General features: G+C 68.0%; 85 protein-coding genes and 1 tRNA gene. 55 read left to right on the forward strand and 31 right to left on the reverse strand.

The window, feature by feature from the left end:
- Positions 1-193 precede the first annotated feature (193 nt).
- The 4 genes from hemB to QNJ30_05155 all read right to left on the reverse strand — a co-directional run bounded on the left by hemB (position 194) and on the right by QNJ30_05155 (position 4337).
- On the reverse strand, positions 194-1261 hold the full coding sequence (gene hemB / locus QNJ30_05140; protein MDJ0942823.1) for a porphobilinogen synthase: 1068 nt from the start codon (positions 1259-1261) through the stop codon (positions 194-196).
- A gap of 103 nt (positions 1262-1364) precedes the next feature.
- Complete coding sequence (gene metA / locus QNJ30_05145; GenBank protein ID MDJ0942824.1) at positions 1365-2321, reverse strand: homoserine O-succinyltransferase; 957 nt, start codon at positions 2319-2321, stop codon at positions 1365-1367.
- 156 nt (positions 2322-2477) lie between these two features.
- Positions 2478-3008, reverse strand: a complete 531-nt coding sequence (locus QNJ30_05150; GenBank protein ID MDJ0942825.1) for an OsmC family protein — start codon at positions 3006-3008, stop codon at positions 2478-2480.
- 12 nt (positions 3009-3020) lie between these two features.
- The gene (locus tag QNJ30_05155; GenBank protein ID MDJ0942826.1) at positions 3021-4337 is read right to left on the reverse strand and encodes a PLP-dependent transferase; all 1317 of its coding nucleotides are present in this window, start codon (positions 4335-4337) and stop codon (positions 3021-3023) included.
- Between the two features lie 444 nt (positions 4338-4781).
- Between QNJ30_05155 and QNJ30_05160 the strand changes: the two genes are divergently transcribed.
- The 19 genes from QNJ30_05160 to QNJ30_05250 all read left to right on the forward strand — a co-directional run bounded on the left by QNJ30_05160 (position 4782) and on the right by QNJ30_05250 (position 29265).
- Positions 4782-6014, forward strand: coding sequence for an amidohydrolase family protein (locus QNJ30_05160; GenBank protein MDJ0942827.1), 1233 nt, complete (start codon positions 4782-4784; stop codon positions 6012-6014).
- A gap of 146 nt (positions 6015-6160) precedes the next feature.
- Positions 6161-7759 carry an ABC transporter substrate-binding protein gene (locus QNJ30_05165; GenBank protein ID MDJ0942828.1) on the forward strand — a complete coding sequence of 533 codons (1599 nt, stop codon included), beginning with the start codon at positions 6161-6163 and terminating at the stop codon, positions 7757-7759.
- A gap of 85 nt (positions 7760-7844) precedes the next feature.
- Positions 7845-8831 (forward strand): ABC transporter permease, encoded by a 987-nt coding sequence (locus QNJ30_05170; GenBank protein ID MDJ0942829.1) that lies wholly within the window; start codon positions 7845-7847, stop codon positions 8829-8831.
- Between the two features lie 10 nt (positions 8832-8841).
- Positions 8842-9807 (forward strand): ABC transporter permease, encoded by a 966-nt coding sequence (locus QNJ30_05175; protein ID MDJ0942830.1) that lies wholly within the window; start codon positions 8842-8844, stop codon positions 9805-9807.
- A 5-nt stretch (positions 9808-9812) separates the two neighbouring features.
- Positions 9813-10811 (forward strand): ABC transporter ATP-binding protein, encoded by a 999-nt coding sequence (locus tag QNJ30_05180; GenBank protein ID MDJ0942831.1) that lies wholly within the window; start codon positions 9813-9815, stop codon positions 10809-10811.
- Positions 10804-11859, forward strand: a complete 1056-nt coding sequence (locus QNJ30_05185) for an ATP-binding cassette domain-containing protein (protein ID MDJ0942832.1) — start codon at positions 10804-10806, stop codon at positions 11857-11859. Before QNJ30_05180 ends, QNJ30_05185 begins: the two co-directional genes overlap by 8 nt.
- A 196-nt stretch (positions 11860-12055) precedes the next feature.
- A complete protein-coding gene (locus QNJ30_05190; protein ID MDJ0942833.1) occupies positions 12056-12784 on the forward strand; it encodes an SDR family NAD(P)-dependent oxidoreductase in 729 nt (242 codons plus the stop codon).
- A 141-nt stretch (positions 12785-12925) separates the two neighbouring features.
- Entirely contained in the window at positions 12926-13711 is a 786-nt protein-coding gene (locus tag QNJ30_05195) for an inositol monophosphatase (protein ID MDJ0942834.1), read from the forward strand.
- 188 nt (positions 13712-13899) lie between these two features.
- Positions 13900-14934 (forward strand): ABC transporter substrate-binding protein, encoded by a 1035-nt coding sequence (locus tag QNJ30_05200; protein ID MDJ0942835.1) that lies wholly within the window; start codon positions 13900-13902, stop codon positions 14932-14934.
- Positions 14935-14971: 37 nt separating this feature from the next.
- The gene (locus QNJ30_05205) at positions 14972-17185 is read left to right on the forward strand and encodes an iron ABC transporter permease (GenBank protein ID MDJ0942836.1); all 2214 of its coding nucleotides are present in this window, start codon (positions 14972-14974) and stop codon (positions 17183-17185) included.
- Entirely contained in the window at positions 17182-18249 is a 1068-nt protein-coding gene (locus QNJ30_05210) for an ABC transporter ATP-binding protein (GenBank protein MDJ0942837.1), read from the forward strand. The genes QNJ30_05205 and QNJ30_05210 overlap by 4 nt, the downstream gene beginning before the upstream one ends.
- A gap of 253 nt (positions 18250-18502) precedes the next feature.
- Complete coding sequence (locus tag QNJ30_05215) at positions 18503-20035, forward strand: DHA2 family efflux MFS transporter permease subunit (protein ID MDJ0942838.1); 1533 nt, start codon at positions 18503-18505, stop codon at positions 20033-20035.
- Positions 20036-20096: 61 nt separating this feature from the next.
- Positions 20097-21236 (forward strand): isobutyryl-CoA dehydrogenase, encoded by a 1140-nt coding sequence (locus tag QNJ30_05220; protein MDJ0942839.1) that lies wholly within the window; start codon positions 20097-20099, stop codon positions 21234-21236.
- 151 nt (positions 21237-21387) lie between these two features.
- Positions 21388-22449 (forward strand): enoyl-CoA hydratase/isomerase family protein, encoded by a 1062-nt coding sequence (locus tag QNJ30_05225; protein ID MDJ0942840.1) that lies wholly within the window; start codon positions 21388-21390, stop codon positions 22447-22449.
- A gap of 211 nt (positions 22450-22660) precedes the next feature.
- Positions 22661-24289 carry a VWA domain-containing protein gene (locus QNJ30_05230; protein MDJ0942841.1) on the forward strand — a complete coding sequence of 543 codons (1629 nt, stop codon included), beginning with the start codon at positions 22661-22663 and terminating at the stop codon, positions 24287-24289.
- A 136-nt stretch (positions 24290-24425) separates the two neighbouring features.
- Positions 24426-25313, forward strand: coding sequence for a 3-hydroxyisobutyrate dehydrogenase (gene mmsB / locus QNJ30_05235; protein ID MDJ0942842.1), 888 nt, complete (start codon positions 24426-24428; stop codon positions 25311-25313).
- A 115-nt stretch (positions 25314-25428) separates the two neighbouring features.
- Complete coding sequence (locus QNJ30_05240; GenBank protein MDJ0942843.1) at positions 25429-25899, forward strand: helix-turn-helix domain-containing protein; 471 nt, start codon at positions 25429-25431, stop codon at positions 25897-25899.
- Between the two features lie 658 nt (positions 25900-26557).
- Positions 26558-27562, forward strand: coding sequence for a hypothetical protein (locus tag QNJ30_05245; protein ID MDJ0942844.1), 1005 nt, complete (start codon positions 26558-26560; stop codon positions 27560-27562).
- Positions 27563-27570: 8 nt separating this feature from the next.
- Positions 27571-29265: a M14 family metallopeptidase gene (locus tag QNJ30_05250; GenBank protein MDJ0942845.1), complete on the forward strand. Its 1695-nt coding sequence runs from the start codon at positions 27571-27573 to the stop codon at positions 29263-29265.
- A gap of 3 nt (positions 29266-29268) precedes the next feature.
- On the opposite strand, the gene QNJ30_05255 is transcribed toward QNJ30_05250, so the two are convergent.
- The 3 genes from QNJ30_05255 to QNJ30_05265 form a co-directional block, all read right to left on the reverse strand.
- Positions 29269-30363, reverse strand: coding sequence for an NADH:flavin oxidoreductase/NADH oxidase (locus tag QNJ30_05255; GenBank protein MDJ0942846.1), 1095 nt, complete (start codon positions 30361-30363; stop codon positions 29269-29271).
- A 176-nt stretch (positions 30364-30539) separates the two neighbouring features.
- On the reverse strand, positions 30540-32951 hold the full coding sequence (locus QNJ30_05260) for a response regulator (GenBank protein MDJ0942847.1): 2412 nt from the start codon (positions 32949-32951) through the stop codon (positions 30540-30542).
- Positions 32952-33138: 187 nt separating this feature from the next.
- Complete coding sequence (locus tag QNJ30_05265) at positions 33139-34371, reverse strand: acyl-CoA dehydrogenase (GenBank protein MDJ0942848.1); 1233 nt, start codon at positions 34369-34371, stop codon at positions 33139-33141.
- 114 nt (positions 34372-34485) lie between these two features.
- Between QNJ30_05265 and QNJ30_05270 the strand changes: the two genes are divergently transcribed.
- From QNJ30_05270 to QNJ30_05300, 7 genes are all read left to right on the forward strand, one after another.
- Positions 34486-34686: a hypothetical protein gene (locus tag QNJ30_05270; protein MDJ0942849.1), complete on the forward strand. Its 201-nt coding sequence runs from the start codon at positions 34486-34488 to the stop codon at positions 34684-34686.
- Between the two features lie 286 nt (positions 34687-34972).
- Positions 34973-35908: a branched-chain amino acid ABC transporter permease LivH gene (locus QNJ30_05275; GenBank protein MDJ0942850.1), complete on the forward strand. Its 936-nt coding sequence runs from the start codon at positions 34973-34975 to the stop codon at positions 35906-35908.
- Positions 35909-35912: 4 nt separating this feature from the next.
- Complete coding sequence (gene livM, locus QNJ30_05280) at positions 35913-37454, forward strand: high-affinity branched-chain amino acid ABC transporter permease LivM (GenBank protein ID MDJ0942851.1); 1542 nt, start codon at positions 35913-35915, stop codon at positions 37452-37454.
- Between the two features lie 5 nt (positions 37455-37459).
- A complete protein-coding gene (locus QNJ30_05285) occupies positions 37460-38338 on the forward strand; it encodes an ATP-binding cassette domain-containing protein (GenBank protein ID MDJ0942852.1) in 879 nt (292 codons plus the stop codon).
- 5 nt (positions 38339-38343) lie between these two features.
- On the forward strand, positions 38344-39063 hold the full coding sequence (locus QNJ30_05290; GenBank protein MDJ0942853.1) for an ABC transporter ATP-binding protein: 720 nt from the start codon (positions 38344-38346) through the stop codon (positions 39061-39063).
- A 13-nt stretch (positions 39064-39076) separates the two neighbouring features.
- Positions 39077-39424, forward strand: coding sequence for a hypothetical protein (locus tag QNJ30_05295; GenBank protein MDJ0942854.1), 348 nt, complete (start codon positions 39077-39079; stop codon positions 39422-39424).
- A gap of 157 nt (positions 39425-39581) precedes the next feature.
- Positions 39582-40685, forward strand: a complete 1104-nt coding sequence (locus QNJ30_05300; GenBank protein ID MDJ0942855.1) for a branched-chain amino acid ABC transporter substrate-binding protein — start codon at positions 39582-39584, stop codon at positions 40683-40685.
- Positions 40686-40798: 113 nt separating this feature from the next.
- Here QNJ30_05300 and QNJ30_05305 read toward each other — a convergent pair whose 3' ends face one another.
- Positions 40799-41275 carry a MucR family transcriptional regulator gene (locus QNJ30_05305; protein MDJ0942856.1) on the reverse strand — a complete coding sequence of 159 codons (477 nt, stop codon included), beginning with the start codon at positions 41273-41275 and terminating at the stop codon, positions 40799-40801.
- Positions 41276-41556: 281 nt separating this feature from the next.
- Here QNJ30_05305 and rpiB point away from each other — a divergent pair, with 281 nt between their 5' ends.
- The 11 genes from rpiB to QNJ30_05360 all read left to right on the forward strand — a co-directional run bounded on the left by rpiB (position 41557) and on the right by QNJ30_05360 (position 51534).
- The gene (rpiB, locus tag QNJ30_05310; GenBank protein MDJ0942857.1) at positions 41557-41991 is read left to right on the forward strand and encodes a ribose 5-phosphate isomerase B; all 435 of its coding nucleotides are present in this window, start codon (positions 41557-41559) and stop codon (positions 41989-41991) included.
- Positions 41992-42018: 27 nt separating this feature from the next.
- Positions 42019-43329 carry a serine hydroxymethyltransferase gene (gene glyA / locus QNJ30_05315; GenBank protein ID MDJ0942858.1) on the forward strand — a complete coding sequence of 437 codons (1311 nt, stop codon included), beginning with the start codon at positions 42019-42021 and terminating at the stop codon, positions 43327-43329.
- A 53-nt stretch (positions 43330-43382) separates the two neighbouring features.
- Positions 43383-43841, forward strand: coding sequence for a transcriptional regulator NrdR (gene nrdR / locus QNJ30_05320; GenBank protein MDJ0942859.1), 459 nt, complete (start codon positions 43383-43385; stop codon positions 43839-43841).
- Between the two features lie 19 nt (positions 43842-43860).
- On the forward strand, positions 43861-44940 hold the full coding sequence (gene ribD, locus QNJ30_05325) for a bifunctional diaminohydroxyphosphoribosylaminopyrimidine deaminase/5-amino-6-(5-phosphoribosylamino)uracil reductase RibD (protein ID MDJ0942860.1): 1080 nt from the start codon (positions 43861-43863) through the stop codon (positions 44938-44940).
- 9 nt (positions 44941-44949) lie between these two features.
- Positions 44950-45555 (forward strand): riboflavin synthase, encoded by a 606-nt coding sequence (locus QNJ30_05330; protein MDJ0942861.1) that lies wholly within the window; start codon positions 44950-44952, stop codon positions 45553-45555.
- Positions 45556-45560: 5 nt separating this feature from the next.
- Entirely contained in the window at positions 45561-46715 is a 1155-nt protein-coding gene (gene ribB, locus QNJ30_05335) for a 3,4-dihydroxy-2-butanone-4-phosphate synthase (protein MDJ0942862.1), read from the forward strand.
- On the forward strand, positions 46712-47176 hold the full coding sequence (locus QNJ30_05340) for a 6,7-dimethyl-8-ribityllumazine synthase (protein MDJ0942863.1): 465 nt from the start codon (positions 46712-46714) through the stop codon (positions 47174-47176). Before ribB ends, QNJ30_05340 begins: the two co-directional genes overlap by 4 nt.
- A gap of 6 nt (positions 47177-47182) precedes the next feature.
- Complete coding sequence (gene nusB / locus QNJ30_05345; GenBank protein MDJ0942864.1) at positions 47183-47695, forward strand: transcription antitermination factor NusB; 513 nt, start codon at positions 47183-47185, stop codon at positions 47693-47695.
- 13 nt (positions 47696-47708) lie between these two features.
- The gene (gene thiL / locus QNJ30_05350) at positions 47709-48713 is read left to right on the forward strand and encodes a thiamine-phosphate kinase (GenBank protein ID MDJ0942865.1); all 1005 of its coding nucleotides are present in this window, start codon (positions 47709-47711) and stop codon (positions 48711-48713) included.
- A 134-nt stretch (positions 48714-48847) separates the two neighbouring features.
- Positions 48848-49297: a hypothetical protein gene (locus QNJ30_05355; protein ID MDJ0942866.1), complete on the forward strand. Its 450-nt coding sequence runs from the start codon at positions 48848-48850 to the stop codon at positions 49295-49297.
- Between the two features lie 128 nt (positions 49298-49425).
- Positions 49426-51534 carry a sodium-translocating pyrophosphatase gene (locus QNJ30_05360; protein MDJ0942867.1) on the forward strand — a complete coding sequence of 703 codons (2109 nt, stop codon included), beginning with the start codon at positions 49426-49428 and terminating at the stop codon, positions 51532-51534.
- A gap of 138 nt (positions 51535-51672) precedes the next feature.
- Here the strand turns inward: QNJ30_05360 and bamE are convergent, their stop codons facing one another.
- Complete coding sequence (bamE, locus tag QNJ30_05365; protein ID MDJ0942868.1) at positions 51673-52092, reverse strand: outer membrane protein assembly factor BamE; 420 nt, start codon at positions 52090-52092, stop codon at positions 51673-51675.
- 155 nt (positions 52093-52247) lie between these two features.
- Here bamE and QNJ30_05370 point away from each other — a divergent pair, with 155 nt between their 5' ends.
- The 8 genes from QNJ30_05370 to QNJ30_05405 all read left to right on the forward strand — a co-directional run bounded on the left by QNJ30_05370 (position 52248) and on the right by QNJ30_05405 (position 56979).
- Positions 52248-52781 carry a ubiquinol-cytochrome C chaperone family protein gene (locus tag QNJ30_05370; protein MDJ0942869.1) on the forward strand — a complete coding sequence of 178 codons (534 nt, stop codon included), beginning with the start codon at positions 52248-52250 and terminating at the stop codon, positions 52779-52781.
- Positions 52782-52873: 92 nt separating this feature from the next.
- The gene (locus tag QNJ30_05375; protein ID MDJ0942870.1) at positions 52874-53416 is read left to right on the forward strand and encodes a DUF177 domain-containing protein; all 543 of its coding nucleotides are present in this window, start codon (positions 52874-52876) and stop codon (positions 53414-53416) included.
- Positions 53417-53535: 119 nt separating this feature from the next.
- A complete protein-coding gene (gene rpmF, locus QNJ30_05380; GenBank protein ID MDJ0942871.1) occupies positions 53536-53718 on the forward strand; it encodes a 50S ribosomal protein L32 in 183 nt (60 codons plus the stop codon).
- 65 nt (positions 53719-53783) lie between these two features.
- The gene (gene plsX / locus QNJ30_05385) at positions 53784-54845 is read left to right on the forward strand and encodes a phosphate acyltransferase PlsX (protein MDJ0942872.1); all 1062 of its coding nucleotides are present in this window, start codon (positions 53784-53786) and stop codon (positions 54843-54845) included.
- Positions 54842-55819, forward strand: a complete 978-nt coding sequence (locus QNJ30_05390; GenBank protein ID MDJ0942873.1) for a beta-ketoacyl-ACP synthase III — start codon at positions 54842-54844, stop codon at positions 55817-55819. The genes plsX and QNJ30_05390 overlap by 4 nt, the downstream gene beginning before the upstream one ends.
- Positions 55820-55989: 170 nt before the next feature.
- A complete protein-coding gene (locus QNJ30_05395) occupies positions 55990-56298 on the forward strand; it encodes an integration host factor subunit alpha (protein MDJ0942874.1) in 309 nt (102 codons plus the stop codon).
- A 47-nt stretch (positions 56299-56345) separates the two neighbouring features.
- Complete coding sequence (locus QNJ30_05400) at positions 56346-56807, forward strand: MerR family transcriptional regulator (protein MDJ0942875.1); 462 nt, start codon at positions 56346-56348, stop codon at positions 56805-56807.
- Positions 56808-56902: 95 nt separating this feature from the next.
- Positions 56903-56979, forward strand: a tRNA-Pro gene (locus QNJ30_05405).
- A 55-nt stretch (positions 56980-57034) separates the two neighbouring features.
- On the opposite strand, the gene QNJ30_05410 is transcribed toward QNJ30_05405, so the two are convergent.
- From QNJ30_05410 to QNJ30_05435, 6 genes are all read right to left on the reverse strand, one after another.
- Complete coding sequence (locus tag QNJ30_05410; protein ID MDJ0942876.1) at positions 57035-58078, reverse strand: LysR family transcriptional regulator; 1044 nt, start codon at positions 58076-58078, stop codon at positions 57035-57037.
- A 303-nt stretch (positions 58079-58381) separates the two neighbouring features.
- Positions 58382-60376 (reverse strand): hypothetical protein, encoded by a 1995-nt coding sequence (locus tag QNJ30_05415; GenBank protein ID MDJ0942877.1) that lies wholly within the window; start codon positions 60374-60376, stop codon positions 58382-58384.
- 448 nt (positions 60377-60824) lie between these two features.
- Positions 60825-61430: a CDP-alcohol phosphatidyltransferase family protein gene (locus tag QNJ30_05420; GenBank protein MDJ0942878.1), complete on the reverse strand. Its 606-nt coding sequence runs from the start codon at positions 61428-61430 to the stop codon at positions 60825-60827.
- A 67-nt stretch (positions 61431-61497) separates the two neighbouring features.
- Positions 61498-61947 (reverse strand): DUF3574 domain-containing protein, encoded by a 450-nt coding sequence (locus tag QNJ30_05425; GenBank protein MDJ0942879.1) that lies wholly within the window; start codon positions 61945-61947, stop codon positions 61498-61500.
- 434 nt (positions 61948-62381) lie between these two features.
- Complete coding sequence (locus QNJ30_05430; protein MDJ0942880.1) at positions 62382-64115, reverse strand: FAD-dependent oxidoreductase; 1734 nt, start codon at positions 64113-64115, stop codon at positions 62382-62384.
- Positions 64112-64780 (reverse strand): peroxiredoxin-like family protein, encoded by a 669-nt coding sequence (locus tag QNJ30_05435; GenBank protein ID MDJ0942881.1) that lies wholly within the window; start codon positions 64778-64780, stop codon positions 64112-64114. The genes QNJ30_05430 and QNJ30_05435 overlap by 4 nt, the downstream gene beginning before the upstream one ends.
- A gap of 334 nt (positions 64781-65114) precedes the next feature.
- Between QNJ30_05435 and QNJ30_05440 the strand changes: the two genes are divergently transcribed.
- Positions 65115-65999: a hypothetical protein gene (locus QNJ30_05440; GenBank protein ID MDJ0942882.1), complete on the forward strand. Its 885-nt coding sequence runs from the start codon at positions 65115-65117 to the stop codon at positions 65997-65999.
- A gap of 54 nt (positions 66000-66053) precedes the next feature.
- On the opposite strand, the gene QNJ30_05445 is transcribed toward QNJ30_05440, so the two are convergent.
- The 3 genes from QNJ30_05445 to QNJ30_05455 form a co-directional block, all read right to left on the reverse strand.
- Entirely contained in the window at positions 66054-67241 is a 1188-nt protein-coding gene (locus tag QNJ30_05445; protein ID MDJ0942883.1) for a mechanosensitive ion channel family protein, read from the reverse strand.
- Between the two features lie 220 nt (positions 67242-67461).
- Entirely contained in the window at positions 67462-68016 is a 555-nt protein-coding gene (locus tag QNJ30_05450; GenBank protein MDJ0942884.1) for a c-type cytochrome, read from the reverse strand.
- A 79-nt stretch (positions 68017-68095) separates the two neighbouring features.
- Positions 68096-68356 carry a hypothetical protein gene (locus QNJ30_05455; protein ID MDJ0942885.1) on the reverse strand — a complete coding sequence of 87 codons (261 nt, stop codon included), beginning with the start codon at positions 68354-68356 and terminating at the stop codon, positions 68096-68098.
- 164 nt (positions 68357-68520) lie between these two features.
- On the opposite strand from QNJ30_05455, the gene QNJ30_05460 reads away from it, so the two are divergent.
- Together QNJ30_05460 and QNJ30_05465 are read left to right on the forward strand one after the other, a co-directional pair.
- Positions 68521-69702: an enolase C-terminal domain-like protein gene (locus QNJ30_05460; GenBank protein MDJ0942886.1), complete on the forward strand. Its 1182-nt coding sequence runs from the start codon at positions 68521-68523 to the stop codon at positions 69700-69702.
- Between the two features lie 147 nt (positions 69703-69849).
- A complete protein-coding gene (locus QNJ30_05465) occupies positions 69850-70149 on the forward strand; it encodes a hypothetical protein (GenBank protein MDJ0942887.1) in 300 nt (99 codons plus the stop codon).
- A gap of 54 nt (positions 70150-70203) precedes the next feature.
- Here QNJ30_05465 and QNJ30_05470 read toward each other — a convergent pair whose 3' ends face one another.
- Positions 70204-70956, reverse strand: a complete 753-nt coding sequence (locus QNJ30_05470; GenBank protein ID MDJ0942888.1) for a methyltransferase domain-containing protein — start codon at positions 70954-70956, stop codon at positions 70204-70206.
- 112 nt (positions 70957-71068) lie between these two features.
- Here QNJ30_05470 and QNJ30_05475 point away from each other — a divergent pair, with 112 nt between their 5' ends.
- Positions 71069-71866 carry a DUF4197 domain-containing protein gene (locus tag QNJ30_05475; GenBank protein ID MDJ0942889.1) on the forward strand — a complete coding sequence of 266 codons (798 nt, stop codon included), beginning with the start codon at positions 71069-71071 and terminating at the stop codon, positions 71864-71866.
- Between the two features lie 6 nt (positions 71867-71872).
- On the opposite strand, the gene QNJ30_05480 is transcribed toward QNJ30_05475, so the two are convergent.
- A complete protein-coding gene (locus tag QNJ30_05480; protein MDJ0942890.1) occupies positions 71873-72847 on the reverse strand; it encodes a DUF2807 domain-containing protein in 975 nt (324 codons plus the stop codon).
- A 283-nt stretch (positions 72848-73130) separates the two neighbouring features.
- Complete coding sequence (locus tag QNJ30_05485; protein ID MDJ0942891.1) at positions 73131-73430, reverse strand: hypothetical protein; 300 nt, start codon at positions 73428-73430, stop codon at positions 73131-73133.
- 145 nt (positions 73431-73575) lie between these two features.
- Between QNJ30_05485 and cutA the strand changes: the two genes are divergently transcribed.
- The gene (gene cutA / locus QNJ30_05490) at positions 73576-73899 is read left to right on the forward strand and encodes a divalent-cation tolerance protein CutA (GenBank protein ID MDJ0942892.1); all 324 of its coding nucleotides are present in this window, start codon (positions 73576-73578) and stop codon (positions 73897-73899) included.
- A gap of 33 nt (positions 73900-73932) precedes the next feature.
- Here cutA and QNJ30_05495 read toward each other — a convergent pair whose 3' ends face one another.
- On the reverse strand, positions 73933-74433 hold the full coding sequence (locus tag QNJ30_05495) for a hypothetical protein (protein MDJ0942893.1): 501 nt from the start codon (positions 74431-74433) through the stop codon (positions 73933-73935).
- Between the two features lie 160 nt (positions 74434-74593).
- The gene (locus tag QNJ30_05500; protein MDJ0942894.1) at positions 74594-74746 is read right to left on the reverse strand and encodes a hypothetical protein; all 153 of its coding nucleotides are present in this window, start codon (positions 74744-74746) and stop codon (positions 74594-74596) included.
- A 247-nt stretch (positions 74747-74993) separates the two neighbouring features.
- Here QNJ30_05500 and QNJ30_05505 point away from each other — a divergent pair, with 247 nt between their 5' ends.
- The 3 genes from QNJ30_05505 to QNJ30_05515 all read left to right on the forward strand — a co-directional run bounded on the left by QNJ30_05505 (position 74994) and on the right by QNJ30_05515 (position 76946).
- Positions 74994-76190, forward strand: coding sequence for an MFS transporter (locus QNJ30_05505; protein MDJ0942895.1), 1197 nt, complete (start codon positions 74994-74996; stop codon positions 76188-76190).
- A gap of 12 nt (positions 76191-76202) precedes the next feature.
- The gene (locus QNJ30_05510; protein ID MDJ0942896.1) at positions 76203-76598 is read left to right on the forward strand and encodes a VOC family protein; all 396 of its coding nucleotides are present in this window, start codon (positions 76203-76205) and stop codon (positions 76596-76598) included.
- 216 nt (positions 76599-76814) lie between these two features.
- Positions 76815-76946: a hypothetical protein gene (locus QNJ30_05515; protein MDJ0942897.1), complete on the forward strand. Its 132-nt coding sequence runs from the start codon at positions 76815-76817 to the stop codon at positions 76944-76946.
- Positions 76947-77012: 66 nt separating this feature from the next.
- Here the strand turns inward: QNJ30_05515 and QNJ30_05520 are convergent, their stop codons facing one another.
- Together QNJ30_05520 and QNJ30_05525 are read right to left on the reverse strand one after the other, a co-directional pair.
- The gene (locus QNJ30_05520; GenBank protein MDJ0942898.1) at positions 77013-77213 is read right to left on the reverse strand and encodes a hypothetical protein; all 201 of its coding nucleotides are present in this window, start codon (positions 77211-77213) and stop codon (positions 77013-77015) included.
- A gap of 29 nt (positions 77214-77242) precedes the next feature.
- Positions 77243-77455: a hypothetical protein gene (locus QNJ30_05525; GenBank protein ID MDJ0942899.1), complete on the reverse strand. Its 213-nt coding sequence runs from the start codon at positions 77453-77455 to the stop codon at positions 77243-77245.
- A gap of 151 nt (positions 77456-77606) precedes the next feature.
- Between QNJ30_05525 and QNJ30_05530 the strand changes: the two genes are divergently transcribed.
- Positions 77607-78284 (forward strand): YafY family protein, encoded by a 678-nt coding sequence (locus QNJ30_05530; protein ID MDJ0942900.1) that lies wholly within the window; start codon positions 77607-77609, stop codon positions 78282-78284.
- 14 nt (positions 78285-78298) lie between these two features.
- Here QNJ30_05530 and QNJ30_05535 read toward each other — a convergent pair whose 3' ends face one another.
- The 3 genes from QNJ30_05535 to QNJ30_05545 all read right to left on the reverse strand — a co-directional run bounded on the left by QNJ30_05535 (position 78299) and on the right by QNJ30_05545 (position 81605).
- The gene (locus tag QNJ30_05535) at positions 78299-79678 is read right to left on the reverse strand and encodes a globin-coupled sensor protein (GenBank protein ID MDJ0942901.1); all 1380 of its coding nucleotides are present in this window, start codon (positions 79676-79678) and stop codon (positions 78299-78301) included.
- Positions 79679-79836: 158 nt separating this feature from the next.
- Positions 79837-81072 (reverse strand): MFS transporter, encoded by a 1236-nt coding sequence (locus QNJ30_05540; GenBank protein ID MDJ0942902.1) that lies wholly within the window; start codon positions 81070-81072, stop codon positions 79837-79839.
- Between the two features lie 41 nt (positions 81073-81113).
- A complete protein-coding gene (locus QNJ30_05545; GenBank protein MDJ0942903.1) occupies positions 81114-81605 on the reverse strand; it encodes a PaaI family thioesterase in 492 nt (163 codons plus the stop codon).
- A gap of 72 nt (positions 81606-81677) precedes the next feature.
- Here QNJ30_05545 and QNJ30_05550 point away from each other — a divergent pair, with 72 nt between their 5' ends.
- Entirely contained in the window at positions 81678-82136 is a 459-nt protein-coding gene (locus tag QNJ30_05550; protein MDJ0942904.1) for a MarR family winged helix-turn-helix transcriptional regulator, read from the forward strand.
- A 260-nt stretch (positions 82137-82396) separates the two neighbouring features.
- Here QNJ30_05550 and QNJ30_05555 read toward each other — a convergent pair whose 3' ends face one another.
- The 3 genes from QNJ30_05555 to QNJ30_05565 form a co-directional block, all read right to left on the reverse strand.
- Positions 82397-83710, reverse strand: a complete 1314-nt coding sequence (locus QNJ30_05555; GenBank protein ID MDJ0942905.1) for an O-acetylhomoserine aminocarboxypropyltransferase — start codon at positions 83708-83710, stop codon at positions 82397-82399.
- A 276-nt stretch (positions 83711-83986) separates the two neighbouring features.
- Entirely contained in the window at positions 83987-84490 is a 504-nt protein-coding gene (locus QNJ30_05560; protein MDJ0942906.1) for a CoA-binding protein, read from the reverse strand.
- An 11-nt stretch (positions 84491-84501) separates the two neighbouring features.
- Positions 84502-85305 carry an enoyl-CoA hydratase gene (locus tag QNJ30_05565; GenBank protein MDJ0942907.1) on the reverse strand — a complete coding sequence of 268 codons (804 nt, stop codon included), beginning with the start codon at positions 85303-85305 and terminating at the stop codon, positions 84502-84504.
- Positions 85306-85593 lie beyond the last annotated feature (288 nt).

Here is an 85593-nt window from a genome sequence, read left to right on the forward strand (position 1 = left end):
CCCAAGATCCACACCGATGATGCTAACCTTCTTCATGGATGGCCTCCCTTCGTTGGTCTTTGCGATAACCAACCTTGGCACATCGATGCCGTAAGGGGGCCATCCACCCCATCAAGTCCGGGCATGACAGTTTGTGAATGCGGCGCGACGTGGCGGGGAAGGTCCGCGGTTCCGCCCGGCCCAGGCCCGGCCCTCAGCCTTTCTTCAGGCGTTCGGCGGTCTCCAGGGCGGCGTAGGTCAGGACGCCGTCGCAGCCGGCACGCTTGAAGGCGATCAGGCTCTCCATCAGGACCTTGTCGTAATCCAGCCAGCCCTGGTCGGCGGCGGCGCGCAGCATGGCGTACTCGCCGCTGACCTGATAGGCGAAGGTCGGAACCCGGAAGGCGTCCTTGACCCGACGGATGATGTCCAGATAGGGCAGGCCGGGCTTGACCATGACCATGTCGGCGCCCTCCTGCAGGTCGAGGGCGACCTCGCGCAGGGCCTCGTCGCCGTTGGCCGGGTCCATCTGGTAGGTCTTCTTGTCGCCGACCAGGGCGCCGCCCGAGCCGATGGCGGCGCGGAAGGGGCCGTAGAATCCGCTGGCGTACTTGGCGGCATAGGCCAGGATCTGGACCGCCTCCAGGCCGTGCTCGTCCAGGGTGCGGCGGATCACCCCGATCCGCCCGTCCATCATGTCCGAGGGCGCGATGACGTCGCAGCCGGCCTCGGCCTGGGCCAGAGCCTGGCGGCTCAGGACCTCCAGGGTCTCGTCGTTGAGGATCTTGCCGTCCCGGACGATGCCGTCGTGGCCCAGGCTGTTGTAGGGGTCGAGGGCCACGTCGCAGATCACGCCGAGCGCGGGCACCTCGGCCTTGAGGGCGCGGATCGTCCGGCAGACCAGGTTCTCGGGATCCCAGGCATTGCGGCACTCCGGGGTCTTCTCGGCGTCCTCGACGTAGGGGAAGAGCGCGATCGCGGGAACGCCGAGCTCGGCGGCCCGGCCGGCGGCCTCGATCAGCTCGGGGATGGTGTAGCGACGGATCCCCGGCATGCCCTCGATCTCCGCGCCGAGCGCCTCGCTCTCGCGCAGGAAGACCGGCCAGATCAGGTCCTCGATCCCGAGGCGGGCCTCGGCGACCAGGCGCCGGCTCCAGGCCTGGCCGCGGTTGCGCCGCATCCGGACTCGCGGAAAGGCGCCCAGGGCCTCCTCGGCCCGCGGCGGGGCCTTGCGCTCGGGGGGCTCGACGACGACGGGGCGGCTGGGCTTGGCGTCTGGCATGGCTCTGCGACCGACTCCTGCTGCTTCGGTCCCCTGTAACCGGCGGGGGCCGACCTCCGGCCGCAGTCTAGGCGCCGCCCCCTGCGGCAACAAGGGGGCCGGATCAGCCGGCCTTCTTGATCAGGCGGTCGTCCGGCCGGCGGTCCTCACCGATCCGGGCGATGTCGAAGGGCGTCTCCTGGTAGATCTCGTTGATCCAGTTCCAGAACAGGAGATGCGCGTAGGACCGCCAGCGGTTGATTGGCGGCTTGCTGGGGTCGTCGTCGGGGTAGTAGTTGGCCGGGACCTGGATCTCCATCCCGGCCGCCACGTCGCGGTCGTACTCGTCCTTGAGGGTCGAGGCGTCGTATTCGACGTGATTGAACATGTAGGCGGCCCGGCGCGGCAGGTCTTCGACCAGGCAGAGGCCGGAGTCCCGGGAGACGGCCAGGACGTTGAGGCCGGGCAGCGCGGGGATGTCCTCGCTGCGCACCTCGGTGTGGCGCGAGACCGGGATCGAGAACTCGTCGTTGATGCCGACCAGGAGGCGCGAATTGCGGTTGAGCACCTGCTGCCGGTAGACCCCGAACATCTTCTCGTCCAGCTCGTACTTGGGCACGCCGTACCAGTGGTAGAGCGCGGCCTGGGCGCCCCAGCAGACGTAGAGGGTGTGCTGGACGTTGCTCTGTGTCCAGTCGATGATTTGGGTCAGCTCCGGCCAGTAGTCGACTGATTCGAATGGCATTGTCTCGACCGGCGCGCCGGTTACGATCAGGCCGTCGAACTTCTCGTTCCGGACCTGCTCCCAGGTCCTGTAGAAGTCCAGCAGATGCCGCTCCGGGGTGTTCTTCGGGCGGTAGCTGCCGGTGTGCAGCAGGGTCAGCTCGACCTGCAAGGGGGTGGAGCCGGTCAGCCGCGCGAACTGGGTCTCGGTGCGGATCTTGTTCGGCATGAGGTTGAGCAGGGCGATCCTCATGGGCCGGATGTCCTGGCGGATGGCATCCGTCTCCTTGATGACGCTGACCCCCTCCTGCTCCAGGATGTGGCGGGCCGGCAGGTCGTTCGGGATCTTGATCGGCATCCGGGTCCCTCGCCTCCGAAATCGGATCGGCTTGGTTAGAATATAGAGCCGCCGGCCCCGTGACCCAAATCACACGACTGTGGGGGCGGGCCGAAGGAGGAGTGCCGGGGCGGTCCCGCCGGCCCTCCCAACCTCGGCTTGACCCTCATCCGGGGTCTAGCCCGCGGCGATCACCGGCCCGGCCAGCGCCCGCTCCGCCGCGATCGCCACCGGGGTGGTGTTCTGCAGCAGGTCGAGCACCGGGCAGTGCCGCTCGACCACCTCGCGCAGCCGCTCCAGCTCCGCGTCGCTTGCCGAGGAGGTCAGGCTGACCTCGACCGACAGCCCCTGGAAGCCCGGCCGGACCCCGTCCGCCGCCGCGAAGAGGCCGCGCAGGTCGAGCTCGCCGCAGACCTTGACCGAGACCCCCTCCAGCGGGATGCCCAGGGCATCGGCGTGGAGACGGTAGGTGATCTCCTGGCAGCTCGCGAGGGCGGCCAGGATCAGCTCGACCGGGTTGGGCCCGGCGTCGCCGCCGCCCAGGGCCGGCGGCTCGTCCACGGTCAGCAGGAACTGCCGGGTCTGGACCTCGCTCCTCAGGCCGCCGGTCTGCCGGCTGACCGCCTCGAAGCGGGCCCGGGCCTTGTCCGGTTCCGCGCGCAAGCGGTCGCGGGTCCCTTCGACCACCGTCTTGAAGGTTTTCGCCATGGCGCGCGCTCCCTACTCGGCTGCCCGGGCGACCCCGCCGGCCGCGGCCAAGCCGCGGTCGAGGTCGGCCAGGATGTCGTCGATGTGCTCGATGCCGATCGACAGGCGGACATAGCCGTCTGTGACCCCGGTCGCCAACTGCTCGTCCGGGGTCAGCTGGGAATGGGTGGTGGTTGCCGGGTGGATCGCCAGCGAGCGGGCGTCGCCGATGTTGGCGACATGGTAGAAGAGCTCCAGCCCGTCGATGAAGCGCCGCCCGGCCTCCTTGCCCTGCTTGAGCTCGAAGCCCACCAGGCCGCCCAGTCCGCCTTTGAGATAGGTCTCGGCCCGGCGCTTCTGCTCGCCCTCGAAGACGCTGGGGTAGATCACCCGCTCCACCGCCTCGTGCCGCTCCAGGTAGTCGGCGACCGCCTGGGCGTTGCGGCAGTGCTCGCGGATCCGCAGCGGCAGGGTCTCCAGGCCCTGGACGAAGAGGAAGGCGTTGAAGGGCGACAGGGCGTAGCCCAGGTCGCGCTGCAGGGTGACCCGCGCCTTGAGGATGTAGGCGATCGGACCCAGGGCCTTGGTGTCCTTGGTCCAGACCGCGCCGTGATAGCTGGGGTCCGGCCGGTTCAGCAGCGGGAAGCGCTCGGCGTGCTTCTCCCAGTCGAAGGTGCCGCCGTCGACGATCAGGCCGCCGATCGAGGTGCCGTGGCCGCCGATGTACTTGGTCGTCGAATAGACGATGATGTGGGCGCCGTGGTCGAAGGGCCGGCAGAGCACCGGGGCCGCCGTGTTGTCGACGATAAGCGGCACGCCCAGCTCCTCGCCGATGTCGGCGACTTCGCGGATCGGGAAGACGTGGAGCTTGGGGTTGGGCAGGGTCTCGGCGTAGTAGGCGCGGGTCCGCTCGTCGGTCGCCCGGCGGAAGGACTCGGGATCGCTCGGGTCGACGAAGCGCACCTCGATGCCGAAGGTCCGGAGCGTGTTGGCGAAGAGGTTCCAGGTGCCGCCGTAGAGGTCGGTCGAGCTGACGATGTTGTCGCCGGCCTGGGCGATGTTCTGGATCGCCATGGCCGAGGCCGCCTGGCCCGAGCTGACCGCCAGGGCCGCGGCGCCGCCTTCCAGCGCCGCGATCCGCTCCTCCAGGACCGCGCAGGTCGGATTCATGATCCGGGTGTAGATGTTGCCGAGCTCCTTCAGGGCGAAAAGGTTGGCCGCGTGCTCGGTGTGGTCGAACTGGTAGGAGGTTGTCTGGTAGATCGGCACGGCCACGGCGTTGGTGGCCGGGTCCTTCCGAAAGCCGGCGTGAAGGGCCAGGGTCTCGGGGTGCTTCGGGCTGTCGGTCATGCAGGTTCTCCCTTCGGACAGCAGGTGGTGTCGAATGCCTTCTCTGGGGCCCGCACGCACTGCGGCGCTTTAGCATTTGATGACCCGGAGCAAGCTGCCCCAATCAAATCCCCGGGGGTCCCTTCGGGGCGGGACCGGACCACAAAAAAACCGCCGCGGCTGGCGCCGGGGCGGTCCCCGCTCGCTTTAGCCGCATTTCTTAAGCGCCCGCAAGCTAAGCATCAAATCGGCGCTGCCTTCTTTAAAGCCGAAAGCTCTTCGTCTTGTCAAGCGGCGCAATGGGGCCCCAGGAAGCTCCGGCCGCGCGGCGGGAGAAGATGCCGAGGATCGCGCCTGCCGCCTGTGGCAAAACCCACTTTGTCCTAGGCTCTCGCTCCGGTTGTTCCGGGGACGGCTTGGGCCTAACCTGCCATCTGGTCATGACGCAGGGATCTTGAGGCGAAGGTGGCGGAGCAGCTTCTCTTTACCAACGCGTTGCTCTTCGACGGCGTCTCGGCGGAGCCGATCGAGGGCGCCTCTCTGCTGGTCGAGGACGGCCGGATCAAGGAGGTCTCCGACCGCGGGATCGCTGCCGGCGGGGCCGAGGAAATCGATCTGGGCGGACGGACCCTGATGCCCGGCCTGATCGACGCCCATTTCCATGCCATCGCGGTCGACCTCGATATCGCCAAGATCGGCGCCATGCCGCGGTCCCTGGTCTATCAGCACGCCCGCGTGATCCTGGAGGGCGCCCTGCAGCGGGGCTTCACGACGGTCCGCGATGCCGGCGGCGGCGACTACGGCCTGGCCCGCGCCACCGAGACCGACCTGATCCGCGGGCCCCGGATCTTCTATTCGGGCCGGGCCCTGACCCAGACCGGCGGCCACGCCGACTTCCGCGACCTTGAGGCCGACGCCTTCTGCCTCTGCTGCCTGCGGGGCACCGGCTTCGAGCGCATCGCCGACGGCGTTCCCGAGGTCCGAAGGGCGGCGCGGGACGAGCTGCGCAAGGGCGCCACCCAGATCAAGATCATGGCCTCGGGCGGGGTCGCCTCGCCCAACGATCCGATCTGGAACCTGCAGTATTCCGAGGAGGAGATCCGCGCCATCGTCTGGGAAGCGGCCTCCTGGCGGACCTACGTCATGGCCCATGCCTACACGGCCGAGGCGATCCAGCGCTGCGTCGAGTACGGCGTCCGCTCGATCGAGCATGCCAACCTGATCGACGCCGAGACCGCCGAGTTCTGCGCCGGCCAGGGCGCCTTCGTGGTGCCGACCCTGGTGACCTACGAGATGTCGCACCTCTACGGGCGGGAGCTGGGCCTCCCGGAGGTCAGCCTGCGCAAGCTTGAGGAGGTGCGGGGCGCCGGCCTGCGGGCGGTGGAGCTGCTCAAGGCGGCCGGGGTGCAGATCGGCCTTGGCACCGACCTGCTGGGCGCCCTCCACAAGTACCAGAACCGCGAGTTCTCGATCCGGGCCGAGGTCCTGACCCCCCACGAAATCCTGGTCCAGGCGACCTCCAACAACGCCCGCTTGCTGAACCGCGAAGGCGAGCTCGGAGTCCTCAAGCCCGGCGCTCTGGCGGACCTGATCGTCGTCGATGGCGACCCGCTGCGGGAGATTTCGGTCCTGGATACAGAAGGTGACGCTATTGCCTTGATTATGAAGGCAGGCCGGCTCTACAAGAACGTTCTATAGGCGCTTGGCCGACTTGCTCATTCACGAGCCGGCACTTAGGCTAGGCGCCAAGACGGGGGCCAGGGCCTCCGGCCAAGTCCAAGAAAAGGGGAGGCGCCGGGCCCACGGCCCGGCAGAGCCCCCAAGGTCGAGAACAGGGAGAAAAAATGATGCGACTCAGGGAAAGCCTCGTTGCCGCCTTGGTGCTCGCGGCGGCCACCGTCGTCGGGACCCAGGCCGTCGACGCCAAGACCTTCCGCTACGCCACGACGGGCGACATTCTGGGCCTCGACCCTCACGCCAACAACGAGGGTCCGACCAACGCGATGAAGAGCAACATCTACGGCCGGCTGGTGCACCGCAAGCCGGACCTCTCGCTGGAGCCGGACCTGGCGGTCAGCTGGGAGAAGGTCGACGACACCACCTGGCGCTTCAAGCTTCGCGAAGGCGTGACCTTCCACAACGGCAATCCCTTCAACGCCGACGATGTCCTGTACTCCCACAAGCGGCAGACGCAGGAGACCTCGGACATGAGCTTCGTGCTCAACACCGTGAAGGAGATGAAGAAGGTCGACGACTACACGATCGAGATGATCACCAACGGGCCGGATCCGATCCTGCTCCTCAACATGCCGAACTTCTACATCGTCGATCAGGAGTGGATGGAAGAGAACAACGCCTTCGAGGTGGTCCGCGCCCACGGTTCGACCAACTTTGCCAACGTCAACGCAAACGGCACCGGTCCGTTCAAGCTGGTCGAGTGGGTCCAGGACACCCGCATCGTGCTCGAGCCCTTCGACGGCTATTGGAACAAGGACGCGATGGAGAGCAACGTCTCCAAGGCGGTCTTCACGCCGATCGCCAACGACGCGACCCGCGTCGCGGCCCTGCTCTCCGGCGAGATCGACCTGATGTACCCGGTGCCGCTGCAGGACGTGAAGCGCCTGGAGCAGGACTCCAACACCGAGGCCATGGAAGGCCCCGAGCTGCGGACCATTTTCCTCGGCTTCGATCAGTGGCGCGACGAGTCCCTGGACAACAAGGGCGACAAGAATCCCTTCCTCGACGTTCGGGTGCGCAAGGCCTTCTACCAGGCGATCGACATCGAGAGCATCAAGCGCGTGGTGATGCGTGGCGCGGCGACGCCGACCGGCCTGATGATCGCGCCGGGCATCAACGGCTTCCAGGAGGACATGAACGACCGCTTTCCCTACGACCCGGATGCGGCCAAGGCGCTCCTAGCCGAGGCCGGCTATGCCGACGGCTTCAAGGTCACCTTCGACTGCCCGAACGACCGCTACGTCAACGACGAGGAGATCTGCACCGCCATCATCCCGATGCTCGAGCGGGTCGGCATCAAGGTGACGCCGAACTTCCAGACCAAGTCGCTGCACTTCAACAAGATCGGCCTGGCCGAGGGCAACGACACCAGCTTCTACATGCTGGGCTGGACCCCGGGTTCCTACGACGCCCTGAACCCGCTGATGCAGCTAATGAGCACCGGCGAGGCGGGCCACGGCGACTGGAACTCCGGTCGCTACGCCAATCCGAAGGTCATGGAGCTGACCCAGAAGATCAAGACGGAGATGGACGAGGAGAAGCGGAACGCGCTGATCCGCGAGGCCTTCCAGATCCACAAGGACGAGGTCGGCCATATTCCGCTGCACCAGCAGGCCCTGGCCTGGGGGGTGCGTAGCGATACGGTCAAGAGCGTCTGGCAACGGCCCTTCAACGACGTCGACCTGCGCTACGTCGTGATGAAGTAGACGGCGCGAATGTGCCTGGCGGCCCGGACCGCAAGGGCCGGGCCGCCCGCGCATTCCAGCTCCTAGACAGATCGGCCCGCCCGAGATGTTCGCCTTCATCGTCCAGCGCCTGTTCCAGGCCATCATCGTCATGCTGGTGGTCGGCTTCGTATCGTTCTCGCTGTTCCAGTTCGTCGGCGATCCGATCAACAACATGGTCGGCCAGGACGCCACCGAGGAGCAGCGGCAGTTGCTGCGCGAGCGGCTCGGCGTCGATAAGCCCTTTCCGGTCCAGTTCGCAAACTGGATCGGGAATTCCCTGCAGGGCGAGTTCGGCCTGTCCTACCGGATGGGCGTGCCGGTCGACGGTGTGATCGCCGATCGCCTGCCCGCGACTCTCGAGCTGGTCTTCGTCTCCGCCATCCTGGCCCTGGTGATCGGCGTGCCGATGGGGGTCTACACCGGGCTCAACCGCAACGCCTGGCTGTCCCGGGTCTTTTTGACGGTCTCGCTGATCGGCATATCCCTGCCGACCTTCGTCATCGGCATCCTGCTGATCCTGATCTTCGGGGTCTGGCTCGGCTGGCTGCCGACCTTCGGACGAGGCGGGGTGGTTGATCTGGGCTGGTGGACAACGAGCTTCCTGACCTTCGACGGCTGGCGCTCGATCATCATGCCGGCGACCACCCTGGCGCTGTTCCAGTTGACCCTGATCATGCGCCTGGTGCGCGCCGAGATGCTCGAGGTCATGCGCACGGACTACATCAAGTTCGCCCGGGCCCGGGGGCTAAGCAACCGCGCGGTGAACTTCGGCCACGCCCTGAAGAACACCCTGGTGCCGGTGATCACGATCATGGGCCTGCAGATCGGCTCGCTGCTCGCCTTCTCGATCATCACCGAGACGGTCTTCCAGTGGCCGGGCATGGGCCTCCTGATCCTGCAGGCGATCCAGTTCGTCGACATCCCGGTGATGTCCAGCTACCTGGTGCTGATCGCCCTGTTCTTCGTCCTGATCAACCTCATCGTCGATCTGCTCTACTTCGCGGTGGATCCGCGTCTGCGCGCCGAGCACGTCGGCGGCGCGGCGCACTGAGGAGAGGGGCATGGCGCAGAACATCGATACCGCCGAGATCGCGCCCTCCTTCGGGGCCCGGGTCGCCGACAGCCTGAAGCGCTTCTTCGACGGCGACGTCTTCTACAGCTTCAAGCGCTCGCCGGTCACCATCGTGGCCTTCGCGATCACCATGGTCTTGTTCCTCGCGGCCCTGCTGGCACCCTGGCTGGCGCCCTACGACACCCTGGACGTCAAGACGCTCAACCTGATGGATGCCTACCGGCCACCGGTCTGGGAGGCCGGCGGCGATCCGCGCTTCCTGCTCGGCACCGACGACCAGGGCCGAGACATCCTCTCGGCAATCATGTTCGGGCTGCAGATTTCGCTCGGGGTCGGCTTCGCCTCGATCGTCCTGGCCGCCTTCGTCGGCACCTTCCTCGGTTTGCTCAGCGGCTACGTGGGCGGACGGCTGGAAAGCATCATCATGCGGACTGCCGACATCCAGCTGACCTTCCCGGCAATTCTCATCGCCCTGCTGATCGACGGCATCGTCGGCTCGGTCCTGCCGCGGGGCGCGGCCGAGGACCTGAAGCTCTACGTCCTGGTCCTGGCGATCGCGGCCTCGCAGTGGGTCAACTTCGCCCGCACGGTGCGCGGCTCGACCCTGGTCGAGAAGAACAAGGAGTACGTTCAGGCCGCACGGGTGATCGGCATCCATCCGGCGCTGATCATGATCCGCCATGTCCTGCCCAACGTCATGGGGCCGGTGCTGGTCATCGCGACCCTGAGCCTGGCGATCGCCATCATCACCGAGGCGACGCTCTCCTTCCTGGGCGTCGGCGTGCCGATCACCCGGCCGTCCCTGGGCACCCTGATCCGCATCGGCCAGCAGTACCTCTTCTCCGGCGAGTGGTGGATGACCATCTTCCCGAGCCTGGCCCTGGTCGTGCTGGTGCTGGCGGTCAACCTCCTGGGCGACTGGCTGCGCGACGCCCTCAATCCGAAGCTGCGGTGAGGCCGATGCGCAAGAACCAGCCGCTGCTGAAGGTCGAGAACCTACGGATCGAGTTCCCGACCCGCCGCGGCACCCTGGTGGCGGTCGACGACATCTCCTTCCATATCGACGAAGGCGAAGTCCTGGGCGTGGTCGGCGAGTCCGGCGCGGGCAAGTCGCTGACCGGCTCTGCGATCATCGGCCTGCTCGAGCCGCCGGGGCGGATCGCCGGCGGCAAGGTCCTGCTGGAGGGCCAGGACATCGCGAATCTGCCCTACGAGCTGATACGGCGGATTCGCGGCCGCCATATCGGCATGGTCTTCCAGGACCCGCTGACCAGCCTCAACCCGCTCTACACGGTCGGCCGGCAGCTCACCGAGACCATCCTGACCCACAGCCAGATGAGCCCGCAGGAGGCCCGCGAACGCGCCATCGAGCTGCTGTCGGAGGTCGGTATCCCATCGCCGCAGCTTCGGGTCGACCAGTACCCTCACCAGTTCTCCGGCGGCATGCGCCAGCGGGTGGTGATCGCTTTGGCGCTCTGCGTCAATCCGCGCCTGATCATCGCCGACGAGCCGACCACGGCCCTGGACGTCTCGATCCAGGCCCAGATCATCTCGCTGCTGAAGAAGCTCTGCCGGGAGCACGGCGCCGCGGTCATGCTGATCACCCACGACATGGGGGTGATCGCCGAGACCGCCGACAGGGTCGCGGTCATGTACGCCGGCCGTCTGGCCGAGGTCGGGCCGGTCGAGGACGTGATCATGCGGGCCAAGCATCCCTACACCCACGGCCTGATGGGCTCGATCCCGAAAATGGGCCACGAAACGGAGCGCCTGGAGCAGATCGAAGGCTCCATGCCGCGGCTGACCGAGATCCCCAGCGGCTGCGCCTTCAATCCGCGCTGCCCCAGGGCCTTCGACCGCTGCGTCGCGCAGCGCCCCGACCTGATGCAGGTGGACAGCTCGCAGGTCGCCTGCTGGCTCTTCGACCAGCCGCTGGAAAGGACCGGAAGCGATGGCTGACGCCCTACAGCCCCTGCCGGCAGAGCCGGACCGGCCGCTGCTGCAGGTCCACGACCTGGCGAAGTACTTCGACGTCTCGCCGCCCTTCATCACCCGCGCCCTGAACCGGGAAGGGCGCACCCTGCTGAAGGCGGTCGACGGCGTCAGCTTCGAGATTCCCAAGGGCAAGACCTTCAGCCTGGTCGGCGAATCCGGCTGCGGCAAGTCGACGGTCGCCCGTCTGGTCGTGCAGCTCTACCACCCGACCAAGGGCAAGGTCGAGTTCGACGGCACCGACCTTGCCGCGCTGTCGTCGCGCCGCGCCATGGAGCCGGTGCGCAAGCGCATGCAGATGATCTTCCAGGATCCCTACGCCAGCCTCAATCCGCGCTGGCGGGTCGCCGACATCATCGCCGAGCCGATCCGGGCGCATCAGCTGATCGAGGGCGAGCGGGACACGATCAAGCGGGTCGGCGAGCTGCTGGAGCAGGTGCGCCTCAGCCCGCGCGACGGCGAGAAGTTCCCGCACGAGTTCTCCGGCGGCCAGCGCCAGCGCATCTCGATCGCCCGGGCGCTGGCCAGCAATCCGGAGTTCCTGGTCTGCGACGAGCCGACCTCGGCCCTCGACGTCTCGGTGCAGGCGCAGATCCTCAACCTGATGAAGGACCTGCAGCGCGAGCTCGGGCTGACCTATCTCTTCATCAGCCACGACCTGGCGGTGGTCTATCACATCTCCGACTACGTCGGTGTCATGTACCTGGGCCGCCTGGTCGAGTGGTCGGACGCGCGCAGCGTCTTCCACGCGCCCAAGCATCCCTACACCCGGATGCTGCTGGACGCGATCCCGGACCTGGAGATGACCGGCCGCAGCCGGATTCCTGTGGCGGGCGAGGTGCCGAGCCCGATCCATCCGCCCTCCGGCTGCCACTTCCATCCGCGCTGTCCTTTCGCCAACGAGCGCTGCCAGACCGAGTCGCCGGTCCTCGGCCATCACGACGACCGCGAGGTCGCCTGCCACGCGGTGGAAGAGAACCGTCTGCCGGAGACCGGCGCCGCGGCCCCTGTTTGAGGTTGTCCTACCCCTTACCCTCCACCGCCTCCGGCGGCGGGCCCCTCCCTATCCCTTGGGGGAGAGAAATCAGGCGCGTGCGGAGAATCCCTCTCCCTTTGTGGGAGAGGGTTGCGTAGGCTTGGCGCGGCGCAGGCCGCGTCTTAGCCGGAGCTGGGTGAGGGGGCGGGCCGCCGCAAGAACAGGGAGGAAAGCCATGGCCGAGGGACGGCTGGCGGCCGAGGGCCGGGTGATCATGATCTCCGGCGCCAACCGGGGGATCGGGCGCGCGGTCGCCGAGAAGCTCTACACCGAGGGCTTCGCGCTCTCCCTGGGCGCGCGCCAGGTCGACAGCCTGGGCCCGCTGGTCGTGGACTGGGACCCGGCGCGGGTGCTCTGCCACGACTTCGAGGCCCGCGACCGGGGCAGCGCGGCGGCCTGGGTCGGCGCGACCGCCGATCGCTTCGGCCGGATCGACGGCCTCGTCGCCAACGCCGGGGTGATGCACCCCTTCGACGTCGATGAGGAGAACGAGTCCCTGCTGGACGAGATGTGGGAGGTCAACGTCAAAGGGCCCCTGCGTCTGATCCGCGCCGCCTTTCCGCACCTCCGGAAGGCCGGCAGCGGTCGCGTGGTCAACATCGTCTCGCTCTCGGGCAAGCGGGTGAAGGGCCGCATCGCCGGCGGCTACGCCATGACCAAGCATGCCGCCGCGGCGCTGACCAACGCGGTGCGCTACAGCGGCTGGGAGGACGGGATCCGCGGCACCTCGATCTGCCCGGGCTACGTCGCCACCGACATGACCGCCGAGGTCACCTCCTTCGACCGGGACAAGATGATCCCCGCGGCCAGCGTCGCCGAGCTGGTCTCCCTGGCGCTCACCCTGCCCAACGAGGCCTCTGTCGCCGAGATCCCGGTCAACTGCGTCCTGGAGCCCTTGATCTAGCCCCCTAGGATCTGCCCGCGTCCGGAAATTTGAGGTCGCGCCTAGGGCAGCGTGCTATCAAACACCGCCGGTAGCGGACACCCCGGCGCCGCAAGCTGGCGGCCGGGCTTCGAGGGGATCTCGGGAGAGGGCACCAGCTGCATGGAGAAACGTTTCGCCTTCGCGCAGGACCTGGCTCGCGAGGCGGGCGCCCTTGCGCGTCGGCGCTTCGCCGGTCGGGAGGCCCTGAAGATCGAGAGCAAGGGACTCCAGGATTGGGTCAGCGAAGCCGACCGTGAGGTCGAAGCCATGATCCGCGCCCGCATCGCCGCGGCCTTTCCGCAAGACGGCTTCCTGGGCGAGGAGAGCGGCGCGGCCGTCGCGGCCGAGGGCGAGGCCGGGCCGACATGGGTGGTCGATCCGATCGACGGCACCGCCTGCTTCCTGGCCGGCATCCCGACCTGGTGCGTCTCGATCGCCCTGGTATCGCAGGGCGAGATCGAGCTCGGCGTCGTCTACGACCCCAATGCCGAGGAGCTCTTCGCGGCGCGCCGCGGGCAGGGTGTCCGGCTGAACGGCGCGCCCCTGCCGCCGCCAACCGCCAGCCGCTTCGCGGACGGACTCTTCGGGCTGGGCCATTCCACGCGGGTGCCGCCGGAGGACTTGCTGGGCTTCATGGCGGATCTCCTGCAGGCCGGCGGCATGTTCGTCCGCAACGGCTCCGGAGCCCTGATGCTCGCCTACGTCGCCGCCGGCCGGCTGGTCGGTTATTTCGAGCCCCACATGAACGCCTGGGACACCCTGGCAGGCTTCGCGCTGGTTCGCGAGGCGGGGGGCTGGACCAACGACTACCTGACCGGCGACGCGCTGCAATCCGGCAATCCGGTCGCCGCCTGCGCACCGGCACTCGCCGGGGAACTGGGCGGCCTTCTGAAGGGGCGGATCTAGGCCGGAATTCCCGCCGCGCTGGGGCCATTTGTCGGGCGGCCGGTCCTTGTATCAAGATGACGGTTTTGTTGCACCTTTGTGATGCTTGGTGCCAAGCTGACAAAGGGTTGGGCAGGGCCGGGACAGGCGCGCCCGGATCGCCAAGGCGGCGCAAAGCCGCCGGAGAACTACAAAGGGGAGGATATGCCATGAGACCCAAAACACGGCTTGCGGCCTATCTGGGAATCATAGCGGCGAGCAGCTTTGTCGCTTTTTCAGCAACTTCGGCCGATCGCCTGACGCTTTACTGCAGCCCACAGATCGAGTGGTGTCAGCTGATGGTCGAGGCCTTTTCCAAGGAGACCGGCATCGACGTGGCCATGACCCGCAAGAGCTCGGGCGAGACCTTCGCCCAGATCAAGGCGGAGGCGCGCAATCCCAAGGGCGACGTCTGGTGGGGCGGCACGGGCGATCCGCACCTGCAGGCGGCCGAGGAAGGCCTGACCGAGCCCTATACCTCGCCGGTACAGGTCCAGCTCCACGACTGGGCCAAGAACCAGGCCAAGGCGTCGAACGGCCGCACGGTCGGTATCTACGCCGGTGCGCTGGGCATCGGCTACAACGAGGACCTGCTGAAGTCCAAGGGCCTGCCGGCGCCAGAATGCTGGGAGGACCTCACCAAGGCCGATTACAAGGGCGAGATCCAGATCGCCAACCCGAATTCGTCCGGCACCGCCTATACGACCTTGGCGACCATCGTCCAGATCTTCGGCGAGGAAGCGGGCTTCGAGTACCTCAAGGGCCTGCACAAGAACGTCAACACCTACACCAAGTCGGGCTCGGCGCCGATCAAGGCCGCGGCGCGCGGCGAGACCACCATCGGCATCACCTTCATGCACGACATGGTGACTCAGGCAGTGCAGGGCTTTCCGATCAAGATCGTCGCGCCCTGCGAGGGCACGGGCTACGAGATCGGCTCCATGAGCATCATCAAGGGCGGGCGCAATCCGGAGAGCGCGAAGAAGTTCTACGACTTTGCGCTGCGCGCCGACATCCAGGTACGGGCGGCCGAGGCCAAGGCCTATCAGGTCCCGTCGAACACCGGCGCGGCCCCGCCGCAGCAGGCGCCCAAGCTGGATGAGCTCAAGCTGATCGACTACGACTTCAAGAAGTACGGCTCCTCGGCCGAGCGCAAGCGCCTGCTGAAGAAATGGGACGACGAGGTCAACTCCTTGCCGAGGTGACCGGGACGAGGCCTCTGCCCCTTCGCGGGAGCGGCGCTTGAACAGGACGGTCCTGCTCTGGCTGGCGGCGGGCTGGGTCGGTTTCGCGATCCTGCCCTGGTACGCGATCGAGGAGGGCTTCTGGGGCTTTGAATGGGTCCTGGACGGCTATCCCCTGGATCCCGACGCGGCCCCCGCCCTGGTGCAGGTCTTTCTGGGGAAGCCCTGGCTGGCACCCTTGGCGCTTTGTCTTCTGGCGCCGCTGGGGGTCGCCGGGCGGGCGAAGGCCGACCCGCGTTTCGCCTCGGTCCTCCTGGCCGCGGGCGGTGGCGGTCTGGCCTACTTTTTCCTGCAGGCCTTCGCCATCGGCCTCGGCGGTTGGGAGTTCGTCCTGCTTGAGGCCGCCTTCGGGCCGCTCGGCACCCGCCAGTTTGGGATGGGCTACGGTGCGCTGCTTGTCTGCGGCGCCCTGCTTTTCCTCTTCACCCAAGGCCTGGCGGCGCGCGGTCTGGTCAAGGGCGATGTCTTCGTGGTTGGTGCCATCGGCCTGATCATCGCCCTGGTCGCGGCCTTCATTTTCTTCCCGGTCCTCAATATCATGACCAGCGCGCTCCAGGACGAGGAGGGGGCCTATTCCGCCTCGGTCTTCCTCGGCAAGCTCTTCGACGGCAAGATCTGGAGCCTGCGCTGCCTGGGCGAGGCCGTGCAGTGCGGCGTCGCCTGGAACTCGCTGTTGCTGGCGGTGCTGACCGGCCTGAGCACGACCCTGCTGGGCCTGGCCTTCGCCCTGATCGCCGCGCGCACCGGCTTTCGCCTGAAGCGGGCCCTGCGGGTCCTGACGGTGCTGCCGATCATCACGCCGCCCTTCGTCATCGGCCTCGCCCTGATCCTGCTGTTCGGCCGCTCCGGCGCGATCACCCAGTTCATGGACTGGGCCTTCGAGATTCCGGCCTCGCGCTGGATCTACGGACTGCCCGGCATCTGGTTCGCCCAGACCCTGGCCTTCACGCCGATCGCCTTCCTGGTCCTGATCGGGGTGGTCGAGGGCGTCAGTCCATCGATGGAGGAGGCTGCCTTGACCCTGCGCGCCGACACATGGCGTACCTTCTCGACGGTCTCCTTGCCCCTGATGCGCCCGGGTCTGGCCAATGCCTTCCTGTTGGGTTTCATCGAGAGCCTGGCCGACTTCGGCAATCCCCTGGTGCTGGGCGGCAGCTACGGCGTGCTCTCGACGGAGATCTTCTTCGCCATCGTCGGGGCGCAATACGACCAGGGCCGCGCCGCGGTCCTGGCCATCGTCCTGCTCGCCTTCACCTTGAGTGCCTTCTACGCCCAGCGCCGCTGGCTGGGCCGCAAGTCCTACACGACCATCACAGGCAAGGGCGATGCCGGCCGGCACGCGCCGCTGCCCAGGAGCATCGAGTGGACCGCCTTCGCCACGGCCCTGCCCTGGGCCCTGCTGACCCTGGTCATCTACTGCATGATCCTCTTCGGCGGCTTCGTCGAGACCTGGGGCTACGACCACAGCTTCACCCTGCGCCACTACGTCGAGGCCTTCTCGATCACTACGGGCGAGCACGGCGTGGTTTGGAGCGGTGCGGCCTGGAACTCCTTCTTCACCACCATCGTGATCGCCAGCGTGGCGGCGCCGCTGACCGCCGCCATCGGCCTGCTGACGGCCTATCTCCTGGTCCGTCAGCGCTTCGCCGGCCGCGAGGCTTTCGAGTTCGGCACCATGCTAAGCTTCGCCATCCCGGGCACGGTGATCGGCATCAGCTACATCCTGGCCTTCAACGTGCCGCCCTTCGAGCTGACCGGCACCGGCGCGATCCTGGTGCTCTGCTTTATCTTCCGCAATATGCCGGTGGGAGTGCGTGCCGGCATCGCCGCGATGAGCCAGCTCGACCAGAACCTGGACGAGGCCTCGCTGACCCTGGGCGCCAACACCTTCACCACCGTGCGCCGGGTCATCCTGCCGCTGTTGCGCCCGGCGATCGTGGCTTCCCTGGTCTTCAGTTTCGTGCGCGCCATGACCGCGATCAGCGCGGTCATCTTTCTGGTCAGCGCCGAGTTCGACATGGCCACCTCCTACATTATCGGCCGGGTCGAAAACGGCGACTACGGCCTTGCGATCTCCTATGCCTCGGTCCTGATCCTGGTCATGCTGACGGCGGTTTCCCTGGTCCAGCTCGTTGTCGGCCAGCGGCGCCTGCGGCGCGGCGATGAGAGCAGGGCGGCGGGCGCCCCGGCAGCCGGGGAGGCGGTCGCGTGAGCATCGGCAGCAAGGCGGCAAAGGTTGTCTTCGAAGGGGTCACCAAGACCTTCGGCCAGGTGACTGCAGTCGAGGAGATCTCCTTCACAATCGAAGCCGGGTCCCTGGTCACCCTGCTGGGCCCCAGCGGCTGCGGCAAGACCACGACCCTGCGCATGATCGCCGGCCTGGAAATGCCCTCGGGCGGGCGCATCCTGATCGGCGAGGAGGACGTCACCCTGCTGCCGGCGACCGACCGCGACGTCTCCATGGTCTTCCAGTCCTACGCGCTCTTCCCGCACATGACGGTGGCGGAGAACATCGCTTATGGCCTGAGCATGACTCGGCTGCCCAAGGCCGAGCTGCAGGAGCGCGCCGAGGAGGGGCTGCGGCTGGTCGGCCTGGAAGGCTACGGCGCGCGACTGCCCAGCGAGCTCTCGGGCGGCCAACAGCAGCGGGTCGCGGTGGCCCGGGCCCTGGTCCTGGAGCCAGCCGTGCTGCTGTTCGACGAGCCGCTCTCGAACCTCGACGCCAAACTGCGCCGAAGGGTCCGCCAGGACATCCGCGAACTGCAGCAGAAGCTGCAGCTCACCGTAGCCTACGTGACCCACGACCAGGAAGAGGCCCTGGCCGTCTCGGACCGGATCATCGTCATGAAGAACGCCCGGATCGCGCAGGAAGGCACGCCCCGCGACCTCTATGAGCAGCCGGCCGACGACTTTGTGGCCGACTTCATCGGCGACGCCAACCTGGTCGAGGGCAAGATAGAGGCCGTAGAGAACGGCCTGGCGCTGGTCCGCATCGGCGGCCTTAGCCATCGCCTGCCGGCGCGCGGCCTGTCACCCGGTCCGGTCCGGGTCGCGATCCGCCCGGAGTCGATCCGGCTGTCCAACGATGGCGGCGGCGAGGCCCTGGCGGGCACCGTCCGCAAGGCCACTTACCTGGGCAGCCACATGGAGTACGTGGTGGAGACCCCGCTGGGCGAGGTCTTCGCCGTCGACCATCGGGTCGACGCCCCGATCGGCCCCGGCGCCGAGGTCGCCGTGCGGCTGAGCGATCACGGCGTGACCCTGGTCAAGGGCTGAGGCGCCACGTCCTATGCGAAGCTGTCGTTCCGGCCCCTGTACCGCTTGAACGACTACAACACTTGATCTTTTTTCGACATCGAGCGGCTCGGCTCGCGACGATTACCCTTGCCCCGGTTGCGCCGCGCTGGCACCGCTTGATGGGTGCCGCTCCGCGCTTTGGCGCCGAAGCTGCGAGAGGAGCCGGGACGGAGAGGCGATGTCGAGCGTCGGCGCAACGGAGCGGCCGGGAGTGAAGGGGCAGGAAACGCAAGTGGCGGGCTGGCGGGTCTGGCTCGGCTTCTCGGCCATGTGCGTCGGCATGTTCATGGCGATCCTGGACATCCAGATCGTCGCCACCTCCCTGCCGGCGATCCGCGCGGCGCTGGGCATCTCGGCCGACCGGATGAGCTGGATCCAGACCAGCTACCTGATCGCCGAGGTCATCGCGATCCCCATGACCGGCCTGCTGACCCGGGCGCTCTCGCTGCGCGGCCTCTTCCTGGCCGCGCTCAGCCTCTTCACCCTGGCCTCGATCGGCTGCGCGATGGCAGAGAGCCTGCCGGCCCTGATCGCCGCCCGGGTCGTGCAGGGCCTGGCCGGCGGTTGCCTGATCCCCCTGGTCTTCTCGGCGGTCTTCCTGCTCTTTCCGGAGCGCCACCAGCCGACCGCGACCACCATCGCCGGGGTCCTGGCGGTCCTGGCGCCGACCCTCGGCCCGACCGTCGGCGGCTACATCACCGAGACCTACTCCTGGCCCTGGCTGTTTCTGGTCAACGTCGCCCCGGGCATCCTGGCCTGCGGAATCGGCTATGCCCTGCTGCCGCGCGCCGCCGGCCAGCGCGGGCTGCTCAAGTCCCTGGACTGGACCGCGCTGGCGGCCCTGGCGGTGGCCCTGGCCTCCTTGGAGATCCTGCTGAAGGAGGCGCCGGAGCGCGGCTGGCTCTCCGGCCTGGCGCTGGCCCTGCTGGCGCTCTTCGTCTTCCCGGGCCTGCTCTTCATCGGCCGCTCGCTCCAACGCACCCGGCCGCTCGCGAACCTCCGGCTGTTCCGCCAGCGCGACTTCGCCGTCGGCTCGGCGGCCAGCTTCGTGCTCGGGATCGGGCTCTTCGGTTCGGTCTACCTGATGCCGGTCTTCCTCGGCCTGGTGCGCGACCACGGCGCGCTGACCATCGGCCTGATCATGCTGGTCACCGGCTGCGCCCAGCTGCTCACCGCGCCGATCACCGTGCGCCTCGAGCTGCGCTGCGACGCCCGGCTTCTGGCCGCGCTCGGCTTTGCCTGCTTCGCCATCGGCCTCGGCCTCAGCGCCTTCCAGACCCGCGAGACCGACTTCGAGGAGATGTTCTGGCCCCAGGCGATCCGCGGCGCCGCGATCATGTTCTGCCTGATCCCGCCGACCTGGATCGCCCTCAGCCGCCTCGCGCCCGAGCAAGTCCCCGACGGCAGCGCGCTCTTCAACCTGATGCGCAACCTGGGCGGCGCCATCGGCATCGGCCTGATCGACACCGTGATCTGGAACCGGGCGCCGGTGCACGCCGAGCGCCTGGGCGAGCAGGTGTTGGCCCGCGACGCCGCGGCGGCCGACTTCGTCGGCATCGACCTGGCCCTGGTCCCTGCCGAGCCGACCCCGGATATGCTGGCCATGGTCGCGCCGCTCTTCGAGAAGGCCGGCCTGGTCATGGCGATCAACGAGGCCTGGGGCCTGGTCGCCGTCCTGACGCTCTCGGTCCTGCTTGTGCTGCCCCTGGCCCGCGCCGCGCCGCGGCTGGGCGCTCCGGAGATCGAGGGCAGGGCGGCCGATTGACAGCCGGAGGCCGGCCTCTATCATCCGGGCGCCGCCGTCTCAGCCAGTTCGAGCCGAAGCCATGGACTTCCAGCTTTCCGAGGAGCAGCGCGCCTTCCAGGAGATGGCGCGGGACTTCGCCGCCAAGGAGATGGCGCCCTTTGCGGCCGGCTGGGACGAGGACGAGGTCTTCCCGGTCGAGGCCCTGCGCAAGGCCGCGGCGCTCGGCTTTGCCGGGGTCTACGTGCGCGACGACGTCGGCGGCTCGGCGCTCGGCCGGCTCGACGCCGCGGTCATCTTCGAGGAGCTGGCCGGCGGCTGCACCTCCACCGCGGCCTACATCTCGATCCACAACATGGCCGCCTGGATGATCGACCGCTTCGGCAGCGACGGGCAGCGCCATGCCTTCCTGCCGAAGCTCATGACCATGGAGCACTTCGCCAGCTACTGCCTGACCGAGCCGGGCGCCGGCTCGGACGCGGGGTCGCTGCGGACCCGGGCCGAGCGGAACGGCGAGGACTACGTCCTCAACGGGAGCAAGGCCTTCATCTCCGGCGGCGGGGCCAGCGACGTCTACGTGGTCATGTGCCGCACCGGAGATGACGGCCCCAAGGGCATCTCGACCCTAGTCGTGCCCAAGGGCACCGAGGGCCTGTCCTTCGGCAAGAAGGAGAAGAAGCTCGGCTGGAACAGCCAGCCCACGGCCATGGTGATCTTCGAGAACGCCCGGGTCCCGGTCGCCAACCGCCTGGGCGCCGAGGGCGACGGCTTCAAGATCGCCATGAGCGGCCTGGACGGCGGCCGGATCAACATCTCAGCCTGCTCGATCGGCGGCGCCCGGGCCTGCCTCGAGGCGGCGACCGGCTATGCCCGGGAGCGCAAGCAGTTCGGCCAGGCCCTGGCCGACTTCCAGGCCCTGCGCTTCAAGCTCGCCGACATGGCGACCGAACTGGAGGCCGCCCGGCTGATGGTGCAGCGCGCCGCCGACGCCCTCGACCGGGGCGATCCCGGCGCCACGGCGGCCTGCGCCATGGCCAAGCGCTTCGCCACCGACGCTGGTTTCCGAATCTGTAACGAGGCGCTTCAGGTCCACGGCGGCTACGGCTACCTCAAGGACTACCCGATCGAGCGCTACCTGCGCGACGTCCGGGTCCACCAGATCCTTGAAGGCACCAACGAGATCATGCGCCTGATCGTCGCCCGCCATCTGCTGGGGCGGTGAGGACACGGGGTGTTCCAGGTTTTCCAACTGTCATGCCCGGACTTGATCCGGGCATCCACGGAGCAGCGGCACGATCGATGGCCGGGTCAAGCCCGGCCATGACAGCGGGGGTGGGATAAAGGATGCAGCGTTCAACGAAGGGGAGTGGAGGATGAGCGAAACCCAGGAGCCGGAGATCGTCTTCGCGCGGCGCGGGCCGCTGGCGGTGGCGACGCTCAATCGGCCCACGGCGCTCAACACCCTGACCCAGAGCATGATGCACGCCTATCATCCCCGCCTCGCCGACTGGGCCGGCAACCCCGGGGTCTCGGCGGTGGTGATCCGGGCGACTGGCAGCCGGGCCTTCTGCGCCGGCGGGGACGTCCTGAAGATCTGGGAGGCGATCCGCGAGGGCAGCGATATGCCGGTCGTCTTCTTTCGGGAAGAATATGCCCTCAACCACGATATTCACCGTTTTCCAAAGCCTTACATCGCTTTTCTCGACGGGATCGTGATGGGCGGCGGGGTCGGGCTCTCGGTCCACGGCAGCCATCGCATCGTCACCGAGAACACCGCCTTCGCCATGCCCGAGACCGGGATCGGCCTCTTCCCGGACGTCGGCGGCACTTACTTCCTGACCCGGATGGAGGGCGAGCTCGGGATGTTCCTGGGCCTCACGGGCCAGCGGCTCAAGGCCGCCGACTGTCTCTACAGCGGGGTCGGCACCCACCACGTCGAAAGCGCCCGGCTCGACGATCTGGTGGCTGCCCTGGCCGAAGCCGAAGTCGCGACGGGGTCGGAGGTCGACGCGGTCCTCGCCGACTTCACGAGCGATCCCGGTCCGGCGCCCCTGGCCGAGCAGCGCGAAGCCATCGACCGCTGCTTCTCCGGCGACAGCGTCGAGGCGATCCTGGCGGCGCTCGAGGCCGAGGCAACGCCCTGGGCGGAGAAGCAGCTGGCCCTGCTGGGACGCTGCTCGCCGACCAGCCTGAAGCTCACCTTCCGCCAATTGCGCCAGGGGCGGGGGCTCTCCTTCGCCCAGGCCATGACCATGGAGTACCGGCTCAGCCAGGCCTGCATGTTCGGCCACGACTTCCCCGAGGGCGTGCGCGCGCTGCTGATCGACAAGGACAACGCCCCGGACTGGCGGCCGGCCAGCCTCGAAGAGGTCAGCGACGAGATGATCACCGCTTGCTTCCGCCCCCTGGGGGACAAGGATTTGATTCTCACCTGACGCCGGCCCACGAGCGTCCTGCCGAAAACTTGCCGTCCTTTCGCACCGAGTCCGCCGCGAAGCCGCCGGATCCCGGCCCGATTGCCCTGATATCTCCACCCCTCTGCCCCGGATGAGGCGGCCTCGGGGCGGCGCATCCGCTGCTCCACCCGTTTGGCCGGCGGTCCTTTTCCGGGGCCGTTGTCAGCAATCCCAACGATCGGGGGGCAGTATGAAACCCAAGAAAACCACCAAGACCGCGGCGGCGCTGATCGCGCTGGCCGCTGTCCTCGCCGGCTGCGAGTCTCCCACTGAGGAGACCACGGCATCTACGTCCACCGCCACGGCCGCGGCCGAGGTGTCGGCACCTCTGGCCGGTCCTGCGGCCTTGGCCCGACACGTCGGTGACGCCGATCTGCGGGCGCCGTCCGAGCCACTGGACCGGGAGCGCTACCAGCACCTGGAGGAGAACCCGGTCAAGCTGGTGGCCGAGGCGCCGGTCTCGACCTTCAGCGTCGACGTCGACACCGGGTCCTACAGCAACGTCCGGCGCTTCCTCGATTCCGGCCGCATGCCGCCAGGCGATGCGGTGCGAATCGAAGAGCTGGTCAACTACTTCGACTACGCCTACCCGGGCCCCAAGGACCGGCAGCAGCCCTTCGCGGTGACCACCGAGGTGGCCCGAACGCCCTGGAACCCGGACACCCACCTGCTGCGGATCGGGATCAAGGGCTTCGATATCGAGCTCGGCGAGCGGCCGCCGGCGAACCTGGTCTTCCTGGTCGACGTCTCCGGCTCGATGGACATGCCGGACAAGCTGCCCCTGGTGATCCGGAGCCTGAAGCTGCTCACCCAGAAAATGACGGTCAAAGATCGGATCTCGCTGGTGGTCTATGCCGGCGCGGCCGGGGCCGTGCTGGAGCCAACGCCGGGCGACGAGCGGGCGAAGATCCGGGCCGCCCTGGAGCGGCTGCGCGCCGGCGGCCGGACCGCGGGCGCGGCCGGCATCAAGCTGGCCTATGACTTCGCCGAGAAGGCCTGGATCGAGGGCGGGATCAACCGGGTGATCCTGGCCACCGACGGCGACTTCAACGTTGGCGTGGCGAACGTCGAGGCCCTGAAGGATTTGGTCGCGCGCAAACGCAAGACCGGCATTACCTTGACGGTCCTGGGCTTCGGCACCGGCAACTACCAAGAGGCCCTGATTGAGCAGATCGCCGACGTCGGCAACGGCAACTACGCCTACATCGACCGCCTGGCCGAGGCGCGCAAGGTCCTGGTCAGGGACATGTCCTCGACGCTCTTCACCATCGCCCAGGACGTCAAGGTCCAGATCGAGTTCAACCCGGCCGTAGTCGGCGAGTACCGCCTGATCGGCTTCGAGAACCGCCTTCTGGCCCGGGAGGACTTCCGCAACGACAAGGTCGACGCCGGCGACATCGGCGCCGGCCACACGGTCACGGCACTCTACGAGATCGCACTGGTCGACAGCCCCGGGCTGAAGATCGATCCGCTGCGCTACCAGGCAACGGTCGCCCCGGTCTACGATCCAGGTGACTCGGAGTTTGCCTTGCTGAAGCTGCGCTACAAGCTGCCCGGGGAGGACGAGAGCCGGCTGATCGAGCAGCCGCTCGAGCGGGCGTTGCTCGAGGATGGCGGGGGCAATCCCAGCGCGGATTTCCGCTTCGCGGCCGCCGTCTCGGCCTTTGGCCAGATTCTTCGGGATGGCCGATACACCAACGGCTTCGGCTACAACGACGTCCGGGCCCTGGCGCGGGACGCCAAGGGCGAAGACCGCTTCGGCTATCGCGCCGGCTTCCTCGAACTGGTCGACCTGGCCCAGGACCTGGATCCGTCCTAGGCCGGTCGGGGACCGAAGGGGCGCCGCGGGTCCTCCACCCCGCGGCGCCCCGGTCTTCGCGGCGCGCTTGTGTTTTCCGCGTGCCTGCGGGAAATAGACGGCAAGCAAGAAGACAGTCACGAATGGGGAGGACGCTATGGCCAAGATCGGCTTCATCGGCCTGGGCAACATGGGGCTGCCCATGGCGAAGAACCTGCTGGCCGCGGGCCACGCGGTGACCGGCTTCGATGTCGCGGCGGCCAGCCTCGAGGCTGCGGCGGCGGCCGGAATCACGACCGCCGGCAGCGCGGCCGAGGCCGCCCGGGGCGCCGAGGTCGTCGTCTCCATGCTGCCGGCCGGCCAGCACGTCCGCGCGGTCTACACCGGCGACGGCGGGGTCATCGCGGCGGCCGAGCCGGGGGCCCTGGTGATCGACAGCTCGACCATCGACGTCGCGGCGGCGCGCGAGGTCAACCGAGCCGCCGAGGCGGCCGGTCTTGAGATGCTGGACGCCCCGGTCTCCGGCGGCATCGCCGGGGCGGAAGCCGGCACCCTGACCTTCATGGTTGGCGGCAGCGACCAGGCCTTCGCCCGGGCCCAGCCTCTCCTCGACGTCATGGGCAAGAACGTCATCCACGCCGGCGGGCCGGGCACCGGCCAGGCGGCCAAGGTCTGCAACAACATGATCCTTGGGATCTCGATGATCGCGCTGTCCGAGGCCTTCACCCTGGCCGAGGCCCTGGGCCTGGGGCACCGGAAGCTCTTCGAAATCAGCTCCAAGGCCTCCGGCTCCTGCTGGGCCATGCTGAACCACCTGCCGGTGCCGGGCATCGTCGAGACCTCGGCCGCCAACCGCGACTATAAGCCGGGCTTCTCGGCGGCCATGATGCACAAGGATCTGAAGCTGTCCCAGGCCGCGGCCGACCAGGCCGGCGTGGCGACGCCCCTGGGCGCGGAAGCGGCCGCGCTTTATACACTATTTGTTAATAGTGGTAACGAGGACCTTGATTATTCAGCAATAGTCAAGCTGATCAAGGGCCGTTGAAATGTGCGTAAAGTAAACCCGAACTTCGCCATTAAAACTTGTTTAACCGCTTGCGGTTACGGTCAAGACAGGTGGCCGGCCAGAAGGGCCGGCGGAGCTAGCCTGGAGACCGACCGTGAAAGTCCTTTACTTGGAAACCATTGCCCTCGTCGAGCGTCTTCACCGCCAGTGCCTGGAAGTGGTGAAGGCCGAGCTTGAACGCCTGGGCATCCGGGACCTCAACAGCGTCCAAGCCATGATCCTCTTCAACATCGGCGATGCCGAGTTGACGGTCGGCGAGCTCACGCAGCGTGGCTACTACCAGGGCTCCAACGTGTCCTACAACGTCAAGAAGATGGTCGAGCACGGCTACCTGATCCAGGAGCGCTCGCAGCACGACCGCCGGTCCTTCCACGTCCGCGTCTCGGACAAGGGCCTCGAGGTCTGCCAGGCGATCAACAAGCTCTTCGACCGCCACGTCAGCGAGCTGACCAACGGCACCGCCTCGCCGGACGCCCTGCGCGATGCCAACCAGGAGCTGTCCAAGCTGCAGCATTTCTGGACCCTGCCGCAGCACTACGGCGGCCGCATGACCTCCGCCGCCTGATCTCCCGCCATCGGCCGTCCGCGGCGGGCGGCTCCCCCGGGGGCGACCTCTAGCCTCCAGCGGCCCCTTCGGCCGTTGCACCGCGCCTATCATCTTTATCCAACCAAGGCCTGCGGCCGTCCCGCGCTCCTTGGTGTAAGGCTTCGCGCATAGGCGCGCCGCTGGTGCCTGCCGCGCCGACCCCTGGATACCGCCTTCCCAAATCCGGGCCCAGGCCGAAGGACGTGATGGCGCTGCCATCAATGCGCGCTCCTGCCGTGCCCGGTCACGGCCGACCTTCTCCGACCGCCGTCCATCGCTTGACACGACACAAGCGGACCCGCTGCCGGTCGCTGGGACTATTGCCATCTACGGCGCGCCAAGCGGCACGAGAGGGCCAGCTTCACGTAAGCGCCATGCAACACTGGGTTGATCTTTTGACGCACTGCGCAGATCATCAGTAGAGGCTTACAACGCAGCCGGTTTGAGCTGCGGCGCGGAGACGACAAGAGCCGCTGCTTCGGACGCGTCTCCGCAGCAAGGATGGGAGGTTAGTTCTATGCGCAGACAGCGAGGGGCGGCGGTACGGAATGTGACCGCCGCTTTGCTTTTGGCCGGTCTTCTCTGCGGTGCGTCGACCTCAGTGATGGCGCAATCCGCGTCGGGCGAAGGCGATCTCGTGTCGAGCCGCGTCGCCGAGCTGCTCGAGATCGTGGCAGGGGCCGATGCCCAATCCGACGCCGCCGTCCTCGCCCTCGAGGCAGTCCAGGCGGACGGCGGGCTCTCCATCGCGGCGCGAGAGCAGATCCTGCACGACTTCGCGCTGCAACTGCGTGCGGAGGCGGAGAGCGCGGCTGGGCGAGAGGCCCTGCGGTCCCTGACCGGATATCAGAGCCAGGTGCTGGTCCAGCACGAGGAGCGGGGCCCGGCACTGATCCCGAGATGGCGCGTCGCGGGCGTCGCCCGCGGCACCCTGGCCCTTTGGGATCGTGTGGCCGCGGCGGCGGGCGCCCAGCGGCAGCTCGCGGCCGGGACGATGGACCTGGCGGGCGCGCTGTCCAAGGCCGAAAGCGCTCAGGACACGGCTGCGCTCGCGCAGGCCCTCAGCGCCGCGCCGCCGGATCAGCTGCGCGCCCAGCGCAGTCAGCTCCTGGCGATGCTGGAAAGCAACGACGCCATGGCGCCGGCCGCGGCCGAAGCCGCGCTGCGGCTGGGGGACGCCGAGCTCGCCGCTGCCGTCCTGGCCTCGGGCGACCGCCGCACCGCGGTCCGGCTGATCGCCGGCCTCGGTGAGAGTCTGCCCGCCGAGGCAGCCTTCCCGATCCTGCGGGACGCGAGCCGGGACGAGGTCTTGGCCTCCGCCGCCATCCTGGAGATCGGCAAGTCGGCAGGCGAGCTGCCGGCCGCCCAGGCCTTCCTGCTCGAGACCCTGGCCGACCCCGAGCACGGCGGTTCCGCGGCGGCCGCCCTTGCCGCCGTGGACGGCGACGAGATGGTCGCAGCGGTGGCCGGAACGCTGGAGGCCAGCGACGACGAGGCCGTGCAGAGCAAGGCGGTTCTGATGCTGGCCCTGGATGGCTCGCCCCAGGCCCGGGAGAGCCTGCGCGCCTTCGCGCTGCGGCCCGACGTCTCCGATCAGCTGCGGCAGGACGTCTTGACTTGGCTTCGGGAGGGAGCGGAATGATGGCCAGGATGAATAGGGGCCTTGCGGCCATTGCATTTCTGACCGCATCGCTCGGCGTTGTGGCAAATGCCCAGGAAGTTGAAACCTATACCGAGTTCGGCGGCCCGCTGGCCCTGGGCTATCCGGTGCCGCTGCCGGTCGACTCCCTGACCCCGGTCGACGGCTTCCGGTCCTTCGCCAGCCTGCAGGCGCGGCATCTCGACCTCGCCTTCAGCAGCAAACGCATCGAGCCGATCGTGATCGGGCGCACGCTCGAGGGCCGGCCGATCATCGCCTACCGCTTCGGAGATCGGAACAAGCGGACCGTGGAAGGCCTGCGCGAAGGCGCGATGCTGGTCAACGGCACCATCCATGCCCGCGAATGGCAGTCGCCGGAGGTCGTGACCGAGATCTTCGAGCGCCTGGCCCTGAACGACCGGGACGACGGCCTCTTCGAGTATCTCTCGGACAACGCCAACATCATCGTGATTCCGACCCTGAACATCGACGGCTTCCTGCAGACCCAGCGCTGGCCCGACCAGGTGGTCCTGGGCGAGACGGGCTCGCCCCGCGACGGCCGGCAGAGGCGCAAGAACAAGCTGGACGTGGACGATGACCTCTTCACCCTGGAAGACCATCTCCTGGGCGTCGACCTCAACCGCAACTTCCCGGTCGGCTTCGGCGGTGGCAGCCCGGAGCCCGAGAGCATCGTCTATCACGGTCCTTTTCCGCTCAGCGAGGTCGAGAGCCAGGCCCTGACCGCGGCGGCCGAGCTGGGCCCTGAAAACCGCCTCAGGAGCTTCGTCGACATCCATTCCTTCACCAAGCTTCTCTTCATCCCCAACACCGGCAATGCGCGGCGCGATGCGATCACCGAGTCCTTGTCCCAGAAGGTGCAGAGCACCCTGGCTAGCTTCGGATCGAACTATGCCTTGATCCCGCTGGCCGTCGGGGACGTCATCGGTGCCACCGACGAGTTTTTCGCGGAGACCTACCAGGTTCCCTCCTGGACCTTCGAGATCGAGCCGGACGAGAACGGCGGCCTGAACTACGGCGGCTTCGGGGCGCCCAACGACGGCTTCATGCTGCCGGACTCCCAGATCGCGCGGGTGCGCGACGAGGTCGCGCAGCAGCAAGTCATGCTGTTCTACCACCAGGCCGGTCCGCCCTCGATCGTGGCCGTGCGGGTGATCGACCGCAGCAACGGCAAGACCGTCTACCGGGCCGACTGGAAGGTCCGGGGCAACGGCAAGCGGCGGGTCCTGCGGGTGCGGACCAACAAGCGGCTGCGCGCCGACCGTCCCTACCGGCTCTGGGTAGCCTTCGACAAGCCGATGCGGGTCCGGCAGGCCGGCGACGTCGTGCCCTTCCCGGGGCTGATCCAGCCCAACCTGCCGATGGTCGAGCTTTCGGCCGAGGGCCAGTCGGTTAGCTTCGAAAGCCTGAGCTGGCTGAACGAGCCTGGCAAGGCGCCCGACGGCTACCGGCGCTACGAGGACGACGCCTTCGCGGCCGACTTCACCCTGCCGGCCGGCCTCGACGGGACGCCGCTCCAGCTCGCGGTCACGGTCGCCGACTTCGCCCTGCAGCAGCTTGACGCCAACCCCCGGACGCCGGTCGACTGGGTCGACGGCGCCTGGTCGGGCTACGAAGACGAGACCGGTACGGAGGGTGACGTCGGCGGGACCGATTCGACCCTGCTCATCGGCCGCGCCGCGTACTGAGGGTCACTTGCCGAAGGCCTGCGGCCAGCGCGCCGGCATGCAGCGGAGGTACTGCTCGGCATAGGCGGTCTCGGCGCCCAGTTCCCGGGCGGCGTGCCAGGCCCAGCGCGGGTCGTACATCATGCCCCGGGCCAGCATGACCAGGTCGGCCCGGCCCTCGGCGATGATGGCCTCGGCCTGGCGGGCCCGGTTGATCATGCCGACCGCAGTGACCGGGATCGAGACCGCCCTCTTGACCGCGGCGGCGAAGCCGACCTGGTAGCCCGGGCCGACGGCGATCTTCTGCCGGTGGTCGATGCCGCCCGAGGTGATGTCGACGAAGTCGCAGCCCAGGTCCTCCAGGGCCTGGGCGAAGGCGATGGTGTCCTCGATCGTGGTCCCGCCCTCCACCCAGTCGACGGCGCTGATCCGAACGCCCAGCGGCTTCTCGGCCGGCCAGGCCCGGCGCACCGCCTCGAAGACCTCGAGCGGGTAGCGCAGACGCTTCTCCAGGCTGCCGCCGTAGGGGTCGTCGCGTCGGTTTGAGAGCGGCGAGAAGAACTGGTTCAGCAGGTAGCCGTGGCCGGCGTGGAGTTCCAGCACGTCGACCCCGAGCCGGCGGCAGCCTTCCGTGGCCTGCACGAACTCCTCGCGGATCTCATCCATGCCCGCCCGGTCCAGCGCCTGGGGCAGGTGCCAGTCCGGGGCGAAGGGCAGGGCCGAGGGACCGAGGGTCAGCCAAGCGCCTTCTTCCGCGGTCAGCGGCCGGCTGCCGTCCAGCGGCGTGTGGCAGGAGGCCTTGCGCCCGGCGTGGGCCAGCTGGACCCCCAGCTTGGCCACACCCCAGCGGCGGCAGAAGTCGAACACCCGGCCCATCGCCGCCTCCTGCTCGTCGTTCCACAGGCCGGCGCAGCGCGGCGTGATCCGGCCGACCGCCGAGACGTGGGTCGCCTCGGTGAAGACCAGGCCGGCGGCGCCCATGGCGAACTGGCCCAAGTGCATGAGGTGCCAGTCGTGCATGCAGCCCTCCTCGGCGACGTACTGGCACATCGGGGAGACCACGATCCGGTTCGGCAGTTCGAGATCCCGAAGTCGAATCGGCGAGAAAAGCTGGCTCACGGCACCTCCCCTGGTCTGGGGCCACGGCATCCGGGAACGGCGCGGGCCGCGCCCCGGAGGCTGACTACACAAGGGCGGCGAAAGGCTGTCCAGGGAAAAGGGGGCGGAGCCTGCCGGCACGCCGGCGCTCTGCGCCCGCTCGGCTCCGATCGTAGGCGGCTCGACCTGTCGGGTGATCAGGAGGCCTTGGCGCCTTTCCGGGCGGCGCCCTCCAGCGCCATGTGGATCTTCGCCCGCATCTCGTCGAGGTCGATCGGCTTGGTGATGTAGTCGTCCATGCCGGCGGCGATGTACTCCTCCCGATCTCCGCGCATGGCGTTGGCCGTCACCGCGAGGATCGGGCAGTCGGCGTTGGGGTTGTCCAGGGACCTGATGCGCCGCGTGGCTTCGAGGCCGTTCATGATCGGCAGCTGGACGTCCATCAGGATCAGGTCGTAGGGATGGCGCTGCGCCGCCTGCACCGCCTCGACGCCGTCGGCGGCGCTGTCCACGCGGTAGCCGGCCTGCTTGAGCACGGTGGTGACGAGCTGCTGGTTGACCGGGTTGTCTTCGACCAGGAGCACCCTGACCTTCGCCGGGCCGCCTTGCGGGCGGGTTGCCTCCTCGGTGCCGACGGCTCGCGCGGAAGCGCCGTCTGCCGAAGTTTCGCGGTCCTCGAGCAGCTCGTGGATCGTTCGCAGCAGGGCGCTCTGCAGGACCGGCTTGGGGCAGGAGGCGTCGAAGCCGAGGGCTTCCTCCTCCGAGCCGGGTTCGATGCCGGAGGAGGCGAGGATCAGCCGCAGCCCGAGGAATTGCGGCTGCGATCTGATCTGCTTGCAGAGCGCGATGCCGTCGGTCTCCGGCATCATGCGATCGATCACCGCTAGATCGTAGGGGCGACCGCTGCCCGCGGCCTCGGTCAGCTGGGCCAAGGCCAACTTGGCGTTGGCGACCAGGTCGACCTCGGCGCCGAAGCCCTCCAGCTGCAGCTTGAAAATGCGCCGGTTGAGGGCATTGTCGTCGACCACCAGCAGCCGTCGGCCGGCAATGTCGATCTCCTGGCGCTTCCGGATCGTCTCCGCCGGCGGGACCACGTCCTGGAGGCGGACCCGCACCCAGAAGGTGCTGCCCTTGCCCTCGGTGCTATCGACTCCGATCTCGCCTTGCATCAGGGCGGTGAGCTCCTTGCTGATTGCCAGGCCAAGGCCTGAGCCCTCGAACTTCCGCTCGGCGGAGGTGTCGGCCTGGGAGAAGCGGTCGAAGATCGTCTCGAGCTTGTCTTCGGCGATGCCGATCCCGGTGTCCGAAACGGCGAAGAGCAGGTCCCTTTCGCCAGCCTTCCCGGCGCCGGCCTGCTTGATCTCGATGGTGACGCCGCCGCTTTCGGTGAACTTGATCGCGTTGCCGACCAGGTTGATAAGGATCTGGCGCAGGCGGCCCGGGTCGCCACGCAGCTTCTCTGGCAGCGAGGGGTCGACGAAGCTGCTGAGGTCGAGGTGCTTGGCGGCCGCCTGGGCGCCGAGCAAGGTGACCACGTCGGCGAGGATCTCCTCGACGCCGAAATCCTCGACGTCGAGCTTCAGGGAGCCGGATTCCATCCTGGAGAAATCGAGAATGTCGTTGAGCAGCGACAGCAGGGAGGTGCCGGAGGAGCGCAGGGTCTCGACGAACTCCTTTTGCTGGGCGGTCAGCTTGGTGTCCAGCAGCAGGTTGGCGAAGCCCAGGACGCCGTTCATGGGCGTCCGAATCTCGTGGCTCATGATGGCCAGGAACCTGCGCTTGGCTTCCTCCGAGGCGATTGCCTTGTCGCGGTCGGCCAGGACCGCGCGCTGGCTTTCCAGGACGGTCCGCAGCATCGGCTCGTGGATCAGGAGCGCGCTGCCCAAAGCCACCAGGCCGACGGCGATGCCGGCGGCGAGCAGGACCAGGAAGGCGAAGGAAGCCGTCTCGCCCGAGCTGTTGCGGATCGCGGCGGCGGCTTCTTCGAAGGCCGGTCGGATGCTGAACACGCTCAGGGTCTCGATCGCCTCGATGTTGGCGGCTTGAGCGCTGCCGTCGAGCCGCTCGGCGGTGACGATCGGATGGGCCAGCTCGATCAGCTCGCCGATCATCGTCTCCAGGGCCGGGTCGACGTCGTCCTCGTCGGCCTCCCAGATCTCCTGGAGCTCGGCCGGCATCTCTTCATCGGCGATGTCGAAGCCCTTCGCGGCGGCTTCCCCGTCGACCTGGATCGACTCCGCGATCTCGTCCCAGGCCGCCTCCTCCTCTTCCTCGTGTCCCTCCTCCGACTCGGCCACGCCGTCCTCGTCGGCGAAACGAAGCGCGGTGAAGGCCAAGACCAGGTCGCGATAGGCCGACTCCAGAAGGGTGCGCTGCCCCGCCGTGATCTCGCCCTGCTCGGACTGGCTGCGCGCCCTGAGGATCTCGACCTCGAGCTGGCTCTCGGCCGCGATCAGCTGGACGAAGGCCATGAAGTAGCCGGCATTGGCGCGGAGCTTCTGAAGTTCCAGGTAGCCGAGCGACACCGAGGCCGCCAGGCTGAGAAGGATCGCGGCGGTCGCCGCCCAGTATCTGGAGCGCAGAAACGCGCGCGTGACGGTGTGCGGCATTTGGGACCACCGGAGAACTGAAGGGGACTCAGGTGACCGATCATAGGCCAAAAGGGTTAATATTGCGCCAGGAAGAGTGAAGAATTAGCCCATATAAATTAGTTATATTGGTTCAAGAGCGGGGATGCCGCGCCCGGCGCGTCCTCTCCCTGCCTCCAAGTCCTGAAGAGTCGCCGGCGCCGGCCGCTCAGAAGAAGGCCTGGATTCCGGTCTGGGCGCGGCCCAGGATCAGGGCGTGGATGTCGTGGGTGCCCTCGTAGGTGTTGACCGCCTCCAGGTTCATGACGTGGCGGATCACGTGGTACTCGTCGGCGACGCCGTTGCCGCCGTGCATGTCGCGGGCGGTGCGGGCGATGTCCAGGGCCTTGCCGCAGGAGTTGCGCTTGGCCAGCGAGATCGCCTCCGGCGCGGCGCGGCCCTCGTCCATCAGCCGGCCCAGGCGCAGGCAGGTCTGCAGGCCGATGGTGATCTCGGTCTGCATGTCGGCCAGCTTCTTCTGGATCAGTTGGTTGGCGGCCAGGGGCCGGCCGAACTGCTTGCGCTCCAGCGTGTAGTCGCGCGCGGCGTGCCAGCAGAACTCGGCCGCGCCCAGGGCGCCCCAGGCGATGCCGTAGCGGGCCCGGTTTAGGCAGCCGAAGGGCCCCTTCAGGCCCTTGACCTCAGGCAGCAGGTTCGCCTCAGGGACCTCGACGTCGTCCATGACGATCTCGCCCGTGATCGAGGCCCGCAGCGAGAACTTGCCCTCGATCTTGGGCGCCGAGAGCCCCTTCATGCCCTTCTCCAGGATGAAGCCGCGGATCTCGTCCTCGGGCTCGGTCCGGGCCCAGACCACGAAGACGTCGGCGATGGGCGAGTTGGTGATCCACATCTTGGCGCCCTTGAGGAGGTAACCGCCGTCCACCTTGCGCGCCCGGGTCGCCATGCCGGCCGGGTCGGAGCCGTGGTCCGGCTCGGTCAGGCCGAAGCAGCCGACCAGCTCGCCGGTCGCCAGGCGCGGCAGGTACTTGCGGCGCTGGGCCTCGCTGCCGTAGGCGTGGATCGGGTGCATGACCAGGCTGGACTGCACGCTCATGGCCGAGCGGTAGCCGCTGTCGACCCGCTCGACCTCGCGCGCGACCAGGCCGTAGCTGACGTAGTTAACCCCGGCGCAGCCGTAGTCCTCGGGCAGGGTCGAGCCCAGGAAGCCGAGCGCGCCCATCTCGGTCATGATCTCCCGGTCGAAGCGCTCGTGCCGGTTGGCCTCGAGCACCCGGGTCATCAGCTTTTCCTGGCAGTAGGCCCGGGCGGCGTCGCGGACCAGGCGCTCGTCCTCGGTAAGCTGCTCATCCAGCAGCAGCGGGTCCTCCCAGGCGAAGCTGGCGCGGGCGGAGGGGGCGGCGGCACTGGGGTCTTTCAGGGGCACCGGCTCGGCAGGGCTCATCGGGCTGTCCTCGATCGCTTTGCTCGTCTGGCTTTAGATAATACCTTGTCGGGGCCCCGTCGAGCCAGGGCGCCGGGCAGGCGGGCCGGACGGGGCGGCGGAGGCCGAATCGACATGGCGGAGCAGCCGGACGACCTCGGCGAGGTCATCTACGAGTTCATACCGATGGGCCGCTACGTCAAGGTCGCCGCGGTCGACCCGGCGACCCTGACCGAGGTCTCGATCGTCGGCGACCCGGCGGCGGGCGAAACCCTGCTGAAGCGCCAGGCCCGGCGCAAGCTGGCTTACGTCCTGGCCAAGAAAGCCGGGAACTGATCAAGCGGACTCGGCGCCGAAGCCGTGTCCGGCAGCTTTCCGCCTTGCCTTGGGACCGCCGCTTGCGCTATGAGCCTGCCGGGAAAGGCGGGGGGCGTCTTCGGGCGCGGCTCCGCCCAGCGATAATAAAAGCATGAACGGGGAGCGGATCTTGGCAGCGGCCAGTCCCGCCTTCTGGTCACACTCGCGACCGCAACCACCGAAACGTGTCAGCGCGACCCGCCGACAGCAATCCGGTCTCTCCGGGCCGGCGCCGTCCGCGCACGGCCGGCCCTGAGAGGCGTGGATGGAAGACACCTTTGCCTATTTCCTGGACCAGCTGATCAACGGCCTGACCCTGGGCTCGATCTACGGCCTGATCGCGATCGGCTACACCATGGTCTACGGCATCATCGGCATGATCAACTTCGCCCACGGCGAGATCTTCATGATCGGCTCCTTCCTGGCGCTGATCGCGATCCTGCTGTTCGGCGTGACCGGCAGCTGGGTGCCGCTCGCCCTGATCTCGGTCCTGCTGGTGGTCATGGTGCTGTCGATGCTGCTGACCGCCGTCTATGGCTGGACCCTGGAACGGGTCGCCTACCGGCCGCTCCGGGGCTCGCCGCGCCTGGCGGCCCTGATTACCGCCATCGGGATGTCGATCTTCCTGCAGAACTACGTGCAGCTGCTTCAGAGCGCGCGGATCAAGCCGCTGCAGCCGATCGTGGTCGGCGGCATCGAGATCCTGCGCGAAGGCAACTACATCGTCTCCCTCAGCTACATGCAGATCCTCATCGTGGTGTTGATGGTGGTGCTGATGCTGATCTTTTCCCAGATCATCGGGCGCACCGCCCTGGGCCGAGCCCAGCGCGCCTGCGAGCAGGACCGCGATATGGCCGCCCTGATCGGGATCAATGTCGACCGGACGATCTCCTTGACCTTCGTCATGGGCGCCTCGCTGGCCTCGGTGGCCGGCATGATGTTCCTGCTCTACTACGGGGTGATCGACTTCTTCATCGGCTTCCTGGCCGGGATCAAGGCCTTCACGGCGGCGGTCCTCGGCGGTATCGGCTCGCTGCCCGGCGCTATGCTGGGAGGGCTTCTGATCGGCCTGATCGAGGCCTTCTGGTCCGGCTACTTCACGGTCGAATACAAGGACGTGGCGGCCTTCTCGATCCTGGTCCTGGTCCTGATCTTCCGGCCGACCGGCCTGCTCGGCAAGCCGGACATCGAGAAGGTCTGAGGCCGTGGCCGCGATCGAAACCAGCCCCGCCCACCAGGTCGCCATCGACGTGCCGGGGATCGCCAAGGAGGCCGGGGCGACCTTCCTGGTCGTCGCGGTGCTGTCGATCGGCTTGGTCGGCTTCGAGACCGTCGACGTCCCCGGCGGCATCGAGATCAACTACCGTTTTCTCGATGTCTTCCTCATCAGCTTGATCTGTGCCGCGGGTCGGGTCAGCTGGTGCCTGCAGCGCGATCATCATCCCCTCGCGGGGGCCTTGACCGCGCTGCCCTTCGCCATCTTCTTGACCCCCACCGTCTTCAGCGAAGGCCTCGGCACGCTCTTAGGCAGTCCGGAGCTGGGGACGACGCTGACCGCCCTGCGGCCCTTCAACTCCCCGATCATCATCGGCGTGGTCGCGCTGGTCCACTGGGTGCTCGGGCTGCGCGGCCTCTGGGGCTATCGGCATGCAATCGACGGCCTGACCGCGGAGGAGCGCGAGGCGCGCCTGGACCTCTTCAGCGCACGGGTGCAGACGGTCGCGCGCTATGTCGGCCCGGTGCTGATCGCGCTCGCACTGATCTTTCCCTTCCTGCCGATCGCCGACCGCCGGATGCTCGACATCGCGATCCTGGTGACCACCTACATCATGCTCGGCTGGGGCCTGAACATCGTGGTTGGCCTCGCCGGCCTGCTCGACCTCGGCTACGTCGCCTTCTACGCGGTCGGCGCCTACAGCTACGCGCTGCTGGCGACGACCTACGACCTTGGCTTCTGGGTCTGCCTGCCCTTCGCCGGCCTCATGGCGGCGCTGGCCGGCGTGATCCTCGGCTTCCCGGTGCTGCGCCTGCGCGGCGACTACCTGGCGATCGTCACCCTGGGCTTCGGCGAGATGATCCGGGTGATCCTGCTCAACTGGTACGACTTCACCCGCGGCCCCGACGGCATCTCGGGCATTCCGCGGCCCAGCTTCTTCGGCATCGCCGAGTTCAAGCGCAGCCTGCCGGACGGCCTGACCTTCCACGACCTCTTTGGCGTCGCCTACAGCCCGATCCACCGGATCATCTTCCTCTTCTACCTGATCCTGGCGATGGCGCTGGTGGTCAACTTCTTCACCATGCGGATCCGCAAGCTGCCGGTCGGGCGCGCCTGGGAGGCCCTGCGCGAGGACGAGATCGCCTGCCGCTCGCTGGGCATCAACCCGCGCAACACCAAGCTCACGGCCTTCGGCATCGGCGCCATGTTCGGCGGCTTCGCCGGGTCCTTCTTCGCCACCCGCCAGGGCTTCATCAGCCCGGAGAGCTTCACCTTCATCGAATCGGCGGTGATCCTGGCGATCGTCGTCCTGGGCGGTTTCGGCAGCCAGCTCGGCGTGGTGGTCGCGGCGATTCTCCTGATCGGCCTGCCCGAGTTCTTCCGCGAGCTTCAGCAGTACCGCATGCTCGCCTTCGGCGCCGCCATGGTCCTGATCATGCTGTGGCGGCCGGCCGGCCTGCTGGCCCATCGGGATCCGACGCTTGTGCTCGGCGACGGCAAAGGCGCCGGGCCGCCGGACGACGGGGAGTAGCGGCGATGGACACGACCCCAGCCGCGACCGATCCCGCCGCCCGGCCGCTCTTGAACGTCGAGCACCTGACCATGCGCTTCGGCGGCCTAGTCGCCATTGACGACGTCTCCTTCGCGGCGCGGAACCGGGAGATCACGGCGATCATCGGGCCCAACGGCGCCGGCAAGACCACGGTCTTCAATTGCCTGACCGGCTTCTACAAGCCGACCGTCGGGCGACTGGCCCTGCGCCACCCCAACGGCGAATACCTGCTCGAGCGAATGGAGGGCTATCGGATCGCCCAGGTCGCCAGCGTGGCCAGGACCTTCCAGAACATCCGGCTTTTCCCTAAGATGACGGTCCTGGAAAACCTGATCGTGGCCCAGCACAACAAGCTGATGCGCGCCTCGGGCTTCTCGGTCCTCGGGCTGCTCGGCTTCAAGCAGTACACCCGGGCGGAGCGCGAGGCGATCGACCTGGCCCGCTACTGGCTAGACCAGATCAACCTGACCCCCCTGGCCGACACCGACGCCGGCAACCTGCCCTACGGCGACCAGCGCCGCCTGGAGATCGCCCGGGCCATGTGCACCGAGCCGATTTTGCTCTGCCTGGACGAGCCGGCGGCCGGCCTAAACCCGCGGGAATCCCATGCCCTCAACGAGCTCCTGATCTACATCCGCGACAAGCACGACATCGGCGTCCTGCTGATCGAGCATGACATGAGCGTGGTCATGGAGATCTCGGACCACATCGTGGTCCTGGACTACGGCCGCAAGATCTCGGACGGCACGCCCGAGGCGGTGCGCAGCGATCCCGCGGTGATCCGGGCCTATCTGGGCGAGGAGGGGGACGAAGAGTTGCCGGCCGAGGTGGCAGGCGATCTCAACCCGGAGGCGCAGGCATGACCATGATGCTGAAGATATCCGGCGTCCAGACCTTCTACGGCAACATCCAGGCCCTGAAGGGCGTCGACGTCGAGGTCCGCCAGGGTGAGATCGTGACCCTGATCGGGGCCAACGGCGCCGGCAAGACGACCCTGCTGATGACCATCTGCGGCAATCCTCGCGCGGCGAGCGGCCAGATCGTCTTCGAGGGCAAGGAGATCACCAAGAAGCCGACCTACGAGATCGTCCACATGGGCATTGCGCAGTCGCCCGAAGGCCGGCGGATCTTCCCGCGTATGACCGTGCTGGAAAACCTCCAGATGGGTGCGACCACGGCCGCCAGCGATCACTTCGAGGAGGATCTCGCGCAGGGCTTCAAGCTCTTCCCGATCCTGGAGCAGCGGCGCAACCAGCGCGGCGGCACCCTGTCGGGTGGGGAGCAGCAGATGCTGGCCATCGCCCGCGCCCTGATGGGGCGGCCGCGGCTGTTGTTGCTGGACGAGCCCTCGCTCGGCCTGGCGCCGATGATCGTCAAGCAGATCTTCGAGGTGATCCGGCGGATCAACAAGGAGCAGGGCATGACCGTCCTGCTGGTCGAGCAGAACGCCTTCCATGCCCTGAGGCTCGCCGACAGGGCCTACGTCATGGCCAACGGCCAGATCGTCATGCAGGGCAGCGGTGCCGAACTTCTGGCCGACGAGGAGGTCCGCAAGGCCTACCTCGAAGGCGGCGCGACGGCGGCCTGATCGGAGACGACCCATGCTGGAGCTAATCGGCAGCAGCCTGCCGGCGATGATCGTGGTGACCTTCCTGACGATGGGCTTCTCGGCCTTGATGACGGGGATCGGCCTGGCGACCACATGGCGCCCGGTCTGGCAGGTGATTCCCTATTGCCTCCTGCTCGGCCTCGCCGACCGCTTTCTGGTCTGGAGCCTTTTCAAGGGCGAGCTGCTTCTCCTCTCCGGCTATCTGATCGACACGATCTTTCTCACCCTGGTCTGCCTCCTGGCCTATCGGGTGACCCAGGTACACAGGATGCTGACGCAGTATCCCTGGCTCTACGAGCGCAGCGGGCTTTTGAATTGGCGTGAGAGAAAAAGCGTATAAGTGTCTAAATTAAATAGAAATTGTTCCAGTTGAAGCGATTCTTTAGCATGATAGAATGTCGTCCAGTCCCCGGCCGCTCCGGCCGGGAAGGGATGATCTTCGTGCAAGATGGCGGTGTTGCCGCCACCCCTTCATGAAAGCAGGGAGCAATCCATAGATGCGGAACTTCAAAAGTACGCTGATCGCGGCGGCTGCCTTGACGGTCGCCAGCTACGGCTCGGCAATTGCGGAAATCAAGATCTCCACGGTCGGTCCCATGACCGGGCAATACGCCTCCTTCGGCGAGCAGATGCAGCGCGGCGCTGAGATGGCGGTCAAGGACATCAACGCGGCCGGAGGCGTTCTCGGCCAGAAGCTGCAGCTCCTCGTGGAAGACGATGCCTGTGATCCCAAGCAGGCGGTCGCGGCGGCGAACAAGCTGGCCAGCGAAGGCGTTGCCTTCGTCGCCGGCCACTTCTGCTCCGGATCTTCGATCCCGGCCTCCGACGTCTACGCGGAAGAGAACATCCTGCAGATCTCGCCGGCCTCGACGAACCCACAGCTGACCGAGCGCGGCATGGCCAACGTCTTCCGGGTCTGCGGCCGCGACGACCAGCAGGGCGTGGTTGCCGGCAAGTTCCTGGCCGACACCTTCAAGGGCAAGAAGGTCGCGATCCTTCACGACAAGACCGCTTACGGCAAGGGCCTCGCCGACGAGACCAAGAAGAACATGAACGCGGCCGGTCTGCAGGAGGCCATGTACGAGGCTTATACAGCCGGTGAGAAGGATTATTCGGCGCTGATCTCGAAGATGAAGGCCGCGGGCATCGACGTCTTCTACGTCGGCGGCTACCACACCGAGGCTGGCCTGATGATCCGCCAGGCGCACGAACAGGGCTACAAGCCGCAGCTGGTCTCCGGCGACGCCCTGGTCACCGACGAGTACTGGAAGATCACCGGTGATGCCGGCGCCGGCACCCTGATGACCTTCAGCCCGGACCCGCGCAAGAATGAGGCCGCCGCGCCGCTGGTCCAGCGCTTCCGGGACGCCAACTACGAGCCTGAGGGCTACACCCTCTACACTTACGGCGCCATCCAGGCTTGGGCCCAGGCGGCCGAGAAGGCCGGCTCGACCGATACCGATGCCATGATCAAGACGCTGAAGAGCGAGCAGTTCGACACCGTCCTCGGCAACATCGGCTTCGACGACAAGGGCGATGTGACCGCGCCGGGCTACGTCTGGTACGTCTGGGGTGACGGCCAGTACGACTACGCGAAGTAGTCGGGGTCACTTTCGAGTGAAACGAGACCGGCCCGGCGCAATGCCGGGCCGGTTCTTCATTTCACTGTCGTTGCTGACCGGCTCGAGCACGGCCGGGACGCAGGCCGCCGGGCTCAGCCGTGGCCGTTCGCCCGGCCCGAGGGGTGGCCTTTTCGGACGACGCTGCCGAGGCCCATCTTGCGGGCGAAGTCGGCGCGTTCCTTCGCGTAGGCCGGTGCCACCATGGGGTAGTCCGACGGCAGGCCCCACTTGCTCCTGTACTCGGCCGGAGTCATGCCGTAAGTCGAGCGCAGGTGTCGCTTCAACATCTTGAACTTGCGGCCATCCTCCAGGCAGATTAGAAAGTTGGACCGGACGGACTCCTCGATCGGCACCGCCGGTTTTCGATGCTCGCGGCCGGCCCGGTTGTTGATGTCGGCCAGGGAGTTCCGGACGAGTTCGATGACGACCGGAAGTTCGCCGACCGGCAGGGAATTGTTGCTCGTATAGGCAGCCACCAGTGCCGCCGTCAGCCGAAGCAACTCGGCGTCGGATGCGCGGTCTGCCTGACCTGTGATTTCAGCGGTCTGATCCTGACTGCTCTTGGCCATTATTTCATCGCCCACTAATCAACCTAAGATTGTAGAAACTTGCACACTGGGGCGGGGCTAGTCAATTCCTCCGCTTGGCTTAGCCTCCCCAGGGCCTGTCTTGGTCTCTACGCCGGCCCGCGCCGGGCCGCTGCCGCTGCCTGGCCCGGCCGGCCCGTCGAGACCTTGTGGTGGCTTTTCACCGCACCGCGACATCTGGTACTATCCGCGCCCTTCGGAAGTGCCGGCACCCTCGCGGGCCGGTGCCGCCGAATCTGCACCCCAGAGCCCAAGAGTCCGGAATGACGCAGCAGATCATCGCCCTGGCCTCGGACCATGCCGGCTTCGCCCTGAAGACCGCATTGAAGGACGAGCTGGAGCGGCAAGGCTATGAGGTGCTCGATCTCGGAACCCACGGGACCGAATCGGTCGACTACCCGGATTTCGGGCATGCCATGGGACAGGCCCTCGAGGCCGGGCGCGCCGGGCGCGGCGTGCTGGTCTGCGGCAGCGGAATCGGGATCTCGATCGCTGCCAACCGCCATGGCGGGGTCCGCGCCGCGCTCTGCCACGACGAGACTTCGGCGCGGCTGGCGCGGGCGCACAACGACGCCAACGTCCTGGCCCTGGGCGCGCGCCTGATCGGGCCGGAGGTCGCGAAGAATTGCCTTCAGGTCTTTCTCGAGACGGAATTCGAGGGCGGTCGCCACGTAGGACGGGTCGCCAAGCTGGGCTGAACGCCAAAAGGGGAGGATTGCAAGCAGATGTCCGCACTCGATGCCGCCGCGAAGGAGCCCCCGGTCGGCAGCTTTTTCTCGGCCGGGCTGGCCGAGGCCGATCCCGAGCTCGACGCCGCGATCAGGGACGAGCTGCGCCGCCAGCAGGACCAGATCGAGCTGATCGCGTCCGAGAACATCGTCTCTCTCGCCGTGCTCGAGGCCCAGGGCTCGGTCCTGACCAACAAGTACGCGGAGGGCTATCCCGGACGGCGCTATTACGGCGGCTGCGAATACGTCGACGTGGTCGAGGGCCTGGCCATCGAACGGGCCAAGACCATCTTCGGTTGCGAGTTCGCCAACGTGCAGCCCCACTCGGGCGCCCAGGCGAACCAATGCGTCCTGCTCGGGCTCTGCAAGCCGGGTGACGTCATCATGGGCATGTCGCTCGCCGCCGGCGGGCATCTGACCCACGGGGCGCCGCCCAACCTCTCGGGCAAGTGGTTCCAGGCCGTGCAGTACGGCGTGCGCCGCGAGGACGCCCTGATCGACTTCGAGGAGGTCGAGCAGTTGGCCCGCGCGCACAAGCCCCGCCTGATCGTCGCCGGCGGCTCGGCCTATCCGCGGATCATCGACTTCGCCCGCTTTCGACAGATCGCCGACGCGGTCGGCGCCTATCTCCACGTCGACATGGCGCACTTCGCCGGCCTGGTCGCCGGCGGCGCCCATCCCAGCCCCCTGCCGCATGCCCACGTGGTGACTACGACCACACACAAGACCCTGCGTGGCGGGCGCGGCGGCCTGGTGCTGTCGAACGATCTGGACCTCGGCAAGAAGATCAACTCCGCGGCCTTTCCGGGCCTGCAGGGCGGGCCGCTGATGCACGCCATCGCCGGCAAGGCAGCGGCGCTCGGCGAATGCCTGCAGCCGGAGTTCAAGGCCTATGCCCGCAGGGTGGTCGAGAACGCCCGGGCCCTGGCGGCGACCCTGGTGGAGGGCGGCCTCGATATCGTGACCGGGGGCACCGACACCCATGTCGTCTTGGTCGACCTGCGGCCCAAGGGCCTGACCGGCAAGCAGGCCGAGGAGAGCCTCGACCGGGCCGGTATCACCTGCAACAAGAACGGGATCCCCTTTGATCCGGAGAAGCCGACGGTGACCTCGGGCGTCCGCCTGGGCACACCTGCCGGAACCACCCGCGGCTTCGGGCCGGCCGAGTTCCGTTACGTCGGCGCCCTGATCGGCCGGGTGCTCGACGGCCTGGCCGCGAACCCCGATAACAACGAGCCCGTGGAGCGGGCGGTCCGTGCGGAGGTGCTTGCGCTCTGCCGCAGGTTCCCGATCTATCCGGGGCTCTGAGGCGCCTGGGATTTTGAGACGGAAGGGGAGGTCAGCATTGGGGGGCCGGAACGATGCGTTGCCCGTTCTGCGGTAACGAAGACACCCAGGTAAAGGACTCGCGGCCGACCGAGGACAACTCGGCGATCCGCCGCCGTCGCCAGTGTCCGAACTGCGGCGCCCGCTTCACGACCTTCGAGCGGGTGCAGCTGCGCGAGCTGACGGTGGTCAAAGGCACCGGACAGCGCGAGCCCTTCGACCGGGACAAGCTCCTGCGTTCCATGATGATCGCCTTGCGCAAGCGGCCGGTGGATGCCGAGCGGACCGAACGCGTGGTCAATGGCCTGGTCCGGCGCCTCGAAAGCTCGGGCGAGAGCGAGATCCCCAGCAAGCTGATCGGCGAGATGGTGATGGACGCGCTCTCGGGCCTCGACCCCGTCGCCTATGTGCGCTTCGCCTCGGTCTACCGCAACTTCCGCGAGGCCCGCGACTTCGAGGAGTTCGTTGGCAAGCTCGGCACCGACGGCGACTGATCGCTCCGACCTACGGGAGATGCGCGGCGCCCTGGCCCTGGCCCGGCGCGGGCTCGGCCGGGTCGCACCCAACCCGGCGGTGGGCTGCGTCATCGCCCGAAACGGTCGGGTCCTCGCCCGCGGCTGGACCCAGCCCGGAGGCCGGCCCCACGCCGAGGCCGAGGCGCTGTGGCGGGCCGGAGACGCCGCCAAGGGCGCCACGGCCTACGTGACCCTGGAGCCCTGCGCCCATCATGGCAAGACGCCGCCCTGCGACCAGGCCCTGATCGCCGCTGGCGTTGCGCGCTGTGTCGTCGCCCTGGAGGACCCGGACCCGCGGGTCGCGGGGCGGGGAATCGCGCACCTGAAGGCCGCCGGCATCGCCGTCGAACTCGGGCTCTGCCGCGAGGAGGCCGAGACCGTCAACGCCGGATACCTCCGGCTGCGCGCCGAGGGCCGGCCCCTGGTCGCGCTCAAGCTCGCCTCCACTCTCGACGGCCGGATCGCCACCGCGACCGGCGAGAGCAGGTGGATCACGGGGGAGGCAGCCCGGGCCCGGGCGCACCTGCTGCGGGCGCGGCACGATGCGGTCCTGGTCGGCGCCGGCACCGCCCTGGCCGACGACCCGCGCCTCGACGTCCGCCTGCCGGGGCTGGAGGTGGTGCGGCCGTTGCGCGTCGTGCTCGACGGCGGCTTGGGCCTGCCTCTGTCCCACGATCTGGTCGCACAGGCCGCAGCGCGGCCGAGCTGCCTGGTGACCGGGACGGACGTCGCACAGGAGCGCCTGACCCCATACCGGGACGCCGGGCTGCAAATCCTCCGCGTCGGGCGCGGCCCCGAAGGCCACCTCGATCTGAAGGAGGCCCTGAAGGCCCTGGGCGGGCTCGGCCTGACCCGGGTCCTTGTCGAGGGCGGCGGCCGTCTGGCCGCCGGCCTGCTGAAGGCCGGCCTGGTCGACGAGCTGCACTGGTTCCGCGCGGCCAAGATCATCGGCGGCGACGGCCGTCCGGCGCTTGCCGAGCTCGGGCTGAAGGTGCTGTCGGCGGCGCCGGGCTTCGCCCGCATCGGGCTCGAGATCCTGGACGGCGACGTGCTGGAATCCTTCCGGCGAAGCGCCTAAGTTCGGCCCATGTTCACGGGAATCGTTACAGATCTCGGGCGCCTGCGCGCGATTCGGCCGGGCGGCGACACACGCCTCGTGATCGAGACCGCCTACGACACGGCGGGCATCGAGATCGGCGCCTCGATCGCCTGTTCCGGGACCTGCCTGACTGTGGTCGAGACCGGGCCGGGCTGCTTCGCCGTCGACGTCTCGGCGGAGACCCTGTCGCGGACCACCCTGGGCGCCTGGCAGCCGGGCGATCCTGTCAACCTGGAGCGCGCGCTGCGCCTCGGCGACGAACTTGGCGGCCACCTGGTCTCCGGCCATGTCGACGCGACCGCTGAGATCCTCGAGCGCCGGCCCGAGGGCGACAGCCAGCGCTTCGTGTTCAGGGCCCCGGCCGAGGTCGCGCCTTTCATCGCCGCCAAGGGCTCGGTCGCCCTGGACGGGGTCTCGCTGACCGTCAACGAGGTCGAGGACGAGCCCGGAGAGGGGGTGAGATTCGGCGTAAACATCATTCCGCATACCGCTGAAAACACGAGCTTTGGTGCGGCCCAGCCCGGGCAGCGCGTGAACCTGGAAATCGACATGCTGGCGCGCTACCTTCAGCGCCAGCTTGGCAGGCAGGATTGAACCCGGTGTCACACCCGCAGCAGGAGCCCTGGCGCGCCACCTTCGGCGAGATCAAGGCCTCGATCGACGAGATCATCGAGGAGGCCCGCAACGGCCGCATGTTCATCCTGGTCGACGACGAGGACCGGGAGAACGAGGGCGACCTCGTGATCCCTTCGCAGATGGCGACCCCGGACGCGATCAACTTCATGGCCAAGTATGGCCGCGGCCTGATCTGCCTGGCCCTGGAGCGGCAGCGCGCCGAGGAGCTGCGCCTGCCGCGCATGGAGCAGCGCAACGAGAGCCGCCACGCGACCGCCTTCACGGTTTCCATCGAGGCCCGGCACGGGGTCACCACCGGGATCTCGGCGCCGGACCGGGCGCGCACCGTGGCGGTGGCGATCGACCCCACGGCCGGCCCCGACGAGCTTTCCATGCCGGGGCACGTCTTCCCCTTGGTCGCCCGCGATGGCGGGGTCCTGATGCGCACCGGGCACACCGAGGCCGCGGTGGACCTCGCCCGCCTGGCCGGGCTCTATCCCTCGGGCGTGATCTGCGAGATCATGAACGACGACGGCACCATGGCGCGGCGCGACGACCTGATCGGCTTCGCCCAGCGCCACGGCCTCAAGATCGCGACCATCGCCGATCTGATCGCCTACCGCCTGCGCAACGACAAGATCGTCGAGCGCCGCGCGGTCGGCGGGTTCGAAAGTCGGCACGGCGGCGCCTTCGAGATGACGGTCTACACCAACGCGGTGACCGGCACCGAGCACATCGCCCTGACCAAGGGCCGGATCGATGAGTCGGCGCCGGTCCTGGTCCGGGTCCATGCGCTCAGCGTGCTGGATGACGTTCTGGGCGACCTGTCCAGCGGCCGCGGCGGCGAGTTGCAGGCGGCCATGCGGATCATCGCCGAGGCGGGCCGCGGAGTCGTGGTGTTGATCCGGAACTCGATGATGGCCAACCTGGCGCGGGAGCTCGAGCAGCGCGAGACCCAGAGCCAGCCCCCGATGGCCGAATTGAGGGACTACGGCCTCGGCGCGCAGATCCTGCTTGACCTTGGCGTGCGGGAGATGATCCTGCTGCACAACACCCGCCATACTTTCATCGGGCTGGACGGCTACGGCCTCAAGGTCGTCGGCCAGCAGCCGGTCAAGGTCGAAGGAAACCAGGCTTGAGCGAGACGCCCCACCTCTTGATCGTCGAATCCCGCTATTACGAGGACGTGGCCGCCGAGCTGCTCAGCGGCGCCACCGCCGAGCTCGAGGCCGCCGGCGCCAGCAGCGAGCGGATCGAGGTGCCCGGCGCCTTCGAGATCCCGGCGGCGGTTCGTATGGCGATCCGCTCGATGGACTTCTACGCCGGCCGCCGCCGCTTCGACGGCTATATCACCCTGGGCTGCGTGATCCGCGGCGAGACCTCGCACTACGACTACATCTGCACGGAAAGCGCCCGCAAGCTCCAGGACCTGGCGGTGAACTACACCCTGGCCCTGGGCTACGGCATCCTCACCTGCGAGACCCACGACCAGGCCATGGAGCGGGCCGCCGTGAAGCGCAAGAACAAGGGCGGCGACGCGGCCCGCGCCTGCCTGGCGATGATCGGCGTCAAGCGGCACTTTCGCCTCTTTCCCAGGTAGGACGCCTTGGCCGAAAGCGAATCGAGATCGAAGGCCTTCAGCCGGCGGCGCCACATGGCGCGCCTCGCCGCGGTCCAGGCGCTCTACCAGGTCGAGATCACCGGCCAGCGCCCGGCCGCCGTGGTGCTGGAGTTCCATAAGCACCGGCGGGACGAGGAGCTCGACGGGGTCAGCTTCAGGGACCTCGACGAGGACCTTTTCAACGAGCTGGTGGTCGCGGTCAGCCAGGAGCCCGAAGCCCTGGATGCGTTGCTGTCCGAGGTGCTGGCGGCCGAGTGGCCGGTCGAGCGGCTGGAGCGGCTGCTCCGGATCATCCTGCGCCTCGGCGCCTACGAGCTGCGGTCCCGCCCGAAGGTGCCGGTCGGCGTGGTCATCAACGAATGCCTCGACCTGGCCCACGCCTTCTACGACGGCAAGGAGCCCGGCATGGTGAACGGCGTCCTGGACCGCCTGGCGAGGATGCTGCGCGGCCCGGAGGCCTCGACCGCGCGCGAGCGGCATCGGGCGAGGCAGGGCTAGAGGGGCCTCCAGGATGGCGGGCGAGTTCGACCTGATCGAGACCTACCTGGCACCCCTGGCGGCCAAGCAGGCCGGCGCCTTCGGGCTCCGGAACGACGCCGCCATCTTTCCAGGTGGCCGGGACAAGTCCGTCGTCGTGACCTCCGACACTCTGGTCCAGGGCGTTCACTTCCTGCCCGAGGATCCGCCCGAGCTGGTGGCGCGCAAGCTGCTGCGGGTCAATCTCTCCGATATCGCCGCCATGGGCGGCAAGCCCTTCGCATATCTGCTGAACCTGGCCTTGCCCGACGACCTGGGCGGATCCTGGTTCGCCGGCCTGTCGCGCGGGTTGGCCGAGGACCAGGCGAGCTATCAGGTCGGGCTTCTGGGCGGCGACACCGTGTCGACCCCCGGGCCGCCGGTCCTGACCCTGACCGCGCTCGGTCGGATTCCCGGAGAGCGGGCCTTGCGGCGCGACGGCGCCCGGCCGGGCGACGACCTCTATGTCTCCGGCAGCATCGGCGACGCGGCGCTCGGCCTTCTCGTCCTGGAGGGCCGGCTCGCAGAGGTCCCTGAGGACGCGGGCCGTGCCCTGGCGGATCGCTATCGCCTGCCGCAGCCGCGCGTGGAGCTGGGCCAAGCCCTGGCTGAGGGCGGTTTCGCGCGGACCGCCATCGACGTCTCCGACGGCCTGGTCGCCGATCTCGGGCACCTGGCGCGGGGTGCCGGCTTGGCCGCCGAGCTCTGGGCTGCCGAGGTCCCGGTCTCGCCGGCCGCCCTGGAGGTCCTGGCCAAGGCACCGGAGCAGCTGGAGACGGTCCTGACCGGCGGCGACGACTACGAGCTGCTGTTCTCGGCGCGCGAGTCGCAGCGGGAGAGCCTGATCGAGCTCGCCCAGCAACTCGACCTGCCGATCACCCGCATCGGCCGCTTCGCCAAGGGCGAGGGGGTTTCGGTCCTGGGCCATGACGGCGCCCCCCTGGCTCTTTCACGGAGCGGTTGGGTCCATTTTCAAGGCGACTTGAGAAAATCCCTCTAAGATTCTGAATATAAAGGAACTAGTTTAACTTCCCGGGAGCCGGGCAAGCTTCGCGCTCCGGCTTCATGGTTTATTCAGACCTGGTGCCTTGACTGTCGGCTGGTGTCGTCCGCGGCCGAACAGCCAAAGAGACCATGAAGCGCCTGCTGATCAGTCTGGTCCTCGTCCTGCTCCTCGCCGGTGGCGGCGCAGCCTGGTGGTTCTTGAACCAGGACGCCGAGCCGACCGAGGCCGAGGCCCCCGTCGAGCCGGCACCCAAGCCGAACTTCGTGAAGATCGATCCGATCATCCTGCCGTTGATCCAGCAGAACAAGGTCACCCGCTTCGTCACCTTGGTGATCACTTTGGAGATGCCGATCGAGGACGCGATCCTCAAGGTCGAGCTGGTCAAGCCGCGGCTGATGGACGCGCTCTTCACCGAGCTGCACAGCCTGTTCAGCATGAAGATGGTGCGTGAGCAGGGCCCCGACTCGTCCTTGGTCAAGCGGCGCGTCAAGCTGGTGTGCGAGCGGATTCTGGGCGCCGGCACGGTCGATGCCGTGCTGTTGCAGGGGGTCTCGCAGCAGCGTCCGAACAGCGGCTGAGCCGGGCGGCCGCGGCTTGCCACGGCCGCCGCCTTCTGGCATTTTCCGCGCGCATTTTTCCAGGCTCCTTGGGGCATCGAGGGTGCCGGCGCGTCCTGCGCCGGCTCGTTCTACAAAAGGGCTACCAAATGACAGAGCTTTACGTTGTTCTCGCCTGCGGCCTCGTCGCCGTGGCCTACGGGGCGGTGACCTCGCGGTCGGTTCTGGCCGCCAGCGCCGGCAACGAACGGATGCAAGAGATCGCGGGGGCTGTCCAGGAGGGCGCCCGGGCCTATCTCAACCGCCAGTACATGACCATCGCGTTCGTCGGGATCGTGATCTTCGGCGTGATCTGGTGGCTGCTGGGCCTCAAGGTCGGCATCGGCTTCCTGATCGGCGCGGTGCTTTCGGGCGCGGCCGGCTACATCGGCATGAACGTCTCGGTCCGGGCCAATGTCCGCACCGCCGAGGCGGCCCGCCAGGGCCTCGGCCAGGGCCTGCGCATCGCCTTCCAGGCCGGCGCGGTCACCGGCATGCTGGTGGCGGGCCTGGCCCTGCTGGGCGTGGCCGGCTACTACCTCTTCCTGAAGTCCAGCGGCAGCGGCGGCCGCGAGCTGGTCGACGCTCTGGTCGCCCTCGGTTTCGGCGCCTCGCTGATCTCCATCTTCGCGCGCCTGGGCGGCGGGATCTTCACCAAGGGCGCCGACGTCGGCGCCGACCTGGTGGGCAAGGTCGAGGCCGGCATCCCCGAGGACGATCCGCGCAACCCGGCGGTGATCGCCGACAACGTGGGCGACAACGTCGGCGACTGTGCCGGCATGGCCGCGGACCTCTTCGAGACCTATGCCGTGACCGTGGTCGCGACCATGGTCCTGGCCTCGATCTTCTTCGCCGGCCAGGCGGTGATGGATGCCATGATGCTCTATCCGCTGATGATCGGCGGGGTCTGCATCGTGACCTCGGTGGTCGGCACCTACTTCGTGCGCCTGGGCGCGTCGCAGAGCATCATGGGCGCACTCTATAAGGGCTTCGTTGCCTGCGCCGTGCTCTCAGCCATCGCGCTCTGGCCGATCACAGAGTGGATCGTCGGGATGGATTCGGCGTTCCAGGTTGGCGAGCGCAGCTTCGTGGGGCGCCATCTCTACTACTGCGGCCTGATCGGCCTCGTCGTCACCGGCGCGATCATCTGGATCACCGAATACTACACCGGCACCGACTACCGCCCGGTGCGCAGCGTCGCCAAGGCCTCGGTCACCGGCCATGCGACCAACGTGATCCAGGGCCTTGCGGTTTCGATGGAGGCAACCGCGGTGCCGGCGCTGATCATCTCCGCCGGCATCATCGGCACCTTCCTGTTGGCCGGGCTCTTCGGCATCGCCATCGCGGTGACCACCATGCTCGCCCTGGCCGGCATGGTCGTGGCGCTGGACGCCTACGGCCCGGTGACCGACAACGCGGGCGGCATTGCCGAGATGGCCGACCTGGAAGGCGAGGTCCGCAACACCACGGACGCCCTGGACGCGGTCGGCAACACCACCAAGGCGGTGACCAAGGGCTACGCCATCGGCTCCGCCGGCCTGGGCGCGCTGGTGCTCTTCGCGGCCTACACGCTGGACCTGGACTATTTCTCCAAGAACAGCGCCGAGTTCCCCTTCTTCGAGGGCGTGACCGTGAACTTCTCGCTGGCCAATCCCTACGTGGTGGTCGGCCTCTTCATCGGCGGCCTGCTGCCCTTCCTCTTCGGGGCCATGGGCATGATGGCGGTCGGCCGCGCCGGCGGCGGCGTGGTCGAGGAGGTGCGCCGCCAGTTCCGCGAGATTCCGGGCATCATGGAGGGCACCGGCAAGCCGGAGTACGGCCGCTGCGTCGACATGCTGACCAAGGCCGCGATCAAGGAGATGATCATCCCCTCGATGCTGCCGGTGCTCTCGCCGGTCGTGCTCTTCTTCGTGATGTGGTGGATCGGCGGCAAGGACGCCGCCCTGTCTTCCGTCGGCGCGATGCTGCTGGGCGTCATCGTCACCGGGCTCTACGTCGCCATCTCCATGACCGCGGGCGGCGGCGCCTGGGACAACGCCAAGAAGTACATCGAGGACGGCAACCTCGGCGGCAAGGGCTCCGAAGCCCACAAGGCGGCGGTGACCGGGGATACGGTCGGCGATCCCTACAAGGACACCGCCGGCCCGGCCGTTAACCCGATGATCAAGATCACCAATATCGTCGCGTTGCTGCTGCTGGCGGTGCTCGCGCACCTATGATCGCCGGCCGGATGTAACGCCCCTCACGTCGAGGTCTTGGCGTACGACAAAGCCCCGGTGGCCGCCAGGCCGCCGGGGCTTTCCTTTGCGCGGGACCTTTCGGGAGGGGCGCCGCGCCGCCCGTCGACGGGCCTCTGCCTACTGGCCGGTGCCGGCGCCCGAGAAGCGGCCGACGTTGCCGAAGAGCTGCTGGAGTACCGAAAGCTCCTTGCCTTCGGTCGGTGTCACGCGGTCGACCGGATCGACATCGCGGCCGTCGTTCAGTGTGTAGACCTTCTTTTCGTCGACCATGCCGTCCTCGGAAAAGGACACAACCAGGACGTTGCGCTCGATGACGTCCGGGTCGAAAAAGGCCACCGTCTCCGACCGCGATCCGATATAGTACCAACGGTTGTCCTCGAAGGTTGAGACCGCCGAAGGCGAGCCCAACATACCGAGGACGTCCTGTTGATCGTGGACGCCGGGCCGGATACCTTCGACCACCTCCTTGTCCGGCAGGTTGCCATGAGTGTTGAGGCCGGAGGAGCAGGCCCCCAGGCCGAGGAGGACCAGCCCCATCGCCAAGCCCCCGATTGCCCGTCTTGCTCCGTTTTGCTTGCCCATATCTTGCGTTCCCCTGAGCGTCTGCACGCTATTTTACCCCTTGAATAGACCCAAGGGCAAAGGCAATGCAAGGGGGCAGGCGTCGGGCCAGCAGAGAGGATGCTAGGAAAATGGTCCTAGAATCGATATTCGGCCGGCGTCCGGACGCCGAAGCTGCGCGGGCGCTCTATGAAGCGGTCGTGGCCCAGGCGCGCCAGCCAGCCTTCTACCTGCATTGCGGGCTGCCCGACAGCCTGGACGGCCGCTTCGAGATGATCGCCTTGCACAGCTTCATCGTGCTGCGGCGACTGCGCGCCCTTGGGCCCGAGGCGGAGGCGCTGGCCCAGGACCTCGTCGACACCCTGGTCCTCGACCTGGACCGCAGCCTCCGCGAGATGGGGGCCGGCGACCTAGGCGTCGGCAAGCGGGTAAAGCGCATGGCGGCCGGTTTCAACGGCCGCATCACGGCCTACGAAGCCGGCCTGGCGGCGGGCAGCGAGGAACTGGAGGCCGCTCTGCGGCGCAACCTCTTCGGCACCACCAGCCCGCAACCCTGGCAGGTCTCGGCCATGGCCGGCTATCTGCGCCGGGAGATCGAGGTGGCGCCCGGTCCCGGCCTTCTGGCCGGAGAACTGAGCTTCGGGCCGCCACCTGAACCTGCCTGAGGCCGGAGACGAGGTGGCAAAGGATTTGACCTCCCAGGGCCGGTTCCCTAGAGTGCGGCGCTTCCCAGAAGGTGCATCCGGACGGTAACGCAATGGCTGGCCGCGACAGGTCCGACAGCGAATTCACTCGGCCTTTTGCCGTCGAGTCCCTGGGCGAGGAGGAGCTCGTCCGGGAGATCGAGGCAGGGCCGGCGGAGTGCCGGGCGGTGGCCCGGCGGCTCGGTCTTGAGGACCTCTCCGGCCTGCGGGCGCGCTTTCGCCTGGCCCGCAGCGGGGCCGGCCCATTGATCCGGGTTTCCGGGCGTTTCGAGGCCGACGTGGTGCAGCTCTGCGTGGTCTCTCTGGAGCCCATCGGGCAACATCTGGCGGAGGACTTCGTCCTGACCTACAGCCCGGAGCCGGTCGTGACCCAGGATGAGCTGGAGCTGACCCTGGCCGATGAAGATCTGCCGGAGGAGGTCCTGGACGGGGTCATCGACCTGGGTGAGGCTGCGGTTCAACAGCTGGCGGTGGCCCTGGATCCTTATCCGCGGCGGCCGGACGCCGAGGTTCCGGCCGCCCTGCGTCCCGCGCAAGACGGCCCGGAAAGCCCCTTCGCGGCACTCGAGAAAATGAAGGGCGGCAAGCAGGCTTAATCGAAAATTAACCCTGTGCGTCGTGGTGTGTAACCAATCGGTAACGGACTTGCGAAGAGCCTACCTTTCTGCGTATAAGCGCGTCTCCGCGGGCCCGTTCGAACTGTGAGATTTGAGACATGGCCGTTCCGAAGAAGAAAGTCTCCCGGTCCAGGCGCGACATGCGCCGCTCCCATGACGGGCTGCCGTCGGCCGGACCGAACGAGTGCCCGAACTGCGGCGAGATGAAGCTGCCGCATCACGTCTGCGCGGCCTGCGGCTACTACGACGGCCGCGAGGTCGTCGACGTCGAGGCCGTCTGACGGCGTCCCCCGCCGGCCCGGAGCCGGGCGGGGGTCGAAGCTTGAGAACCGGGGATTTGTCGCCCTTGCAATCCGGCATCACCATTGCTCTCGACGCCATGGGCGGTGACCACGCGCCGGGCATGGTTCTGAGCGGTGCGAATATCGCCAGGAAGCGCTTTCCCGACGTCCGCTTCATCTTTTTCGGGCGCGAAGATGAGTTGCGTCCGCAGCTCGAGAAGATGAAGCCCCTGGCGGCGGTCAGCACGATCGTTCACACCGACCAGGTGGTCAGCGCCGAGGACCGGCCCAAGACGGTCGTCCGCCAAGGCCGGGAATCGAGCATGGGCCTCGCCATCCGAGCGGTCAAAGAGGGCAAGGCGGTGGGCGCGGTCTCGGCCGGCAATACCGGCGCGCTGATGGGCCTGGCCTACTTCGTGCTGCGCACCCTGCCGGGCATCGACCGGCCGGCGATCGCCTCCTTCATGCCGAACCAGCGCAGCGAATCGGTCATGCTGGACCTGGGTGCTAACGTGCACTGCGACGCCACCAACCTGGTCGACTTCGCGGTCATGGGCAACGTCTTCGCGCGCACGGTCCTGGGCTTGCAGACCCCCAGCATCGGGTTGCTGAACGTCGGCTCTGAGGAGACCAAGGGCCACGAGGCGCTGTGGGAGGCGGCCGAGATCCTGCGCCAGGCCGGGCTCCCGGGACGCTTCCACGGCTTCATCGAGGGCGATGACATCGCGAAGGGGACCGTCGACGTGATCGTGACCGACGGCTTCACCGGCAACATCGCTCTCAAGACGGCCGAAGGCACAGCAAAACTGCTCAACGAGTACATGCGACAGACCTTCATGAGTTCCTTCCTGGCCCGAATCGGCTATCTCTTCGCCCGCGGCGCCCTGCGCAAGCTGCGCCAGCGGACCGATCCGCGCCGCTACAACGGCGCCATGTTCCTAGGGCTCAACGGCATCGTCGTGAAGAGTCACGGCGGGACCGATGCCCTGGGCTTCGCCAACGCCGTTGGCGTCGCGGTCGACATGGCGCGGCACGGGATCCTTGAGAAGATCACCGCCGACTTCGATGGCCTGTCCCGAACGATCCCGGCTCAAACTTCGCCCGAAGGGCAGGCGGCGGCGCTGTGAGCCATCTACGCGCGCAGGTCGTGGGCTGCGGGGCTTACCTGCCCGAGCGGGTGGTCAGCAACGAGGAGTTGAGCCAGCGTCTCGACACCTCCGACGACTGGATCCGCCAGCGGACCGGCATCTGCGAGCGGCGGATTGCCGCCGACGACGAGTACACCTCGCACCTCGGGCTGCAGGCGGCCAAGGCTGCGCTCGAGGCGGCCGGCTGCGAGGTCGGCGATATCGATCTGATCGTGGTCGCGACCTCGACCCCCGACCAGACCTTCCCGGCCACGGCGACCCGGATCCAGGCGGCCCTCGGCATGACCAAGGGCGCCGCCTTCGACGTCCAGGCCGTGTGCAGTGGATTCGTCTACGCCCTGGCGGTCGCAGACAACTTCATCCGCGCCGGCCAGGCGCGCAACGTGCTGGTGATCGGGGCCGAGACCTTCTCCCGGATCCTCGACTGGCAGGACCGCTCGACCTGCGTGCTCTTCGGCGACGGCGCCGGGGCCTTGGTCCTGGCCGCCTCCAAGGGCAACGGCAAGGCCGAACAGCGCGGCGTCCTCTCAACCCATATCTATTCCGACGGCCGCCACAACGAAGCGCTCTACGTCGACGGCGGTCCCGGCTCGACCAAGACCGTCGGGCACCTGCGCATGGAGGGGCGGGAGGTCTTCCGCCACGCCGTGGTGCGCATGAGCCAGGCGATCGACGCGGCCCTGGACGCCGGCGGCGTGACCCCGGGCGACATCGACTGGCTGGTCCCGCATCAGGCCAATATTCGGATCATCGAGGCCATGGCGAAGCGTCTCAACCTGCCGATGGACCGGGTTGTGGTCACCGTCGACCGCCACGCCAACACCTCGGCCGCCTCGATCCCGCTTGCGCTCTGCGAGGCCAGCGGCGACGGCCGGATCCAGGCCGGCGACCTGATCATGATCGAGGCCATGGGCGGCGGCTTCACTTGGGGCTCGGCCCTGGTCCGCTGGTAGCGCCGGCCGGCCGCCGCGGCCCGCCGCCGGGCCTCTCGGCCCGCCCCTTGGGGGCGGGGCTTTGGATGGCGAGTGCAAGAATCGACCCATCTCCTTACAAATATTAAGAGGTTTGACCCCCTGATGGGCTTGCGATAACGTTCTGAAGATGTTTGGTCTTAGGGGGACTCATGGCCGGTGAAACGATTACCCGTGCCCATTTGAGTGAGGCCGTTTATCAGGAAGTGGGTTTGTCGCGGAACGAATCGGCCGAATTGGTCGAATCCGTCCTGAACGAGATCTCGGACGCGCTGGTACGCGGCGAGGTGGTCAAGCTGTCGTCCTTCGGCAGCTTTTCGGTCCGGCAGAAGGGCCAGCGGATCGGCCGCAATCCGAAGACGGGGGAGGAGGTGCCCATCTTGCCGCGCAAGGTGCTGGTTTTCCGGGCCTCCCACGTCTTGAAGAACCGGATTAACGGGGCGGTGACGCCCACCGGCTGAGCCTCGGTTCTGCCTGAGCGAGCCAAGCTGAGGAGTCATCATCGTCGATGCCTGCGATCAACCCGGGCGGCAAATCGGCGGCCGCCTTTAGGACGATCAGCGAAGTGTCCGGCGAGCTGGAGGTGCCGCAGCACGTCCTGCGCTTCTGGGAGACCAAGTTCAGCCAGGTCAGGCCGCTGAAGCGCGGTGGCGGTCGCCGCTACTACCGGCCCGAGGACATCGTCCTTCTGCGCCGGATTCGCGACCTTCTCTATCGCGACGGCTACACCATCAAGGGCGTGCAGCGGCTGCTGCGCGACGGCCTCGGCAAGCCGACGGCGAAGGGCGAGGGCGAGGCCAGCGATGCCGAGCGGCGCACCGCGATGGCCGCTGCGGCCGCCGGCGAAGCGCGCGCCAACGGCCATTCCGCCGGCGCCGGGCTGAGCGGCGAGGCCCGGGAGGAGCTGAGCAACATCCTGGACGAGCTGCTCGAAGCCCGGGCGAGCCTGAAGAAGGCGCGCGGCGACTGACCCTGTCCCGATCGGTCTCGGCCGCATTGCCAGCCGCGCCCGGCCCCTGTATATAGACCCGCCGCCGGGCACCAAGGCCACGGCGCGGTCACCGGCGGAGCGTGGCGCAGCCTGGTAGCGCACTTGACTGGGGGTCAAGAGGTCGCAGGTTCAAATCCTGCCGCTCCGACCAATCTCTTGAAGTGGGCCGGCTCCGGCTCGCCTTTTCCTTGGTGCGGCGCCGTTTCTCATCCGGTCTCGGAGAGACCGCCGTCCCGGACGGTCCAGGGCTCGGATTTCGCAGCCGAGCGCCTCAAAGGGTGAACCGGTCGGCCCCGGCGCGCGGGCGTCGCCGTGCCCAGCATCCTCGGCGGGTGGAACTCGTCGCGAAACCAGGGCCAGTCCTCCTGATCGAAGACGTCTCTGATCCAATCGATCACGGCGCGCACCCGCGCCGCGCCCTTGACGTTGGGATGGTAGACCAGCCAGACACCGATGCGGGCCCGGACGTCCAGGTTCAAAGGCAGGATGTCGTCGACGAACTCGCAAATGTAGGTCGGCAGGATCGCAATACCCACACCGCCCTGGGCCGCGGCCAGGAGGGAGGGGCTCGAGTTGGTCCAGAACCGGCGGCCCTTGGCGGCGCGCAGGAGGCTGGACCAGGCGCTGAACTCCTCGTCCAGGTACTGGTAGTGCGCGTTGTCGAGCAGACGGTGGTGGAGCAGGTCCTGCGCCGTGGCGGGGACCCCGAAGCGCTCGAGATAGCCCGGAGAGGCCCAGAGGACCCCGTGCACGATGCCGAGCTTGATCGCGATGAGCTCCGGCGACTCGGGCCTGCGACACTGAATGCAAAGATCGCTCTCCGAGGCGAGGATGTCGCAAGGCTGGGTCGAGCATTGAAACTCGACCGAGATCGACGGATAGGCCTCGTGCAGGCGGCCGAGGCTCGGTGCGAGCAGGAAGGTTGTGAGGCCGTCCGGGGCGGAGATCCGCACCGGACCGGCCAGGCGCCGGTCGGAGCCGAGGACACGCCGGTGGATCTTGAGGACCGCGTCCTCGATGTGCCGGACCGTTTCCAGGATCGCCTCGCCTTCGGGGGTCAGGACGACGCCGCTCGGCAGGCGGTCGAAGAGCCGGGTCTCGAGACGCTCCTCGAGGTTCAGGATCCTTCGGCTGATCGTCGCCTGCGTGGTATTGAGCCATTTCGCAGCCTTGGAGATGCTGCCGGCCTTCGCCGTCTCCAGGAAGAAGCGCAGATCGTCCCAATTCGAGAATGGGGCGGGCGCGGGCATGTCGCGCAATCCCATGTCTTTCCCCTAAACGCGCTTGTTGCAACGGGACAGTATCGCGGAAATTGTAGCACCGATCCGACCGGTGTTGCCTCGGAATATTGGTGAACAAGGGCGGTTGGAGCGCAGGCTTCGTCGAGGGGAAGCGGAAATGAGACAACAAACCTGTCTTCGTGGGACAGAAGGACGGCAGCCTGTTTACTTTGGAATAGATCGGATTATCTAGCTTCGACAAAGTCCAAGTGACCGCAGTTCCAGCCGGACCCGGCTGCCTTCCGGTGCAGGCGGACAAGCCGTCGAGCCGCTTTAAGGTCCGTCCGGCAGGCTGACCTTGAGGTTGAGGAAGACCTGGTAGTCGCGGCTCCGGTCTTCGGCGACGCCCAGGTCCCAGCGGTCCTCGACGCTGCCGCCCAGGGACAGGGCCATGGCCGGCCGCGCCTGCTTGGCCTCCAGGAAACGCCAGAGCAGCTCGCCGCCCAGGGCCCGGGTGACCGCCGTGCTGGCCGGGTCCCAGTCGTAGCCGTAGGCGTAGTCGAGGCTGCTGCTCAGGGTGTCGGGCAGCAGGACGACCTCGGCCTTCACGCCGACCTCCCAGCTCTCCTCAACCGTCGCCTCGCTCGTGCGGGCCTGCTCCTGGCTCCAGCGGGCCTTGGGCGCCAGCTCCAGGCGTCGGCCCAGCGCGACCCGGGCGCCGAGGCCGGTGCCGTAGGTGACCCTCTCGCCCTCGGCCTGGTCGCTGGCCGAGCCGAGCGATTGCGACAGGTCCCAGCCCCAGGCGCCGTAGTCGCTGCCCAGGCTGAGGGTCGAATCGACGCGGCGGCTGGCGCTCGGGCCGGCGCTGCCCTCGGGCGGGGCGTCCTGACGGCTGTCCTCGACTCCGAAGGAGAGCCCGACCGTCGGCCGGCCCAGCCAAGCGGGCAGGGGGGCCTCGCCGGGCCCGGTGGTGGGGGCGTAGCGGCCGCTCAGCTCAACGTCCCGGGTCCGCTCGACCGGCAAGGCCGCCAGCGCCTCGACGTTGTCGATCCGCTGCCCGGCCTTGGCCTCCAGGGCGTAGTCGTCCCAGGTCAGGCGGCTGGTCAGCGCCGTGGTCTGGCGGTTGGCCTCGGCGTCGGGGTTGGCCAGGCTGGCGAAGCCCTGGCCGAGCCGCTCGGCCTCCAGGCCGAGGTCCCAGGTCAGCGGCGCCTCGGCCACGGTCCGGTCCTTGAGAACGGTGATCCCGACCTGGCCGGCGTAGGCCGCGCCGGCGACCGGGGCCTGGGCGCCGGCCGGGCCGTCCGGGTCGTGCCGGCTGCCCGCGACCTCGCCGCGCAGGCGCAGGCGCTCGTCCAGCCAGCGGGTGTCGGTGGCCAGGGACCAGGCGTTGCCCGACTCGGTGGCGTCGGCGGCGGCGCCCTCCCGGACCTGGCCCCGGGCGTAGGTGCCGGTGATCGCCAGGTTGTCCTTCAGGGCCTCGATCGGCCGCAGCGCCAGATGGCTGCCCTGGACCTGCCGGTCCGGGCCCTCCGTCCGGTCCGCCGGGTCATCGCTGAGCTGGGCCGCCTCACTCAGGGCGAAGCCGGTGACCCGGGCCCGGGAGTCGCTGGTCTCGAGGGAGAGCGAGGCGCCGGGCCGCGCGGCGTCCTCGACGACCAGGCCCTGGGCGCCGAGATCGTGGCGACCGACCTTCGCCTCCGAGGCGATCTCCCGGTCCCGGAAGCGCAGCTGCATCAGGTATTCCTCTGCGGCCTCATCGCCGGCGGACTGGGCCTCCACGCCAGCCTCCCAGCGCTCGTCCTTCAGGGTCGCGTGCCCTTCGCCGGTGACCACCTCGACCGTTCGGTCGTCCTGGGTTTCGTCCAGCAATCCGGCCATCCGCGAGGCGGCCTCGTCCTGGCCACGATCGGTCGGGACCGCCGCGTCCCGAACCTCGATCCGCCAGCGACCGCGCTCGGCACGCCCGCCGCCCTCGAGGGCCTCGACCAGGCGCAGCGCGTGGCTGCCGGGCGCGGGCGGAACCTCCAGCCGCAGCGCAACGGTCTCTCCTTGGCGCTCAAGGCTGGCGTCGACGGCCTCGCCGTCCAGCTCCAGGGACAGTCGGTCCAGCGTCCCCGCCGGCAGATCCTGCGGCAGCCGCAGGACCACCGCTTCCCCGGCTAGCCAGAAGTAGGCCTCGGCCGGCGGCTGCAGCCGCGAGATCCAGTCGCTGGCGGCGGCCGGGCCGAGCAGGAAGGAAAGCGAAAGCAGCGCCGAAAGACACCAGGCGCCCACGCCGCCCCGCGGGACGAAAGCCCCGAGGCTGTCTGCCGTACCGCTTCCTGCCATGGCCACGCCGGTGTAAGACCTTTCAGACGCCCAAGCCGAAGGGTTAACGCCAGCCGAAGGGCATTTGTGCCAGCAATCTGTGACCAGAATGGGAAGCCGCGGCGGGTGCGCACGGTCCCTCGTCGCAGCCGCCAGCTGTCTGGGCGCTCGGAGGAAGCGAGCCTATGAACTTTCCGTGCGAGTTTGAGTTCCTGGAACTGGGGTTCGATCCGGTCGGAGATCAGGCTTTCGCCACGGATTGCCATCCGATGGAGCAGCTTGGTGTCTTGCTGGTCCGGAGCGTTGATGACGAATGAGAGATGGGCGCTTGGTTCCCTTTCTCTTTCATGCCTGGACTTGATCCGGGCATCCATCTCGCCGCTGCTCCATGGATGGCCGGGTCAAGCCCGGCCATGACAGCAGGAGAACGAAGGATCGGGCGCCTGCCGCAGATTTGCGACTAGCGAGCTTACTCCCGAAAGGCTTGGATCGCGGCCGTAATGCGGCCGGCGGTGGTGAGCCAGCAGAGCAGGCCGAAGCCGGTGGCGAGCCAGGAGAAGGCGCCGGGGAAGAGGCAGATGGCGACGAAGAGGGCGATGGTCTCGCTGCCCTCGGTCAGGCCGCCAAGGTAGTAGAGCGACTTGCGGCCGCGGAGGTCCGTGGTCAGGCCACGCTTGGCGGCCAGGATCGCATAGGCCAGGAAGGAGCTGCCGGTGCCGACGAAGGAGAAGATCAGGAAGGCGGCGGCCAGGGCGTCCGCCGGCCGGCCCAGGGCGAATCCGAAGACCACCCCGGCGTAGAACAGGAAATCGAAGACGATATCGAGATAGCCGCCCAGATCGGTCGGGCCGCGCTGCCGGGCGACCGCGCCGTCCAGGCCGTCGGCAAGTCGATTGGCCAGGATCAGCGCCAAAGCCAGGCCGTAGAGCTGAAGGGCCAGGGCCGCGATCGCCGCCAGGCCGACGGCGAAGCCGAGCCAAGTCACCATGTTGGCGGTCAGGCCGCTGCGAGCCAGCCAACGGCCGGCACGCTCCAGGGGCGGGTCGATCACCCTGCGCATCAAGGGGTCGAGCATCCGGGCGCCTCGGCTTTCCTCTTCTAGGGCTCGACGCCGGGGGCGGGGGCTCGGACCGCGCTTCCGGTCATGTGGCCGGGCGGCCGTCGCTGTAGAAGTTGACGCAGACCGGCCGGTCGGCGCGCAGCACCGCCTGCTGGTCGAAGCGGACGATGTAGTCGGCGGCGATCTCCTCCAGGGCCTTGCGGCTGGCCGCGCCGTCGTCGTGCAGGACGACGAGGACCTTGCTGCGCTCCGACCCGGTTTCTGCGGTCACCCGGTCGCGCCAGAAGCCGGTGCCGTCGAGCACTGTGAAGCCGTCGGGGAAGCGTGGCGCGACCACCGCGTCGAGAAAGGCGCGCCATTGACCGGGCTCGACCTCGCGGCCGTCCGGAACGCTCTGGCCGAGGTAGAGACGCGTCTCCTGCCAAGCCTGGCCGGCGCAGGCGGGTCCGCCGCCATCCGCATGCTGACAGGCGACGGCCAGGGCCGCCGAAAGTGCCAGTGGAATAGCCCGCTGCGCGCTTCGCAAGGTCATGGCCACGAGGTGTGTTCCGGATCAGTCGCTGCCGACCGCATCCATACAATGCCGTATCGCCGACGGCCAGACCCGAGTCCCGCCCTCCGGCCGCTACCTAGGCGGGTCCTCGGAGAAACGCAGGGAGCCCGGCCCTGGTCGTGGCCGGCTTGGCGCGCACCGAGGCTGAGGGAGTCGGCTTCGTCAGCCTGCTCGGTGATCCCGACTAGCACGGTCGCTTCGGTTTCCGCGCCGACCTGGCCGACGGACTTGTTGCACCCAGGACCGGGCCGAGCTTTTTGGGAGCTGCGTCTCCGGGACCTGCCGCCACCAGAGGGCAGGGCCGAATACCCCGACGCCGTCGATGCCTTTCTCTGGCAGAGAGCGTTACACCTCACCGCGCTTCGCGCCTCCGGCTAGGGCTCGGCGCGAAGCGCTGGGAGGGTGAGGGGCGGCTACTCAGCCAGCACCCGGTGGATGAACTGCACCGCCACCGAGCCCTCGCCGACCGCCGAGGCGACCCGCTTGATCGAGCCGGCGCGGACGTCGCCGGTGGCGAAGACCCCGGGGATCGAGGCTTCCAGCAGGAAGGGCTGCCGGTTCAGCGGCCAGCCGCAGCCCCGCAGCTCCTCCGGCGTCAGGTCGATTCCGGTCTTCACGAAGCCTTTGTCGTCCAGCACCAGGCCCTCGGCGACGAAGTCGGTGCTGGGCGCGGCGCCGATGAAGATGAAGACGTGGCCGAGGTCGAGGCGCCGGGTTTCGCCGCTGCGGTTGTCCTTCAGGACCACGGCGGCCAGGCGATCCTCGCCGTCACTCCCGGCCCTGCCCTCGGCATCGACGATCTCGGTGTGGGTCATCAGCTCGATGTTGCCGGTGGTCTCGATGCGCCGGATCAGGTAGCGCGACATCGAGGCCGCCAGCCCCGGTCCGCGGACCAGGATGCGGACCTTGCGGGCGTGGTCCGAGAGGAAGACCGCCGCCTGGCCGGCCGAGTTGCCGCCGCCGACGATGGCCACCTCCTGGTCCTTGCAGAGCTGCGCCTCGACGTAGCCGGCGCCGTAGTAGACGCCGCTGCCGACGAAGCGCTCCAGGCTCTCGATCGGCGGCTTGCGGTAGACCGCGCCGGAGGCGATGACCACGCTGCGGCTGCGGATCCGGCGGCCGTCGGCCAGCGCGATCTCGTGCAGCGGCGCGCCGGGCGCGAGGCTGGCGACCTGGCTGGGCACCACGACCTCGGCGCCGAACTTCTGGGCCTGCATGAAGGCGCGGCCGGCCAGGGCCTGGCCCGAGATGCCGGTCGGGAAGCCGAGGTAGTTCTCGATCTTGGAGCTGGTGCCGGCCTGGCCGCCCGGTGCCTCGCGCTCCAGAACCACGACATCGAGGCCCTCGGAGGCGGCGTAGACCGCCGCCGCCAGGCCCGCCGGGCCGGCGCCGATCACCGCGGTGTCGTACTGGGCGCAGGCGTCAAGCGCCTGGGCGAAGCCGAGGCTCTCGGCGAGCTCGGCCTCGCCGGGGTTCTTCAGCTGATGGCCCTCGGCGATGACGATCGGCGTCTCGTCGGCCGAGATCTCGAAGCGGCCGAGGAAGTCGGCAACGTCCTCGCTGGTCTCCAGGTCAACGAACTCGTGGGGCATGCCGTTTCGGGTCAGGAAGCGGCGGATGCGCTGGGTGTCCCTGGAGAAGCGAGAGCCGACCACGATCACCGAGCTGAAGCGCTCGGCGATCATGCGCATGCGGCGCAGGATGAAGCTCTGGACGATGACCTCCCCGAGCCCGGCCTCCTTGGCAACCAGGTCGCGCAGGGCCTCGGCAGTCAGAGCCAGGACCTTGAGCCGGCCCTTGGCCCGGCCGGCGACCAGGGCGGCGCGGCCGGACAGGGTCACGGTCTCGCCGCTGTAGCGGCCGCGGCCGTGGCTCACGATCAGCTGCTCCCGGCCGGCGCGGCGGGCGACAATCTCCATCTTGCCATCGAGCACGACATAGAAATCCGTGTCGCGCTCGCCGACGTCCCAGAGCAGAGCGCCGTCCTCGAAGCTCTCCTCGCGGCCGTAGCCGGCGATCGCCGCGAGCTGGGCATCGTTGAGGGTCGGGTAGAGCTCTGCGTGCCGGGTCTCGGTCCCGGCCGCCCAGACCGGGACCGGGTCGCGCGCCGCGGGCGCGGCATCCTCACCGTTGCTTTCCCGGCTCATCGCGAGGCCTCCGCGGCCCCGGCCGGCAGGTCCTGCAGCCCGCCCAGGATCGCGGACAGCTCCGCGCGCCGGGTGTAGTCCGCCTCGACGTGGGCGAAGGCGATCCGGCCGTCGCGGCCGATCACGTAGGTCGCGGGCACCGGCAGCTCGAAGCTGTCGTCGCCGTTGACGCTCGGCAGGTCGACGCCGAGGCGGGCGTAGGCGACGCGAAAGATCTCAGGCACCCGGAAGGCGATGCCGAAGCGGCGGGCGACCTCGTTGCCGGGATCGCTGAGCACCTGGAAGCCCAGACCAAACTGCTCCACGGTGGCGAGCGAGTAGTCGGGGGTCTGGGGCGAGACCGCGACGAGGCGACCGCCGCGTGCCTCGATCTCGGGCCGGCGGTCTTGCAGCCGCTCGAGTTGGGCGCTGCAGTGTGGGCACCAATGGCCGCGGTAAAAGACGAGGATCACCGCCGAGTCCTTCAGAAGATCGGACAGCCTGATTGTCTCGCCCTGGGCATTGGGCAGTGCGAAGTCGGGCGCGGTTTCGCCACGGCCCAGGGCGCGCAGGGCGATGTTGTCATCGAGCAGCTCCCGGGCCTGTGCCTCCATCTCGCGCTGCTCGTCGCTCGAGGCGGCGAGCCCTCGGCTCGCCAGTTGCTCCACGATGTTCCAGGCCGACATGCGCCGTCATCCTCCCAGGTGGTAGCGTTGTGCACGTCCCGAAGATGTAGGGCTGCGCCTCGGATCTGAAAGCGAAAAATCGGACCGAATTGGTAGGATTACGGGCAGTCGGCGATCGTCTGGGCCTGGGCGGAAGATCAGGACACCTGAAGCCGCCGCGTTTGGTCGCCGAATGCGGCCTTCATCCGCCGTTCATGGCCCCGTCAATCACCTTTCATTCCGCCTTCAAGCAAAGCTCATCCGCGGCTCACTAGTATCTCGACGTTGGACCGGCGAAGGCTGCGCGCGCCCCGCCGGGGTCGAACTCACAATCCAGAGCGAGAAAGGTACTTCCATGCAGTCTTCGTTTTCTCGGGTCCTTGGCGCGACCGCCGGGATTGTATTGCTGGCGCAGGCCGGCACCGCGGTCGCGCAGACCGCCGGCACGCTCGAGGTGCTCGGGTCCGCGGGCAGCGATTCCATCACCATTTCGGTCGGTCCGGCAGCGGGCGAGGTCACGCTCTTCGGCGTGCCCGGAGTGGCCGACGGCACGGTCTTCACGGGCGTCGACCGCTTGGCCGTTTCGACCTTCAACGGCGACGATACCGTCGAGCTCGACCTCGAGGTCGCGGCGATCCGGGTCGACATCGACACCTCGACCGGGGCCGATGTCGTGAAGGTCGCGCAGCGCACCCCGCCGGGCGCGGCAGAGCTCGCCGCCGCCTTCAACTTCGTCACCTCGACCAATGCCGACAGCATCGAGTTCGCCCTCGAGTCCAGCGCCGCGGAAGTCGATTTGGACATCGGCTTCCGGACCGACACCAACGCCGATCAGGTCAAGCTGCTGCTCGACCAGCAGGTCCCGGGGACGGTGCAACTGGACGTCGACGGCACGCTGGGCACCAACGCCGACAGCTTCGAACTGGTGGCCAAGGGTCCGGCCCTGTTCGTCATCAACGGCCGGGTCAGCGGCGAGGTCTTGGACGACATCCTCACCGCCGAGATCGACGGCGCCGCCGCCGGCGCGCTGGTGCTGTCCGGCGACAGCGGCAACGACAGCGTGAGCTACCTTGCCAAGGCCGAACTCAGCGGTGCGCCTCGGGTGCTGGGCGGCAGCAACGAGGATTCCCTCAAGCTGCTGGTCGAAGGGCCGCTCGACGGCACGCCATTGCTGGACGGCGGTGCGTTCTTCGATTCCTGCGATGCCAGTCCCGGCGTCCAGGTCATCAACTGCGAGTAAGCCTGCCGCTGCCCGAGGCGCCCTCGTGCCTGCCGCAGGCTGCTGGCGCCTCGATCAGTCGCCCGCGGCCTGCTGCTCGGCCGCTGCGGAAAGCCCCGCCGCGGCGGCCGGGAAAGCCTCGGCCTCGCCAAGCGGCAATTGCTCGACGTAGAGCGAGGTCGATGGGAAGGCGAAGCCCGCGCCATTGCCCTCGACGATCGCCTTGATCTCGAGCGCGAGGGCCTCCTTGATCGCCAGCCATTCGCCCCAGTTGGTCGTCTTGGTGAAGCAGTAGAGCATGATGTCGATGCTGGAGCCGGCGAAGGCGTCGACGACGACGAAGGTCGAGACCTTCTTCGGATCGGTCTCGAAGGCCTCGTTGCTCTGGATGTAGTCGCGGATGCCGGCCACCACCCGACGCAGCTGGTCCTGGGTGGTGCGGTACTCCAGGCCGATCTTCCAGTAGATCCGGCGGTTGGTCATGCGCGCGTAGTTGGTGATCGGCTCGCCCGTCAGCTGGCTGTTCGAGACCGTGACCAGCGCCTTGTCGAACTGGCGGACCTGCGTCGTCATCAGGCCGACGTGCTCGACCACGCCCTCGACACTGGGGGTCTTGATCCAGTTGCCGGTCTCGAAGATCCGGTTCAGGAAGATCATCATCCCGGAGAAGAGGTTGGAGACGATGTCCTTGGCCGCCAAGGCGACCGCCATGCCGACAAGGCCGAGCCCGCCCAGAACCGCGGCGACGTTGAAGCCCCATTCCTGGAGCACGGCGGCAATACCCAGGGCGATGATCACGATCCTGAGCAAGCGCAAGAAGAAGGAGCGCAGCGCCTCGCGCGCCGTGGCGGTCGCCTGGATGCGGATCAGCAGGCGGTTGATCAGGAAGGACAGCGGCCCAACGATGTTGTAGACCGCCCAGAAGATCGTGAAGGCGATCAGGGAGCGCAGCGCCATCCCGACCCAGACCTGCTCGCGACCGTCGATTCCGGCGACATGGACCGCGACGCTCAGGCCGACCACGACGAAGACGAAGCGCAGCGGCTTCTCGATGGCGGCCAGGAACATGTCGTCGACGTCGGTGCTGGTCCGGGCGGTCAGCCGCTTCAGCGAGCCGACGATCAGCCGCGTGAAGGCGCCGCGGCCGAAGACGAAGGCGGTCAGGATCAGGAGGCCGAGAAAGACCTCGCCGAGGTCGGCACCGAAGACCCCGGTGTTCCAGACGCGGACGACCTCGGCCCAGAATGAGCGCAGAACTTCCATTGCCGGAGTTGTGTCAGTGAAATCCGAGGCGACGATAGTTGAAGAGATCCAGGGCGGCAAGGGCGCACGGCCCAGGCTTCGGCCGCACCGTGCCGCCGCGATGCAGGCGCCTGGAGCACGATGCTATGAGGTCGAACCGACCTCTTAGCATCGTGCTCTCAACTGTTGAAGTAGCCCGGAATTCAGATCCGAAGCCCAATCGGCTTCAGATCATTCCGCCCTAGCGACTCTCCGGGAAGCCGGCCCGCATATAGATCACCACCTGCCAGATCTCCCGCTCGGAGAGCAGGTCCTTGAATGCCGGCATCTCGCTGCCGAAGGCCTTGCCGCCTTCGGTGATGGTCCAGAGCAGATAGCTGTCGGCGGTCTGGGGTTCTTTCTCCAGATAGGCCAGCAGGGCCGGCGAAGGAGCCAGGTCCTTGCCGGCGTTGCCGTCGCCCATGCCACGCGGGCCGTGGCAGGCGACGCAGTGCTTGGCGTAGACCTTGCTCCCTTCCTTGATCACGCCGCCGGCCTTGGGGTAGGGGCTGGCCTGGTTCAGGTACTCGACCGGCACGCCCCTCTGGATAAAGGTCTTGTGCCGCTCCGTCCTTTGGTTGTGCATCGGCGTCAGGATCTCCTGATTCCAGACCTTGGCCGGCGGATCCTCCGCCCAGAGGTCGTAATCGGGGTCCTGCGCGAACTGAGCCCAGCTTGGCCCGGCAAGGGCGCTCAAGGCCAAGGCAGCAAACAACGCGCCCAGGCGTCGGGGTCTGGGTCCGCGGGGGGTGTCCATGGCGACTTGGTATCCGGGTAGGCCAGCGATGTCCATAACTTTGGTCATACCACGTCCTTCGCTCTTTCCCGTCCGGGCGTCAACGCAGGCCCTGGAGATTGGCCACCAGGGCCGTGTTGGCGCGCTTGATCTCGGCAGAGATCTTGTGCGCCATGTCCTGATCGGCGTCGCAGCAGGCCGACACCACCTTTCGGCTCTCCGCGGATGCCGCCTCGACCGCGTCGCGCATCGCCGCCTCGATGATCGAGGTGACCTGCTGCATGTCGGCCTCGGAGAGTTCGGCCGAAAGCGCGTCGCAGGCCTGTTCGACCGCGTGTTGAGCTCTGGCTCTCAAGTCCATGAATTCGGCTCCTCATCCCTTGCAAGGCTGCGCCAAGTCTTATCCGGCAGAGCCTAGACTCCAAAACCCGACAACGAAAGCCGCCTCGGGGGCCGATGGGGCTGGCGATTCGCCGCGGTCTCTTTCATGCTTGCCGACGGCAAGGTCCGAGGAGGCGCTTCGGGATGAGCAGGATCGATCGGGTGGAGCTCACCGCCTTCGGCTTTCAGGTCCCCGATCTGGCGCTGGGCAGCCAGGGGGCGGCCGGCGTGGGCAACATGATCTACCGCAAGGGCGGCAAGCTGGAGGTCACCCGCTATGCCCTGCGGATCTTCTGCGACGACGGCGCCGAGGGCGCCTACGTCACCCACTGGGTCGGCACGCCCTCGACCTTCGGGCAGATGCAGATGCTGGCGCCCAACCTCATCGGCCGCGATCCGGAGCAGCGCGAGATCCTCTGGGACGACCTGAAGCGCGAGGTCCGGGCCTACGATCACATGGGCCACGGCCCGATCGATATCGCCCTTTGGGACCTGGTCGGCCGGCGCTACGGCATCTCGGTTGCGACGATGATCGGCGCCTTCCGCGACCGTCTGCCGACCTACGCCAGCACCTACCACGGCCAGGCCGAGCCGGGCGGGCTGGACAGCGTCGAGGCCTTTTGCGACTACGCCGAGGCTTGCAAGGAACAGGGCTTTGCGGCCTTCAAGATCCACGGCTGGCACGACGGCGACGCCAAGCGCGAGGCGGCCAACCTGCTGGCGGTGCGCGCGCGGGTCGGCGACGACATGCGGCTGATGCTCGACCCGGCCTGCCAGCTGCGCAGCTTCCTGGACGCGCTCTACGTCGGGCGGGCCTGCGACGAGGCCGGCTACTTCTGGTACGAGGACCCCTACCGTGACGCCGGCACCTCGGCCTTCGGCCAGCAGCGCCTGCGCGAGAAGCTCAAGACCCCGATCCTGGTCAGCGAGCACGTCCGCGGCCTGGAGGCCAAGGCCGGCTTTCTGCTGGCCGGCGGCTGCGACATGATCCACGCCGACCCGGAGTACGACCTCGGCATCACCGGGGCGCTCAAGGTCGCGCATCTCTGCGAGGCCCTGGGCCTGGACGTCCAGATCCACGCCTGCGGGCCGGCGCACCGGGCGGTGTCGGCGGCGCTGCGCAACACCCACTATTACGAGCTCGCCTTGATCGGCCCCGGGATGGCGAACTGCGTGCCGCCGGTCTACGCCTGCGGCTATGCCGATCAGGCCGAGGCCCTGGCGGCCGACGGCACCCTGCCGGTGCCGCAGGGACCGGGCCTCGGAGTTGGCTACGACTGGGATTTCATCGAGAAGCACCAGGTCGCGCGGCAGGTCTTCGACTGAGACCGGCGGATCTCCGGGGCGGCCGGCGGTGCGGCGCCGAGGTGGACCCCTTTCGCCGCCTGGTGATAGCATTGCCCGGCGAGTGTCATTCTCTTGGGGGGAGCAATGATCGGAACATTCGGGGGTCGGCCGCGGCCGGCCGCCTGCTTGTCGGCCGTCCTCTTGGGCCTGGCCTCCTGCACGGCGAGCGCGCCGCCGCCCAAGGAAATCGATTCCTACGATCGGGCGGTTTCCGGGTGGATGGAGGAAACCGAGGCCAGCCTTATCAATGCCTGGGGGATTCCCCAGAAGACCCACAGCATGGAGACCGGTGGCCGGGTCATCGAGTACGTCCGGGTCAAGTCAGGAAAGACCCTTTGCACGACCCGCTTCACCATCGACGGCTACGGGGTGGTCAAGAAGGCTTGGTTCCGCGGCTCGGACTGCCAGGTGCCCAGCAGCGGCTGACACCGCGCCCAAAGCGCGGCGCGGCACCGGGATTGCCTCGCGTAAGCGCCCCGCTCATTTGACGAGATGGAAGGCGACGGAGAAGGGGTGCAGTCGAAGCTGCGCCAGGCGCTCCGGGCTCAGGTCGGCCGTCGCGTCGTCGGCCGGGGCCGGTTCATCGAAGTCCTCGATTCGGAACCCCGCCTTTCGGAAGGCCTGCCAGTAACGGCTCAGCGGTCGGTGGAACCAGACGAATTCGCTGCTGAAGTGGTTCCAGGGCGGCTCCGTCACTCTGCGCTCTTCGAAGTAGGAGTCGCGCCAGACGAAGGTGGCCTGCGGCGCGAGGCCCTGTGCGGTCGCGTCGGGAAGCGGGAAGCAGGGATGGCTGAAGACAAGGACCGCAGCCCCACCGGGCCGGAGCACCCGGTGAAAGGCCCGCAGCGCCGCATCGAGCTCGGGCAGATCCATCAGCACGTAGTTCGACACGATGCGATCGAGGCAGGCGTCGGCGATGCTGGGCAGCTCGGCACAAGACTCGACGCGGAAGTCGATCTTCAGCGCCGGATCGCTCTCCCGGCGCGCCACCGCGATCATGCGGGCGGCCGCGTCGACCCCGAGCACGCGCGCCCCGCGCGTGGCCAGCTGGCGGCTCAAATAGCCGGTGCCGCAACCCGCGTCGAGGACGTTGAGGCCCGCCACCTCTCCGAGAAAGCGCCAGAGAACGGGATCCGAGTTGACCCGACGGTTGTCGTCGCCGTCATGACCAACCTGCCGGTGCCACTCTTCGGCCTTGCGGTTCCAAAGGCCAACGGTCTCGTCTTCGGACATTCCCTTGGCTCTCCAGGCATTATCCTGCAGCGCCCGTTATACGACGATCAGGCTAGTGTGGTGGTTCCTAAGTTCGGACGCGGCTCGGCGCAGAGGTGAGAGGAGAGCGGGCATGTCGAAGACGAAGACTGTTGAGGCGATCTCCACGGCCTGCGACGGTCGCGAGGTGATACGCAGGATCGTCCTGGCGGCGGCTCTGACGCTCGCCGTCAACACCCTGCCACCCGGCGTGGCTCTGGCCCAGAGCGACTTCCTGAAGAAGGGCCTCGACACGCTGATGGGGAGCGATTCGGGCGATGGGGTCCTCAGCACTGAGGACATGGCCGCCGGCTTGCGCGAGGCCCTGCGCGTCGGCTCGGAGCGCGTGGTCGCAAAGGTCGGGGCGGCCGACGGCTTCAACCTGGATCCCGAGATCCACATTCCCTTGCCCGGCACCTTCCGGCAGGTCCAGTCGGCCCTGAAGACCGTCGGCCTCTCTGATCTGGCCGACGACGTTGAACTGAAGCTCAACCGGGCGGCCGAGGCGGCGGCACCCGAAGCCCGGGATCTCTTCGTCCAGGCGATCCGCGAGATGTCCTTGGACGACGCCAAGGCGATCTTCGATGGTCCGGACGACGCGGCGACCCAATACTTCAAAGGCAGGATGTCGGCGCCGTTGGCGCGCAAGATGGCGCCGGTCGTCGACCGCAGCCTGGCCGATGTCGGAGCCCTCGCGTCCGTCGATCGGATGATGCAGAGCTATCGGGCCATCCCCTTCGTGCCCGACGTCAAGGCGGACCTGCGCAGCTACGTGGTCGGCAAAGCGCTGGACGGCATCTTCTTCTACGTCGCCAAGGAGGAGGCGGCGATCCGCAAGAACCCCGCGGCGCGCAGCACGGAGCTTCTGAAGCGGGTCTTCGGATCCGGCTGATCCGCCCTATTGCCCGATCGAAAGTCCGCCGCCCTCGTCGTAGGTGATCGCGCCGGAAAAGGAGCGCAGGCGCAGAGTGCCTCGATGGGCCCGGATCTTTGCCGAGCCCGAGCCGTTGACGGTGACGTCCGGATTCCACGCCGTGCCGTCGAAGCTGAAGTCGCCGGAGCCGTTGAGGCGCAACCGCAGCGGGTTCGCCTCGCCGGCGCCGATCTGCAGGCCTCCGCTGCCGTTGATCAGCACCTCGACCGGGCCGTTCACCGCAGCAGCCCTGGTATCGCCGCTGCCGGCAGTGTCGTGGCGCAGCCCGCCGGCGACCGCGCCCAGGGAGATGTCGCCGCTTCCCGACTTGTCGATCTCGGCCTCGCCGACATCGCCGACGGTGAGGTCGCTGCTGCCGCTCGCAAGGACGGAAAGCCGGCCGGAGACCTTGCCCAAGTTGATGTTGCCGCGGCCGTGAAGCTTCAGGTCCGCTTCGCTGACGTTGCCGACCTCGGCGTCCAGCAGGCTGACGTCCAGCTTTAGCGGGGCGGCGATGTCGCCGATCCTGGCCTCGCCGATGACACGCTCGAGCACCACCGCCGTCCCCGCCGGGACGCGAAGGGTGATGTTCGGATAGATATCGCGCCAGGGATAGAGCTGCCGTTCCGGGAAATCGAGCCAGTCTTTCTTGCGCCGGATGATCAGGGCCTTGCCGTCCTTGCGCAGGGAGATGTCGTCCAACAGGCGCGCTTCGCCCTCTATCAGGACCTCGACCTTGGGCTCCCTGCCGATTGCCACCTCGATACTGCCGATCACGTCGACCAGGTGCAGCGTCTCGGCCTCGAAACGCTTCGGGCCGATCCGCTTGCTGTCCGCCGCGGCCGGCGAGGCAAGAGCCAAGAGGAGGAGCGCCAGGATGCCGCCCGACAGGGCGCGGGCCGGCGTTCTTGGCAGGGCTGCCGAGGATGCGGGCGAAAGGGCCGCAGCGATCGCTATCATGGCAACTGTCCCGTTTCGCGAGAGCGGATCTTGGTTAGACGAGACCGAGCCTGGTTTCGTCCGTCCGAGCGAACCCGCCCGCGCTCAGTGTTCCGACGCCGGATTCAGACGTAGCGCCGATCTGGCCTTGCGCCTCAATCCGACTTTTTGGCCGTTCTACATATTTAGGTATGGGGTTCGGGTCCAGCACCGCATTGATAGCAATCAATCGCGGAAGCGCACGAAAAGCGTGCCGGAACCCAAGGCGCGTCCCGCTGGCCGTCCGGCCGACGACAGCCGTCGGTCAGGACGACGGTGTCTCGCCGGCCACCGCGTCCCGCCCGGCGGCGGTCAACTTGCAGACCAGCCAGTCCGGCTTGATCGGGTTGGCGAACCAGGGCTCGGCCCAGCCGCGCGCAATGCAGCTCTTGATCGTCCTGGGGCTGATCGGCTGCCCGTCGCGATCGAAAAGCGGCAGCTTGCCGCCCGGCTGATCGAGCCCGCGCAGCAGCCAGGCCTGCTGGGCCGGCGAAGGCCGCGACGCGACCCGTCGTCCGCCGCTGCGCCGCCAGCTGCGGCGAAGCGGAATCACCTTGGCCTCCATCACTTCTCCTCCCCCCGTCAAGGGGCCCCCCGTCGAGTGACTTCGGTGACGTCGAGATTATCCTAGACTAGACTGCGCCGCGAAGCGAATCACCGCTGACCGGGCTAGAGTTCGGGCCAGAGTTCGGGGCGGAGCGGAGGGCGGCATGACCTATTGTCTGGTCTATATGACGGCGGAGACGCCGGAGGAGGCGCGGGCTCTGGGCCGCGCCCTGGTGGAGGCGCGCCTGGCCGCCTGCGCCAACGTGATCCCGGGCATGGTTCCGATCTTCTGGTGGGACGGCGAGGTGCAGGAGGGCAGCGAGGCGGTGCTGATCGCCAAGACCCGCCGCGATCTGGTCGAGCGCCTGACCGCCTCGGTCAAGGCGCGGCACGGCTATGATTGCCCCTGCGTCGTGGCTCTGCCGATCGAAGCCGGCAATCCGGACTTCCTGGCCTGGATCGGCGCCGAGACCCGCGGTGAGGACTGAACCCGCGCGAAGGGTGAGGGGCGGCAGGGGCCGTCAGCCGAGGTCGGCCTTCATCAGCCGTCGCAGAGCCGGCGCGACCTCCTGCTGGTTCTCGAAGTCGAAGGTGCCGTTGTCCAGTTCGTCATCGAGGCCGAAGCAGTAAAGGCCGGAGTCGCCGCGCGCGGCCAGCCAGGTCTTTGCCTCCTGCAGGGCGGCGTCCGCGATGCGCTGCTTGTCCTCCACGGGCAGGCCGCCGCTGCGCTCGATCACGATGGCCATGCGCTCGAGGATCGGGTCGTGGCGTTTCTTCCAGGCCTCCGCCGCCGCCAGGTAGGGCGGGTTCTCGCCGACGTAGCTGGGGCAGGCCATCAGAAACGCGGTGGTGTTCCAGAAAGAGATGAAGAGGACCATCGCGTCCGCGCGCAGGGGGTCATCGGCCCGGCCGTTGGACGGCAGGGCCAGCGCAGCAAGCAGGCAGAGCGCACCGGCCGTGCAGAACGCGGCGCAGCGCCGAAACGTCGGCCGGCATCCGGCCGTCGGTCGCCGTGAAAACATACTGAGCCTTTACGTGATGGTGCGGGGGCGCCATGAACCCGAAGGACCGGGCGGGTCGAGGCGCGGGATCCAGAATCGCCGGTCGCCGTTCAAGCGGGATCGATTCGGCCGAGCGAGTTGCGCTCGGCGACCAAGGGCGGGCGAAGTCGGGGCGATGCGGTCAGCCCGAGTGGCTGAGGCGGCGGCGGACTTCTTCGCGATATTCCAGATCCCAGACGATCCGGTCGATGTCGATGTCATCGGGCGAACCGTCATGCCCCATTTGAGACGGGGCGGGCGCTTGGCTGTTCAACAGTGCGTCGGCGGTCTGCATTGTATCCTCGTCCTGCTACTGCCACTTTTCCCTCTCCCGACGCCCTAAGCATTCCAAGGCATTGCGGCTAGTAAAGGGCCCAATTGGGGCGTCAATATGAAGACCATTCTCGACCTATCGTTGTCACAACTTGTGTCGCTTTCGGCACAAAACTGTCACAGCGCATGACTGCTCTGCGCTTTCCCTGCTTGTCCACCTAGCGCGGTGCGTGTACCGAGGACTGTCCCACCGTAAGGAGCGAGCCACGATGTCCGTCTGGCAGGCCAGACTCTCCCTGGGGTTTTCCTGCCTCGGCCATGCCTACATGCACATGCTGACGGCCTTCTTCTTCGTCATCGTGCTCGCCCTAGAAGCCGAGTGGGATCAGCCGTTCCATGAGTTGATCGAGCTCTGGACGCTGGGGTCCCTGCTGGTCGGGCTCTGCGCCCTGCCGGCCGGCTGGCTGGCGGACCGTTGGAGCGCGCCGGGCATGATGGCGGTCATGTTCCTGGGCATGGGCGCGGCCTGCTGGCTCTGCGCCTTCGCGCCGTCGCCGGACACGATGCTGCTGGGCTTGGCCGCCCTCGGCGTCTTCGCCGCCATCTATCATCCGGTCGGCATCGCCTGGGTGGTCCGTTGCGCCGAGGCGCGGGGCAAGGCGCTCGGCATCAACGGCATCTTCGGCGGGATCGGAATCGGCGCGGCCGGCATGATCACCGGCGGCCTGATCGACGGCTTCGGCTGGCGGGCCGCCTTCTTCGTTCCGGGCACGATCTCGGTCCTGACCGGGCTTGCGCTGGTCGTCTGCCTGGCGCGTGGCTGGGTCTCCGACCTCAAGGAGGACCGCGCGCCCGAGCCGACGCACAGCCGCGCCGACATGCTGCGCGCCTTCCTGATTCTCCTGGTCACGATGTTCTGCGTCGGCTTCATCTTCCACGCGACCCAGACCGCCTTTCCCAAGGTCTTCGACCTTCGGCTCGCCGACATGCTCGGCGAGGGCACCCTGGGCGTCGGCATGGTGGTGACGATCGTCTATTTCCTGGCCGCCGGGATGCAGATCATCGGCGGGCACCTGGCGGACCGCTATCCCTTGAAGCCGATCTACCTGGCCGGCCTGCTGTTCCAGGTGATCATGCTGGCGGCGGTCGCCAGCGCCTTCGGGCTGCCGCTGATCCTTGCCGCGGTGCTTTCGGTCATGATGAGCACCGCCGTGCTACCCGCGGAGAACATGCTGCTGGCGCGCTTCACGCCGCAGCGGCACCGCAACCTGGCCTTCGGCATCAAGTTCGTGCTCGCCTTCGGGGTCGCGCCGCTGGCGATCTGGTTCGTTTCCTGGACCAAGGGCGCGACCGGCGAGTTCACCCTGCTGTTCTTCGTGCTGGCGGCCTTCTCGGGCCTCGGGTTCCTAGCAGCCGCCCTGCTGCCGGGCGAGCAGCGCCGGCCGCTCGCGGTGCCGGCCGAGTAGGGCGTGCCGGCGATGACCGGGATCACCATCGATCGCCTCGACCACCTGGTCCTGACCGTGCGGGACATCGAGGCGACCTGCGCCTTCTATCAGGAGGTGCTGGGCATGGAGCGGCGCGGCTTCGGCGAGGGCCGGGTGGCGCTCCACTACGGCCGGCAGAAAATCAACCTGCACCCCCATCCGACGCCGATCGACCTGGTCGCCGAGCGGCCCCTACCGGGCAGCGCGGACCTTTGCTTCGTCACGGAACAGGCGATCGAGGCGGTGATCGCGCACCTCGCGGCCTGCGGCGTGCCGATCGAATGGGGCCCGGGCCAGCGGACCGGCGCCGAAGGCCATATCGCCTCGGTCTACTGCCGCGATCCGGACAACAACCTGATCGAGATTGCCAGCTACCACCGAGCCTGACAGGCGGCCGATCCGCCGCCGCCGTGCCTGATCGCGAAAGCCCGAAGGAGTCTTCGGAAAGTTCGATCGGACCGCTCATTCGCTGGCCCCCTGCTTGAATTCGGCGGTCCCGGCAACACATCGCAATGAGAGTTGGCCGAGTATTTCAAGGCTCAGCCGGCCCGGGCCTCACGCGACAGCGGGGAGGCGCCGTTCCCTGAAGCGAAGGAGGAAGACGTGCACAGCGACGCCAAGAAGCTCGACATGACCGCGGCCAAGCAGTGGCTGACCAAGGACGTCACGATCAGGCTGCCCGGCTGGGCGTTCCTCCTCGGCGGCCTCGCCCTGCTCGCCCTGATCCTCGACTGACCTCGGCCGCCCCGGTACCGGCGGACCGAAGGTTCCGGGGCGGCCCCGGCGGGGCCGTGTCAGAGGTCACGCGCCGCAGCGTTGCGCTGTGACCCGATCGTGCGCGAGGCGGCGCAGAGGACGGCGCAGGATCGGGCCTCCGATTTGCAACAGACGCCGCCGCGGTCGGCCTTCGGGGGCAGCACCGCGATACGCGGCCCACGGCGTCTGTCGGGGTTCGGGCAGCCGCCAGATCATCAGTGAAATCGCATCGTAGTAGGGTCCCATCTCACGTCTCCCCATTTCATCGGTGCGGGTCATGCGGCGCCGAGGTCGATGCCGATGTCGCGCAGCAGGTGACGGCTGAGGCCCCGCAGCGCGCGGCTGGCGGCCAGACTTTGCGACCTCCGGACCCGCCCGGCCACGGCGTGCCGTTGCGCGCCGCCGATAGCGTTGAAACGATGATCCAGGTCCTCGGCGATAAAGGCGGGACAGGCTGGATTGGTGAAATAGACATGGCGGCCGGGCATGTTCCTTCTCCTCGTCGCTTCCTGAAAACCAGCTCCCATGCTAGGCAAAGCCTCCTGACAACATGCTGTCAGTGAGACTCTGCTAGCCTGCTGCTTCCTGACAGTAGGGTGTCAGGAAGCAAAGCCGACCGTGGACACGAGGGGAAGCGCGATGCGGCGGGCCGACCGCCTGTTTCAGATCATCCAGATTCTGCGCCGCAACAAGCTGGTGCGGGCCCGGGATCTGGCCGAGAAGCTCGAGATCTCGGAGCGGACGGTCTATCGCGACATCCGCGACCTCGTCGGCTCCGGGGTGCCGATCGAGGGCGAGGCCGGGGTCGGCTACGTGCTGCGCAACGGCTACGACTTGCCGCCCCTGATGTTCAACGAGCGCGAGCTCGAGGCCCTGGTGCTCGGCGCCCGGATCGTGGAGTCCTGGACCGATCCGGAGATGGCGGACTCGGCCGCCAACGTCATCGCCAAGGTCGAGGCGGTGGTGCCGGAGGAGCTGCGCGCCCACATGGCGCAGACCGCGCTGCTGGCGCCCGCGGCGCACTACGCCGAGCCCCTGTCGGTCGACCCCCGTACGCTGCGCCGGGCGATCCGCGACCGGCGCAAGCTGGCCTTCGACTACCGGGACCGGGAGGAGCGGCGGACCAGCCGCAGTGTCCGGCCCCTGGCTCTGGCCTTCTACGGCCCGGTCTGGCTGCTGGTGTCCTGGTGCGAGCTGCGCCAGGACTTCCGCTGTTTCCGACTCGACCGCATCGACGCGCTCGAGGTCCTGGCCGAGGCCTTCCGCCCCGAGCGCGGCAAGCTGCTGCAGGATTTCCTCAGGCGGGACGCGGAGTAGACGGGCGAGCGACCTCAGGCCGCGGAGGCGTCGGGCCGGGCCTTGTCCCGGGCGCCGAAGCGCCGGTCGCTGCGCAGCTCGGCCAGGATCGAGCCGATGCTTTCGACCAGCAGCTTGACCTCGGAGCTGGCCCCGGCCGCGCTCTCGCGGACCGAGCCGGAAAGCTGTGCGACGTCCTGGGATTCCGCCGCCACGGTCTGGATGGTCTTGGCGACCTCACGGTTGCCCGAGGCCGCCTCCTGGATGCTGCCGCTGATCTCCAGCGCGGCCTGCTTCTGCTGATCGGCCGCCGTGTCGATCGCCGCCGAGACCTCGTCCAGCCGGGCGATGACCTCGCTCACCCGCCGGATGGTGTCGACCGCGCCGCCCGTCGCCTCCTGGATCTTGGCGACCTGCTGGGAGATCTCGTCGGTCGCCTTGGCGGTCTCGTTGGCCAGGCTCTTGACCTCGTTGGCGACGACCGCAAAGCCTTTGCCGGCTTCGCCGGCGCGCGCCGCCTCGATGGTCGCGTTGAGCGCCAGCAGGTTGGTCTGCGCCGCGATGTCCGAGATCACCTTGATGATGTCGCCGATCTCCTGGGCGCTGGTGTCGAGTTCGCCGATAACCTGACTGGCACTGTTCGCCTCGGTCACCGCCTGCCGGGTAACGTCCTTGGACTGGGCGGTCTGGCGTCCGATCTCCTGGACCGAGACCTGGAACTCCTCGGTGGCGGCGGCCACGGTCTCGACGCTGGTCGAGGCCTCCTCCGAGGCCGAGGCCACGGTCGAGGCGCTCATGCCGGTCCGTTCCGCGGCGGCGTGCATCTCGCCGGCGAAGCTTTCGACCTCCTTGGTCTGGCGGGCGACCTTTTCGACCACGCCGTCGACCTCGGCTTCCAGGTTGTCGGCCAGGCGTCGGAGCTCCTGCTGAAGCAGTTCCTGGCCCGAGGCGATGTAGACCGAGGTGGCGAGCTCCATGTCGAAAAGGATGGTCCGGGTGACCGCGTCCACCGCCCGGTCTAGCTTCTCGGGCGCTCGGCGGTACTTGGCCGTGAGGACGGTCAGCATCCGGGTCAGCAGGAAGGTGTAGCCGCCGATGTACCAGTTCGGCGCCAGGCCGATGCGCTGGTGCGCGCGGCCGATGGCGGTGGCCCGCTCGAAGTACTCGGCATCGAAACGGCCGGAGAACATCAGCCGCCAATGCGCGCTCTGCGCCCGCTTCAGGGCCTCGATCTTGCCGTCCCCGCAGAGCAGGGGCGCCAGGGCCGGCCAGCGGCCGAGATAGTCGTAGAAGCGGTTCAGGATCCCGGGGAACTCTGGTTCCAGGACCTCGAAAAGCTCTGGCAGCAGGCCGCGAACTTCCGGAGAGAGGCCGGCGAAGGCCAGGCGTTCTTGGGCGGTTTTGCTAAATTCCATCGTCGCTCTCGCCAGGCTGCCGCCGCCCCCCGGATGGCGGCGATCGGGACGAGAGGATTAGTACGCATTTTAGGTTAATCTCATATTACTCAAGACCTATTTGCGGAGTCCGACGCCCCCGGCCGCGGAAGCTGGTCGCCTGGATCCGGCAAGAGCCTTCAGGTCGAGGCCCGGGCGGAGAGGCGGGCCAGCGGCTTCTCGTTGATCGGCAGGTGCACCGCCGCGGCCAGCAATCCGAGCGCGACACCGGCCCACCACATGGAATCGTAGGAGCCGGTCGTGTCGTAGAGCCGGCCGCCGAGCCAGACCCCGAGGAAGCTGCCGACCTGGTGGCTGAGGAAGACGATCCCGAAGAGCGTCGCCATGTAGCGGACCCCGAAGACCTGGGCCACGATCCCCGTGGTCAGGGGCACGGTCGACAGCCAGAGGATCCCCATCACCGCCGCGAAGAGGTAGAGCGTGAGCTCGGTCTTGGGGGCCAGCAGCAGGCCGGTGATGGCGACCGCGCGGGCGAAGTAGATGGCCGAGAGCCCGTACTTCTTGCTCCAGCGCTGGCCGGCGGCGCCCGAGAGGAAGGAGCCGATGATGTTGAACAGGCCGACGATGGCGATGGAATAGGCGCCGACCTCCGCGCCCAGACCCAGGTCCTTGGCATAGGCCGGGAAGTGCACCGTGATGAAGGCGACGTGGAAGCCGCAGACGAAGAAGCCGAGGGTCAGGAGCACGTAGCCGCTGTGCCCGCCGGCTTCGCGCAGCGCCTGGCCGATGCTCTGCTCGCTCACCGCCTCGCCCTTGACCCCGGGGTCGCCGGGCAGGACGAAGGCGAGGGGGATGATGACCAGGGCCGAGGCGGCCAGGATCAGCAGCGCCGGCTGCCAGCCGAACTGGGCGATCATCGCCTGGCCGAGCGGCGAGAAGACGACCTGGCCGAAGGATCCGGCCGCGGTGCCGAGGCCCAGCGCCAGGGAGCGCCGTTCGGGCCCGACCACCCGGGCCATCGAGGCCAGGGCTAGGGAGAAGGCGGTGAAGGCCACCCCCACGCCGGTCAGCACCCCGCCGAAGACGTGCAGCATCAGGCCGCTGTCGGCCTCGGCCATGCCCCAGACCCCGGCGCCGTAGACCAGGGCGCCCAGGGTCATGACCCGGGCCGGGCCATAGCGGTCGGCGATGGCGCCCGCGACCGGCACGCCGATGCCCCAGAGCAGGTTCTGGATCGCCATGGCGAGCGCGAAGGTCTCGCGGTCCCAGCCCTTGGCCACCGTCATGGGCTCCAGGAAGAGCCCGAAGACCGAGCGCACGCCGAAGCCGATCATGGCGATCAGGCAGCCGGCGAGGATGACCAGCAGCGGCGTGCGCCAGCTCGACGCGGCGGACAAGGAGGCCTGGGTGGTCACTGGTTTCTTCCTTCTCTCATGCTCGGATCAAGCATCAAGGCTCACAGCGGAAAGATCAGGCAGGTGGTGGTGCCGAAGGCGAGCAAGCGGCCCTCGCCGTCGGTCAGGCGGCCTTCGGCGACACCGACCCGGCGCCCGGACTGCACGATCGTGCCCTCGGCCTCGACCAGTCCGGTCTTGTCGGTCATGCCGCGCAGCAGGTTGATCTTGAACTCTACTGTCGTGTAGCCGCTGCCCCGGGGCAGGGTCGATTGGACCGCGCAACCCATGCAGGAATCGAGCAGGGTCGCCGCCCAGCCGCCGTGCACCGAGCCGATCGGATTGTAGTGATCGAAGCTTGGCTCGCCTCGGAACAGCGCGTGGCCTTCCGAGACTTCGGTCAGGACGAAGCCCAGGGTCCGGGTGATCGGCGGGGCCGGCAGGCGCCGCTCCAGCAGGGCCTGAAGGAACTCCAGGCCGCTCATCGCCTTCAAGGTCTCGAGCGACGCGACCCCGAACTCCCGGTCCTGCAAGGCTTCGCTGACGATGGACATGGCCTCCCCGCGCGTCGTAAACTCGTGTAGCTACACTCGACTAAGCGGCTTCGGGAGTCAATTGCGATCGCCATGCGTGCAAAGCAGGGGAGGGTCCCGCCGGACGTCCGGCCGCCGGATGCGCACTGCACCTGCGCGGTCCTGCGGCGGACCGCACGGCGGGTCACCCAGGCCTACGACCGGGCGCTGCGCCCGGCAGGGATCAAGCTGACCCAGTATTCGGTCCTGGCCAACGTCCTGCGCGACGGCGGCCTGTCGATCACCGAGCTGGCCGAGCGCCTGGCCATGGACCGCACGACCCTGACCCGCAACCTGCGCCCCATGGAGCGCGCCGGCTGGATCGAGATCGGCCCCGGTCCGGATCGGCGCCGTCGCGCAGTGCGGATCACGGCGTCCGGCCGCAAGGTCTTCGAAGCGGCCTTCCCGCTGTGGCAGGCCGCCGAGCGCGACTTCCGCCGCGGCCTTGGCCGCGACACCGCCGCCGAGCTTCGGCGGCTGCTCGATCTGGCCTTGCAGGAGGCAGAAACCTGACCGCGTTTGGGTGTGTCGTTGTCGCGATTCTAAGGCGAGATACGTAGCGTGTCGTTCAGATGAAGGCCCTCACCCTCCCGTCGCTATCGCGCCGGGCCCCTCCCTCTCCCTCGGGAGAGGGATGTGGAGGCTTGGTGAGGCTAAAGGCCGAGCCTTAGCCGAAGCTGGGTGAGGGGAGCTGACCGAGGGGAGACCGCAGCGGCGGCGCGGTTCTCCGGCGCTGTTGTAGCTTGGCCGTCCCCGATATCGCGGCGCGCTGGCTACTCCGCCGCCCGGGCCTTGGCCGTGGCGCGGGCCAGGGCCTGGTCAAGGTCGGCGATGATGTCGTCGACCGTCTCCAGGCCGATCGAGATGCGGATCACCTCGGGGCCGGCGCCGGAGGCGACCTGCTGCTCCTCGGTGAGCTGGCGGTGGGTGGTCGACGCCGGGTGGATAATCAAGGATCGGGTATCGCCGACGTTGGCGAGATGGCTCATCAGTTCGCAGCTCTCGACCAGGCGGGTGCCAACCGCGTAGCCGCCCACAACCCCGAAGGTGAAGACCGGGCCCACGCCCTTGGGCAGGTATTTGCTGGCCCGAGCGTGCTCGGGGCTGGACTCCAGGCCGGCGTGGGAAACCCAAGCGACCGCCGGATGGCCCTCAAGGAATTCGGCCACGGCCCGGGCATTGGTTACGTGGCGCTCCATCCTCAGCGGCAGGGTCTCGATCCCGGTCAGGATCATAAAGGCGTTGGTCGGCGACAGCGCTGGGCCTAGGTCGCGCAGGGCCACCGCGCGCGCCTTCATGGAGAAGCCGAAGTCGCCGAAGGTCTCGTAGAAGGTCAGGCCGTGATAGGCCGGGTCCGGCTGGGTGAGGGAGGGGAACTTGTCATTCTGGCCCCAGTCGAAGCGGCCCGATTCCACCACGACGCCGCCCATCGAGGTGCCGTGGCCCGAGAGGAACTTGGTCAGGGAGTGGATGACGATGTCGGCGCCCCAGTCGAAGGGCTGGCAGAGGTAGGGCGAGGCCATGGTGTTGTCGACGATCAGCGGGATGCCGGCGCGGCGGGCGATCTCGGACAGGCCCTCGAGGTCGGCAACCACGCCGCCGGGGTTGGACAGGCTCTCGACGAAGATCGCCTTGGTCTGCGGCCCGACAGCGGCCTCGACCGCCGCCAGGTCGCGCGGATCGACGAAGTCGCAGTGCCAGCCGAACTTCTTGAAGGTATGCGTGAACTGGGTCACCGAGCCGCCGTAGAGGAAGGGCGAGGCGACGAAGCGGTCGCCGGCCTCCAGCAGGGTGAAGAAGGCCAGCAGCTGGGCCGCGTGGCCCGAGGCGCAGGCCACCGCGCCGCGGCCGTTCTCCAGGCTCGCGACCCGCTCCTCCAGCGCGGCGACGGTCGGGTTGCCGACCCGGGTGTAGAGATAGCCAAAGGTCTGCAGGTTGAAGAGCGAGGCCGCGTGGTCGACGTCGTGGAAGACGTAGGAGGTCGTCTGGTAAATCGGCACGTTGCGCGCGCCGGTCACTGGGTCCGGCTGGCTCCCGGCGTGGATCGCCCGGGTCTCGAAGCCGAAGTCGTCGCCGTCTTTGCTCATTCCGTGTTCCTCTTCGGCCGGCTGAAACAGCCAGCCCAAGCTCACCCTCGCACTTCGACAGGCTCAGTGTGAGGGCGAGCCCCTAGAGCGGGATGACATTAAGCCAATCCGGCTTCATGTCTGAATCCCTTTCTACTTCAACAATTTAGAGCACGATTCAGATATGAGGCTGCTTCAACCTCATATCATCGTGCTCTAGGCCCCTGATGCTTCCTCACCCTGAGCCTGTCGAAGGGTAGGCGCATCGATCCCTGACATCTGAAAGCGCCTACGCCCTCACGCCACCCGTAGCCGGCGCCGCTTTGCCGAGATGATCCGGGAGTTGATGCCGCCCCAGGAAAGCTCGCCGTGGAGGCGGCCCCACTCGATCTTGGGGCAGCGGTTCATGATCACGGTGAGGCCCGCCGCCTCGGCCTTTGCCGCGGCCGCGTCGTTGCGCACGCCGAGCTGCATCCAGATCACCTTGATCTGCTTCTCTCCGGCCAGCGCGACGGCCTCCTCGGTGATCGGCCCGGCGGCCTCGCTGTTGCGGAAGATGTCGACCAGGTCGATGGGCCCCGGCACCTCGGCCAGGCTGGCGTAGCAGGTCTCGCCCAGGATCTTCTGGCCGGCGGCGGCCGGGTTCACCGGGATCACCCGGTAGCCCTTCTCCTGCAGGTACTTCATGGCGAAGTAGCTGGGCCGCACCCATTTGGGGCTGGCGCCGACCATGGCGATGGTCCGGACATCCCGCAGGATGCCGCGGAGCAGGTCGTCGCTGTAGGCCTCGTGGTCGGTCATCCCGTCGCCGTTCACGCGCCGGTCCAGCTCGGATGGCGCTTCTCGATGAAGGCGTCGATGCCCTCGCCGGCGTCGCGGGTCAGCATGTTCTCGGTCATGACCTCGGCGGTGTAGGCGTAGGCGGCCTCCAGGTCCATCTCGGCCTGGCGGTAGAAGGCCTCCTTGCCGATCTTGAGGATCAAGGGCGACTTGGAGAGGAGGGTCCGCGCCATTTCTTCGACCGCGGCGTCGAGCTCGGCCTCGGGCACGGCCCTGTTGATCAGGCCGATCTCAAGGCCGCGGCGCGCCGGCTGCATCTCGCCCAGCAGCAGCATCTCCATGGCCTGCTTGCGCGGCACGTTGCGCGACAGGGCGACCATGGGGGTCGAGCAGAAGAGGCCGATGTTGACCCCAGGCGTGGCGAAGCGGGCGGTCTCCGCCGCCACCGCCAGGTCGCAGGTCGCGACCAGCTGGCAGCCGGCCGCGGTTGCGATGCCGTGCACCTTGGCGATCACCGGAATCGGCAGGCGCACGATGGCCAGCATCAGGCGGCTGCACTCCGCGAAGGTCTCCTCGTAGAAGGGCCGCCCGGGGTTGGCCCGCAGCTCCTTCAGGTCGTGCCCGGCGCAGAAGCCCTTGCCGGCGCCCTGCAGCACCACGGCCCGGACTTCGGGCTCGCAGGCGATCGCCTCCAGCACCGCGCGCAGGCTGCGCATCATCTCCAGCGAGAGGGCGTTGTAGGCCTTGGGCCGGTTCAGGGTCAGGGTCGCCACGCCCTCGGCGTCGCTGCGCAGGACCAGAGCCTCCCGGTCCAGGGTGTCGGCCGCCGTCTCCATCGCCATGATCCGCCTCGATCTCTCCGCTGTCGCCTCGAGGCCCCAGCATAGCGCCGAAACCGGCGCGGGGGAATCGCAGGCCGTTGCCTCGGTGGCGCTTTCCGGGCAAAGAGAGTCGGCGAGGTCGGGCAGAGAGAGGAGGACCGGGACGGCATGCCCAGGATCACCAAGGACGAGATCGAGGCGCTCTGCGAGCGGGAGCTGCCTTTCGCCAAGACCTTGGGCATCACGGTCGACGACATCGGCCGCGGCACGGCGGTCGTGCGCCTGCCCTACAAGAGCGACCTG

The organism is Kiloniellales bacterium (assembly GCA_030066685.1).
Classification (GTDB): Bacteria; Pseudomonadota; Alphaproteobacteria; order Kiloniellales; family JAKSBE01; genus JAKSBE01.

Coding starts and splice junctions, on each gene's coding strand:
- QNJ30_05505 (MDJ0942895.1), top strand. CDS start 74,994: ATGTCCGTCTGGCAGGCCAGACTCTCCCTGGGGTTTTCCTGCCTCGGC.
- QNJ30_05275 (MDJ0942850.1), top strand. CDS start 34,973: ATGGAAGACACCTTTGCCTATTTCCTGGACCAGCTGATCAACGGCCTG.
- QNJ30_05525 (MDJ0942899.1), bottom strand. CDS start 77,455: ATGCCCGGCCGCCATGTCTATTTCACCAATCCAGCCTGTCCCGCCTTT.
- QNJ30_05155 (MDJ0942826.1), bottom strand. CDS start 4,337: ATGACCGACAGCCCGAAGCACCCCGAGACCCTGGCCCTTCACGCCGGC.
- QNJ30_05425 (MDJ0942879.1), bottom strand. CDS start 61,947: ATGACCTTGCGAAGCGCGCAGCGGGCTATTCCACTGGCACTTTCGGCG.
- QNJ30_05260 (MDJ0942847.1), bottom strand. CDS start 32,951: ATGCCGCACACCGTCACGCGCGCGTTTCTGCGCTCCAGATACTGGGCG.
- QNJ30_05535 (MDJ0942901.1), bottom strand. CDS start 79,678: ATGGAATTTAGCAAAACCGCCCAAGAACGCCTGGCCTTCGCCGGCCTC.
- QNJ30_05555 (MDJ0942905.1), bottom strand. CDS start 83,710: ATGAGCAAAGACGGCGACGACTTCGGCTTCGAGACCCGGGCGATCCAC.
- QNJ30_05455 (MDJ0942885.1), bottom strand. CDS start 68,356: ATGGACTTGAGAGCCAGAGCTCAACACGCGGTCGAACAGGCCTGCGAC.
- mmsB (MDJ0942842.1), top strand. CDS start 24,426: ATGGCCAAGATCGGCTTCATCGGCCTGGGCAACATGGGGCTGCCCATG.
- QNJ30_05190 (MDJ0942833.1), top strand. CDS start 12,056: ATGGCCGAGGGACGGCTGGCGGCCGAGGGCCGGGTGATCATGATCTCC.
- QNJ30_05330 (MDJ0942861.1), top strand. CDS start 44,950: ATGTTCACGGGAATCGTTACAGATCTCGGGCGCCTGCGCGCGATTCGG.
- QNJ30_05290 (MDJ0942853.1), top strand. CDS start 38,344: ATGCTGAAGATATCCGGCGTCCAGACCTTCTACGGCAACATCCAGGCC.
- QNJ30_05435 (MDJ0942881.1), bottom strand. CDS start 64,780: ATGTCGGCCTGGAACATCGTGGAGCAACTGGCGAGCCGAGGGCTCGCC.
- QNJ30_05370 (MDJ0942869.1), top strand. CDS start 52,248: ATGGTCCTAGAATCGATATTCGGCCGGCGTCCGGACGCCGAAGCTGCG.
- QNJ30_05175 (MDJ0942830.1), top strand. CDS start 8,842: ATGGCGCAGAACATCGATACCGCCGAGATCGCGCCCTCCTTCGGGGCC.
- glyA (MDJ0942858.1), top strand. CDS start 42,019: ATGTCCGCACTCGATGCCGCCGCGAAGGAGCCCCCGGTCGGCAGCTTT.
- QNJ30_05295 (MDJ0942854.1), top strand. CDS start 39,077: ATGCTGGAGCTAATCGGCAGCAGCCTGCCGGCGATGATCGTGGTGACC.
- QNJ30_05510 (MDJ0942896.1), top strand. CDS start 76,203: ATGACCGGGATCACCATCGATCGCCTCGACCACCTGGTCCTGACCGTG.
- QNJ30_05480 (MDJ0942890.1), bottom strand. CDS start 72,847: ATGATAGCGATCGCTGCGGCCCTTTCGCCCGCATCCTCGGCAGCCCTG.
- QNJ30_05550 (MDJ0942904.1), top strand. CDS start 81,678: ATGCGTGCAAAGCAGGGGAGGGTCCCGCCGGACGTCCGGCCGCCGGAT.
- QNJ30_05230 (MDJ0942841.1), top strand. CDS start 22,661: ATGAAACCCAAGAAAACCACCAAGACCGCGGCGGCGCTGATCGCGCTG.
- nrdR (MDJ0942859.1), top strand. CDS start 43,383: ATGCGTTGCCCGTTCTGCGGTAACGAAGACACCCAGGTAAAGGACTCG.
- QNJ30_05410 (MDJ0942876.1), bottom strand. CDS start 58,078: ATGCCCGCGCCCGCCCCATTCTCGAATTGGGACGATCTGCGCTTCTTC.
- QNJ30_05355 (MDJ0942866.1), top strand. CDS start 48,848: ATGAAGCGCCTGCTGATCAGTCTGGTCCTCGTCCTGCTCCTCGCCGGT.
- QNJ30_05460 (MDJ0942886.1), top strand. CDS start 68,521: ATGAGCAGGATCGATCGGGTGGAGCTCACCGCCTTCGGCTTTCAGGTC.
- QNJ30_05560 (MDJ0942906.1), bottom strand. CDS start 84,490: ATGACCGACCACGAGGCCTACAGCGACGACCTGCTCCGCGGCATCCTG.
- QNJ30_05415 (MDJ0942877.1), bottom strand. CDS start 60,376: ATGGCAGGAAGCGGTACGGCAGACAGCCTCGGGGCTTTCGTCCCGCGG.
- QNJ30_05395 (MDJ0942874.1), top strand. CDS start 55,990: ATGGCCGGTGAAACGATTACCCGTGCCCATTTGAGTGAGGCCGTTTAT.
- metA (MDJ0942824.1), bottom strand. CDS start 2,321: ATGCCGATCAAGATCCCGAACGACCTGCCGGCCCGCCACATCCTGGAG.
- QNJ30_05220 (MDJ0942839.1), top strand. CDS start 20,097: ATGGACTTCCAGCTTTCCGAGGAGCAGCGCGCCTTCCAGGAGATGGCG.
- QNJ30_05170 (MDJ0942829.1), top strand. CDS start 7,845: ATGTTCGCCTTCATCGTCCAGCGCCTGTTCCAGGCCATCATCGTCATG.
- QNJ30_05545 (MDJ0942903.1), bottom strand. CDS start 81,605: ATGTCCATCGTCAGCGAAGCCTTGCAGGACCGGGAGTTCGGGGTCGCG.
- QNJ30_05300 (MDJ0942855.1), top strand. CDS start 39,582: ATGCGGAACTTCAAAAGTACGCTGATCGCGGCGGCTGCCTTGACGGTC.
- QNJ30_05445 (MDJ0942883.1), bottom strand. CDS start 67,241: ATGGAAGTTCTGCGCTCATTCTGGGCCGAGGTCGTCCGCGTCTGGAAC.
- QNJ30_05375 (MDJ0942870.1), top strand. CDS start 52,874: ATGGCTGGCCGCGACAGGTCCGACAGCGAATTCACTCGGCCTTTTGCC.
- QNJ30_05185 (MDJ0942832.1), top strand. CDS start 10,804: ATGGCTGACGCCCTACAGCCCCTGCCGGCAGAGCCGGACCGGCCGCTG.
- QNJ30_05485 (MDJ0942891.1), bottom strand. CDS start 73,430: ATGGAGGCCAAGGTGATTCCGCTTCGCCGCAGCTGGCGGCGCAGCGGC.
- QNJ30_05530 (MDJ0942900.1), top strand. CDS start 77,607: ATGCGGCGGGCCGACCGCCTGTTTCAGATCATCCAGATTCTGCGCCGC.
- QNJ30_05200 (MDJ0942835.1), top strand. CDS start 13,900: ATGAGACCCAAAACACGGCTTGCGGCCTATCTGGGAATCATAGCGGCG.
- thiL (MDJ0942865.1), top strand. CDS start 47,709: ATGGCGGGCGAGTTCGACCTGATCGAGACCTACCTGGCACCCCTGGCG.
- QNJ30_05225 (MDJ0942840.1), top strand. CDS start 21,388: ATGAGCGAAACCCAGGAGCCGGAGATCGTCTTCGCGCGGCGCGGGCCG.
- QNJ30_05440 (MDJ0942882.1), top strand. CDS start 65,115: ATGCAGTCTTCGTTTTCTCGGGTCCTTGGCGCGACCGCCGGGATTGTA.
- QNJ30_05360 (MDJ0942867.1), top strand. CDS start 49,426: ATGACAGAGCTTTACGTTGTTCTCGCCTGCGGCCTCGTCGCCGTGGCC.
- rpiB (MDJ0942857.1), top strand. CDS start 41,557: ATGACGCAGCAGATCATCGCCCTGGCCTCGGACCATGCCGGCTTCGCC.
- ribD (MDJ0942860.1), top strand. CDS start 43,861: ATGCGCGGCGCCCTGGCCCTGGCCCGGCGCGGGCTCGGCCGGGTCGCA.
- QNJ30_05195 (MDJ0942834.1), top strand. CDS start 12,926: ATGGAGAAACGTTTCGCCTTCGCGCAGGACCTGGCTCGCGAGGCGGGC.
- bamE (MDJ0942868.1), bottom strand. CDS start 52,092: ATGGGGCTGGTCCTCCTCGGCCTGGGGGCCTGCTCCTCCGGCCTCAAC.
- QNJ30_05265 (MDJ0942848.1), bottom strand. CDS start 34,371: ATGAGCCCTGCCGAGCCGGTGCCCCTGAAAGACCCCAGTGCCGCCGCC.
- QNJ30_05430 (MDJ0942880.1), bottom strand. CDS start 64,115: ATGAGCCGGGAAAGCAACGGTGAGGATGCCGCGCCCGCGGCGCGCGAC.
- QNJ30_05520 (MDJ0942898.1), bottom strand. CDS start 77,213: ATGGGACCCTACTACGATGCGATTTCACTGATGATCTGGCGGCTGCCC.
- rpmF (MDJ0942871.1), top strand. CDS start 53,536: ATGGCCGTTCCGAAGAAGAAAGTCTCCCGGTCCAGGCGCGACATGCGC.
- QNJ30_05565 (MDJ0942907.1), bottom strand. CDS start 85,305: ATGGAGACGGCGGCCGACACCCTGGACCGGGAGGCTCTGGTCCTGCGC.
- QNJ30_05285 (MDJ0942852.1), top strand. CDS start 37,460: ATGGACACGACCCCAGCCGCGACCGATCCCGCCGCCCGGCCGCTCTTG.
- QNJ30_05470 (MDJ0942888.1), bottom strand. CDS start 70,956: ATGTCCGAAGACGAGACCGTTGGCCTTTGGAACCGCAAGGCCGAAGAG.
- QNJ30_05150 (MDJ0942825.1), bottom strand. CDS start 3,008: ATGGCGAAAACCTTCAAGACGGTGGTCGAAGGGACCCGCGACCGCTTG.
- QNJ30_05400 (MDJ0942875.1), top strand. CDS start 56,346: ATGCCTGCGATCAACCCGGGCGGCAAATCGGCGGCCGCCTTTAGGACG.
- QNJ30_05475 (MDJ0942889.1), top strand. CDS start 71,069: ATGTCGAAGACGAAGACTGTTGAGGCGATCTCCACGGCCTGCGACGGT.
- QNJ30_05165 (MDJ0942828.1), top strand. CDS start 6,161: ATGATGCGACTCAGGGAAAGCCTCGTTGCCGCCTTGGTGCTCGCGGCG.
- cutA (MDJ0942892.1), top strand. CDS start 73,576: ATGACCTATTGTCTGGTCTATATGACGGCGGAGACGCCGGAGGAGGCG.
- QNJ30_05450 (MDJ0942884.1), bottom strand. CDS start 68,016: ATGGACACCCCCCGCGGACCCAGACCCCGACGCCTGGGCGCGTTGTTT.
- hemB (MDJ0942823.1), bottom strand. CDS start 1,261: ATGCCAGACGCCAAGCCCAGCCGCCCCGTCGTCGTCGAGCCCCCCGAG.
- QNJ30_05270 (MDJ0942849.1), top strand. CDS start 34,486: ATGGCGGAGCAGCCGGACGACCTCGGCGAGGTCATCTACGAGTTCATA.
- QNJ30_05420 (MDJ0942878.1), bottom strand. CDS start 61,430: ATGCTCGACCCCTTGATGCGCAGGGTGATCGACCCGCCCCTGGAGCGT.
- QNJ30_05305 (MDJ0942856.1), bottom strand. CDS start 41,275: ATGGCCAAGAGCAGTCAGGATCAGACCGCTGAAATCACAGGTCAGGCA.
- QNJ30_05180 (MDJ0942831.1), top strand. CDS start 9,813: ATGCGCAAGAACCAGCCGCTGCTGAAGGTCGAGAACCTACGGATCGAG.
- QNJ30_05500 (MDJ0942894.1), bottom strand. CDS start 74,746: ATGCAGACCGCCGACGCACTGTTGAACAGCCAAGCGCCCGCCCCGTCT.
- QNJ30_05495 (MDJ0942893.1), bottom strand. CDS start 74,433: ATGTTTTCACGGCGACCGACGGCCGGATGCCGGCCGACGTTTCGGCGC.
- QNJ30_05250 (MDJ0942845.1), top strand. CDS start 27,571: ATGAATAGGGGCCTTGCGGCCATTGCATTTCTGACCGCATCGCTCGGC.